At 67.6% G+C, this 113,577-nt stretch carries 104 protein-coding genes (2 of these 104 running past the window's edge); 54 read left to right on the top strand and 50 right to left on the bottom strand.

The window, feature by feature from the left end; translation table 11 throughout:
* Window positions 1-999, bottom strand: the 5' portion of a protein-coding gene (locus tag ACM6JT_RS19855; protein ID WP_414857109.1) for a VacJ family lipoprotein. It extends 3 nt beyond the left edge of the window; the window shows 999 of its 1,002 coding nt (coding positions 1-999); the start codon lies at window positions 997-999; the stop codon falls past the left edge of the window.
* Window positions 992-3,625 (bottom strand): MMPL family transporter, encoded by a 2,634-nt coding sequence (locus ACM6JT_RS19850; RefSeq protein WP_414857108.1) that lies wholly within the window; start codon window positions 3,623-3,625, stop codon window positions 992-994. The genes ACM6JT_RS19855 and ACM6JT_RS19850 overlap by 8 nt, the downstream gene beginning before the upstream one ends.
* A gap of 328 nt (window positions 3,626-3,953) precedes the next feature.
* Between ACM6JT_RS19850 and ACM6JT_RS19845 the strand changes: the two genes are divergently transcribed.
* Window positions 3,954-4,550, top strand: coding sequence for a phospholipid-binding protein MlaC (locus tag ACM6JT_RS19845; protein ID WP_034181524.1), 597 nt, complete (start codon window positions 3,954-3,956; stop codon window positions 4,548-4,550).
* Between the two features lie 84 nt (window positions 4,551-4,634).
* Here the strand turns inward: ACM6JT_RS19845 and ACM6JT_RS19840 are convergent, their stop codons facing one another.
* The 13 genes from ACM6JT_RS19840 to glcD all read right to left on the bottom strand — a co-directional run bounded on the left by ACM6JT_RS19840 (window position 4,635) and on the right by glcD (window position 17,970).
* Window positions 4,635-4,898 (bottom strand): hypothetical protein, encoded by a 264-nt coding sequence (locus tag ACM6JT_RS19840; protein WP_243712208.1) that lies wholly within the window; start codon window positions 4,896-4,898, stop codon window positions 4,635-4,637.
* Complete coding sequence (locus ACM6JT_RS19835; RefSeq protein WP_131946201.1) at window positions 4,895-5,143, bottom strand: hypothetical protein; 249 nt, start codon at window positions 5,141-5,143, stop codon at window positions 4,895-4,897. The genes ACM6JT_RS19840 and ACM6JT_RS19835 overlap by 4 nt, the downstream gene beginning before the upstream one ends.
* 40 nt (window positions 5,144-5,183) lie before the next feature.
* On the bottom strand, window positions 5,184-5,519 hold the full coding sequence (locus tag ACM6JT_RS19830) for a hypothetical protein (protein WP_131946200.1): 336 nt from the start codon (window positions 5,517-5,519) through the stop codon (window positions 5,184-5,186).
* Window positions 5,516-6,142, bottom strand: a complete 627-nt coding sequence (locus ACM6JT_RS19825; protein WP_131946199.1) for a type VI secretion system amidase effector protein Tae4 — start codon at window positions 6,140-6,142, stop codon at window positions 5,516-5,518. Before ACM6JT_RS19825 ends, ACM6JT_RS19830 begins: the two co-directional genes overlap by 4 nt.
* Window positions 6,142-6,705 (bottom strand): PAAR domain-containing protein, encoded by a 564-nt coding sequence (locus tag ACM6JT_RS19820; RefSeq protein ID WP_131946198.1) that lies wholly within the window; start codon window positions 6,703-6,705, stop codon window positions 6,142-6,144. The genes ACM6JT_RS19825 and ACM6JT_RS19820 overlap by 1 nt, the downstream gene beginning before the upstream one ends.
* Before the next feature lie 174 nt (window positions 6,706-6,879).
* Entirely contained in the window at window positions 6,880-7,524 is a 645-nt protein-coding gene (locus ACM6JT_RS19815) for a response regulator (RefSeq protein WP_034181525.1), read from the bottom strand.
* 32 nt (window positions 7,525-7,556) lie between these two features.
* Window positions 7,557-8,939: a cache domain-containing protein gene (locus ACM6JT_RS19810; RefSeq protein ID WP_414857107.1), complete on the bottom strand. Its 1,383-nt coding sequence runs from the start codon at window positions 8,937-8,939 to the stop codon at window positions 7,557-7,559.
* Between the two features lie 154 nt (window positions 8,940-9,093).
* Complete coding sequence (locus ACM6JT_RS19805) at window positions 9,094-10,659, bottom strand: sensor domain-containing diguanylate cyclase (protein WP_034181527.1); 1,566 nt, start codon at window positions 10,657-10,659, stop codon at window positions 9,094-9,096.
* A 567-nt stretch (window positions 10,660-11,226) separates the two neighbouring features.
* A complete protein-coding gene (locus tag ACM6JT_RS19800) occupies window positions 11,227-13,401 on the bottom strand; it encodes a malate synthase G (protein WP_414857106.1) in 2,175 nt (724 codons plus the stop codon).
* Between the two features lie 328 nt (window positions 13,402-13,729).
* Entirely contained in the window at window positions 13,730-14,134 is a 405-nt protein-coding gene (locus ACM6JT_RS19795; RefSeq protein WP_105390632.1) for a GlcG/HbpS family heme-binding protein, read from the bottom strand.
* 20 nt (window positions 14,135-14,154) lie between these two features.
* A complete protein-coding gene (glcF, locus tag ACM6JT_RS19790) occupies window positions 14,155-15,375 on the bottom strand; it encodes a glycolate oxidase subunit GlcF (protein ID WP_414857105.1) in 1,221 nt (406 codons plus the stop codon).
* 19 nt (window positions 15,376-15,394) lie between these two features.
* Window positions 15,395-16,471 (bottom strand): glycolate oxidase subunit GlcE, encoded by a 1,077-nt coding sequence (gene glcE, locus ACM6JT_RS19785; RefSeq protein ID WP_414857104.1) that lies wholly within the window; start codon window positions 16,469-16,471, stop codon window positions 15,395-15,397.
* On the bottom strand, window positions 16,471-17,970 hold the full coding sequence (glcD, locus tag ACM6JT_RS19780) for a glycolate oxidase subunit GlcD (protein WP_414857103.1): 1,500 nt from the start codon (window positions 17,968-17,970) through the stop codon (window positions 16,471-16,473). Before glcD ends, glcE begins: the two co-directional genes overlap by 1 nt.
* Window positions 17,971-18,194: 224 nt before the next feature.
* Here glcD and glcC point away from each other — a divergent pair, with 224 nt between their 5' ends.
* Entirely contained in the window at window positions 18,195-18,965 is a 771-nt protein-coding gene (gene glcC / locus ACM6JT_RS19775; RefSeq protein ID WP_034181533.1) for a transcriptional regulator GlcC, read from the top strand.
* A gap of 23 nt (window positions 18,966-18,988) precedes the next feature.
* Here glcC and ACM6JT_RS19770 read toward each other — a convergent pair whose 3' ends face one another.
* From ACM6JT_RS19770 to ACM6JT_RS19740, 7 genes are all read right to left on the bottom strand, one after another.
* Window positions 18,989-19,459 (bottom strand): hypothetical protein, encoded by a 471-nt coding sequence (locus tag ACM6JT_RS19770; protein WP_131946696.1) that lies wholly within the window; start codon window positions 19,457-19,459, stop codon window positions 18,989-18,991.
* A 22-nt stretch (window positions 19,460-19,481) separates the two neighbouring features.
* Window positions 19,482-19,721: a DUF4258 domain-containing protein gene (locus ACM6JT_RS19765; protein ID WP_414857102.1), complete on the bottom strand. Its 240-nt coding sequence runs from the start codon at window positions 19,719-19,721 to the stop codon at window positions 19,482-19,484.
* Window positions 19,722-19,963: 242 nt separating this feature from the next.
* Entirely contained in the window at window positions 19,964-20,815 is an 852-nt protein-coding gene (locus ACM6JT_RS19760) for a carbohydrate ABC transporter permease (RefSeq protein ID WP_034181814.1), read from the bottom strand.
* A 17-nt stretch (window positions 20,816-20,832) separates the two neighbouring features.
* Window positions 20,833-21,777 (bottom strand): carbohydrate ABC transporter permease, encoded by a 945-nt coding sequence (locus tag ACM6JT_RS19755; RefSeq protein ID WP_034181538.1) that lies wholly within the window; start codon window positions 21,775-21,777, stop codon window positions 20,833-20,835.
* 54 nt (window positions 21,778-21,831) lie between these two features.
* Complete coding sequence (locus tag ACM6JT_RS19750; protein ID WP_414857101.1) at window positions 21,832-23,091, bottom strand: ABC transporter substrate-binding protein; 1,260 nt, start codon at window positions 23,089-23,091, stop codon at window positions 21,832-21,834.
* Between the two features lie 63 nt (window positions 23,092-23,154).
* Window positions 23,155-25,140: a beta-galactosidase gene (locus ACM6JT_RS19745; protein ID WP_414857100.1), complete on the bottom strand. Its 1,986-nt coding sequence runs from the start codon at window positions 25,138-25,140 to the stop codon at window positions 23,155-23,157.
* Between the two features lie 9 nt (window positions 25,141-25,149).
* A complete protein-coding gene (locus ACM6JT_RS19740) occupies window positions 25,150-26,298 on the bottom strand; it encodes an ABC transporter ATP-binding protein (protein ID WP_414857099.1) in 1,149 nt (382 codons plus the stop codon).
* Between the two features lie 189 nt (window positions 26,299-26,487).
* Between ACM6JT_RS19740 and ACM6JT_RS19735 the strand changes: the two genes are divergently transcribed.
* Complete coding sequence (locus ACM6JT_RS19735; RefSeq protein WP_034181542.1) at window positions 26,488-27,522, top strand: LacI family DNA-binding transcriptional regulator; 1,035 nt, start codon at window positions 26,488-26,490, stop codon at window positions 27,520-27,522.
* A 105-nt stretch (window positions 27,523-27,627) separates the two neighbouring features.
* Here ACM6JT_RS19735 and ACM6JT_RS19730 read toward each other — a convergent pair whose 3' ends face one another.
* Window positions 27,628-28,269 (bottom strand): GntR family transcriptional regulator, encoded by a 642-nt coding sequence (locus ACM6JT_RS19730; RefSeq protein ID WP_034181543.1) that lies wholly within the window; start codon window positions 28,267-28,269, stop codon window positions 27,628-27,630.
* Between the two features lie 135 nt (window positions 28,270-28,404).
* Between ACM6JT_RS19730 and ACM6JT_RS19725 the strand changes: the two genes are divergently transcribed.
* Window positions 28,405-28,881 (top strand): OsmC family protein, encoded by a 477-nt coding sequence (locus tag ACM6JT_RS19725; protein WP_175749651.1) that lies wholly within the window; start codon window positions 28,405-28,407, stop codon window positions 28,879-28,881.
* Window positions 28,882-29,001: 120 nt separating this feature from the next.
* Here the strand turns inward: ACM6JT_RS19725 and ACM6JT_RS19720 are convergent, their stop codons facing one another.
* On the bottom strand, window positions 29,002-29,952 hold the full coding sequence (locus ACM6JT_RS19720; RefSeq protein ID WP_034181545.1) for a LysR substrate-binding domain-containing protein: 951 nt from the start codon (window positions 29,950-29,952) through the stop codon (window positions 29,002-29,004).
* 114 nt (window positions 29,953-30,066) lie between these two features.
* On the opposite strand from ACM6JT_RS19720, the gene ACM6JT_RS19715 reads away from it, so the two are divergent.
* From ACM6JT_RS19715 to ACM6JT_RS19680, 8 genes are all read left to right on the top strand, one after another.
* A complete protein-coding gene (locus tag ACM6JT_RS19715; protein ID WP_407971829.1) occupies window positions 30,067-31,818 on the top strand; it encodes an IlvD/Edd family dehydratase in 1,752 nt (583 codons plus the stop codon).
* 79 nt (window positions 31,819-31,897) lie between these two features.
* Window positions 31,898-33,259 carry an MFS transporter gene (locus ACM6JT_RS19710; protein ID WP_175749650.1) on the top strand — a complete coding sequence of 454 codons (1,362 nt, stop codon included), beginning with the start codon at window positions 31,898-31,900 and terminating at the stop codon, window positions 33,257-33,259.
* Between the two features lie 50 nt (window positions 33,260-33,309).
* Complete coding sequence (locus tag ACM6JT_RS19705; RefSeq protein ID WP_414857098.1) at window positions 33,310-34,239, top strand: dihydrodipicolinate synthase family protein; 930 nt, start codon at window positions 33,310-33,312, stop codon at window positions 34,237-34,239.
* A 25-nt stretch (window positions 34,240-34,264) separates the two neighbouring features.
* Entirely contained in the window at window positions 34,265-35,194 is a 930-nt protein-coding gene (locus ACM6JT_RS19700) for a Gfo/Idh/MocA family protein (RefSeq protein ID WP_105390617.1), read from the top strand.
* A 73-nt stretch (window positions 35,195-35,267) separates the two neighbouring features.
* Complete coding sequence (locus tag ACM6JT_RS19695; RefSeq protein ID WP_111019199.1) at window positions 35,268-36,281, top strand: arabinose ABC transporter substrate-binding protein; 1,014 nt, start codon at window positions 35,268-35,270, stop codon at window positions 36,279-36,281.
* 20 nt (window positions 36,282-36,301) lie between these two features.
* Complete coding sequence (araG, locus tag ACM6JT_RS19690) at window positions 36,302-37,849, top strand: L-arabinose ABC transporter ATP-binding protein AraG (protein ID WP_414857097.1); 1,548 nt, start codon at window positions 36,302-36,304, stop codon at window positions 37,847-37,849.
* A 31-nt stretch (window positions 37,850-37,880) separates the two neighbouring features.
* Complete coding sequence (gene araH, locus ACM6JT_RS19685; protein WP_414857096.1) at window positions 37,881-38,900, top strand: L-arabinose ABC transporter permease AraH; 1,020 nt, start codon at window positions 37,881-37,883, stop codon at window positions 38,898-38,900.
* 45 nt (window positions 38,901-38,945) lie between these two features.
* Complete coding sequence (locus ACM6JT_RS19680; protein ID WP_414857095.1) at window positions 38,946-39,848, top strand: SMP-30/gluconolactonase/LRE family protein; 903 nt, start codon at window positions 38,946-38,948, stop codon at window positions 39,846-39,848.
* 87 nt (window positions 39,849-39,935) lie between these two features.
* Here ACM6JT_RS19680 and ACM6JT_RS19675 read toward each other — a convergent pair whose 3' ends face one another.
* Window positions 39,936-40,829, bottom strand: a complete 894-nt coding sequence (locus ACM6JT_RS19675; RefSeq protein ID WP_414857094.1) for an amidohydrolase family protein — start codon at window positions 40,827-40,829, stop codon at window positions 39,936-39,938.
* A 170-nt stretch (window positions 40,830-40,999) separates the two neighbouring features.
* Here ACM6JT_RS19675 and ACM6JT_RS19670 point away from each other — a divergent pair, with 170 nt between their 5' ends.
* The 7 genes from ACM6JT_RS19670 to ACM6JT_RS19640 all read left to right on the top strand — a co-directional run bounded on the left by ACM6JT_RS19670 (window position 41,000) and on the right by ACM6JT_RS19640 (window position 50,483).
* A complete protein-coding gene (locus tag ACM6JT_RS19670; protein WP_034181554.1) occupies window positions 41,000-41,827 on the top strand; it encodes a p-hydroxycinnamoyl CoA hydratase/lyase in 828 nt (275 codons plus the stop codon).
* A 42-nt stretch (window positions 41,828-41,869) separates the two neighbouring features.
* Window positions 41,870-43,321: an aldehyde dehydrogenase gene (locus ACM6JT_RS19665; protein ID WP_414857093.1), complete on the top strand. Its 1,452-nt coding sequence runs from the start codon at window positions 41,870-41,872 to the stop codon at window positions 43,319-43,321.
* Window positions 43,322-43,412: 91 nt separating this feature from the next.
* On the top strand, window positions 43,413-45,311 hold the full coding sequence (locus tag ACM6JT_RS19660; RefSeq protein ID WP_217590321.1) for a feruloyl-CoA synthase: 1,899 nt from the start codon (window positions 43,413-43,415) through the stop codon (window positions 45,309-45,311).
* 228 nt (window positions 45,312-45,539) lie between these two features.
* Window positions 45,540-46,034 (top strand): MarR family winged helix-turn-helix transcriptional regulator, encoded by a 495-nt coding sequence (locus tag ACM6JT_RS19655; RefSeq protein WP_034181557.1) that lies wholly within the window; start codon window positions 45,540-45,542, stop codon window positions 46,032-46,034.
* A gap of 286 nt (window positions 46,035-46,320) precedes the next feature.
* Window positions 46,321-47,526: a 3-(3-hydroxy-phenyl)propionate transporter MhpT gene (gene mhpT / locus ACM6JT_RS19650; protein WP_131946675.1), complete on the top strand. Its 1,206-nt coding sequence runs from the start codon at window positions 46,321-46,323 to the stop codon at window positions 47,524-47,526.
* A gap of 67 nt (window positions 47,527-47,593) precedes the next feature.
* A complete protein-coding gene (locus tag ACM6JT_RS19645) occupies window positions 47,594-48,733 on the top strand; it encodes a porin (protein WP_175917183.1) in 1,140 nt (379 codons plus the stop codon).
* A 28-nt stretch (window positions 48,734-48,761) separates the two neighbouring features.
* The gene (locus ACM6JT_RS19640; RefSeq protein ID WP_414857092.1) at window positions 48,762-50,483 is read left to right on the top strand and encodes a tannase/feruloyl esterase family alpha/beta hydrolase; all 1,722 of its coding nucleotides are present in this window, start codon (window positions 48,762-48,764) and stop codon (window positions 50,481-50,483) included.
* 76 nt (window positions 50,484-50,559) lie between these two features.
* Here the strand turns inward: ACM6JT_RS19640 and ACM6JT_RS19635 are convergent, their stop codons facing one another.
* Window positions 50,560-51,036, bottom strand: coding sequence for an Lrp/AsnC family transcriptional regulator (locus ACM6JT_RS19635; protein ID WP_105390609.1), 477 nt, complete (start codon window positions 51,034-51,036; stop codon window positions 50,560-50,562).
* A gap of 180 nt (window positions 51,037-51,216) precedes the next feature.
* On the opposite strand from ACM6JT_RS19635, the gene ACM6JT_RS19630 reads away from it, so the two are divergent.
* Window positions 51,217-52,449: a diaminopropionate ammonia-lyase gene (locus ACM6JT_RS19630; protein WP_034181562.1), complete on the top strand. Its 1,233-nt coding sequence runs from the start codon at window positions 51,217-51,219 to the stop codon at window positions 52,447-52,449.
* Between the two features lie 29 nt (window positions 52,450-52,478).
* Window positions 52,479-53,660 carry a M20 aminoacylase family protein gene (locus ACM6JT_RS19625; RefSeq protein ID WP_414857091.1) on the top strand — a complete coding sequence of 394 codons (1,182 nt, stop codon included), beginning with the start codon at window positions 52,479-52,481 and terminating at the stop codon, window positions 53,658-53,660.
* A 20-nt stretch (window positions 53,661-53,680) separates the two neighbouring features.
* On the opposite strand, the gene ACM6JT_RS19620 is transcribed toward ACM6JT_RS19625, so the two are convergent.
* Complete coding sequence (locus tag ACM6JT_RS19620; RefSeq protein ID WP_051983730.1) at window positions 53,681-55,087, bottom strand: amino acid permease; 1,407 nt, start codon at window positions 55,085-55,087, stop codon at window positions 53,681-53,683.
* Between the two features lie 606 nt (window positions 55,088-55,693).
* On the bottom strand, window positions 55,694-57,052 hold the full coding sequence (locus ACM6JT_RS19615; protein ID WP_414857090.1) for an aspartate aminotransferase family protein: 1,359 nt from the start codon (window positions 57,050-57,052) through the stop codon (window positions 55,694-55,696).
* Between the two features lie 508 nt (window positions 57,053-57,560).
* Here ACM6JT_RS19615 and ACM6JT_RS19610 point away from each other — a divergent pair.
* On the top strand, window positions 57,561-58,139 hold the full coding sequence (locus ACM6JT_RS19610) for a CS1 type fimbrial major subunit (RefSeq protein ID WP_034181565.1): 579 nt from the start codon (window positions 57,561-57,563) through the stop codon (window positions 58,137-58,139).
* A gap of 262 nt (window positions 58,140-58,401) precedes the next feature.
* Complete coding sequence (locus ACM6JT_RS19605; protein ID WP_414857089.1) at window positions 58,402-60,402, top strand: glycoside hydrolase family 28 protein; 2,001 nt, start codon at window positions 58,402-58,404, stop codon at window positions 60,400-60,402.
* Window positions 60,403-60,466: 64 nt separating this feature from the next.
* Here ACM6JT_RS19605 and ACM6JT_RS19600 read toward each other — a convergent pair whose 3' ends face one another.
* Together ACM6JT_RS19600 and ACM6JT_RS19595 are read right to left on the bottom strand one after the other, a co-directional pair.
* The gene (locus ACM6JT_RS19600; protein WP_034181567.1) at window positions 60,467-60,976 is read right to left on the bottom strand and encodes a GNAT family N-acetyltransferase; all 510 of its coding nucleotides are present in this window, start codon (window positions 60,974-60,976) and stop codon (window positions 60,467-60,469) included.
* 424 nt (window positions 60,977-61,400) lie between these two features.
* The gene (locus ACM6JT_RS19595; protein ID WP_034181568.1) at window positions 61,401-62,033 is read right to left on the bottom strand and encodes a glycine zipper 2TM domain-containing protein; all 633 of its coding nucleotides are present in this window, start codon (window positions 62,031-62,033) and stop codon (window positions 61,401-61,403) included.
* A 539-nt stretch (window positions 62,034-62,572) separates the two neighbouring features.
* Here ACM6JT_RS19595 and ACM6JT_RS19590 point away from each other — a divergent pair.
* From ACM6JT_RS19590 to ACM6JT_RS19580, 3 genes are all read left to right on the top strand, one after another.
* A complete protein-coding gene (locus ACM6JT_RS19590; protein WP_243565818.1) occupies window positions 62,573-63,772 on the top strand; it encodes an amidohydrolase family protein in 1,200 nt (399 codons plus the stop codon).
* A 79-nt stretch (window positions 63,773-63,851) separates the two neighbouring features.
* Entirely contained in the window at window positions 63,852-65,036 is a 1,185-nt protein-coding gene (locus ACM6JT_RS19585; RefSeq protein WP_414857088.1) for an amidohydrolase family protein, read from the top strand.
* A 56-nt stretch (window positions 65,037-65,092) separates the two neighbouring features.
* The gene (locus tag ACM6JT_RS19580) at window positions 65,093-65,566 is read left to right on the top strand and encodes a nuclear transport factor 2 family protein (protein ID WP_414857087.1); all 474 of its coding nucleotides are present in this window, start codon (window positions 65,093-65,095) and stop codon (window positions 65,564-65,566) included.
* Between the two features lie 55 nt (window positions 65,567-65,621).
* On the opposite strand, the gene ACM6JT_RS19575 is transcribed toward ACM6JT_RS19580, so the two are convergent.
* On the bottom strand, window positions 65,622-66,482 hold the full coding sequence (locus tag ACM6JT_RS19575; RefSeq protein ID WP_034181572.1) for a LysR family transcriptional regulator: 861 nt from the start codon (window positions 66,480-66,482) through the stop codon (window positions 65,622-65,624).
* Window positions 66,483-67,078: 596 nt separating this feature from the next.
* Here ACM6JT_RS19575 and ACM6JT_RS19570 point away from each other — a divergent pair.
* Window positions 67,079-67,864 (top strand): ABC transporter substrate-binding protein, encoded by a 786-nt coding sequence (locus ACM6JT_RS19570; RefSeq protein WP_414857086.1) that lies wholly within the window; start codon window positions 67,079-67,081, stop codon window positions 67,862-67,864.
* 45 nt (window positions 67,865-67,909) lie between these two features.
* Window positions 67,910-68,758: a phytanoyl-CoA dioxygenase family protein gene (locus tag ACM6JT_RS19565; RefSeq protein ID WP_105390598.1), complete on the top strand. Its 849-nt coding sequence runs from the start codon at window positions 67,910-67,912 to the stop codon at window positions 68,756-68,758.
* A gap of 92 nt (window positions 68,759-68,850) precedes the next feature.
* On the opposite strand, the gene hutC is transcribed toward ACM6JT_RS19565, so the two are convergent.
* Window positions 68,851-69,588 (bottom strand): histidine utilization repressor, encoded by a 738-nt coding sequence (gene hutC / locus ACM6JT_RS19560; RefSeq protein WP_034181575.1) that lies wholly within the window; start codon window positions 69,586-69,588, stop codon window positions 68,851-68,853.
* Window positions 69,589-69,619: 31 nt separating this feature from the next.
* Window positions 69,620-70,162, bottom strand: coding sequence for a helix-turn-helix domain-containing protein (locus ACM6JT_RS19555; protein ID WP_021158662.1), 543 nt, complete (start codon window positions 70,160-70,162; stop codon window positions 69,620-69,622).
* 134 nt (window positions 70,163-70,296) lie between these two features.
* Here ACM6JT_RS19555 and ACM6JT_RS19550 point away from each other — a divergent pair, with 134 nt between their 5' ends.
* From ACM6JT_RS19550 to ACM6JT_RS19540, 3 genes are read left to right on the top strand one after another with little or no spacing between them, the layout of a single operon-like run.
* Window positions 70,297-71,076: an aldolase gene (locus ACM6JT_RS19550; protein WP_034181577.1), complete on the top strand. Its 780-nt coding sequence runs from the start codon at window positions 70,297-70,299 to the stop codon at window positions 71,074-71,076.
* A gap of 50 nt (window positions 71,077-71,126) precedes the next feature.
* Entirely contained in the window at window positions 71,127-72,023 is an 897-nt protein-coding gene (locus tag ACM6JT_RS19545) for a dihydrodipicolinate synthase family protein (protein ID WP_414857085.1), read from the top strand.
* Entirely contained in the window at window positions 72,020-72,724 is a 705-nt protein-coding gene (locus ACM6JT_RS19540) for an MOSC domain-containing protein (protein WP_414857084.1), read from the top strand. Before ACM6JT_RS19545 ends, ACM6JT_RS19540 begins: the two co-directional genes overlap by 4 nt.
* Window positions 72,725-72,749: 25 nt before the next feature.
* Here the strand turns inward: ACM6JT_RS19540 and ACM6JT_RS19535 are convergent, their stop codons facing one another.
* A complete protein-coding gene (locus tag ACM6JT_RS19535) occupies window positions 72,750-73,514 on the bottom strand; it encodes an SDR family oxidoreductase (protein WP_414857083.1) in 765 nt (254 codons plus the stop codon).
* Between the two features lie 433 nt (window positions 73,515-73,947).
* Here ACM6JT_RS19535 and ACM6JT_RS19530 point away from each other — a divergent pair, with 433 nt between their 5' ends.
* Window positions 73,948-74,655, top strand: coding sequence for a YceH family protein (locus tag ACM6JT_RS19530; RefSeq protein ID WP_414857082.1), 708 nt, complete (start codon window positions 73,948-73,950; stop codon window positions 74,653-74,655).
* Between the two features lie 90 nt (window positions 74,656-74,745).
* On the opposite strand, the gene ACM6JT_RS19525 is transcribed toward ACM6JT_RS19530, so the two are convergent.
* The 3 genes from ACM6JT_RS19525 to ACM6JT_RS19515 are packed head-to-tail and all read right to left on the bottom strand — an operon-like array spanning window position 74,746 to window position 77,019.
* The gene (locus tag ACM6JT_RS19525; protein WP_414857204.1) at window positions 74,746-76,011 is read right to left on the bottom strand and encodes a hypothetical protein; all 1,266 of its coding nucleotides are present in this window, start codon (window positions 76,009-76,011) and stop codon (window positions 74,746-74,748) included.
* On the bottom strand, window positions 76,011-76,463 hold the full coding sequence (locus tag ACM6JT_RS19520; protein ID WP_414857081.1) for a hypothetical protein: 453 nt from the start codon (window positions 76,461-76,463) through the stop codon (window positions 76,011-76,013). The genes ACM6JT_RS19525 and ACM6JT_RS19520 overlap by 1 nt, the downstream gene beginning before the upstream one ends.
* 1 nt (window position 76,464) lies before the next feature.
* Window positions 76,465-77,019: a hypothetical protein gene (locus ACM6JT_RS19515; RefSeq protein WP_105390637.1), complete on the bottom strand. Its 555-nt coding sequence runs from the start codon at window positions 77,017-77,019 to the stop codon at window positions 76,465-76,467.
* Between the two features lie 404 nt (window positions 77,020-77,423).
* Here ACM6JT_RS19515 and ACM6JT_RS19510 point away from each other — a divergent pair, with 404 nt between their 5' ends.
* The 3 genes from ACM6JT_RS19510 to ACM6JT_RS19500 all read left to right on the top strand — a co-directional run bounded on the left by ACM6JT_RS19510 (window position 77,424) and on the right by ACM6JT_RS19500 (window position 80,639).
* Window positions 77,424-78,740 (top strand): lipase family protein, encoded by a 1,317-nt coding sequence (locus ACM6JT_RS19510; protein WP_414857080.1) that lies wholly within the window; start codon window positions 77,424-77,426, stop codon window positions 78,738-78,740.
* Window positions 78,741-78,930: 190 nt separating this feature from the next.
* Entirely contained in the window at window positions 78,931-80,061 is a 1,131-nt protein-coding gene (locus tag ACM6JT_RS19505) for a 3-deoxy-7-phosphoheptulonate synthase (protein WP_105390591.1), read from the top strand.
* Window positions 80,062-80,210: 149 nt separating this feature from the next.
* Window positions 80,211-80,639, top strand: coding sequence for a PRC-barrel domain-containing protein (locus ACM6JT_RS19500; protein WP_034181586.1), 429 nt, complete (start codon window positions 80,211-80,213; stop codon window positions 80,637-80,639).
* A gap of 208 nt (window positions 80,640-80,847) precedes the next feature.
* Here ACM6JT_RS19500 and dapF read toward each other — a convergent pair whose 3' ends face one another.
* Window positions 80,848-81,678, bottom strand: a complete 831-nt coding sequence (gene dapF / locus ACM6JT_RS19495; RefSeq protein ID WP_243565810.1) for a diaminopimelate epimerase — start codon at window positions 81,676-81,678, stop codon at window positions 80,848-80,850.
* A 269-nt stretch (window positions 81,679-81,947) separates the two neighbouring features.
* Between dapF and ACM6JT_RS19490 the strand changes: the two genes are divergently transcribed.
* From ACM6JT_RS19490 to trhA, 3 genes are all read left to right on the top strand, one after another.
* Window positions 81,948-84,026, top strand: a complete 2,079-nt coding sequence (locus ACM6JT_RS19490; RefSeq protein WP_034181588.1) for a carbon starvation CstA family protein — start codon at window positions 81,948-81,950, stop codon at window positions 84,024-84,026.
* A gap of 12 nt (window positions 84,027-84,038) precedes the next feature.
* Window positions 84,039-84,245, top strand: a complete 207-nt coding sequence (locus ACM6JT_RS19485; protein ID WP_006480280.1) for a YbdD/YjiX family protein — start codon at window positions 84,039-84,041, stop codon at window positions 84,243-84,245.
* Window positions 84,246-84,441: 196 nt separating this feature from the next.
* Window positions 84,442-85,062 (top strand): PAQR family membrane homeostasis protein TrhA, encoded by a 621-nt coding sequence (gene trhA, locus ACM6JT_RS19480; RefSeq protein WP_034181589.1) that lies wholly within the window; start codon window positions 84,442-84,444, stop codon window positions 85,060-85,062.
* Window positions 85,063-85,168: 106 nt separating this feature from the next.
* Here trhA and ACM6JT_RS19475 read toward each other — a convergent pair whose 3' ends face one another.
* Together ACM6JT_RS19475 and ACM6JT_RS19470 are read right to left on the bottom strand one after the other, a co-directional pair.
* The gene (locus tag ACM6JT_RS19475; protein ID WP_131946596.1) at window positions 85,169-85,600 is read right to left on the bottom strand and encodes a nuclear transport factor 2 family protein; all 432 of its coding nucleotides are present in this window, start codon (window positions 85,598-85,600) and stop codon (window positions 85,169-85,171) included.
* 119 nt (window positions 85,601-85,719) lie between these two features.
* Window positions 85,720-86,073, bottom strand: a complete 354-nt coding sequence (locus tag ACM6JT_RS19470) for a DOPA 4,5-dioxygenase family protein (RefSeq protein WP_131946595.1) — start codon at window positions 86,071-86,073, stop codon at window positions 85,720-85,722.
* A 490-nt stretch (window positions 86,074-86,563) separates the two neighbouring features.
* Between ACM6JT_RS19470 and ACM6JT_RS19465 the strand changes: the two genes are divergently transcribed.
* The 3 genes from ACM6JT_RS19465 to ACM6JT_RS19455 are packed head-to-tail and all read left to right on the top strand — an operon-like array spanning window position 86,564 to window position 87,644.
* The gene (locus ACM6JT_RS19465; protein ID WP_243565809.1) at window positions 86,564-86,941 is read left to right on the top strand and encodes a hypothetical protein; all 378 of its coding nucleotides are present in this window, start codon (window positions 86,564-86,566) and stop codon (window positions 86,939-86,941) included.
* Window positions 86,942-86,955: 14 nt separating this feature from the next.
* Window positions 86,956-87,159 carry a hypothetical protein gene (locus ACM6JT_RS19460; protein WP_034181818.1) on the top strand — a complete coding sequence of 68 codons (204 nt, stop codon included), beginning with the start codon at window positions 86,956-86,958 and terminating at the stop codon, window positions 87,157-87,159.
* Window positions 87,156-87,644 carry a hypothetical protein gene (locus tag ACM6JT_RS19455; RefSeq protein ID WP_217590306.1) on the top strand — a complete coding sequence of 163 codons (489 nt, stop codon included), beginning with the start codon at window positions 87,156-87,158 and terminating at the stop codon, window positions 87,642-87,644. Before ACM6JT_RS19460 ends, ACM6JT_RS19455 begins: the two co-directional genes overlap by 4 nt.
* A 222-nt stretch (window positions 87,645-87,866) precedes the next feature.
* Here ACM6JT_RS19455 and hpnH read toward each other — a convergent pair whose 3' ends face one another.
* Together hpnH and ispH are read right to left on the bottom strand one after the other, a co-directional pair.
* A complete protein-coding gene (gene hpnH / locus ACM6JT_RS19450; RefSeq protein WP_034181593.1) occupies window positions 87,867-89,027 on the bottom strand; it encodes an adenosyl-hopene transferase HpnH in 1,161 nt (386 codons plus the stop codon).
* A gap of 12 nt (window positions 89,028-89,039) precedes the next feature.
* Entirely contained in the window at window positions 89,040-89,981 is a 942-nt protein-coding gene (ispH, locus tag ACM6JT_RS19445; RefSeq protein ID WP_034181594.1) for a 4-hydroxy-3-methylbut-2-enyl diphosphate reductase, read from the bottom strand.
* 397 nt (window positions 89,982-90,378) lie between these two features.
* On the opposite strand from ispH, the gene ACM6JT_RS19440 reads away from it, so the two are divergent.
* On the top strand, window positions 90,379-91,566 hold the full coding sequence (locus tag ACM6JT_RS19440; protein WP_034181595.1) for a glycosyltransferase: 1,188 nt from the start codon (window positions 90,379-90,381) through the stop codon (window positions 91,564-91,566).
* A gap of 120 nt (window positions 91,567-91,686) precedes the next feature.
* Here the strand turns inward: ACM6JT_RS19440 and ACM6JT_RS19435 are convergent, their stop codons facing one another.
* Together ACM6JT_RS19435 and hpnA are read right to left on the bottom strand one after the other, a co-directional pair.
* Window positions 91,687-93,087, bottom strand: a complete 1,401-nt coding sequence (locus tag ACM6JT_RS19435) for a phage tail protein (protein WP_414857079.1) — start codon at window positions 93,085-93,087, stop codon at window positions 91,687-91,689.
* A 108-nt stretch (window positions 93,088-93,195) separates the two neighbouring features.
* On the bottom strand, window positions 93,196-94,203 hold the full coding sequence (gene hpnA / locus ACM6JT_RS19430) for a hopanoid-associated sugar epimerase (RefSeq protein ID WP_034181597.1): 1,008 nt from the start codon (window positions 94,201-94,203) through the stop codon (window positions 93,196-93,198).
* A gap of 202 nt (window positions 94,204-94,405) precedes the next feature.
* Here hpnA and ACM6JT_RS19425 point away from each other — a divergent pair, with 202 nt between their 5' ends.
* The 3 genes from ACM6JT_RS19425 to ACM6JT_RS19415 all read left to right on the top strand — a co-directional run bounded on the left by ACM6JT_RS19425 (window position 94,406) and on the right by ACM6JT_RS19415 (window position 97,162).
* Window positions 94,406-94,702 carry an acylphosphatase gene (locus tag ACM6JT_RS19425; RefSeq protein ID WP_034181598.1) on the top strand — a complete coding sequence of 99 codons (297 nt, stop codon included), beginning with the start codon at window positions 94,406-94,408 and terminating at the stop codon, window positions 94,700-94,702.
* A gap of 16 nt (window positions 94,703-94,718) precedes the next feature.
* Entirely contained in the window at window positions 94,719-95,618 is a 900-nt protein-coding gene (gene rarD / locus ACM6JT_RS19420; RefSeq protein WP_414857078.1) for an EamA family transporter RarD, read from the top strand.
* Window positions 95,619-96,037: 419 nt separating this feature from the next.
* Window positions 96,038-97,162, top strand: a complete 1,125-nt coding sequence (locus tag ACM6JT_RS19415; protein ID WP_105390575.1) for an OpgC domain-containing protein — start codon at window positions 96,038-96,040, stop codon at window positions 97,160-97,162.
* 34 nt (window positions 97,163-97,196) lie between these two features.
* Here the strand turns inward: ACM6JT_RS19415 and ACM6JT_RS19410 are convergent, their stop codons facing one another.
* Window positions 97,197-97,403, bottom strand: a complete 207-nt coding sequence (locus ACM6JT_RS19410) for a hypothetical protein (protein WP_414857203.1) — start codon at window positions 97,401-97,403, stop codon at window positions 97,197-97,199.
* Between the two features lie 117 nt (window positions 97,404-97,520).
* Window positions 97,521-99,041, bottom strand: a complete 1,521-nt coding sequence (locus tag ACM6JT_RS19405) for a peptide MFS transporter (RefSeq protein ID WP_072440034.1) — start codon at window positions 99,039-99,041, stop codon at window positions 97,521-97,523.
* 789 nt (window positions 99,042-99,830) lie between these two features.
* Between ACM6JT_RS19405 and ACM6JT_RS19400 the strand changes: the two genes are divergently transcribed.
* From ACM6JT_RS19400 to ACM6JT_RS19370, 7 genes are all read left to right on the top strand, one after another.
* Complete coding sequence (locus ACM6JT_RS19400) at window positions 99,831-100,412, top strand: cupin domain-containing protein (RefSeq protein WP_034181602.1); 582 nt, start codon at window positions 99,831-99,833, stop codon at window positions 100,410-100,412.
* 179 nt (window positions 100,413-100,591) lie between these two features.
* Entirely contained in the window at window positions 100,592-102,205 is a 1,614-nt protein-coding gene (locus tag ACM6JT_RS19395; RefSeq protein ID WP_034181603.1) for a peptide ABC transporter substrate-binding protein, read from the top strand.
* 11 nt (window positions 102,206-102,216) lie between these two features.
* The gene (locus ACM6JT_RS19390; RefSeq protein WP_034181604.1) at window positions 102,217-103,155 is read left to right on the top strand and encodes an ABC transporter permease subunit; all 939 of its coding nucleotides are present in this window, start codon (window positions 102,217-102,219) and stop codon (window positions 103,153-103,155) included.
* 13 nt (window positions 103,156-103,168) lie between these two features.
* The gene (locus ACM6JT_RS19385; protein WP_217590303.1) at window positions 103,169-104,071 is read left to right on the top strand and encodes an ABC transporter permease; all 903 of its coding nucleotides are present in this window, start codon (window positions 103,169-103,171) and stop codon (window positions 104,069-104,071) included.
* Window position 104,072: 1 nt separating this feature from the next.
* The gene (locus ACM6JT_RS19380) at window positions 104,073-105,065 is read left to right on the top strand and encodes an ABC transporter ATP-binding protein (protein ID WP_105390573.1); all 993 of its coding nucleotides are present in this window, start codon (window positions 104,073-104,075) and stop codon (window positions 105,063-105,065) included.
* The gene (locus ACM6JT_RS19375) at window positions 105,062-106,081 is read left to right on the top strand and encodes an ABC transporter ATP-binding protein (RefSeq protein WP_217590302.1); all 1,020 of its coding nucleotides are present in this window, start codon (window positions 105,062-105,064) and stop codon (window positions 106,079-106,081) included. Before ACM6JT_RS19380 ends, ACM6JT_RS19375 begins: the two co-directional genes overlap by 4 nt.
* A gap of 164 nt (window positions 106,082-106,245) precedes the next feature.
* Window positions 106,246-107,727: an OprD family porin gene (locus ACM6JT_RS19370; protein ID WP_217590301.1), complete on the top strand. Its 1,482-nt coding sequence runs from the start codon at window positions 106,246-106,248 to the stop codon at window positions 107,725-107,727.
* 53 nt (window positions 107,728-107,780) lie between these two features.
* On the opposite strand, the gene ACM6JT_RS19365 is transcribed toward ACM6JT_RS19370, so the two are convergent.
* The 3 genes from ACM6JT_RS19365 to ACM6JT_RS19355 all read right to left on the bottom strand — a co-directional run bounded on the left by ACM6JT_RS19365 (window position 107,781) and on the right by ACM6JT_RS19355 (window position 111,836).
* Window positions 107,781-108,776 (bottom strand): DedA family protein/thiosulfate sulfurtransferase GlpE, encoded by a 996-nt coding sequence (locus tag ACM6JT_RS19365; RefSeq protein WP_034181609.1) that lies wholly within the window; start codon window positions 108,774-108,776, stop codon window positions 107,781-107,783.
* 154 nt (window positions 108,777-108,930) lie between these two features.
* The gene (locus tag ACM6JT_RS19360; RefSeq protein WP_034181610.1) at window positions 108,931-109,200 is read right to left on the bottom strand and encodes a hypothetical protein; all 270 of its coding nucleotides are present in this window, start codon (window positions 109,198-109,200) and stop codon (window positions 108,931-108,933) included.
* A 278-nt stretch (window positions 109,201-109,478) separates the two neighbouring features.
* The gene (locus ACM6JT_RS19355) at window positions 109,479-111,836 is read right to left on the bottom strand and encodes a phosphocholine-specific phospholipase C (RefSeq protein ID WP_414857077.1); all 2,358 of its coding nucleotides are present in this window, start codon (window positions 111,834-111,836) and stop codon (window positions 109,479-109,481) included.
* Window positions 111,837-112,423: 587 nt separating this feature from the next.
* Between ACM6JT_RS19355 and ACM6JT_RS19350 the strand changes: the two genes are divergently transcribed.
* Window positions 112,424-112,924, top strand: a complete 501-nt coding sequence (locus tag ACM6JT_RS19350; RefSeq protein WP_414857076.1) for a GNAT family N-acetyltransferase — start codon at window positions 112,424-112,426, stop codon at window positions 112,922-112,924.
* Here the strand turns inward: ACM6JT_RS19350 and ACM6JT_RS19345 are convergent.
* Window positions 112,908-113,138, bottom strand: coding sequence for a hypothetical protein (locus ACM6JT_RS19345; RefSeq protein ID WP_105390568.1), 231 nt, complete (start codon window positions 113,136-113,138; stop codon window positions 112,908-112,910). The two genes, ACM6JT_RS19350 and ACM6JT_RS19345, sit on opposite strands and share 17 nt — an antisense overlap.
* 82 nt (window positions 113,139-113,220) lie before the next feature.
* Between ACM6JT_RS19345 and ACM6JT_RS19340 the strand changes: the two genes are divergently transcribed.
* A protein-coding gene (locus ACM6JT_RS19340; protein ID WP_175749620.1) for a thioredoxin family protein crosses the window boundary here: on the top strand, window positions 113,221-113,577 show its beginning. 1,239 nt of this gene lie beyond the right edge of the window; 357 of the gene's 1,596 nt are visible here — the first part of the coding sequence; the start codon lies at window positions 113,221-113,223; its stop codon lies off the right edge, out of view.

The raw sequence follows: 113,577 nt of genomic DNA, 5'->3' as shown, positions 1-113,577 counted from the left end.
CTGCGCGGCCGGACTGCTTGCGGGCATTGCCGGCGCGGCCGGCGTGACGTCGGCGGCCGGCGCCGGCGTCGACGCGGAGTTCGACGATGCCGCTGCCGGCGCCGCAGCAGGTGCACTCGCGGGCATCGCATTGTCCGCACCCGGATCGTCGTACTGCGGCAACCCCGGCGCGGCCGGCGCGTTGTTCGGCGCGGCGCCCGATGCGCCATCCGATGCGCCCGGATCCTCGTAGTTCGGCAGCCCCGGCACGGCCGGCGTCGCGGCCGGCACGGCGCCCGATTCGCCCGGCTCGCTGTAGTTCGGCAGTGTGGCCGACGACGACTGGCTGCGATACGTCAGCGACTTGCGCTGCTGCAGGTATGCGTCGCGCACGAACGAATACGGATCGAGCGCGGCCTGCTTCAGCAGGTCGGTCGCGCCGAGCAGGTCCGAACGCGCGCTGATGAACTGCGCGATGTACATCGGGTTGCGCGCGGCCGGCTCGATGTAGTTGAGCAGGTTGAAGCGCACGTCCACCGCACGGCCGACGCCGTCGCGGATCGTGCTCGGCCCGAACACGGGCAGCACGAGGTACGGGCCGGACGGCACGCCCCAGCGCGCGAGCGTCAGGCCGAAATCCTGGTGATGCTTCGGCAGCCCGGCCGGCGTCGCGATGTCGATCAGGCCGGCGACGCCGAACAGCGAGTTCATCGTCACGCGCATCAGATCCTGCGTCGCATCGGTGATGCGCAACTGCAGCAGGTTGTTCGCCATGTTGCCGAGATCGCCGAGGTTCGAGAAGAAGTTGCTGATCGCGGTGCGCACGGGCGTCGGCGTGATCTTCTGGTAACCCTTCGCGATCGGCACGGCGATGTTGGAATCGACGGTGTCGTTGATCTTGTACATCGTCCGGTTCATCGGCTCGAACGGGTCGTTGGGATTGCGGTTCGGTCCCGTCGCGCAGCCGGTCAGCATCGCGCTGGCGGCGACGGTCGCCGCGATGATTCGCACCTTATTCATTGATTCCTTGCGATTGGTTCTTGGCGCGTTTGACGCGCGGTTTGCCCATCAGGACGGGCTGGAACACCACGGCGCCGATCAGCGTGCAGGTCAGTGCCAGCGCGAGCAGCTTGCCCATGCTCGACGTGCCCGGGTGGTGCGACAGCCACAGGCTGCCGAATGCGGTCGCCGTCGTCGCGGCGCTGAACAGCACCGCATGCGTGAGGCTCGAGTGCAGCAATCCCGTCTGCCCCGCGCGCCACGCCATCACGAAATACACCTTGAACGCGACGCCGACGCCGAGCATCAGCGGCAGCGCGATGATGTTCGCGAAGTTGAGCGACATGCCGAGCACGACGCACATCTCGAGCGTCACGACACCCGACACGAGCAGCGGCACCAGCGTGCGCAGCACGTCGCCGAAGCGGCGCAGCGTGACCCACAGCAGGATCGTGATCGAAATGATCGACCACAGCGCCGCATGCAGGAACGCGTTGATGATCGTGTCGGCCGAATGCAGGATCGAGATCGGCCCGCCGGTCGCGCCCGGTTCCGCGGCCTTCACGGTCTGCGCGAAACGGCGCAGCATCGTGTCGTCGTTCGGGTCGACGCCCTTCGGCACCTTTGGCGAGATCTGCACGAGCGCGTGGCCGTCCGGCGCGACCCAGTCGCGCACGAGCGGCGGCGGCAGCGATTCGCGCGTGATGTCCTGCGGCTGCAGCAGCGCGGCGAGCTGGTTCAGCGCGATGCGCAGCGTATCGGAGAATGCGCGCTCGGCGCGGTCGCGCGTCGCGCTGTCGGCGGCGGCAAGCTTCGCGAGCGACGCGGACAGGTGTTGCGCGGCGGCCGCGCCCGGGCCCGGGTGATCTTCCGCCGCATAGCCGAGCAGATCCGACACGCGCTTGAGCGCGGCGACGCGCTGCGCGTCGGTCGCGGGCGGCGCGGCCGGCTGCGTCAGCGCGGGCAGCAGGTCGCTCGCGGCCGCGGCGATCGCCGCGCGCTTGGCCGGCTGGTCGGCGGGAATGAAGGTCGACAGCGTTGTCGTGCGGCCGACTTCGGGCAGCGCGTCGAGACGCTTCGCGGCCGCATCGGCTTCGGCGAGCGACGGCGCGAGCAGCGTGACGTCGTTGACGGCTGCTTCGGGCGAATCCTTCAGCGCGAGCAGCGTCGCCATCGATTCGCTGTTCGGATCCTTCAGGTGCAGCGGGTTGAAGTCGAAGCGCAGGAACGCGAGCAGCGGCAGCGCGCCGATCACGACCGCGAGCGTGCCGATCAGGATCGGCTTGCGATGGCGATCGAGGAAATCGTCGACCGGCGCGAGCCACGGGAAGCCCGGCGTCTTCGATTCGCCCGGCGGCGCGAACAGGCGCAGCAGCGCGGGCAGCAGCGTGAGCGTGGTCAGCAGTGCGACGAACATCCCGACGCCCGCGATCAGGCCGAGCTCGGACACGCCGCGATAGGCGGTGGGGATGAACGAGAAGAAGCTCGCCGCGACGGCCGCGGTGGCCAGCGCGAGCGGCATGCCCATCGAGTGCGCGGCGCCGATCAGCGCGTGATCGATGCGCTGGTCGCGGAAGCGTTCCTCGCGGTACTTCACGCCGTACTGGATCGAGAAATCGACGCCGAGGCCGACGAACAGCACCATGAACGCGACCGAGATCATGTTCAGCGAGCCGACCATCGCGAGGCCGAGCGCGGCGGTTACGACGAGGCCGACGAACAGCGTGACGAGCACCGAGCCGATCATCCGCTTCGAGCGCAGCGCAAGCCACAGGATGACGAGCACGGCGAGCAGCGTGAGCACGCCGTTGAGCGCCGCGCCGTCCTCGACCGATGCGAATTCGTCGTCGGCGAGCGGCTGTTCGCCGGTCAGGCGCACGGCCGCGCCGTAGCGCTTTTCGAGGTCGAGCGAACGGGCAGCTTCGCGAATCACCTGGCTGGTTTCCGCGCCGGCCTTCAGCGCGCCGTAGTTGACCACGGGCTGCACGGTGACGAATGCACGCGCGGGCTGCCGCGCCGAATCGCTGTCGACCAGCGCGCGCCACGAGAACGCGGCCGGCTTGCCGGCCAGCACGTCGTCGACCGTCGCGGCGCTGCGCGCGAGCAGCTTCGCCATCGCGGGCAATTTCACCTGGCCGGTCAGCAGCGGCTGGCCGAGCGTGGTGGCCAGCGTCGTCGCGAGCCCGGTGAGGCTCGGGTTCTTCGCGAGTTCGTTGACGAGCGGGCGCGCGCTCGCGAGCTGCGACGTCGTATCGGAGACTTCCTGCGGCGACAGGAACAGCAGCCCGTTGTGCTCGAAGAACGGCCCGCCGCCGGGCTCGGCGACCTGGCCGATGCGGCCGGCTTCGGCCTGCTTCTGCAGCGCTTCGGTCAGCGCATGCGCGGCGGCATTCGCGAATTCGGGCGCGGGCGCTTCGACGACCGCGAGGATCGTGCCGTTGCGTTGCGGGAACGCTTTATCGACGGCCTGGCCGAGCGCAGCCCATTGCGGTTCCGCATCGACGAGCTTGCTGATGTCGGTGTTGATCTTGAAATGCTGCGCGACGTAGACACCGCTGAGGGCAGCGATGACGAGCGACAGGACGACGACCCAGACGGGACGGCGCACCGACCACGCAACGAGTCGGACGATGAGAGATGTCACCATGTGGCGGTGGGGAGCGGCTGGCTAGGGCAAAGTAGCCAAGTATACCGGCGCGGCGCGGCGAAGGACGTGACGTTGCGGGTTTCGGGGCGGGAAGGAGATTTGTTCGCGGCGGCGGAATCGATGCCGGTGGCCCGCTGCTTTGTAAGGGGATATTTACATAATCGGCGCTGAGCTGCATCGCCGTGCCGTCGCCGGCGCCTGTGACAAATGAAGCTGAAAGGTAACAGTCGGTCACGGCGCGGCAACCGGGCGTCGGGCCCGGTATACTTTGCCCCACCGGCCGATGCAAGGAGCCGGTCGTTTTTTCCCATTGAGCGCGAATATTCGTATGAAACGTCATCTGTTTGCTTTCGTCGCGGCCGCCGCCGTGTCGGTTTCCGCTTTCGCGCAGAGCGCGCCGGTCGATATCGTCCGCAATGCGGTCGAGGGCACCGTTACCGCGATGAAGGCCGATCCGGCCGCCCGCGGCGGCGACATGGCGAAGGTCACGCAGGTCGTCGAGCAGCGTTTCCTGCCCGCGACCAACTTCGAGCGCACGACCCGCATCGCCGTCGGCGACGCGTGGAAGCAGGCGACGCCGCAACAGCAGCAGGAGCTGTACAAGCAGTTCCGGCTGCTGATGACGCGCACCTACGCCGCGTCGCTCGCGCAGCTCGGCAGCCAGGACGCGAAGTTCTCGTTCAAGGCCGGCGGCGCGTCGGGCGCCGACGCGCTCGTGCAGTCGACGGTGACGACGCCGGGCGACAGCCAGTCGGTCGGCTATCGGCTCGGCAAGGTCGGCAACGACTGGAAGATCTACGACATCGACATGTCGGGCGCGTGGCTGATCCAGGTCTACCAGGGCCAGTTCAAGAGCCAGCTCGCGTCGGGCGGGATCGACGGGCTGATCGCGTATCTGCAGAAGCACAATTCGCGGACGAACTGACGGCCGCTGCGCGGTCCGCAGTCCGGATGCATGGATACATGAAGGGCGCCCTCGGGCGCTCTTTTTCGTTGCGTGCCGTGTACGTCACGCGCCGACGCCGAGCGTCCTCAGGCAATCGCCGACGACGGCGTCGATGAACGCGGCGCGATCCGTCTGCGGCGCCGCGATGATGTGATTGGTCGCGCCGTGCACGCCCGCGTAGATCGCGATCGCGATGGGGTGCTCTGGAATCCTGAGTATTGCGGTTGCGGTGATGCTGGTGATGCGGCGTGAAGACAGTCGACAGCTGGGTGTTGCCTCGGTGTCGTGTACGACGCATTCACGGTCGGAATGATCGTGGCCGATCAATCTCTCATACGCATCGCGATAATCGCGGCGATTGCCGAGAAGATGGCAGTCAGCCCACCCCATCCGACGAAGAATGCATGCGCGATTTCGGGACTTGTATCGAAGAGACTGCCCTTGCCATGCAGTACGAATGCTCCGTAAGCGTAGAGTGCCCCCCAACAGATCAACGTCGCCAAGACGCCGCCTGCAAATGAGCTTGCTATAACGACAACGATCGTCAATTGGAGACGCGGGTTGAGGATCATGAAGCGATGTCGCACGCCTTCCAGCGCTCATGCAATCGAGTTATCGAATCACATATGATGCGATATAGATCAGCATCGTAGGGATAGCCAAGGTGACCAAGGAAGACGCCACTTCTTGTGGCGTAGTGCGGTGGCGGCCGATTCTCCAGCCTGCAAAAGCGAATGCAAGCGATGGTCCGATCAGAAACCCGATGAGCAGAACGGTAATCGGCCACGGCGGTGAGCAGAGATCGATTTCATGGCAATCATCCTGACCGAACGGCAGCCGCAAACCGGTATGAATCTGCCAATCGATCCGGCTTCCAATCCAGAGTGCGAACCAAGTCGTGATCAGGCCTGCGATCCAGTACGCAAGCGAGAATCCAGTGCGCTTCACCTGATCTCCCAGAAAAGGATGGTTTTCGATTTTGCCAGATCGGAATAGCCGACGTCCGTGAGAGGAATCTGCAGACTGGATATTCCGATTCGTCGGCCTATCGAGGCGAAGAGACCTCTCGTACTGGATACCGGGAGACGCGAGCCATTCCAGAGGTCGATATGTCCGCCGCTTAAGTCGTTGGCAGCGTCTCCCTGTTGTTGCCAGTATCCGAAGAAGAAAATGATACCGGTTCGACCTCTGACCTTGTTTTCCCAATCGGCACTCGTCACGTTTTCCGGAGCAGGCAGTCCTGCTATCGGACGCAGCTTCAACCACTCGGCGAACTCGTATGCGCGTGTGGCCGTCGGCTTACCGCCGATCAGGAGGCGTCCCAGCGTCGGTTTGCCCGGCATCGGTCGAATCCGCTTCTGCGAAAACGACTTCATCTCGATGCCGACGTTGTGCAGTGTCACGCTCATCCGGATCGCGCATTGGTTCCGGTACTGCCCGTTTGGATCATCGTACGGGTTTCCGTGAGCATAGTTGTTCCAGAGTTCGGAAAAAGTCACGGACTTCAACTCGACCTCCTTGTGCGATTTCGGCACGGCGGTCGTCTTGACGGTTGTCTTTCCGTTCGGCATTACGCGTCCCCGCTCAATCTTGCGAGGGCTTCGTCGCCCCAGTAGACAACGTATTCATCCTCGTCTGCGGTGTGAATGCGAGGCAAATACCCGCGATCGTCGAGTTGGCCCGAGTGGATGCGTCCGTCCGACGTTTCGATAACGTACGGATAGCCCGCCGACGCGCCACTCCCAACCGCGTGAACGGATTCGTCATAAGTGCCTGCGATGACCGACACAACGCGCCCTTCCCGATTCTTCGCGGAGGCAACTGCGCCGGATGTTTCCGCCATGTCGTCACACCATGATTCGCCGGCGAGCGTCGCCTTGATGCGTGGCGGTGTCGGGCAGCCGCACAAGACGATGTCTCCGTCGGCGGCTGTTTCACCCATGAATCTGAGGCGCCGTGGCCCGCCGGTCTTGGCAATCGGCCCGGTGCTTTGACATACATCGCAGAACGCGAGCCCGCCGATCAGTGCAACCTGGTGGCCGGTACGGCCGAATTTGAATGCCGGTCCCGCATAGGCGAGAATGCTTCCTCCGGTCTCCAGCGCGTCGCCGACAACCGCGATACGGCGCATCATGATTTCTCTCCCCGGTTCCGGTCGCCAACCCACGTCGGCGATACCGCGTGCCGCGTGAACATGTCGCTCGCCGTGGCAAGCGAAAGGATTCCATCGACCCGGGGAGAGGTCGATTGGACGAGTATGAAATTTGGACGACGAATTGCGAGGCACCGACGCCGTCGGCGCGCTGCCCTACCGCCGCCGATGCTCGACCGCGAACTTGATCAGCTCGGCCTGCCCTTCGATCTCGAGCTTGCGCTTCAGATTGAGCCGGTGCGTTTCGACCGTGCGCACCGACAGCCCCGTCTGCTGCGCGATCTGCTTGCTCGACAACCCCTCGGCCAGCGCATCGAGAATGTCGCGTTCGCGCGGCGTCAGGCGATCGAGCGGCGACGCTGTCGCGCTCGCGTGGATCATCCGCGCGGCGAGCCCTTCGCTGAAGAACGTCTGGCCGGCCAGCACGGCGCCGATGGCGCGGACGATCTCGCTCGCGGGCGAATCCTTCAGCAGGTAGCCGCTCGCGCCGGCACGCACGGCCTGCGTCACGTATTCGAGGTTGTCGTGCATCGACAGCATCAGCACGCGGATGCCGGGAAAGCGCTCGTGGAACACGCCCGCGAGCGTGATGCCGTTCATCCCGTTCATGCCGACGTCCATCAGCGCGAGATCGGGTTCGAGCGACGCGGCGAGCGCGAGCGCCTCGTCGGCGTTGCCGGCTTCGCCGACCACCGACAGGTCGGCCGCTTCGAGCCGCATCCGCAAGCCGTCGCGCACGAGCGGGTGATCGTCGACGAGCAGCAGTCGGGCGGCGGGCCGGGCGGTGTCGGGGGCGCTCATGCGTCAAAGGTCTCCTGTTATGGGGCGCATCGTCACGCGGCGCTGCGCAGCGGCACGCGCGCGGCGACGATCGTGTGGCCGACCTGCGACGTGATCGTCAGCATGCCGCCGAGCGCGTCGAGGCGCTCGCGCATGTTGCGCAGGCCGATGCCGCGGCGCACGTCGGCTTGCGAACGTTCGGCGTCGAAGCCGCAGCCGTTGTCGGCGATGGTCAGCGTGACGGATAACGCGCCGACGTCGAGCGTGACGGCCGCGCGCGTCGCCTGCGCATGATGCACGATGTTGCTGAGCGCTTCCTGCGCGATCCGGAACAGCGCGGTGTTGACGGCCGCGGGCAGCGGCCGCGTGCCGCTGTGCGCGACCTGTGTGTAGCCGATGTCGATGCCGCTTTCGGCGCCGAGCTCGCGGACGAGCTGCTCGAGCGCGGCCGCGAGCCCGAGATCGTCGAGCATCGACGGACGCAGTGCATGCGAGATGCGCCGCACTTCGCGCAGCGTGTCGCCGAGCCGCCCGACGCCCGACACGAGCGCCTGCTCGGCCTCGGGCACGCGCGACGTGCCGCGTTCGAAGCGCGCGAGCGCGGATTCGAGCATCAGCTTCGCGGACACCATCATCTGGCTGATCCCGTCGTGCAGTTCGCGCGACAGCCGCGCGCGCTCCTGCTCCTGCGATTCGACGACGCGCTGCGCGAGCAGCTTGAGCTTCGCGTCGGCGCTGCGCGACTCGCTGACGTTCAGCACCAGCGCGCACACGGCGATCGCCGCCGCGCCGGTGAGCGCGATCGCGGTGAGCCAGCTCATCGTGCGCTCGATGTTCGCGGACGCGCGCGCGTCGATGCGCTGCAGCGCGGTGTCGACGTCGTCGAGATAGATGCCCGTGCCGACCATCCAGCCCCAGCGTTCGAGCGCGACGACGTAGCCGAGCTTCGGCGCGACGCGGCCCGTCGACGGCCGCTGCCATGCGTAGCGAACGTAGCCGCCGCCGTGCGACGCCGCGCCGATCAGTTCCTGGATCGTCAGCGCGCCCTGCGGATCGCGCATCGACCAGAAGTTGTGACCGACGCGCTCGGGTTCGCGCGGATGCATCAGCGAATTGCCGTGCAGGTCGTACACGAAGAAGTAGCCGTCGGGCCCGAAATCCATCTTCTGCAGCATCGCGAGCGCCTGCGTGCGCAGCAGCGCGTCGTCGCGCGCATTGCGGCCGCTCGCGTCGTAGAGCGGCATGATCGCGCTCGTCGCGAGCTCGACGTAGTGCTTCAGCTCGACTTCCTTGCTCGACAGGTACGCGGCCTGGATCGTCGCGTGCTGCGTGCGCGCGAGCGACGTCGCCTGCTGGCGCACGCCGAAGCCGATGCCGGCGATCGCGAGCAGGAACGGCACGATGGCCAGAAGGAAGATCTTTGCCTTGAGTCTCATGGTGGTGCGAGGCGGCCGCGACCCGGCGCAAACCGGCCGGGCGCGTCAGCCGCGCGGCGGCGCGGCGGCGTATCGAGCCGACATTGTCGACGATTTTGCACGCGGGCGGCTGCGACCGGGCGGCCGCCCCGCCGCGGCTCGGGGGTCCGGGCGCTCAGGCCCGCCGCGACTCGAGATTGTCGGGAGACGCGGCCGTCAGGACGACGATGCGGTTGCGCCCGCCTTCCTTCGCGCGATACAGCGCATCGTCGGCGAGCTTCAGCGCGGCCTGCATGTCGTCGTCGAGTTCGGGATAGCTCGTCGTCACGCCGATGCTCACCGTCAGGCGGCCGGCCGTGCCGGCGTCGTGCCGGATGCCGAGATCGAGGATGCCCGTGCGGATCGTCTCGGCGATCGTCACCGCGCCGTCGGTGTCGACGTCGGGCAGCACCACGACGAACTCCTCGCCGCCGTAGCGCGCCGCATAGTCGGCCGGGCGGCGCAGGCAGCCGCCGATGCAATGGCCGACCGCGGCGAGCGCGTCGTCGCCGGCCTGGTGGCCCTGCGTGTCGTTGTAGTGCTTGAAGTAATCGACGTCGATGAACAGCAGCGACAGCGCATGCTGCGAGCGCGCGGCGCGGCGCCATTCGCGCGCGAGCGTGACGTCGAGCATCCGGCGGTTGTCGAGGCCCGTGAGGCCGTCGGTGCGCGCGAGCGCCTGCAGCTCGGTTTCCGCGCGATGACGCTTGCGCAGCTGCACGTCGAGCAGCAGCGACAGGCCGACGAAGCCGATCGCGAGCGCGACCATCGCGGAGCCGATCGGAATCGCACGGTCGTACCACGCGGCGTAGGTGTCCGCTTCCGAGCGCGCGACCATGACGATGAGCGGCAGGTGATCGAGGTGCCGGAACACGTACAGGCGCCGCACGCCGTCGATCGTCGCGGTGTCGGCGAAGCTGCCTTCGCTGGCGGTCATGAAATGCCGGAACGTGCTGGCGCGGCTGATGTCGCGGCCGACGATCTTCGGGTCGTACGGTTCGCGCGCGAGCATCAGGCCGCGCGTGTTGATCAGCGCGACCGAGCCGCGGTCGCCGAGCGACAGGCGCGAGAACAGGTTCTGGAAATATTCGAGCCGGATCGACATCACCGCGACGCCGCCGAACGACCCGTCGGGCTTCGTGATTCGCCGGCTGAGCGCGATGCTCGGCGAGCCGCCGCGCAGCCGCGAATGGTACGGGTTGCTCACGTACAGGCCGACGTCGGGGTGGTCGCGGTGGATGGTGAAATACGGCTCGTCGCCGAAGTTGACCTTGCGCGGCACGTCGCTCTTGCCGTCGACCTCGATGTCGCCCTTTGCGTCGAGCACGTAGATGCCGCCGAGGTACTTGGCCGTCGTCGCGCGGTCGAACAGCACCTGGCGGCGCAGCGGCATCGGCAGCGCAGTGACCGCGGGGTCGTTCGCGCCGTCGACGACGGCCTGCAGCGACAGCGAATAGATCTCGATGTTGCGCTCGATGTCCCACGACGCCATCAGCGCGAGGTTCTGCTGCATCGTGCGCGAGCGGTCGCGCGCGTCGATGCGGCCTTCGTACAGCAGGATCCCGCACAGGAGCAGCAGGACCAGCGCGATCAGCAGCCCCGTATAGAAGATCAGGTGCGGCAGCAGGAACCGGCGCAGATGAGCGGCGACACGGCTTGTCCGGCCGGATTCGCTGGGCATTGCGTAGTCGGTTTCTGCCATGGTCCGTGGATCGATGGGCATCGTCGCCAGGCGGCGGGCCGATGCGATTGTTCGTATGACGTGTCGGCAGCGATACGGTGTGCGGCGCCTTCCGGCGCCTTCTTCCCGCCCCGGCGGAGAAAATGGACACCGATTATCGGTAATCGCGGCCAGATATATCGGCAAATCACGTATTCATTGGCGGCATCTGCCGCGATTCGACGATCCGACGAATCGGGCGGCGCGGATTCAACGGAGTATAACGCGCGCATTCGCGTGCGCGGAAAATGTTGCGACCCGTTGATCGGGGTCAAATTATCGTGAAATCCCGGGCTTGCAAATATTGGGCAGAGCGTTACTGCGCAAGGTTTTGGCGCGTGGCGGGTGCAAGCGTGCGGCGTACGGCCGCCGATTCGGGTGGATTAACGGCCGGCGCACGCGAAACTTGAAAGCGCGCGATATGTTCCGATTATCGGTTTCAACATACGGTTTCAACGGTCGCGCGAACGTAAAAATGAAAAAACGGGCGGCGATGAGGGCCGCCCGTTTCGCGGAGCCGGCATGCGGGACTGGCCCGCCTGCGCATGCTCAGGCGCCGTGCTGTTGCGCCTTGAACGCGAGCCGGAACCGGTGCAGCAGCGGCTCGGTATAGCCGCTCGGCTGCGACGTGCCCTGCAGCGCGAGCGCGCACGCGGCCTTGAACGCGGTCGACTGGTCGTAGCCGGGCGCCATCGGGCGATAGTTCGGGTCGCCGGCGTTCTGCTGGTCGACGACGCGCGCCATCCGCTTGAACACGTCGAGCACGAAGGCCTCGGTGATCACGCCGTGGCGCAGCCAGTTCGCGATGTGCTGGCTCGAAATGCGCAGCGTCGCGCGGTCTTCCATCAGGCCGACGTCATGGATGTCGGGCACCTTCGAGCAGCCGACGCCCTGTTCGACCCAGCGCACGACGTAGCCGAGGATGCCCTGCGCGTTGTTCTCGACCTCGCTCAGGATCTCGTCTTCGCTCCATTCGGCACGCTCGACGACCGGCACGGTCAGCAGGCCTTCGAGCAGCGCGTCGCGCTCGCTCGCGTACGGCGTCTTTTCGAGCGCTTGCTGGACGGCCTGCACGTCGACGAGGTGGTAGTGCAGCGCGTGCAGCGTCGCGGCGGTCGGCGACGGCACCCACGCGGTGTTCGCACCCGCGCGCGGATGCGCGATCTTCTGCTCGAGCATCGCGTGCATCAGGTCCGGCATCGCCCACATGCCCTTGCCGATCTGCGCGCGGCCGCGCAGGCCGGCCGACAGGCCCGCGAGCACGTTGTTGCGCTCGTACGACGTGATCCAGGCCGACGACTTCATGTCGCCCTTGCGGATCATCGGGCCCGCTTCCATTGCGGTGTGCATCTCGTCGCCGGTGCGGTCGAGGAAGCCGGTGTTGATGAATGCGACCCGCGCGGCGGCCGCCGCGATGCACGCGGCGAGGTTCACGCTGGTGCGGCGCTCCTCGTCCATGATGCCCATCTTCAGCGTGTTGCGCGGCAGGCCGTACAGATCCTCGATGCGCGCGAACAGCGTATCGGCGAACGCGACTTCGACCGGGCCGTGCATCTTCGGCTTCACGATGTAGATCGAACCCGTGCGCGAGTTGCGCTTCGCCTTCAGGTCGTGCAGCGCGCACAGCGTCGTGACGACGCCGTCGAGGATCCCTTCCGGAATTTCGTTGCCGTCGCGGTCGAGCACCGCGCCGTTGGTCATCAGGTGGCCGACGTTGCGCACGAACAGCAGCGAGCGGCCGTGCAGCGACAGCGTGCCGCCGTCGGGCGTCGTGTAGTCGCGGTCGGCGTTCAGGCGGCGCGTGAAGCTCTTGCCGCCCTTCGCGACTTCCTCGACCAGCGTGCCCTGCATCAGGCCGAGCCAGTTGCGGTAGAGCTGGACCTTGTCGTCGGCGTCGACCGCCGCGACCGAATCCTCGCAGTCGATGATCGTGCTGACCGCCGCTTCGAGCACCACGTCCTTCACGTTCGCGAGATCGGCGCGGCCGATCGGCGTCGACGCGTCGATCTGGATCTCGATGTGCAGGCCGTTGTGCTTCAGCAGGATCGCGGACGGTGCGCCGGCCGCGCCCTGGTAGCCGACGAACAGCGCCGGCTGTGCGAGATGCACGACACCCTTCGCGGTTTCGACGGCGAGCTGGCCGTCCTGCACGCGATAGCGCAGCGCGTCGCCGTGCGAGCCGCTCGCGAGCGGTGCCGCGTTGTCGAGCACGTTGCGCGCGTAGTCGATCACGCGCTGGCCGCGCGTCGGGTTGTAGGTCGCGGTGCGTTCGGCGCCGCCGTCCTCGGGCAGCGCGTCGGTGCCGTACAGCGCGTCGTACAGGCTGCCCCAGCGGGCGTTCGCGGCGTTCAGTGCGTAGCGCGCGTTCGACAGCGGCACGACGAGCTGCGGGCCGGCCTGCGTGGCGATCTCGCTGTCGACGTTCGCGGTGGCTGCCGCGACGTTCGACGGGACCGGCACGAGGTAGCCGATTTTTTCGAGGAACGCGCGATAAGCGGCGTGGTCGCGCACGGGGCCGGGGTGCGCGCGGTGCCAGGTGTCGAGTTCCTGCTGCAGGCGGTCGCGTTCCGCGAGCAGTTCGCGGTTGCGCGGCGCCAGATCGTGCACCAGGGCCGAGAAACCGCTCCAGAATGCGGCCTTGTCGATGCCGGTGCCCGGCAGTGCTTCGTTTTCAATGAACTGGCTCAGCGCTGGCGCGACTTGCAGTCCTGCTTGGTCGATCATCGTTATCCTCCCGGGGAAAAATGCGCGCGCGGCTAGAGGGCCTGCTCACGCTAATAACGGGCTTGCGAACGAGCCTTGCCGGTCGTAGTGCAAGGAGCAAGGAGCGCCGTTTGGCCGAGCCAAACAAGCGACGCGCGACGCCGCAATGCGGCCGGCAAGGCTCGTTCCCGTGATTTAAAAAAACCATTTGTGGGGCTGGCCACCAGAAGGGCCGATCGCTGCGTCATGCTCCTTGCGAATACGTCGAGTATTCGCTTCGTCGCAGTCCTTGCGCTCGGCCCTTCTGGTGGCCAGCGCAAGCCCGTTATTAGCGTGAGCAGGCCCTCCTTTATGTCGCGACGCTTTGTGTGCCGACGCGGGCGATCTGCGCGTCCTGCTCGGACTTTACGCCAGACACGCCGATCGCGCCCGCAATCCGGCCGCCGACCGTGACCGGCACGCCGCCTTCGAGCAACCCCGTCAGCGGCACGCTGAGAAACGCGGTGCGGCCACCGTTGATCATATCCTCATAAGCCTTCGTCTCGCGACGGCCGAGCGCCGCTGCGCGCGCCTTGTCCTGCGCGATGGTCGCGCTGGCCGGCGATGCGCCGTTCAGCCGCGCGAACGCGAGCAGGTGGCCGCCGTCGTCGACGACGGCGATCGACACGGCCCAGCCGTGGCGTTCCGCTTCCGCGCGGGCGGCGGCGAGCATGCGGTCGGCATCGGCGAGTTCGAGTTCGGGTTTCGTCTGCATGGATGTCCTCCGGAACCAGGTCAGTTGATCAGTCGGTTGTCGACGAGCTCGATCCAGTGGCGCACGGGCGTGCGGCCCGCGCTGTTCAAGTGAGTCTGGCAGCCGACGTTGGCCGTGACAATCAGGTCCGGCCGCACGGCTTCCAGCGCATCGAGCCTGTTGTCGCGCAGTTTCGTCGCGAGTGCGGGCTGCGTCAGCGAATACGTGCCGGCCGAGCCGCAGCACAGGTGGCCGTCGGCGACATTCGTCAGATCGAAGCCGAGCCGCGTCAGGATGCTTTCGACCGCGCCGCCGAGACGCTGCGCGTGCTGCAGCGTGCACGGGCAATGGACCGCGACGCGGCGTGGCGTCGTATCGGCCAGCGCGTCGAGCGGCTCGGCCGCGATCACCTCGGCGAGATCGCGCGCGAGCGCGCCGACGCGGCGCGCCTTCTCCGCATAGACGGGGTCGGAGCGCAGCAGGTCGCCGTATTCCTTGACGAACGCGCCGCAGCCGCTCGCCGTCAGCACGATCGCTTCCGCGCCGGCTTCGATCGCGGGCCACCACGCGTCGATGTTGCGGCGTGCGCGGGCGAGGCCGGCGTCCTGCGCGTTCAGGTGATATTCGGTCGCGCCGCAGCAGCCGGCCTCGCGCGCCGGGCTCACGCTGATGCCGAGCCGGTCGAGCACGCGCGCGGCGGCCGCATTGGTGTTCGGCGACAGCGCGGGCTGCACGCAGCCTTCGAGCATCAGCACGCGCCGCGCATGACGCACGGCCGGGCGCGGCGCGGCCGCGGGCACGGCGGCCGGGATCTTGTCCTGCAGTGCGCCGGGCAGCAGCGGGCGCAGCGCGCGGCCGGCCTTCAATAACGCGGCGAACGTCGCCGGGCGCGGTACCACGTGACGCAGCCCCGCGCGCAGCAGGCGCTCGCGCGCGGGCCGCTGCGCGCGCTTCTCGGCTTCCGCGCGGCCGATGTCGAGCAGCGTGTGATAGCGCACGCCGGACGGGCAGGTCGTCTCGCAGTTGCGGCAGGTCAGGCAGCGGTCGAGATGCCGCTGCGTGCGCTCGCCGCACGGCTCGCCTTCGAGCAGTTGCTTGATCAGGTAGATGCGGCCGCGCGGCCCGTCGAGCTCGTTGCCGAGCATCTGGTAGGTCGGGCAGGTCGCATTGCAGAAGCCGCAGTGCACGCACGCGCGCAGGATCGCTTCCGCTTCGTCGGCCCGGGCGAGGGTCTTGCTTGCTTCGCTGAGATTGGTTTGCATCGGCGGGTCGCTTCGAAGGTCAGAGGTCGGCGTACAGGCGCCCGGGATTGAAGATCGCGTGCGGGTCGAGTTGCGCCTTGAGTTGCCGGTGCACGCGCAGCAGCGCGCCCGGCAGCGGCTGGAACGGCTCGTGCGTCGTGCCCGGCGTGAAGCAGGTCGCGTGGCCGCCCCATTGCGCGGCGAGCCGCTGCACGTCGGCCGGCGCGGCGTCGCTCTTCAGCCAGCGCTGCGCGCCGCCCCAGTCGGCGAGCAATGCGCCGGGCAACGCGCCGAGCGGTGCGGCGGCCGGCACCGACACGCGCCACAGCGGGCGCGGATCGTCGAAGAACGGCAGCGCGAGATCGCGCAACCGTGCCCAGAACGCGTCGCCGGCGTCGTCCATCCGGTCGCCGCCGATCGTGTCGCGCGCGGCCTTCACCGAGCCCTCGCCGCCTTCGATCCGCACGCGCAGCATGCCGTCCGCGTGGCACGCGCCCGCGAGCGGCAGCCCCGCGCGCCGCCACGCGGCGACGCGCTGCACGGCTTCGCCGGCAGCGAGCGGCAACGCGAGATCGCCCGTCGCGCGCGGCTTCGGCAGCACCTTCAGCGACACCTCGGTCACGACGCCGAGACAGCCGAAGCTGCCGGCGAGCAGACGCGACACGTCGTAGCCCGCGACGTTCTTCATCACCTCGCCGCCGAAGCGCAGGTGCTTCGCGTGGCCGGTGATCACGCGGCAGCCGAGCACGAAGTCGCGCACCGCGCCGGCCCACGGGCGGCGCGGCCCCGACAGCGCCGCCGCGAACATCCCGCCGACCGTTGCCGCGCCGCCGAACGCGGGCGGCTCGCAGGGCAGCATCTGGCCGGCCGAGTCGAGCATCGCTTCGAGATCGGCGAGCGGCGTGCCCGCGCGCGCGGTGACGACGAGCTCGGTCGGGTCGTACGCGACGACGCCGCGATGCGTGCGCACGTCGAGCGTGCGGCCTTCGACGGGGCGGCCGAGAAAGGCCTTCGTGCCGGCGCCGCGGATGTGCAGCGGCTGGCGGTCGTGGATCGCGGCGTCGACCTGGGCGACGAGCGCTGCGCTGTCGTCGATCGATTCGATTTCGCGTCGCATCAGAAGCGCTCCAGTTCGGGAAACGGCAGCTTGCCGTGATGGACGTGCATCGCACCGAATTCGGCGCAGCGGTGCAGCGTCGGGATGTTCTTGCCGGGATTGAGCAGCCCCTGCGGATCGAATGCGGCCTTCACCGCGTGGAAGAACGTGATTTCGTCGGCGTTGAACTGCACGCACATCTGGTTGATCTTCTCGCGTCCGACGCCGTGCTCGCCGGTGATGCTGCCGCCCGCCGCGACGCACAGCTCGAGGATTCGGCCGCCGAGCGCTTCCGCGCGGTCGAGCTCGCCGGGCCGGTTCGCGTCGAACAGGATCAGCGGGTGCATGTTGCCGTCGCCCGCGTGGAACACGTTCGCGACCGGCAGCCCGTATTCGGCAGACAGCGCGGCGATCCCTTCGAGCACGCGCGGCAGCTCGCGGCGCGGGATCGTGCCGTCCATGCAGTAGTAGTCGGGCGACATGCGGCCGACCGCGGGGAACGCGTTCTTGCGGCCGGCCCAGAAGCGCTGCCGCTCGGCCTCGTCGCGCGCGACGCGGATTTCGGTTGCGCCCGCGTCGCGCAGCAGCGCGGCGACGCGTTCTGCATCCTCGTCGACGTCGCTCGCCGCGCCGTCGAGCTCGCACAGCAGGATCGCCTGCGCATCGACCGGGTAGCCCGCGTGGATGAAATCCTCGGCCGCGCGGATCGCGAGGTTGTCCATCATCTCGAGGCCGCCGGGAATCACGCCCGCGCCGATGATCCGCGCGACCGCCGCGCCCGCCTCGGCGACGTCGTCGAAGCTCGCCATCAGTACCTTCACGCACGGCGGTTTCGGCAGCAGCTTCACGGTCACTTCCGTGACGATGCCGAGCATGCCTTCGGAGCCGGTGAACAGCGCAAGCAGGTCGAAGCCCGGTGCGTCGAGCGCGTCGGCGCCGAGCGTGAGCGTGTCGCCGTCGATCGTCAGGATCTGGACCTTCAGGATGTTGTGCACCGTGAGCCCGTATTTCAGGCAGTGCACGCCGCCCGCGTTTTCGGCCACGTTGCCGCCGATCGAGCACGCGATCTGCGACGACGGATCGGGCGCGTAGTAGAGGCCGTGCGGCGCGGCCGCCTGCGAGATCGCGAGGTTGCGCACGCCGGGCTGCACGCGCGCGATGCCGGCGTCGGGGTCGATGTCGAGAATCCGGTTGAACTTCGCCATCACGAGCAGGATGCCTTTTTCGAGCGGCATCGCGCCGCCCGACAGCCCCGTGCCCGCGCCGCGCGCCACCACCGGCACGCCGTGTGCGGCCGCGACGCGCAGCACCGCGCGCACCTGCTCGACCGTGTCGGGCAGTACGACCGCGAGCGGCACCGTGCGGTACGCGGCGAGGCCGTCGCATTCGAACGGCTTGAGCGCCTCGCGTTCGTGCAGCACGTCGAGGCCGGGCGCCGCCGCGTGCAGCGCGGCGACGAGCGTGTCGCGGCCGACGGTCGCCAGCGGGCCGTCGATCCGTTCGTCGTAGATGAAACTCATCGGTCTGTCTCCGTCTCCACCATGCGGGCGGCCGCGCGATGCGCGACACGCCGGATGGACGGGATTCTTGGCGGGCCAGGCGCACCTGTCCAGACGTCTTCCATGTGGTCGTACCAGTTTTTATAAAGGCACCCGGAAGCTGTCACGCGGAGAACCGGAAAACCGAATCATGGAAAGGGTTCGTGCGAAAATAGGGGATATTCGTCCAAAGTGGTCGTACCAGTATGGAAATGCAGGATCGAGAGGGGCCGGCGCGGCGCGTGGCCGACGTCGTCGCCGAGCGGATCGAGAAGCTGATCGTCGACGGCGTGCTGAAGGCCGGGCAGGCGCTGCCGTCCGAACGGCGGCTGACCGAGAAGCTCGGCGTATCGCGCACGGCCGTGCGCGAAGGAATGAAGCTGCTGCACGCGCGCGGGATCATCGACACGATGCACGGCAAGGGTTCGTTCGTCGCGAGCCTGACCCCGCAGCGCGAAATCACGCCGATGATGCATCTGCTCGGCTCGCAGCCGCGCACGCTGTACGACCTGTTCGAGGTGCGCGGGATGCTCGAGGCCGAGGCCGCGCGGCTCGCCGCGTTGCGCGGCACGTCGGCCGATTTCATCCTGATCAAGCGCCGCTACGACGAAATGACGGCGGCCGACGCGCAGGATCTCGATCCCGCCGCGCGCGCGAAGCTCGACCACGCGTTCCATCTCGCGATCTGCGAGGCGTCGCACAACCCCGTGCTCGTCAACACGCTGCAGTCGCTGACCGACCTGCTGCTCAGTTCGGTGTTCGCGTCGGTGAACAACCTCTATCACCGCGAGCCGCTGAAGAAGCAGATCGACCGGCAGCATGCGCGACTCTACAACGCGGTCACGGGGCGGCTGCCCGAGCAGGCGCGCAAGGCCGCGAGCGAACATATCCGCCAGTGCGTCGAGTATCTGCGCGAGATCGAGCAGGAGGAGCAGCGGCTCGTGCGTTCGACGTTGCGGCTTGAAGGGTGGACTTAGGCGCGTTGGTTCTTGTCCGGCGATCAGGTTGCCGTGCAGTCGGCATCGTCCTGAGCTTCGAGCCTGGATGCCCAGCCTGACTTGGCTTCTTTCAGCACGATTCGCTGCTTTTCAGCGCGCTCGATCGCGTTGATGCGCTCGATTGCCGATGCGATAGGAACATTGCCGTCCGCGTGTGCGAGGTACAGCAGGCGAACCAGTTTGTCGGCCCAGCGCGGCACTTTGCCCGACTTCTCCCAGCGGGCGACCGCCTGCTCGTTGTTGCCGAGCAGCTTGGCCAGTCCGCTCTGCGATTGCATCAGGCCGGCACTGCGCACATACCGAAACTCGACGCCGGTGAGCGGAGCGGGTTTTTTCGCGAGCGCGAGACAGATCGCGGTGCAGAGTCCGTCCAGATCGTTGATGGACACGCCATCGCCATAGGGTGTCTTGTGCAGCGTATATCCGTTCGCCAGCCATACATTTTTCAGGCCACCGTCGGTGTAGTGATACATATCAGCCCCTTGGTGCGTCAATTCAGCGTTTGGTGACTTCCATCACGGTGATCACCGTGAGGTGAGGAGCGGGATGATCCACGAGTACGGCCACGCCGACATTGACGCCCGATACATATCGCTCCATCACACAGCGCAGGCCCGATGCCCGCATGTCCGGTTCAGGCTCGTTCACGATGACGCCCTTGCGCAGCGTTTCCAGCACCATCGGATCGTTGATCTTCCGCTGCCGCATCCGGTCGCGTGCATGGCCGACGAACACGATGTTCGCTGAAACGGCCGCACATACCCGGATGTGCTTCTCGAGCTGTCGTTTGGATGGTTGCCCCAATCGCACACCTATCATTTTGATAGGTTGGAGTTTACGCTGTCTGATGCGTGTTGGGGATAAATTTTGGCTATTGGGCTCAGTCCGCCTGGCGTCACGCAGTCGAAAAAAAGCCCGCCGAAGCGGGCAACCTCACGATGCGGAGGGGGAGATACGAAAACGCGAGCGGCGCGCGTTCAGCCTTTCGTCGCGCCGAACGTGAGCCCCGCGACGAAATGCTTCTGCATCGCGAAGAACATCGCGACAGAAGGCAGCGCGGCGAGGATCGAGCCGGCCGACACGAGGTTCCACGACGTCGTCCATTGCCCCTTCAGCGCCGCGACGCCCGCGGTGATCGGCGCGGCTTCGTCACCTTGCGTGAGGCACAGTGCCCAGAAGTAATCGTTCCACACGAACGTGAACACGAGAATCGCCAGCGCAGCCAACGCAGGCCGGATCAGCGGCAGCACGATCCGCCAGAACACCGTCCATTCGCCCGCGCCCTCGATGCGTGCGGCCTCGATCAGCTCGAACGGCAGCTGCTTGATGAAGTTGCGCAGGAACAGCGTGCAGAAGCCGGTCTGGAACGCGACGTGGAACAGGATCAGCGCTTCGACGGTATTGAACACGCCGAGCCGGAGCGACAGGTCGCGCACCGGAATCATCAGCACCTGCACCGGCACGAAGTTGCCGGCGACGAACGTGCCGAACAGCGCGGCATTGCCGCGAAACCGGTAGGTCGCGAGCGCGAAGCCGGCCATCGACGCGAGCGCGATCGAGCCGAGCACGGACGGCACGGTGATCTGCACGCTGTTCCAGAAGTAATGCAGCATAGGCGACGTCGTCAGCGCGTCGCGATAGTTCTCGACCATCGCGAAGTGTCGCGGCCAGCCCCAGTAGTGCCCTTCGACCAGTTCCTCGGTCGAGCGCACCGACGTGACGAACACCGCAATCATCGGCAGCAGCCAGATCAGCAGCGCGACGGGCAGCGACAGCTTGTACAGCCGGCGCGAGACGGGCTTCCATTGGGCAACGGGAGTCGGAAACATGATGGCCACCGGTCGGGTTATTGCTCGTTGCGCAGCATGCGGCGCAACTGGAACACGATGTAGACGAGCATGATCGCGAACAGCACGACCGCGATCGACGCGGAATAACCAAGCCGGTAGTACTTGATCGCCTGGTCGTACATGTAATACGCAAGCACGGTCGAGCTCTCGAACGGGCCGCCGCTCGTCATTACCGAGATCAGGTCGAAGCTGCGCAGCGCGCCGATCACCGTGACGACGATCGCCATGAAGGTGGTCGGCCGCAGTTGCGGCAGCACGACGTGCCACAGCAGCGCGAAGCCGCGCGCACCTTCCATCCGCGCCGCCTCGATCTGTTCCGGGTTGACCGACGTGAGGCCGGTCAGGTACAGGATCATGCAGTACGCCGTTTGCGGCCACAGCGCGGCGAATACGATGCCGAGCGTCGCGTAGCGCGCATCGCCGAGCACCGGGATGCCGTGCCCGGCGAGCAGCGCGAGCAACCCGAAGGTCGGATCGTAGAACCACGAGAAGATCAGGCCGACGACCACGCCGGACAGCACGAACGGCGCGAAGAACAGCGATTTCACGAGCCGGATGCCGCCGACCGCCTGGTTCAAATACAGCGCGAGCGCGAGGCCGAGCGGCGGCGCGAGCATGAACAGCGCGAGCCAGATCACGTTGTTGCGCAGCGCGGTGTAGAACGTCGGCGCGTGCAGCAGTTCGACGTAGTTCGCGAGCCCGACGAAGCTGCGCTCGGTCATCCCGTCCCAGTTGTACAGGCTCAGCGACAGCGTCGACAGGATCGGCCAGATCACATAGACGGCAACCATTGCGCAGGCCGGCGCGAGAAAGAGCCACGCGGCGCGCCGTTGCCGCCGCACGGCAGGCGACGGGCGGCGCGCGGGCAGCGCGGCGGCGGATGCCCCGCGCGGCGGCGGCGCGGCGCCGGCGGGCGGGGTGGACGTGATCGGACTGGACACGGCAAGCCTCCTGTACTGACGCGGCGGCACAGGGCCGCCGGCTGGGTCACGCGGTCACTTCTTGTAGATCCGCTTGCGGGTCTGTTCGAGCTGCGCAAGCACCGTATCGAGCTGCGCGGGATCGGCCAGGAACTGCTGCATGCCCTTCATCCCCTCGTCGGCCATTTCCTTCGTCATGTCGCGATCGTAGAACTGCGCGACGCCGCCCTTCGTGTCGGCGAGGATTCGGAAGCCGATGCGCGAGATCGGATCGGCCGGCTCGGGCGACTTGCTGTTGGCCGACAGCGAGCCGAGGCCCTCCGCGAGCTTCGCGCCCATCTCGGGCGTTTCCACGAAGGCGAGGAACGTGTGCGCGTCGGCCTTGTTCTTCGCTTTCGTCGGGATGTGCAGCGATTCGACCGGGCCGTCCTCGGCGGTCGGCACCTTCGGGTCGATGATCGGGAAGCGGTAGTAGCCCATTTCCTGTTTCACGTTCGGCGGGAAACCCGCCGCGATGAAGGTGCCCATCAGCATCATCGCGGCCTTGCCCTGGAACAGGAACGGCTGCGCGCCGTCGAGATCGTAGGACAGCGCGTTGTCGATGAAGTAGCCGGCATCGATCAGCGATTTCCACGTCGTGTAGACCTTCTTCACGCGCGGGTCGGTGTACGGCACGTCGCCGGCCATCAACTGCTGGTGGAACGCGTTGCCGTTCACGCGCAGGTCGAGATAGTCGAACCAGCCGGCGAGCGTCCACGCGTCGCGGCCGCCGAGCGCGACCGGCGTGATGCCGGCCGCCTTCAGCTTCTTGCACGCATCGAGAAACTGGTCCCAGGTCTTCGGCTCGTCGGCGATGCCGACCTTACGGAACAGGTCCTTGCGGTAGAACAGCCCCCACGAGTAATAGACGGTCGGCGCCGCGTACTGCTTGCCGTTATACGACGATGCGTCGCGCGTCGACGCGTACATCGCACCCCAGCCGTTCTTCGTCCAGTCGCCGCTCAGGTCCTCGAACAGCCCGCGCTTCGCGTAGTACGCCATCCGCTCGCCCGCGTGCCAGTTCACGACGTCCGGCGCGACGGTCGTGAGCCACGCGGGGAGCTGCACCTTGTACGCTTCCTCGTCGACGAAGGTCGCCTTCACGTCGATGTCGGGATGCGCCTTGTGGAACGCGTCGAGCGTCGATTGCCAGACCGCGCGCTGGCTGGCGCCCTTGAACGCGATGTTGATGGTCAGCGTGCCGGCGCTCGCCGGCGCGGCGGCACCGAACGAAGCGAACGCGATGGCGGCGGCCGCGGCGAGCCGGGCGGCGGCGCGAAGGGGGCGATGTGTCATGGTTGTCTCCAGTCCTGGGTGTCGTTGTGCGTGACCGGCGCGTCGCGGCGCCGGTGGCGGGTGCTACGAACGGCTTCGATACACGGCGACGCCTTGCGGCTCGACCTGCGCGGCGCCGAGCACGAACGCGGACGGCGGCACCGCGTCGATCGTGTGCGGCGTGCTTCCATAGTTGAATACGTAGGTCAGGCCGCCGCGCCGGCTCACGCGCACGCCGTCGCCGAGCGGCGTCGGCGCGAGGCCCGCTTCGGCCGCGACATCGGCGAACAGTCGCGCGGTGGTCGCGTCGTCGAACAGTGCGGCCCAGTAGTGCAGCGCGCCATGCGACACGCAGGCCGGATGACCGTCGGCGAAGCGTGCACACACGACGCTGCGCGTGTCGTCGTGCAGCTCGACGAAGTCGCGCCAGTGGCGCGCATCGCCCGCGAGCGGCGAGCCGTCGCGCAGCGTGCCGTCGATCCGTTCGGTCACGTTCGGCCGCAGCGATTCGACGCGCCACACGCGGATCGGCAGGATCGACGCGAGCGGGCCGGGCGGCAGCGCCGGCGGAATCTGCAGATCGACGGTCTTCGAGCCGGTGCGCGGCCCGAACACGGCATGTGCGCCCGATGCGGCGAGCCGCGCCGCGAAATCGTCCGGCACGATCGGCAGCGGCGGCACGACCACGAGCCGATAGCCGTCGAGCGGCGCATGCACGGAGACCACGTCGACGTCGAAGCCGAGCGAGCGCAGCGCCGAGTAGTACTCGAACGCGAAGCGCGGGTAGTGGAAATCGGCGCCTTGCGGCTGCACCTCGAACAGCCACTTCGCCTCGTAGTCGTAGATCAGCGCGACGGGCGCGCGCACCGGAGCGTCCGCATCCGCGCCTGCGTCGTGCACCGCCGCGATCTCGCGCGCGACGCGTTGCGCTTCGCGGCCGCCTTCGTCGAGCTGGTCGTCCGGCGTGTGCAGGCCCGCATGCATCTGCTCCTGCGCGAACGGCGCCTGCCGCCAGCGGAAGTACGACACGCAGCCGGCGCCGTGCGCGAACGCCTCCCAGCTCCACAGGCGCACCATGCCCGGCAGCGGCGCGGGGTTCCAATGCGCCCAGTTCACGGGCCCCGGCTGCTGCTCCATCACCCAGAACGGCAGCTTCGACATGCCGCGATACACGTCGTGATTGAACGACGCGAAATCGGGATGGCCGGTGCGCAGCCAGCGCGCCTTCACGTCGGGCGCGAACCATTGCTCCTCGAGTGCGCCGAGCGGATAGCTGTCCCACGTCGCGATGTCGAGGTCGCGCGCCACCTCGTAGTGGTCGAACTCGGTGAACAGCTGCATGAAGTTGTGCGCGACGGGCCGGCCCGGCGAGTGCGCGCGGATCACGTCGACCTGCATCCGGTGATAGCGCGCGACTTCGTCGGACGCGAAGCGCCGGTAGTCGAGGCGATGCGACGGATGGGCCTCGGTCACGGTGCCGACGGGCGCATCGACTTCGTCGAAGTTGCGATACTCCATGCTCCAGAACACGGTGCCCCACGCGCGGTTCAGCGCGCCGATCGTGCCGTAGCGCGCCTTCAGCCATTCGCGAAAGCGCACGAGCGCGGCCGGCGAGTAGCTGACGACCGTCTGGTGGCAACCCAGCTCGTTGTCGGTCTGCCAGTAGCGCACGGCCGGGTGGCGGCCGTAGCGTTCGGCGACCGCCGTGCAGATCTGGCGCGACGCTTCGAGATAGGTCGGCGACGAGAAGTCGTAGTGGCGGCGCGAACCGAACGCGCGCGGCCGGCCGTCCGCGCCGATCGCGAGGATGTCGGGATGACGGTCGACCAGCCATTTCGGCGGCGTCGCGGTCGGCGTGCACATCACGATCTCGAGGCCGGCCGCGCCGAGCACGTCGACCGCGCGGTCGAGCCAGCCCCAGTCGTATTCGCCCGGCGACGGCTCGATGCGGCTCCATGCGAATTCGGCGATCCGCACCTGCTCGATGCCGAGCGCTTTCATCCGGCGGGCATCGTTCGCCCACATCGATTCCGGCCAGTGTTCCGGGTAATAGCAGACTCCGAGGCGCATACGCGATCCTTAAGCGTAGTGATGGACGTTGACGTCGGCACACGCGGGCAACGCGCGGCCGTCTTCGGTGAAGAGATGGCAGGCCGCGGCCGGCGCATGCACGGGCACGCGTTCGCCGCTGTGCACCTGCGCGTCGCCGGGCAACTTCGCGATCAGCGGCGTGCCGCCGGGCTGGTCGAGATGCACGTAGGTTTGTTCGCCCAGGCGTTCGACGAGCGCGACGTCGCGCACGAGCGTCGTCGCGTCGCGTGCGGCGCCGAGCGTCAGGTGCTCGGGGCGAATGCCGAGCGTCACGGTTGCGCCGGCGTGGAGCGCGGAGCCGTCGCGCGGCAGCGTGAAGGTTTCGCCGGAAAGCGCGACGGTGACGGTCGTGCGGCGGGCATCGGATGCGGTGACGACGGCCGGCAGGAAGTTCATGCGCGGCGAGCCGATGAAGCCGGCGACGAATCGGCTGGCCGGATGGTGATAGAGGTCGAGCGGTGCGCCGACCTGCGCGATGCTGCCGTGCTGCGCGGTATCCGCGCCGGCGTGCAGCAGCACGATCTTGTCGGCGAGCGTCATCGCTTCGGTCTGGTCGTGCGTCACGTAGACGACGCTCGCGCGTTCGAACTGCCGGTGCAGCCGCGCGATCTCGATGCGGGTCTGGCCGCGCAGCGCCGCGTCGAGATTCGACAGCGGCTCGTCGAACAGGAACACGCCGGGCTCGCGCACGATCGCGCGGCCGATCGCGACGCGCTGCCGCTGGCCGCCCGACAGCGCCTTCGGCTTGCGCTCGAGCAGCGTATCGAGCTGCAGGATGCGTGCGGCATCGCGCACCTTCCGGTCGATCTCGGCTTTAGGCACGCGCGCGAGCTTCAGCCCGAACGCCATGTTCTCGTAGACCGTCATGTGCGGAAACAGCGCGTAGCTCTGGAACACCATCGCGACGCCGCGCTCGGCGGCCGGCACGTCGTCGACGCGGCGGCCGTCGATCGACAGCTCGCCCGCGCTCAGGTCCTCGAGCCCGGCAATCATGCGCAGCAGCGTCGACTTGCCGCATCCGGACGGCCCGAGGAACACGCAGAACTCGTGCGCGCCGATCTCCAGATCGACGTCGCGAATGACCGGCGCGTGATCGCCATAGGCTTTCTGCACGCGCCGCATCGAGATGCTCGCCATTGTCTCCGCTCCATGTTTTAATGCGCCGTCACACATGGTTAAGCGCTTAATCATCGCGATCAAAAAAAGAGGCGATCCGATCGCGGCCGAGTCGCGCCCGATGGTCGGGCGGCAAGGTGTGCGCCGATAGTGCGCCGCTTCGGTGAGCGAAGCAAATACTGGATCGACGTCTCATATAGTGAGCAAACGATGGCGACACTGGATGAAGTTGCACGCCGCGCCGGCGTGACGGCCGCGACGGTATCGAACGTGCTGCGCGACCGCGGACGGGTGGGCGAGGCCACGCGTGCGCGGGTGCTGGAAGCCGTGCGGGCGCTCGGGTATCGGCCGCATCTCGCCGCGCGGGCGCTGGCGGAAGGGCGCGCGCCGACGGTCGCGCTGATGGTGTCGAGCATCGCGAACCCGTTCTATCCGGAGTTCGCGCTGGCGGTCGAGCGCGCGGTGCGCCGCAACGGGCAGTTCCTGATCGTCTGCAATACGAACGAAGATCCATTGCAGGGGCGCGCGTACCTCGACCAGATCGCCGGCACGATCTCCGAAGGCATTCTCGTGACCAACGCGAACCTGCATCTGCCGGATCTGCTTGACGTCGCGCGCCGCGGTGTGCCGGTCGTGCTGTGCCTGTGGGAGCGGCCCGACGCGCCGCCCGACGGATTGCCGTGCGTGGCCATCGATTTCCGCGAGGCGGGGCGGATTGCGACGCGGCATCTGCTCGAACTCGGGCACGAGCGCATCGGCGTGATCGTCGGCGGGGCGGCGAGCGGCGTGCAGGCGGCGCGTTACGACGGCTTCGTCGACGTGATGCGCGAAGCGGGGCTCGACGCGTCGATCGTCGCGGCCGAGCACGATTCGATCGAAGGCGGCGTGCGCGCGGCGGGCCGGCTGCTCGACGCGCATCCGCGGCTGACCGCGCTGGCCGCCACCAACGACCTGCCGGCGATCGGCGCAATGCATGCGGCGGCCGATCGCGGCAGGCGCGTGCCCGACGACCTGTCGATCGTCGGCATTACCGACATCCATCTGGCAAGCGACACGCGGCCCACGCTGACGACCGTCGCGATTCCGACCGCCGAAGCCGCCGGCCTCGCGGTCGAACTGCTCAACGCGCTGCGCGAGGCGGGCGGCCGCAGCGACGATGCGTCGCGCGTGCGGACCGCGTCGCTGCCGCGGCTGGTGGTGCGCGGTACGACAGGCCGCGTGCCGAGTGGGCGCACGACGCGGTAAATATCGCGCGTGGTTGCACTGAGTGCTTCGAGTTTGCCGACGCAATCGGCGCGGCCCGGCGCGGAGCCGTGTGCGGTGTGAAAAACGGCAAACGCAGTGCCGGCCTCAACCGCCTTCGACGAGCCGCATCACGATGCTCCTGGCCGATTCGAGATGCGCGACCGTCATCGAACGGGCGGCGCGCGCATTGCGCTCGCGGCACGCCTGCAGGATGTCGTCGTGCTCGACCTGGAACGACGGCGTATCCGCGAGCAGCGTGGCCTGCAGGCGCTCGTAGCGTTCGACCTGGCTGCGCAGTTCGCCGATCGTCTTCAACTGCCGCGCGTTGCCGCAGCACGAATACAGCAACGCGTGGAATTCGCGGTTCAGTTCTCCCTGCCGGCGCGGCACGGTCGCATCGCCGAGCAGGCGATGGACGAGTTCGGCGCGCGCGAGCGTTTCGTCGTCGAGCCGCTTCACGCTCCGGTAGATCGCGTCGCCTTCGAGCAGCGCGCGCAGATCGTAGATTTCCTGCACGTCCGACGCGCTCAGCATGCGCACGACGGCGCCTCGATTCCTGAAGATATCCAGCAATCCTTCGCGTTCCAGGCGCTGGATGGCTTCGCGCATCGGAATCCGGCTGATCCCGAACCGGTCGGCCAGGTCGCGCTCGACGAGCCGCTCGCCGGCTTCCAGCTCGCCGTTGACGATCATGTCCCGCAGCGATGCGGCGACTGCGTCCGCCGTGGAGTCGAGTTTGGTTTCCATGCCTGAGTGTTCCTCACTTCATTTTGGAATAATGGTATACCAAACGGAATTCCGGTGCCAAAATGGCGGCCATTGGCGGGCTTCATAAAATGAAATCTGGCCCGGTGGAAGCAACCGACATCAATGGAGAGCGAGATGGCATCTGGCGAACACAAGTATCGCGTCGCAGTGCAGTGGACGGGCAACCGCGGCACCGGCACGTCGGGGTATCGCGAGTACGGCCGCGATCATGTGATCCGTGCCGGTTCGAAGCCGGACATTCCCGGTTCGTCGGATGCAGCCTTCCGCGGCGACGCGTCGCGCTGGAACCCCGAAGACCTGCTGCTGGCGTCGGCATCGGCGTGCCACAAGCTCTGGTATCTGCATCTGTGCGCCGAGGCCGGTATCCGCGTGCTCGCGTATGTCGACAACGCGGAAGGGACGATGCTCGACAGTCCCGAGCAGGGGCGCTTCACCGAAATCGTGCTGCGCCCGCACGTGACCATCCAGGCCGGCGACGATCGCGAGCGGGCGGAACGCCTGCATCACGATGCGCACGCGAAGTGCTATATCGCGAATTCGGTCAACTTTCCGATCCGCTGCGAACCGGTGATCGAGTTCGCGGTGGCGTGACGCGTCGCCGATGAAAACGGCGATGAAGCTTTTCTACTACCCCGGCAATGCAGGCATGGCGCCCCGCGTCGTGCACGAAGAAGAAACCGACGCGAGCGGGCAACACCCTCCGCCACCGCGTCACAGCGAGACGCCGTAAACCTCCCGCGCAGCCGCCCGGATCGCATCGGCCATCACCGTGACGGCCGGCGAATGCAGCCGGTCGGTGCGCGTGATGATCCCGAAATCGTCCATCCGGCAATCCATCTCCAGCGGCAGCACCGTGACGATCCCGTGTCGCGCGTAGTAGCGCGCGACGTCCTCGGCCAGCACCGCGATCATGTCGCTCTGTTCGAGCAGCTGCGTGATGAACAGCAGCGCAGACGTCTCGACCAGGTTCGCCGGCGGCGCGAGGCTCGCACGCTGGAACACGAGTTCGAAGCGATGGCGCAGCACGCTGCCGGCCGGCGGCACGACCCACGCGGCGCGCTGCACGTCCGCGAGCGACAGCGGCGCCTGTGCGAGCAGCGGATGGCCGGGCCGCACGACCGCCGCCACCGTTTCGCCGATCAGCGGCTCGTAGCGCAGCCGCAGCTTGTCGTGTTCGGCGGAGAGCCGGCCGAGCACGATGTCGATCTTGTCCTGCGCGAGATGTTCGAGCAGCACGTTGCTGGTGTCGATCTCGACCGACACGTGCAGGCCCGCATGCGTGCCCTTCACGGCGGCGACGGCCGGCGGCACCAGCCGCAGGCCGGGCGACGTGATCGCGCCCACCGCCACATGCCCGAGATGGCCGGCCTTCAGCGCGGCCAGTTCCTCGCGCGCCTGGTCGAGGCTGCCGAGCGCCGCGCGCGCGTGGCGGATCAGCGCGTCGCCGTACAGCGTCGGCCGCATCCCGCGCGGCAGGCGCTCGAACAGCACCGCGCCGATCGATTCCTCGAGTTCGCGCAGCAGCTTCGACGCGGCCGGCTGCGTCATGTTCAGCGCGGCCGCCGCGCGATGAATGCTGCCTTCGTCGGCGAGCGCGACGACCAGCAGGAGCTGGCGGGTCTTCAGGCGGCTGCGGTTGCCCCACGGGCTGGCGTCAGTCATCGTACGGGTTTATATCGATATCGGAATCGATATCGTAATCGCTCAAAACGTCATTAGCGAGTTATCAAAATTCTGCCTAGACTGCGCCGGTATCCCGTCACCACAGGACTGACGATGTCGGCAACAAAACCCAGGCTGCGCTCCACCCAATGGTTCGGCACGAATGACAAGAACGGCTTCATGTACCGGAGCTGGATGAAGAACCAGGGCATCCCCGATCACGAGTTCGACGGCCGGCCGGTCATCGGCATCTGCAACACGTGGTCCGAACTGACGCCGTGCAACGCGCACTTCCGCAAGCTCGCCGAGCACGTGAAGCGCGGGATCTCCGAGGCGGGCGGCTTCCCGGTCGAGTTCCCGGTGTTTTCGAACGGCGAATCGAACCTGCGGCCGTCGGCGATGCTCACGCGCAACCTCGCGTCGATGGACGTCGAGGAGGCGATCCGCGGCAACCCGATCGACGCGGTCGTGCTGCTCGCCGGCTGCGACAAGACGACGCCCGCGCTGCTGATGGGCGCGGCGAGCTGCGACGTGCCGGCGATCGTCGTGTCGGGAGGGCCGATGCTGAACGGCAAGCTCGAAGGCAAGAACATCGGTTCGGGCACGGCCGTGTGGCAGCTGCACGAGGCGCTGAAGGCCGGCGAGATCGACCTGCATCACTTCCTGTCGGCCGAAGCCGGCATGTCGCGCTCGGCCGGCACCTGCAACACGATGGGCACCGCGTCGACGATGGCGTGCATGGCCGAGGCGCTCGGCGTCACGCTGCCGCACAACGCGGCGATTCCGGCCGTCGATTCGCGCCGCTACGTGCTCGCGCACATGTCGGGCATCCGCATCGTCGAGATGGCGCTCGAAGGGCTCGTGCTGTCGAAGGTGCTGACGCGCGCCGCGTTCGAGAACGCGATCCGCGCGAACGCGGCGATCGGCGGCTCGACCAATGCGGTGATTCACCTGAAGGCGATCGCGGGCCGCATCGGCGTGCCGCTCGAACTCGAGGACTGGATGCGCATCGGCCGCGACACGCCGACGATCGTCGACCTGATGCCGTCGGGCCGCTTCCTGATGGAGGAGTTCTATTACGCGGGCGGGCTGCCGGCGGTGCTGCGCCGGCTCGGCGAAGGCGGGCTGCTGCCGAACCCCGACGCATTGACGGTGAACGGCAAGTCGCTGTGGGACAACGTGCGCGAAGCGCCGAACTACGACGACGAAGTGATCCGCCCGCTCGACCGGCCGCTGATCGCGGACGGCAGCATCCGCATCCTGCGCGGCAATCTCGCGCCGCGCGGCGCGGTGCTGAAGCCGTCGGCGGCGAGCCCCGAGCTGCTCAAGCATCGCGGCCGTGCGGTCGTGTTCGAGAACCTCGAACACTACAAGGCCACGATCAACGACGAAGCGCTCGACGTCGACGCAAGCTCCGTGCTCGTGCTGAAGAACTGCGGGCCGCGCGGTTATCCGGGCATGGCCGAGGTCGGCAACATGGGGCTGCCGCCGAAGCTGCTGCGCCAGGGCGTGAAGGACATGGTGCGGATTTCCGACGCGCGGATGAGCGGCACCGCGTACGGCACGGTCGTGCTGCACGTCGCGCCGGAGGCTGCCGCCGGCGGGCCGCTCGCGGCGGTGCGCAACGGCGACTGGATCGAGCTCGACTGCGAGGCCGGCACGCTGCATCTCGACATCGCGGATGACGAACTGCAGCGCCGCCTGTCGGACGTCGATCCGACCGCGGCGCCGGGCGTGGCCGGCCAGCTCGGCAAGGGCGGCTACGCGCGGCTGTATATCGATCACGTGCTGCAGGCCGACGAGGGGTGCGACCTCGACTTCCTGGTCGGCACGCGCGGCGCGGACGTGCCGAGCCATTCGCATTGAGCGGCGCGCGAGAAGCGAAGCACAGGTGAAGCAGGGCAGACCGGCGACGACGCCGGCGCAGCCCACCCATGGAGACACGATGACGACGACGCAGCACCCGTCCGCGACACCGGCCGCGGCTCAATCCGGCCCGTCGGCCGCCGTCGACGAACGGCAGTTGATGCGCACGCTCACGCGCAGGCTGGTGCCGTTTCTCGCGTTGATCTACGTGGTGGCCTATGTAGACCGCACGGTCGTCGGCTTCGCGAAGCTGCACATGAACGCGGCCGTCGGCCTGAGCGACGCGGCGTACGGGCTCGGCGCGGGCCTGTTCTTCATCGGCTATTTTCTGTGCGAGGTGCCGAGCAATCTCGCGCTCGGCCGCTTCGGCGCACGCGTGTGGTTCGCGCGCATTCTCGCGACGTGGGGCGTGATCACGATGGCGATGGCGCTCGTGCAGGGGCCGGCCAGCTTCTATGCGTTGCGTTTCCTGCTCGGCGCGGCCGAAGCCGGCCTGTATCCGGGCATCCTGTATTTCCTCACGCAGTGGTTTCCGATGCGCGGCCGCGCACGCGTGATCGGGCTGCTCGTGCTCGCGCAGCCGATTGCCGGCATCGTGACGGGGCCGCTCGCGGGTTGGCTGCTGTCGACGCACGGGCTGTTCGGGCTGTCGAACTGGCAGACGCTGTTCGTCGTCAGCGGCCTGCCGGCCGTGCTGCTCGTGTGGCCGACGCTGCGGCTGCTGCCCGAATCGCCGGACCGCGCGCGCTGGCTGAACGATGACGAGCGGCGCTGGATCGCGCGCCAGCTCGCCGCCGATCGCGACACGTACCGCCCCGACGCGCACCGCAATCCGCTCGCCACGCTGGCCGACCGGCGCGTGCTGCTGCTCGCGGCGCTGTTCCTGCCGTTCCCGCTGTGCATCTACGGGCTGTCGCTGTGGCTGCCGACGATCATTCACGCGTTCGGCGCGGGCGACGCGGCCACCGGCCTGCTGTCCGCCGTGCCGTACCTGTTCGCGGTGGTCGGGCTGCTGGTCGTGCCGCGTCATTCGGATCGCACGCGTGAACGCTACTGGCACATCGTCGTCGTGTCGGCCGCCGCGGCGCTGACGATGGCAGCGAGCGCATGGGTGCGGCAGCCTGCACTGCAGTTCCTGTTCATCTGCCTCACGGCTTTCTCGCTTTACTCGATCCAGGCCGTCGTATGGGCGCTGCCCGGCGAATTCCTGAGCGGGACGAGCGCGGCGGTGGGTATCGCCGCGATCAATTCGCTCGCGAATCTCGGCGGTTACGTCGGGCCGTACGGCATCGGCCTGATCAAGCAGGCGACCGGCAGCCTCGCGGCCGGCCTGTATTTCCTCGCGGCGACGCTGCTGTTCGCGGTGCTGATCACGTTCGTGGTCCGCGCGACGCTGCGCGCGCCGCAGCCGGCCGCGGGCGCGCTCGCCCGCGAATCCTGAACGCATTGTTTTCCGGCTGAACGCCGCTTCGACCGATGCAGGACCGAACCATGACATCGAGCAGCACGCCGCGCTATCGCGGCATCTTCCCCGTCGTCCCGACGACGTTTTCCGACACCGGCGAGCTCGACCTCGCGAGCCAGAAGCGCGCGGTCGATTTCATGATCGACGCGGGCTCGGACGGGCTGTGCATCCTCGCGAACTTCTCCGAGCAGTTCGCGATCACCGACGACGAGCGCGACGTGCTCACGCGCACGATCCTCGAACACGTGGCGGGCCGCGTGCCCGTGATCGTCACGACGTCGCACTACAGCACGCAGGTGTGCGCGGCGCGCAGCCTGCGCGCGCAGCAGCTCGGCGCGGCGATGGTGATGGCGATGCCGCCGTATCACGGCGCGACGTTCCGCGTGCCCGAAGCGCAGATCTTCGATTTCTATGCGCGCGTGTCCGACGCGATCGAGATCCCGATCATGATCCAGGACGCGCCCGCGAGCGGCACCGCGCTGTCGGCGCCGTTCCTCGCGCGGATGGCGCGGGAGATCGAGCAGGTCGCGTACTTCAAGATCGAGACGCCCGGTGCGGCGAACAAGCTGCGCGAGCTGATCCGGCTCGGCGGCGATGCGATCGAGGGGCCGTGGGACGGCGAGGAGGCGATCACGCTGCTCGCCGATCTCCATGCGGGCGCGACCGGCGCGATGACGGGCGGCGCGTATCCGGACGGCATCCGGCCGATCCTCGAGGCATGGCGCGAAGGGCGCCACGACGACGCGTACGCGCGCTACCAGGCGTGGCTGCCGCTGATCAATCACGAGAACCGCCAGTCCGGGATCCTCACCGCGAAGGCGCTGATGCGCGAAGGCGGCGTGATCGCGTGCGAGCGGCCGCGGCATCCGATGCCGGAACTGCATCCGGACACGCGCGCGGAACTGCTCGCGATCGCGCGCCGGCTCGATCCGCTCGTGCTGCGCTGGGCGCACTGAGCGATTCGCGAAGGAGGAACGCACGATGAGCAAGCAGGTTTCGCTGGGCGTCGTCGGGATCGGCAAGATCGCGCGCGACCAGCATCTTCCGGCGATCGCCGCCGAACCGGGTTTCGCGCTGACTGCGTGCGCGAGCCGCCACGCGGAAGTCGCCGGTGTACGCAATTATCAGGATCTCCGCGCGCTGCTGGCCGCCGAGCGCGAGCTCGATGCGGTGTCGCTGTGCGCGCCGCCGCAGGTGCGCTACGCGCAGGCGCGCGCGGCGCTCGAAGCCGGCAAGCACGTGATGCTCGAGAAGCCGCCGGGTGCGACGCTCGGCGAAGTGGCCGTGCTGGAGGCGCTCGCGCGCGAGCGCGGCCTCACGCTGTTCGCGACCTGGCATTCGCGCTGCGCGAGCGCGGTGGAGCCCGCACGCGCGTGGCTCGCAACGCGCACGATCCGCGCGGTGCAGGTGCGCTGGAAGGAGGACGTGCGGCGCTGGCATCCGGGGCAGCAGTGGATCTGGGAGCCCGGCGGCCTCGGCGTGTTCGATCCGGGCATCAACGCGCTGTCGATCGTCACGCGGATCCTGCCGCGCGAGCTCGTGCTGCGCGAGGCGACGCTGTTCGTGCCGAGCGACGTGCAGACGCCGATCGCGGCCGAACTCGATTGCGCGGATACCGACGGCGTGCCCGTGCGCGCGGAATTCGACTGGCGGCACGGCCCGGTCGAGCAATGGGAGATCGCGGTCGATACGGCCGACGGCGTGCTCGCGATCAGTCGCGGCGGCGCGCAATTGTCGATTAACGGCGAGCCGGTCGAGATCGGCCCCGAGCGCGAGTATCCTGCGCTCTACGCGCAGTTCCGCGCGCTGATCGCGCGTGGCGAAAGCGACGTCGACGTGCGGCCGCTGCGGCTCGTCGCCGACGCGTTTCTGTTCGGCCGGCGCGTCCAGACCGACGCGTTCGGCCGTTGAACGTGCCGGCGCGCTTCGCCGCGACCGCGCACGACAAATGATGAAGACCCAAATCGATACCAGGAGACACCACATGACCCGCACGACTCACACGATTCGCCGACACACCCTGCGCGCGCTGCTGGCCGCGCTTTGCATCGCGCCGCTCGGCATGCAGGGCGCCGCGCGCGCCGACGCGCCGCTGAAGATCGGCTTCCTGGTGAAGATGCCCGAGCAAGCATGGTTCATCAACGAGCAGAACGCGGCATCCGCGCTCGGCCAGAAGGAGAATTTCTCGGTCGTGAAGATCGGCACGCCCGACGGCGAGAAGGTGCTGGCCGCGATCGACAACCTCGGCTCGCAGGGCGCGCAGGGCTTCGTGATCTGCGCACCCGACGTGCGCCTCGGCCCGGCGATTGCGTCGCGCGCGAAGCGCTACAACATGAAGTTCGTGACGGTCGACGACCAGCTGGTCGATTCGAGCGGCAAGCCGCTCGCGAACGTGCCGCACCTCGGAATGTCGGCGACCAAGATCGGCAACCAGGTCGGCCAGGCGATCGCCGACGAGATGAAGCGGCGCGGCTGGAAGCCCGAGGAAGTCGGCGCGCTGCGGGTCACGAACTACGAGCTGCCGACCGCGAAGCTGCGCACCGACGGCGCGACGCAGGCGCTGCTCGCGAACGGCTTCCGCAAGGAGAACATCTTCGACGCGCCGCAGAAGACGACCGACGACGAAGGCGGCTTCAGCGCGGCCGCGCCGGTGCTCGCGCGGCATCCGAACGTGAAGAAATGGGTGGTCTACGCGCTGAACGAGGAAACCGTGCTCGGCGCGGTGCGCGCGACCGAACAGCTGCACATCCCGGCGGCCGACGTGATCGGCGTCGGCATCAACGGCGCGGGCGAAGCGTTCGCCGAGTTCCAGAAGAAGGAGCCGACCGGCTTCTACGGGACGATCGCGGTCAGCTCGACGAACCATGGCAAGGACAGCACGCAGAACCTCGTCGACTGGATCCGCAACGGCAAGACGCCGGCGGCCGATACGCAGACGAGCGGCAAGCTGATGACGCGCGCGAACTGGCAGGCCGTGCGCGCCGAGCTCGGTATCTGAGCACGCGGGGCGAAAACGCAATGACGACGCAGACGATGACGGCCGTGTCCCGCAGCGACGACGCTGAAGCCGGCGCGGCCGCCGGCCCGCTGCTCGCGCTCGACGGCATCACGGTGACGTTTCCGGGCGTGCGCGCGCTCGACGCCGTGTCGCTGTCGGTGCGCGCGGGCGAAGTGCACGGGCTGATGGGCGAGAACGGCGCGGGGAAATCGACGCTGCTGAAAGTGCTGTCCGGCGTGAACCAGCCGCAGGCCGGCACGCTGACGCTGAACGGCACGGTGCAGCGTTTCGCGTCGACGCGCGCCGCGCTCGAGGCCGGCATCGCGATCATCTACCAGGAGCTGCATCTGGTGCCCGAGCTGACGGTCGCCGAGAACCTGATGCTCGGGCAGTTGCCGAGCCGGCTCGGCGTGGTCGACGAGCGCGCGCTCGCCGCGCGTGCGCTCGATGCGCTGGAGCGGCTCGGCGAGCATATCGATCCGGGCATCCCGGTGAAGTATCTGTCGATCGGCCAGCGCCAGATGATCGAGATCGGCAAGGCGCTGATGCGCGACGCACGCGTGATCGCGTTCGACGAACCGACGAGCTCGCTGTCCGCGCGCGAGACCACGCAGCTGTTCCGGATCATCCGCGCGCTGCGCGCGGAAGGCCGCGCGATCATCTACGTCACGCACCGGATGGAGGAAGTCTACGAACTGTGCGACCGCGTGACCGTGTTTCGCGACGGCCGCCGGATCGACACGTTCGATTCGGTCGCCGATCTGGACCGCGACCGGCTGATCGGCTGCATGGTCGGCCGTTCGATCGAGGACGTGTACGGCTACCGGCCGCGCGCGGCCGGCGACGTGCTGATCGAGGCGAAGGGGCTGGCGGGGCCCGGGCTGTCGGAGCCCGTGTCGTTCACCGCGCGGCGCGGCGAGATCGTCGGCTTCTTCGGGCTCGTCGGTGCGGGCCGTTCGGAGCTGATGAAGCTGCTGTACGGTGCGGTGCGCCCGAGTGCCGGGCACGTCGAGCTGGGCGGGCGGCGCGTCGCGTTTGCCAGCCCGCGCGACGCGGTGCGCGCCGGCATCGCGCTGTGCCCGGAAGACCGCAAGCAGGAAGGCATCGTCGCGATCGCGTCGGTGGCCGACAACCTGAACATCAGCGCGCGCCGGCATTTCAGCCCGGCGCGCATGCTGCTCGACGCGCGGCGCGAGCGCGAGCTCGCGCAACGCTACATCGAGCGGCTCGCGATCAAGACCCGCGACGGCGACACGCCGATCGGCGCGCTGTCCGGCGGCAACCAGCAGAAGGTCGTGCTGGCGCGCTGGCTGGCCGAGCGCATCGACGTATTCCTGATGGACGAGCCGACGCGCGGCATCGACGTCGGCGCGCGCGCGGAAATCTACAACCTGTTCTACGAACTCGCGGAAGCGGGCCGCACGGTGATCCTCGTGTCGAGCGATCTGGCCGAAGTGATCGGCGTGTCGGACCGGATCATCGTGATGAAGGAAGGACGGATCGCGGGCGAAGTGGAGAAGCCGCAGGCGACGCCCGATGCGCTGATCAAGCTCGCGCTGCCGCGCTAGCGGCTTGCTGTTCAACCGGAATGAAAGAGACATGAGCCAGGCAATGCAACCCCAACGTACTTCCCCGTCCCCCGATGCCGCAGCCGCGCCCATGAGGGCGCGCGGCGGCGTGTGGCAACTGATCAACCGCTCCGGCATCGTGATGGTGTTTCTCGTGCTGTTCGCGACGCTGTCGCTGACGGTGCCGGACTTCCTCACGCCGCGCAACATCCAGGGCCTGCTGCTGTCGGTCACGCTGATCGGCTCGATCGCGGTGACGATGATGTTCGTGCTCGCGCTCGGCGAGGTCGACCTGTCGGTCGCGTCGATCGTCGCGTTCTCGGGCGTCGTTGCGTCGACGCTGATCACCGCGACGCACAGCGTGCTGTTCGGCATCGTGGCCGGCGTGCTCGCCGGCGGCGCGGTCGGGCTCGTGAACGGCGTGCTGATCGCGCGCTACCGGATCAACTCGCTGATCGTCACGCTCGCGATGATGGAAGTCGTGCGCGGGCTCGCGTTCATCACGTCGAGCGGCGACGCGGTGATGATCTCCGAGGAACGTTTCTTCGAACTCGGGTCCGGCTCGTTCCTCGGCATCTCGTATCCGATCTGGAGCAACATCATCGGCTTCGTCGTGTTCGGCTTCCTGCTGCGCAAGACAGTGTTCGGCAAGAACGTGCTGGCCGTCGGCGGCAACGGCGAGGCCGCGCTGCTCGCGGGGCTGCCGGTGATGCGCATCAAGATCACCGTGTTCGTGCTGCAGGGGCTCGTGACGGGCTTTGCCGGCGTGATGCTCGCGTCGCGGATGAGCCTCGGCGATCCGAAGACGTCGGTCGGCCTCGAACTCGGCGTGATTTCCGCGTGCGTGCTCGGCGGCGTGTCGCTGACGGGCGGCGTCGCGACGATTTCCGGCGTGCTGGTGGGCGTGCTGATCATGGGCTCCGTGCAGGATGCGATGAGCCTGCTGAACGTGCCGACGTTTTACCAATATCTGATACGCGGCGGAATTCTGTTGCTCGCGGTGCTGTTCGACCAGTATCGTCGCAACCAGCGGCGCGCGATGAAGATCTGACGAAAGCGCGGCCGCCAGCGAATTCGACAGATATCGGGAGACGGCATGCAACAGACTCATCCGGCCGCGTCGGCGACGCTGCTGGCCGACAGCCGCAACACGCTCGGCGAAGGCGCGACGTGGTGCGATGCGACACACGCGCTGTACTGGACGGACATCGAAGGCGCGCGGTTGTGGCGATGCCGCGCGGACGGTTCCGACCTCGCGCACTGGCCGATGCCCGAGCGGCTCGCGTGTTTCGCGCTGACCGACGATCCGGACGTGCTGCTCGTCGGGCTCGCGACGCATCTCGCGTTCTTCGACCTGCGCAGCGGTGCGTTCACGCGGATCGTCGACGTCGAATCCGACCTGCCGACCCGGCTGAACGACGGGCGCTGCGATCCGTTCGGCGCGTTCGTGTTCGGGATGAAGGACGAAGGCGGCGAGTCGCCGCGCGCGGTTGGTGGCTTCTACCGGCTCAATCCGGACCTCACGCTCGAACGGCTCGCGCTGCCGCCGGCGGCGATCGCGAACAGCATCGCGTTCTCGCCGGACGGTTCGAAGATGTATTTCTGCGATTCGCTGGTGCGCGAGATTTTCGTCTGCGATTACCGCGCGGGCGGCGACGTCGCGAACGTGCGGCCGTTCGCGCGCCTGACCGATGCGGACGGCGACCCGGACGGCTCGACGATCGATCGCGACGGCGGCCTGTGGAACGCGCAGTGGGGCGGCAGGCGGGTGGTGCGCTACGGGCCGGACGGCGTCGAGACGGAGCGCGTCGACGTGCCGACCGCGCAGCCGAGCTGCGCGGCGCTCGACGGCGAAGGCCGCCTGTACGTGACGAGCGCGCGCGTCGGGTTGAGCGACGACGCGCTGGCAAGCGACGCGCATGCGGGCGGCGTGTTCGTCGCGCAGACGCGGCATGCGGGGCTGCCGACCGCGCGGTTCATGCCGAAGCGCGCAACCTGAACGCTACGGCGCGGCAGGCGGACGCGGCATCGGCGCATGACCGCGCCGGCCGCCGCGCCTCGATCGGCGCATTCACCATTCGGTGCGTCACTCGCGCGGCGCGTCGAGCTCCAGCCCCAGCAACGCCACCGCGTTGTCCTTCAGGATCAGCGGGTGCACGTCGGGCCGAAACCCGGCGCCGTGGAAATCCTCCAGCCATCTATCCGGCCGTATCAGCGGAAAATCCGACGCGAACAGCACCTTGTGCCTGAGCAGCGTGTTCGCGTACTTGATCAGCTCCGGCGAGAAATATTTCGGCGACCATCCCGACAGATCGATGTAGACGTTCGGCTTGTGCAGCGCGATCGACAGCGCCTGCTCCTGCCACGGCCACGACGGGTGCGCGATCACGATCTTCATGTCCGGAAAGTCGGCCGCGACGTCGTCGAGATGGATCGGTTCGGAGTACTTCAGACGCAGCCCGCCGCCGCCGCGCATGCCCGATCCCATCCCCGAATGACCGCTGTGGAACACGGCCGGCAGCCCGTGTTCGGCGATCACCTCGTAGATCGGATACGCGAGCCGGTCGTTCGGAAAGCATCCCTGCATCGTCGAGTGGAACTTGAAGCCCTTCACGCCGTGTTCTTCGATCAGGCGGCGCGCCTCGCGCGCGCCGAAGCGGCCCTTGTGCGGATCGATGCTCGCGAACGCGATCATGACGTCGGCGTTGTCCTGCGCGAATTGCGCGATCTCCTCGTTCGGAATGCGGCGCCGGCCGATGTTCGTCTCGCAGTCGACGGTGAACATCACGAAGCCGATGCGGCGCTCGCGGTAATACGCGATCGTCTCCGGAATCGTCGGCCGGCGGCCCTGCTTCAGCACCGTGCCGAAGTACTTGTCGGCCGCGTCGTCGAATGCCTTCGCGAACAGGTCGGGCGGCTGGCAGCACGACACTTCGGCATGCACGTGCGTGTCGATGGCGATCAGGTTGCGGATGTCCAAGCGTGTCTCCTCATGTCGTGAAGCGCAGGCGCCGCGCGGCGCGAAACCGCGCGTTAGTGCCCGTTTAGGGGTTTGTCCCGAGCCGCTTCCATTCTACTTTACATATCAGGCTACCTGATAGTAAATTGGCGTGGAGTCGCGTAGGGCGGCACGGTCATTGGAGAACGAAGATGAGTTACGAAGGTCGCTGGAAAACGGTGAAGGTCGCGGTCGAGGGCGGGATCGCGTGGGTCACGCTGAACCGTCCGGACAAGCGCAACGCGATGAGCCCGACGCTGAACACGGAGATGATCGACGTGCTGGAAGCGGTCGAACTCGACGCCGAGGCGCAGGTGCTCGTGCTGACCGGCGAGGGCGATGCATGGACGGCGGGGATGGACCTGAAGGAGTATTTCCGCGAAGTGGACGCGGGCCCGGAGATCCTGCAGGAAAAGATCCGCCGCGACGCGAGCCGCTGGCAGTGGCAACTGCTGCGCATGTATTCGAAGCCGACGATCGCGATGGTCAACGGCTGGTGCTTCGGCGGCGGCTTCTCGCCGCTCGTCGCGTGCGATCTCGCGATCGCGGCCGACGAAGCCGTGTTCGGCCTGTCGGAGATCAACTGGGGCATCCCGCCGGGCAACCTCGTCAGCAAGGCGATGGCGGACACGGTCGGGCATCGCGAGGCGCTGTACTACATCATGACCGGCGATACCTTCACCGGGCCGCAGGCCGCGAAGATGGGGCTCGTCAACAAGAGCGTGCCGCGTGCGCAACTGCGCGACGAAGTGCTTGCACTCGCCGCGAAGCTGCTGGACAAGAATCCGGTCGTGATCCGCAATGCGAAGCACGGCTTCAAGCGCTGCCGCGAACTGACGTGGGAGCAGAACGAGGACTACCTGTACGCGAAGCTCGACCAGGCGAACTATCGCGATCCGGAAGGCGGCCGCGAGCAGGGCCTCAAGCAGTTCCTCGACGACAAGAGCATCAAGCCGGGCCTGCAGGCGTACAAGCGCTGACGCGCGACGCGGCACGCAACCGGACTGAGCGGAGACAGCGAAATGCACGAAGTGAGTTTGTTGATCGACGGCGTGTCGCGCGGCGCGTCGGACGGCGGCACGTTCGACCGGATCGATCCGGCGACGGGACAGGTGGCGTCGCGCGCCGCCGCGGCGACGCTCGACGATGCGGATGCCGCGGTCGCGGCGGCCGCGCGCGCGTTCCCCGCGTGGGCGGCGCTCGCGCCGACCGAGCGCCGCCGGCGGCTGCTCGCGGCGGCCGACCGGATGGACGCGCGCGCCGGCGAATTCATCGAGATCGGCCGTGCGGAAACCGGCGCGATGGCGAACTGGTACGGCTTCAACGTGATGCTCGCGGCGAACATGCTGCGCGAGGCCGCCGCGATGACGACGCAGATCGACGGCGCGGTGATCCCGTCCGACGTGCCGGGCAACCTCGCGATGGCCGTGCGCCAGCCGTGCGGCGTCGTGCTCGGCATCGCGCCGTGGAACGCGCCGGTGATCCTCGCGACCCGCGCGCTCGCGATGCCGCTCGCGTGCGGCAACACGGTCGTGCTGAAGGCATCCGAAGGCTGCCCGGGCGTGCACCGGCTGATCGGCAGCGTGCTGCATGACGCGGGGCTCGGCGACGGCGTCGTCAACGTGATCACGCATGCGCCGCAGGACGCACCGGCGATCGTCGAACGGCTGATCGCGAACCCGGCGGTGCGGCGCGTCAACTTCACCGGGTCGACGCGCGTCGGCCGGATCGTCGCGACGCTCGCCGCGCAGCACCTGAAGCCGGCGCTGCTCGAACTCGGCGGCAAGGCGCCGGTGCTCGTGCTCGACGACGCGGATCTCGATGCGGCGGTCGATGCGGTCGCGTTCGGCGCGTTCTTCAACCAGGGCCAGATCTGCATGTCGACCGAGCGCGTGATCGTCGACCGGAAAGTCGCCGATGCGTTCGTCGAGCGGCTCGTCGCGAAGGCGCGTACGCTGAAGGCGGGCAATCCGGCCGCACCGGGCGTCGTGCTCGGCACGCTGGAAAGCGCGGCGGCCGCGCAGCGCATCGCGGCGCTGGTCGCCGACGCGCGCGCGCACGGCGCGGCGTTGCCACTCGGCTGCGAAGTCGACGGCGCGGTGATGCAGCCGACGATCGTCGACGGCGTCACGCGCGACATGAAGCTCTATGCGGACGAATCGTTCGGGCCGGTCGTGACCGTGCAGCGCGTCGACGGCGACGAAGCGGCGCTGGCGGCCGCGAACGACAGCGAATACGGGCTGTCGGCCGCGGTGTTCAGCCGCGACATCGCACGCGCGATGCAGGTCGCGAAACGGATCGAGTCGGGCATCTGCCACATCAACGGCCCGACCGTGCACGACGAGGCGCAGATGCCGTTCGGCGGCGTGAAGGCGAGCGGCTACGGCCGGTTCGGCAGCAAGGCGTCGATCGCCGAATTCACCGACCTGCGCTGGATCACCGTGCAGACCGCGCCGCGCCACTACCCGATCTGAGCCGGCCGCCGCGTCGCGGCAACGACAACGACACAATGAAGTTCCCGCCGCGCGCTGCGAGCGCGCCGGCGGAACCGACTGGAGACAGACCTTGGATGCGGATCCGACCCAACTGCACGGCATCGCCGCCGCGCAGCCCGCCCCCGCCGGCTACCGCCCCGTCGCGATCGGCGCGGCACCGCCCGACATCGCGCAACGCGACGGCTGCTGGACCCTGCGTGCATCGACCGCGCTCGGCGCGTATCCGCGCCGGCTGACCGACCGGCTCGTCAGCGGCGCGCAGGCGCACCCGGACCGCTGGCTCGTCGCGCGGCGCGGCCCCGACGGCGCGTGGATCGGCATCAGCTATGCGCAGATGCTCGAACGCGCACGCGCGATCGGCCAGGCGCTGCTCGATCGCGGGCTGTCGGCCGAGCGGCCGGTCGCGATCCTGTCCGGCAACGATCTCGAACACCTGCAGGTCGCGTTCGGCGCGCTGTGGGCCGGCGTTCCGTATGCGCCGCTGTCGCCCGCGTATTCGCTCGTGTCGAGCGACTACGGCAAGCTCCGCCATGCGCTGGCGCTGCTGACGCCGGGGCTGGTGTTTGCCGCGGACGGCGATGCATTCCGCGCCGCGCTCGATGCGACGGTGCCGCCCGACGTCGAGCGCGTGGTCGTGTCGGCGGCGGACGGGATGCGAGGCGTCACGCGCCTCGCGTCGCTGCTCGACACCGTGCCGGGCAGCGTCGACGCCGCGCACGATGCGATCACCGGCGATACGATCGCCAAGTTTCTCTTCACGTCCGGTTCGACGCGGCTGCCGAAGGCGGTGCCGACCACGCACCGGATGCTGTGCAGCAACCAGCAGATGCTGCTCGAAACGTTTCCGCAATTCGGCATCGAGCCGCCGGTGCTGGTCGACTGGCTGCCGTGGAACCACACGTTCGGCGGCAGCCACAACGTGGGGATTGCGCTGTACAACGGCGGCACGCTGTATATCGACGACGGCAAGCCGGTCGCCGGCAAGTTCGACGAGACGCTGCGCAACCTGCGCGAGATCGCGCCGACGGTGTACTTCAACGTGCCGAAGGGCTGGGAGGAACTGACTGTCGCGCTCGAAACGGACGCGGCGCTGCGCGCGACCTTCTTCTCGCGCGTGAAGATGTATTTCTTCGCGGGCGCGGGGCTGTCGCAGGCCGCGTGGGACCGGCTCGAGCGCGTGACGCTCGCGCACTGCGGCGAGCGGATCCGGATCATGGCCGGCCTCGGGATGACCGAGGCCGCGCCGTCGTGCATGTTCACCACCGGGCCGATGTCGGGCGCCGGCTACATCGGCCTGCCCGCGCCCGGCTGCGACGCGAAGCTGGTGCCGGTCGACGGCAAGCTCGAGGCGCGCTTTCGCGGGCCGAACGTGATGGCCGGCTACTGGCGCGCAGGCAGCGACGACGCGCGCGAGGTGTTCGACGACGAAGGTTATTACCGCAGCGGCGATGCGGTGCGCTTCGTCGACCCGCAGCGTCCGGAGATCGGGCTGATGTTCGACGGCCGCATTGCCGAGGATTTCAAGCTGTCGACGGGGACCTTCGTGAGCGTCGGGCCGATGCGCGCGCGGATCGTGTCGAACGGCGCGCCGTATGTGCAGGACGCGGTCGTGACCGGAATGAACCGCGACGACGTCGGCGCGATGATCTTTCCGCGCATCGACGATTGCCGCCGCCTCGCCGGCGCGGGGCCGGACGCCGACGTGCGCGCCGTGCTGCAGGCGCCGGCCGTGCGCGCGTTTTTTGCGGACCTGCTGCAGCGCTTGAACCGCGACGCGACCGGCAGCGCGACGTTCATCACGCGGCTGTGCCTGCTCGACACGCCGCCGTCGCTCGATCTCGGCGAAATCACCGACAAGGGTTCGATCAACCAGCGTGCGGTGCTGACGCAGCGCGCGGCGCTGATCGAAGCGATGTATGCGCACGACGCGGCCGATGCGGGCGTGATCGTTGCAGGCGCGGCGCGCTGAGGTCGAGCGTCGTGCCGCACCGCCATGTGGCGGCGGTGCGGCACGCGGTCGGCACGGCAGCGCGGCGGCGCTGTCCTGGTCGATCAGCGGGTAAACCACGATCGAAACCGCCGAATCGGGTCTGTGTTGGTACAGTGCGCCGATCGCCGCGATGCGGGCGATGCGAGCGTGCCCGCCATGCGGGCCGCGTGAGGTAAGATGGCCCGCGATCTTCCTCCCGACACCTCCATGAGTTCGACACCCGTCAAACCGGCCGGCGCGAAACGCGCTGCCCGTGCCACCGAGGCCAAACCGCCCATGCGTGCCCAGCAGCGGCTGACCTACCTGATCGGCAATCTCGATCGGTTGCTGCGCCGCCAGATGAGCGATGCGCTCGCACCGCTCGGCGTGACGCTCGCGCAATACACGGCGCTGTCGGTGCTCGAGGCGCGCGGCGCGCTGTCCAATGCGCAGCTCGCGGTGCGCTCGTTCATCACGCCGCAATCCGCGAACGAGGTGATGGTCGCGATGGCGGCCCGCGGCTTCGTCACGCGCGAGGCCGATCCGAATCATGGCCGCGTGATCCTGCTGCGCCTGACCGACGAAGGCTCGGCGATCCTGCGCGAATGCGAACGGGTGCTGCGGCCGCTCGAGCGCCGGATGCTCGGCGACGACCTGACCGCCGCCGACGCCGCGCAGGTCCAGCGCACGCTCGAGCTGTTCGTGCGCAACCTGCGCGACTGAGCCGCGCTTTCGTTTCTTTCGTCGTTCCGCACGGCCTTGCCTGGCCGGCTTCCGCGCGCGTTGCGGGTTAACACCGGCGCATCACACACTTGAAATATCAGGTTACCTGTTATTAAATCATTCCGTCCTTCGATGGGATGACGGTCCGCACGACCGGCTGGTCGCGCGGATTTTATTTCGGACAATGAATCAGGCTACCTGATAATGTCTGATGCATGGTCCGATCACGACAAAGACACCGCGCATGCGTTTCGGCATGACGCGCAGTACAAGGTTTGGAGACGACATGGACACTTCCGTTGCCGAGAGGCCGGCCGTCGCGACGACGCTCGGTCTGTGTTTCGCGATCGCGCTGCTCGAGGGGCTCGACCTGCAGTCGGTCGGCGTCGCCGCGCCGCGCATGGCTCACGAGTTCGGGCTCACGGTTTCGCAGATGGGGCTCGCGTTCAGCGCAGGCACGTTCGGCCTGCTGCCGGGCGCGATGCTCGGCGGGTGGCTCGCCGACCGGATCGGCCGCAAGCACGTGCTGATCGCGTCGGTCTGCCTGTTCGGGCTGCTGTCGATCGCGACCGCGCACGTGTCGAGCTTCGCGATGCTGGTCGTCGTGCGCGCGCTGACCGGCCTCGGCCTCGGCGGCGCGATGCCGAACCTGATCGCGCTGTCGTCCGAAGCGGCCGACGCGCGCTCGCGCAGCAGCGCGGTCGCCGTGATGTACTGTGGCATTCCGTTCGGCGGCGTGATCGCGTCGTTGATCGGCGTGCTGCTGGCCGGCGACACCGAATGGCGGCACATCTTCTACGTCGGCGGCGTCGGGCCGCTGCTGCTCGCCCCGCTGCTGCTCGCGCTGTTGCCGGAATCGCGTGCGTTCCTCGACGTCAGCGCATCGGGCGCCGCGCGCCCGAGCGTCGCGCACACGCTGTTCGGCGGCGCACGCACGGGCACCACGCTCGCGCTCTGGCTCAGCTATTTCTGCACGCTGATCGTGCTGTATTTCCTGTTGAACTGGCTGCCGTCGCTGATGGCGGCCAAGGGGCTCGCGCGCAGCCAGGCCGGGATCGTGCAGATCTTCTTCAACATCGGCAGCGGCCTCGGCGTGCTCGGCATCGGCATGTCGATGGACCGGATGCGGCCGTCGCGGGTCGTCGGCGGCATGTATGCGGGGATCGTGCTGTCGCTTGCCGCGCTCGCGATCGCGCCCGGGATCGTATGGCTGTCCGCCGCGGCGTTCGCGGCCGGGATGTTCGTCGTCGGCGGCCAGTCGGTGCTGTATGCGCTGGCCGCGATGTACTACCCGACCGCGATGCGCGGCACCGGCGTCGGCTCCGCGGTCGCGGTGGGCCGGCTCGGCTCCGTGGTCGGCCCGCTCGCGGCTGCCCAGCTGCTCGCGATGGGCCGCAGCGCGTCGGTCGTGATCGGCGCGAGCATCCCCGTCACGCTGGTCGCCGCCGTCGCGGCGCTGGTGCTGATCCGCAGGCCGCAGGCACACGACTGAGTTTATTTACTTTCACCCACGAGCGCCGGCAGAGCGCGATATCGACGCAGGTCTGGAGACACCAACCATGAAGCACACCAAAGCCTTGCTGGCAGCCGGCGCATGCGCGCTGGCCGCGACCGGCGCGCACGCGCAATCGAGCGTGACGCTGTACGGGATCATCGACACCGGCGTCGAATACGTGTCGCACGCGAATGCGGCCGGCGACCACGTGGTACGGATGCCGGGCGTGACCGGCGAGATGCCGTCGCGCTGGGGCCTGCGCGGCAGCGAGGATCTCGGCGGCGGCTACCAGGCCGTGTTCGTGCTCGAAAGCGGCTTCAACGTGCGCGGCGGCGATCTCGGCCAGGGCGGTCGGCTGTTCGGCCGGCAGGCATTCGTCGGGCTGAAGGGCGGCTTCGGCACGCTCGCGTTCGGCCGCCAGTACACGATGACCTACCTCGCGTTGCAGGGCGCGGACATCATCGGCCCCGACATCTACGGGCTTGGTTCGTTCGACGCGTACGTGCCGAACGGCCGCGCCGACAACGCGGTGACCTACCTCGGCACGTATCGCGGCGTGACGCTCGGCGCCGCCTATTCGTTCGGGCGCGACAGCGCCGGCACCGGCAACTCGCCGGGGCAGGGCACGTGCGCGGGGCAGGTGCCGGGCCACGCGGTCGAATGCCGCAACTGGTCGGCGATGCTCAAGTACGACAGCGCGTATTTCGGCGCGGCGGCGTCGTACGAGGAGCAGCGCGGCGGCACCGGAGCGGCCGCGAACTTCTTCGACGGCGTCGCGCCGGTCGCCTTCACGAGCAGCGCGGGCAAGGACGCGCGCGTGCACGTGAGCGCGTATGCGCAGGCGGCGGGCGCACGAATCGGCGCGGGCTGGATCGGGCGGCGCGTGTCGACCGGTTCGCCGGCTGCGCCCGGCGCGCATTCGGATCTGTTCTTCGTCGGGGCGTCGTATGCGGTCAAGCCGGACTTCATCGTCGACGGCGAAGGCTATCGGATCGTCAACAGCGCGCACGACACGCGCGCGACGATGGCAACGCTGCGCGCGACCTACCTGCTGACGAAGCGCACGTCGGTCTACGCGCAAAGCTCGTATCTGTGGAACAGCGCGCATGCGCGCTACGCGGTCAGCGGCGGCGGCCCCGGCACGACGCCCGGCGCGGGGATGGGGCAGCTCGGCGCGATGGTCGGCGTCAAGCACATGTTCTGATCCGGCAACCTGACGAACGGGAGGTATCTTGAACAGAAAATCTGCATTCCTCTGCATTGCACCGATCTCCGCGGCGATGCTCGCCGGTTGCGGCGGCGACGATTCGGTAAGCTCAACCCCCACGCACCTGAGCGCCGCGACGCCGGCCGCGATGGCGCAGACCTGCGACGCGCTCGCCGCGAAGCTCGCGTATGCGAACACGTCGTTCACGTCGGTTGCGACCGCGGCCGCCGGCGCGCTGACGGTGGCCGGCAAGCCGATCGCCGAGCACTGCGTGATCGAAGGCAAGATGAACCAGCGCGTGAGCACGGTCGACGGCAACACCTATGCGATCGGCTTCGAGATGCGCTTGCCGAAGGCGTGGAACGGCCGCTTCTTCTACCAGGCGAACGGCGGCCTCGACGGCAACGTCGTGACCGCGACCGGCGAGATCGGCGGCGGCGGGCCGCTGACCGATGCGCTGAACCAGGGCTTCGCGGTGATCAGCTCGGATTCCGGGCACAGCGGCGCGCAGAATCCGCTGTTCGGCCTCGATCCGCAGGCGCGGATCGACTACGGCTATGGCGCCGTCAATGCGCTGACGCCGATGGCGAAGCAGGTGATCCGTCTCGCCTACGGGAAGGCGCCCGACCGCAGCTATTTCGGCGGCTGCTCGAACGGCGGCCGTCACGCGATGGTCACGGCGGTGCGCAACCCGGCCGACTACGACGGCATCATCGCGGGCGACCCGGGCTTCCATTTGCCGAAGGCTGCGATCGGCGAGATGTACGGTGCGCAGCAGTTCGCGAAGATCGCGTCGGCGACTGGATCGAACGGGCTGCCGGATATCCGCAGCGGCTTCACCGACACGGAGCGCCGGTTCGTCGGCGCGAAGATCCTCGACAAATGCGATGCGCTCGACGGCGTGGCCGACGGGATGGTGCAGGACGTCGCCGCTTGCCAGGCGCACTTCAGCGTCGAAGCCGATATCCCGACCTGCGCGAACGGCACGCGCACCGGCGCATGCCTGACGACCGCGCAGAAAACCGCGCTCGGGAACGTGTTCGCGGGTGCGCGCAACAGCGCGGGCACGGCGCTCTATGCGAGCTTTCCGTACGATCCGGGCGTAGCCGGCGTTGGCTGGGCCGCGTGGAAGCAGTCGAACTCCATCACGCTCGATCCGGCCGCGATGGCGTTCACGTTCATGTCGCCGCCGAAAAGCACCGCGACGCTCGCGAACCTGCCCGGTTTCGCGCTCGGCTTCGACATGGACAACGACGCGCCGGCGATCTTCGCGACCAGCGGCGTGTACACGCAATCCGCGTGGTCGTTCATGACGCCGCCCGACGAGACGAACCTGTCCGCGCTGAAGGCGCGCGGCGCGAAGCTGCTCGTCTATCACGGCACGGGCGACCCGGTGTTCTCGTCCAACGACACGAGCGACTGGTACCAGCGGGTCGCGCAGGCGAACGGCGGCGATGCGTCGAGCTTCGCGCGCTACTATCCGGTGCCCGGGATGAACCACTGTGCGGGCGGGCCGGCGGCCGACCAGTTCGACATGCTGACGCCGCTCGTCGCGTGGGTCGAGCAGGGGCAGGCGCCCGCCGCGATCGTGGCTGCCGCGCGCGATGCGACGAACGCGTTGCCGAGTGCGGATGTGCCCGCATCGTGGGGGGCGGGGCGTACGCGCCCGCTGTGCCCGTATCCGCAGGTGGCGCGCTACAACGGCTCGGGCGACGTGAATTCGGCGGCGAGCTTCAGTTGCCGCTGACGTAGCCGTGGATGGGATGCGGCCGGCGCGTGCAGTCGCGCGCCGGGCGTTTCGCCGCCGCACGCGACAGCCGCATTCACTCGCCGGGTTCGATCGGCACCTCGAGCCCGACCTTCACGCGGCTCATGCTCACGAGCGTCTTGAACCGCTTCACGTTGTTGTTCGCGAAGAACAGCTCGCGCGTGAGCGCGTTGTACTGATCCATGTTGCGCACGGCGAGGATCAGCACGAAATCCCATTCCCCCGTCACGTAGTAGCACTGCTGGATCTGCGGGCAAAGCTCGAAGGTCCGCTTCATCGCGTCGAGCAGGTCGATCTGCTCGCTCTCGACCTCGACGTTCACGACGATCGTCAGCGGATGATCGACCTTTTCAGGCGCGACGATGGCCGTATAGCGCTCGATCACGCCGTCTTCCGCGAGACGCTTCAAGCGCCGGTTCACCGCCGCCGTCGACAGATTCACGCGTGCGCCGAGTTCGCTTTGCGGCGTCTGCGCGTCGCGCTGCACTTCCATCAACAGCTTGCGATCGAACGCATCGAGTGGGGTCGTCATGATGGTGCGTGAAACCTCGAAAGAATGAGAAATTTTTGCGTCCGGGCAGCCGATTTGGCGATTTTATTGACCGGCATACGCAATATTATTTTTCGGACCGACGGCGAACGCAACCCGCGCTTGCCCGATCCGACCCACCCGACGGACCGCCGGCGCGGTCCTGCTCCGGAGCCTTTCGCCATGCTGATCGACAACCCCCGCGCGTCGCGCGCCGCCTATCCCGACGCGCTGCGCCGCGTGATGAACATCGCGTCGGCCGACGAAAGCGGCGCGTGGCTGTCGCACTGGCCGCTCGTCGGCAGCGCGCGCACGCCGCTGCGCGCGCTGCCCGACCTCGCCGCGCGGCTCGGCGTCGCGAGCGTCAGCGTGAAGGACGAGTCGTGCCGCTCGCCGCTCGGCAGCTTCAAGGCGCTCGGCGCGCCGATCGCGCTGGTGCGGCTCGTGAAGCGCCTGCGGCGCACCCACGATCTCGATCCGCACGGGCTGGTCACCGGCCGCTACGCAGCGCAGCTCGCCGACCTGACGGTGATCAGCGCGACCGACGGCAATCACGGTCGTGCGCTGGCCGCGGCCGCGCGCGCGATCGGCTGCGGCTGCGTGATCGTGCTGCACGCGAATGTCGACGCCGAGCGCGAACGCGCGATCTCGGCGTACGGCGCGCGGATCGTGCGCATCGCGGGGAACTACGACGAGTCGGTCGTCTGCGCGGCGCAGCTTGCGCAGGCGAACGGCTGGTACGTCGTGTCGGATACGTCGTACGACGGCTACGAAGCGATTCCGCGCGACGTGATGCAGGGTTACGGCGTGATCGCCGCCGAGGCTGCCGAGCAGGCCGCGCAGGACGACGGGCGGCCGTTCACGCACGTGTTGCTGCAGGGCGGCGTGGGCGGCCTCGCCGCGGGCGTGGCGAGTTACCTGTGGGAGCGCGATGGCGCGCAGCGGCCGCATTTCATCGTCGTCGAGCCGCGTCAGGCCGATTGCCTGTACCAGAGCGCGCTCGCGGGGCGCGCGGCGAAGGCGACCGGCAGCGTAGATTCGGTGATGGCCGGGCTCGCGTGCGGCGAGGCGTCGCCGCTCGCATGGGATTTCCTCGAGCTGTGCATCGATCATTTCATGCTGATCGACGATGAAGATGCCGTGCAGGCGATGCGCGGCCTCGCGGCCGGCAGCGAACGGGACGTGCCGCTCGTCGCCGGCGAATCGGGCGCGGCCGGTATTGCGGGGCTGGAAGTGCTGATGCGCAACCCTGCGCTCGCGCGGCAGGCGCGGCTCGACGCAAGCTCGCGCGTGCTGGCGATCAATACCGAAGGCGCGACGGCGCCGTCCGTGTACCGGCGCTGCGTCGGCGACACGGCCGACGCTGTGCTCGCGCGGCAGCGCGACTGGCTGAACCGCGCGGCGGTAGCGGCCTGAACGACCAAACGACCGACGAGGCAAGCGCAATGGATGCAATCGACGCAATCGAAGAAAGCACGCTGCAGGAGCGACTGAAGACGTGGCGCCGCCATCTGCACCAGCATCCGGAGACGGGTTTCGAAGAGGTGAACACGTCCGACTACGTCGCGCGCATTCTGACGACGCTCGGGCTCGACGTGCATCGCGGCATCGGCGGAACGGGGCTCGTCGCGAACCTGACGGCTGGCACCGGCACCCGCGCGATCGGCATCCGCGCGGACATGGACGCGCTGAACATCGCCGAGCACGCGCCGGGCCGCGAACACGCGTCGCGCACGCCCGGCAAGATGCATGCGTGCGGGCACGACGGCCACATGTCGATGGTGCTGGGCGCGGCGCAACTGCTGGCCGAACGGAAGGACTTCGACGGCACGGTGCGCTTCATCTTCCAGCCGGCCGAGGAGCATGGCCGCGGCGCGAAGGCGATGATGGCCGACGGGCTGTTCGAGCGCTTTCCGGTCGACGCGATCTTCGGCGCGCACAACATGCCGGGCATGCGCGCGGGCACGTTCTCGACGCGTGCGGGCGGCATCATGGCGAGCGAGGATAATTTCGTGATCCGAATCGACGGTCGCGGCACGCATGCTGCGCGCCCGCACATGGGCATCGATCCGATCGTGATCGGCGCGCAGGTCGTGCTCGCGCTGCAGACGATCGTGTCGCGCAATCTCGATCCGGGCCAGCAGGCCGTGATCTCGTGCACGGAGTTCATCACCGACGGGTTGCGCAACGTGCTGCCGTCGACCGTGACGATCAAGGGCGACACGCGCAGCTATTCGCGCGACGTGCAGGCGCTGCTCGAAACGCGGATGCGCGAGATCAGCGAAGGGATCTGCCGCACGCACGGCGCGGCCTGCACGTTCGACTACACGCACGAGTTCGCGCCGACGGTGAATTCCCCGGAGTGGGTCGACACGGCCGTGCAGGCCGCCGCGCATATCGCAGGCGCCGGCGCGGTGAACGCCGACGTGCAGCCGATGATGATCTCCGAGGATTTCGGCGCGTTCCTGCAGGCCGTGCCGGGCAATTTCGTGTTCATCGGCAACGGCGACGCGGCCGATCGAGGCGGCGTGCCGTTGCATAACGCGACGTACGATTTCAACGACGAGATCCTGCCGGTCGGCGCGCGCTACTTCGCGGAAGTGGCGCGGCTGGCGTTGCGGTCCTGACGATACGCGTCGTGCAGAGGTCAGGCGCGCTGGCGCTCACTCCGCCGGGTTGAGCCCGCATTCGACGGCGCCGCGGATTCGAGCTTCAGCCCATAGTAGAAGGCGACCAGCAGCGCGAGCCACGCCGGGCCGACGAGCAGTGCGACGCGCGTGTCGGGGAAGTACGCCATCAAGCCGATCACGAATGCGAGGAACCCCAACGCGAACCACGAACCGTAAGGCCAGAACGGCATGCGAAAGCCGAGCGTGCGCTGTTCGCTCGGTGCGAGGGACTGGCGGAATTTCATCTGCGTAACGAGGATCACGCCCCAGGTCCAGATCGCGCCGAACGTGGAGATGGACGTGACCCAGACGAAGACCTTCTCGGGAACGAGGTAGTTCAGCAGCACGCCGGCCAGCAAGGCGGCCGCCGAGACGAGAATCGCCCGGCGCGGCACGCCGCCGGCGGTCGTCACGCCGAACGCGCGCGGGGCATGCCCCTGCTGCGCCAGGCTGTACAGCATGCGGCCGGTACTGAAGATGCCGCCATTGCACGACGAAAGCGCGGCAGTCAGCACGACGAAGTTGATGATCCCGGCGGCGGTCTTGATGCCGAGCCGCTCGAACGTCATTACGAACGGGCTGCCTTGCGTGCCGATCTCGTTCCACGGGTAGATCGACAGGATGACGAACAGCGCGCCGCCGTAGAAGATCACGATGCGCCAGAACACGGAGTTGATCGCGTTCGGAATGGACTTTTGCGGATTGGCCGCTTCGCCCGCCGTCAAGCCGATCATTTCGACGCCGAGGTACGCAAACATGACCATTTGCATCGACATCATGACGCCCTGCATGCCGTTCGGGAGAAAGCCGCCGTGCGCCCACAGGTTCGAGATGCCGGTCGGCACGCCATGATTGCCGTAGCCGAACACGATCATGCCGAGACCGACGGCGATCATCACGACGATCGTCACGACCTTGATCAGCGCGAACCAGAATTCGAGTTCGCCGTATGCCTTGACCGTCAACAAATTGACGGAGCCCATCATGCCCAGTGCAGCGAGCGCCCAGATCCAGCGCGGCACGTCGGGAAACCAGATACCCATGTAGATGCCGACCGCGGTGATTTCCGCGATGCACGTGACCAGCCAGAGAAACCAGTAGTTCCATCCGGTGAGGTAGCCGGCGAGCGGGCCGAGATAATTGCGCGCGTAGCGGCTGAACGATCCGGCAACGGGCTCGTGCACGGCCATTTCACCCAGCGCGCGCATGATGACGAAGATGACCGCGCCGCCGATGATGTAGGAAAGAATGATGGCGGGCCCCGCCATTTTGATTGCGTTGGCCGAGCCGAGAAACAAGCCGACGCCGATAGCGGCGCCGAGTGCCATCAGGCGCATCTGCCGTTGTCCGAGACCTCGATGTAGATCTGATTCGTTTCGTTGCATCAGGACACTCTCTTTGAATTTGAGGGAAGGGAAAGGTGGCGCGACGGGTTCGCAAGCGCGGAACGACTCTGCCGGATTCGCGCGCGATCGAGACGGCCGCGGTCAGCCGTGCCGGCCGCTTTCGGTGCGGGGCCGGGCAGGCGCGATGGTCGGGGCGGTTGTCGGTTAACGATGAAACGGATGAAACGCGCAAGCGAGTCGGTACGCGGCGCGAATGGGAAATAGGGAGTGCGAATGAATGGAAAGGATCGGGTATTGCATCGAGCTGCGTCTCCATCAAATAGGGAAATCGGCTCTCTGATGGAGCCTTGTGTCGACGGTTATGCTAGCGGCGGAGGATGAGTTGTTGTTATCGAAAAATTGACGATTTCAGGAAAAAGTACTGGCGGCCGGCATTTGTGAACAAACTCTGACTGTCGATAAATCGATATTCCAGTTTATTGCACGGCGGGCACGTAGCCGCGCCGTCATGTTTCGGCCGACCGCTGCTCCGGCGCGTGCCCGACAGCATGCCCGGCATGCAGGTCGATCCGACGGATCTGCCGAAGTAATCACCGGGAGCAGGCGTCCGGCTCGCGCGTGCCGGCGAGCCGGACGCGCGTCACGTCACACCAGTTCGCCCAGGCACGCGTCGAATTGCGCGACGAGTGTGTCGACGTCGTCGTTCGTCGTCTGCGGGCACACGAGCATCATGTTGTGGAACGGCGTGATCAGCACGCCGCGATTCAGCAGATACAGGTGCACGATGTGTTCGAGCTCGCTGTCGAGTTGCGCGCCGGCAAGCGTGCCGTTGCGCGGCGGCATGGGCGCGAACTGGAATTCGGTGCGTGCGCCGATGCGCGTCACGCACCACGGCAGCCCGTGTTTCGCGATCGCCTGTTCGAGCCCGGCGGCCAGCCGCGCGGCGAGTTCGAACATGTGCGCATACGCGGCGTCGGTCGCGACTTCGGCCAGCGTCGCGCGCATCGCATGCATCGCGAGCATGTTCGCGGTGAGCGTCGTGCCGATGCCCGAATGGCCGGGCGGCGCGTTCAGCTTCGCCTGCTTCGCGCGTTCCGCGAATTCGGCGCTGAACCCGTACACCGCGCACGGCACTCCGCCCGCGATCGGTTTACCGACCACCAGCATGTCCGGTTCGAGATCGTGCGCGACCGCGTAACCGCCCGGGCCGCTGCTGATCGTGTGCGTCTCGTCGATCACGAGCAGCGTGCCGTGTCGGCGCGTCAGTTCGCGCGCCGCATCCCAGAAGCCCGGATCGGGCAGCACCATGCCGATGTTCGTCATCGCGGGCTCGGCGAGCACGCATGCGACATCGCCATGCTTCAGCGCCGCCTCGAGCGCGTCCAGATCGTTGAATTCGACGACGCGCGTGTTCGCGAGCAGGTCGTACGACTGCCCGAGCAGGCTGTCGCGCTGCACGGGGCGGCCGTCGACGAGATCGACGAACACGTCGTCGACCGTGCCGTGATAGCAGCCGTTGAACACGACGATCGTGTTGCGGCCGGTGGCCGCGCGCGCCCAGCGCAGCACGAAGCGGTTCGCGTCGCTCGCGCTCAGCGCGAACTGCCAGACCGGCAGCCGGAAGCGGCGCGCGAGCTCGCGCGACACCCACGCGGCGTCCTCGCTCGGCAGCATCGTCGTGTAGCCGCGCGTGGCCTGCTCGACGAGTGCGCGTGCGACGGGTTCCGGCGCATGGCCGAACATCGCGCCCGTATCGCCGAGGCAGAAATCCACATAGCGATGGCCGTCGACGTCGGTGAAGGTCGCGCCGCGCGCTTCCTTCACATACAGCGAGAACGGCGTCGACCAGTCCTGCATCCAGTGCAACGGCACGCCGAACAGCAGGTGCTCGGACGCTTCCGCGGACAGGGCGCGGGACGCCGGCATGGCTTCGGTGAACGCACGGCGCTCGCGTTCGAACAGTGCGCGGGCGCGGATGAGGTCGACTCCGTGGCGGGAAGGCAAGTGGGGCTCCGGGGCAGTGAAGATGAGGAAACGATAGCGCAGGCGGCGGGGGGCTGAACAGGGGCGGAATTACCGAGGGGATCGGAAGCGCGAATATCCGTTGCGACCGACGATGACATTGCCGCGCCTGAAAGCAGGCGTTTTCCGCGCGAGTGTTATTTGATTTGGAGATGGCACTGGTAAATGGAAGCCGAAAAGAACCGTGAAGGTTTCCATGGATATTTATCCGGACTTTCGTGGCCTATCGTTATTGCACGCCGTGGCGCGAGGTGTTCGTCAGAGTCGGTCGTTGCTGTCTGACGGGGGAATCTGATACGCGGTTGCGAATGCATCCGGTCGACTCGATCGGTCGCGTATACGGCTGGGTATTTCGAATTCCGCAGGGATTTGCTTGTTAATTTCGAGATAAGCGAATACCGGATTTTGCTGAAATGGCGGGATCGTGAGCTCGAAGCGGGCCGGCTTTTCGGCGATCGGATTTCAATCATCCAGAATGCGGGGCAACACAATGAAGATCGGAAAACATCTTGCCGCACTCGCCGTGTGCGGCGCATTGACCGGCATCGCTCACGCAGGTCCGACGTCGCCGCAAGCGGTCGTCAAGAAGATCACGCTGACGGCGCATATCGGCGACAGCCTGTTCGTGTCGAAACCGGACAATTCCGCGTGGTACGACGTGGTCGAACTGAACGCGACGGACCGTGCGCGGCAGAGCTTCGCCACGACGCTGCCGATCCGCGTGCGCACGACGAACCCCGATATCAACGTCACGCTGTTGCAGCCGCTGCGGCTGTCGAACGGTCGCGACGAGATGGCCAACGCGAAGGTCGTGTTGACGGGCAAGGCGGGCGACGCGGAAATCGCATCCGGCGCCGCTCGCACGCTCACGCTGGTGAAACCCGCGCGCGACGGTTTTGACGGCTACGACGAAACCCGCAACCTGAAAGTCAGCGCCCATCTGCCGGCCGTCAGTGGGGCGGCCTCGACCAACGGGAGTTACCACGGCGATCTGGTGCTGATGTTCGAACCGGCAGCTTCGGCCGGGCGCGAGCCGGCACCGGGTGCGGTAGCGGCGGCAGGCGAGTAGGTCGGTGCCCCGGCGGACGTCGTCGGCCGGGGCGTTTCAGCTGAGGTTTTTGCGCATAAACATACGACAACATATCTCTAACGATGCGTTCTCTGATGTGAGTGGGCGCACACATCAGCGGCATTAACTCAGTAAAAACAGGGTAAACGACAAATACGTGTGCGGCTTCGATCGCATTTAGACTGCGCGTTGTAGTACGACGACGTATAAATAGCGATCCGCCGTCCGGCGCGTCGATACCCCATACACTGAAGGAGTGCCCATGGCCGCAAACAGCCGCCGTTCGTCTTCGTCTGCCCGATCGCCGTCGTCGAAGCCGGTGTCGCGCCGCGCATTCATCGGCTGGAGCGGCGCGCTCGCCGGCGGCGCCGTGCTCGGCGGACCGCTCGCGGCGACCCGGGCCTTTGCGGGAGGCCACATGCCCAATGCGTCGGCGGTCGATCTCGTCTGGGGCGAGCATGGCGCGGCGGCGCGCATCGCCGCATCGCTCGCGCATGTGTCGCGGCTCGCGCTGCGCGGGCGCGACTTCGACGTGACGCATTACGGCGCGCGCCCGTGCGCGACGGTCGCGCAAACGTCGCCGTACACGAACGTCGCGAAATCGCCGGTGAGCCCGGGTTCCGAACTGACGACCGCGCCCGGCGCGTTCGATTCGCGCCCGGCGTTTCTCGCGGCGATCGACGCGTGCCGCCGCGAAGGCGGCGGGCGCGTGGTCGTGCCGCCCGGCAACTGGTACTGCGCGGGGCCGATCGTGCTGCAGAGCAACGTTACGTTCCACCTGAGCGCGAACTGCACGATCTACTTCAGCCCGAACCCGGCCGACTACGCGAAGGACGGCCCGGTCGATTGCGGCGCGAACGGCCGGCTGTACTACAGCCGCTGGCAGGCGAACGATTGCCTGAACTACGGTGCGCCCGTCTACGCGCGCAACGCGACGAACATCGCGCTGACGGGCGAAGGCCCGACGTCGGTGCTCAACGGGCAGGCGATGACGCCGTTCTCCGGCAGCGGGGCCGGCAGCATCTGCTGGTGGACCTACAAGGGCTCGTCGGGCGCGTACGGCGCAGGCGCGTCGGTACCGAGCCAGGCCTATGCGAATCCGAACAACGTCGACCTGCGCATCGTCGCGCCCGCGATTCCGGACGCGCTCTACGCGCTGCTCACGTCGCCGGTCACGCCGTGGCAGCTGGACCAGAACTACCTGCCGGCGCTGTCCGAGGCCGGTGTGCCGGTCGAGAAACGCATCTTCGGCCTCGGCCACTACCTGCGGCCGTGCATGGTCGAATTCATCGGCTGCACCAACGTGCTGATGACGAACTACCAGACGCAGAACACGCCGTTCTGGCAGCACCATCCGACCGCGAGCCGCAATGTCGTGATTCGCGGCGTGACGACCAACAGCATCGGCCCGAACAACGACGGTTTCGATCCGGACGCGTGCACCGACGTGCTGTGCGAGGACTGCACGTTCAACACCGGCGACGACTGCATCGCGATCAAGTCCGGCAAAGACCGCGACACCGAATACGGGCCCGCGAAGCGGCACCTGATCCGCAACTGCACGATGAACAGCGGGCACGGCGGCATCACGCTCGGCAGCGAAATGGGCGGCGGCGTCGAGCAGATCTATGCGACCAACCTGTCGATGCTGAACGCGAATTGGCAGACCAACCCGCTGAACATCGCGATTCGCGTGAAGACCAACATGAATCGCGGCGGCTACGTGAAGGACTTCCACGTGAAGGGCGTGACGCTGCCGAACGGCGTGACGCTGAAGGGCGGTGGCTACGGCAGCGCACTGCTCGCGGGCAGCCCGGTCAACGCGAGCGTGCCGCTCGGCGTCGTCACGCCGTCGGCCGGCAACCCGTCGGCCGCGCAGGGCGGCATCGTCACGTTCGACTGCGATTACCAGCCCGCGAACGACGCGGTGCGCACGCGCGCGCCGGTCGTGCAGAACGTGACGATCTCGGATGTGAAGGCGAGCAACGTGACGCTGAACGGCGTGACCGCGTCGTGTTTCCAGGCGATCGTCGCGCAGGGGCCGGTCGCGTTCGACTACAACGGCACGCCGCCCGCGCCGGCCGTGCAGCCGATCTCCGGCGTGACGATCAGCAATTGCGACTTCGGCACGCCGGTCGCGTCGGGCACGCCGACGGTCACGTCGCCGGGGCCGATCTATGCGTTCAACGTGAGCGCGCTGACGCTGACGAACGTGACGATCGCCGGGCAGATCGTCAACACGACGATTACCGACAAGCGGTGACTTGAGGTGAAGGGCGTTCGCGGGCGGCGGTCGATGCCCGCGAACGCAAGCATGATTGAACGCGTCAAGCCAGCGTCTTGACCATGTGATGTTCGTCGTAGAACCGCCCGTCGACGAACAGCGAGCGCGGTTCCGTGCCGAACCGGACGAACCCCTGCGACGCATACAGCCGCTCCGCGGTGCTGTTGGCCTCGTTCACGCACAGCATCAGCTGCTTGCACTGCCACGCGTGCGCCGCATGCTCGGTCGCGCTCTCGAGCAGCGCTTGCGCGATGCCGCGCCCGCGATACGCGGGATCTACGAACACGCCCCAGATCGTCGCCTTGTGCGCGATCTTTGCGCGCGCATCGCGGCGCACGCCCGTGATGCCGACGAGCGTGTCGCCGTCGAACGCGCCGAACACGGCCTGCGCGTGCGTCGGCGTGATGCGCGCGGCGAATTCGCCGACCGGCACCTGCGATTCTTCGTCGAGCGTGGGCAGGAAAGACGTGGGCGCGGTGTCGACTGCGCGCAGGCGAAGGGTCTGGAAACGGGCGGCGTCGGTCGCGTCGAGCAGGCGTGTCGTGATCGTCATCGAGGGGATTCCTGTGGAGGGCTGTGCATGCCGGCGCGGGTTGCCGCGGCCGCGCGATGCATCGTGCCTATGCTAATCGGAATCCGGATGACGTGTGGCGGCGTTCGATGCGTCGTGCATCCCGGCCGCGCCTTGGCCCTCGGATCGCATCGCGCGGTTAACGCGCATCGCGTTCGGTGCCGAGCGCATGTGATTGCGACGCGGTTGATCCGTGCAGGCGAGCGGTGGAACGGCCGTGCGACGCGTCGCGCTGGAGGCTGCCGCGAAGGTGGAGGGACTGCGAGAGTAGCGGCGGCGCGTCATGCGCGTCGCGCCGGCACGAGGGATGAGGATCACGTGAAGCAGGCGTGCCGTCGCGCCGAACAGGCACACGACATCGAACGCGCCGGATGCGCCCGCTCAGGTCGGGCGCACCGAATCGGCATCAATACCGCGACAACTGATTGCCGTTGATCTGCACGCGATCGCCCGGCCGCAGGTTGCCCGGCGACTGCACGTCGAACGAACGCGTCGAGCCGTCGCTGACCTGCACGTCGATCCGGTAGCTGCTCGGCGGTTGCGCCGCGCCCATCTGCTGGCCGATCTGGTTGCCCGCGACCGCACCGCCGAGGGCGCCGATCACGGTGGCGGCCTCGCGGCCGTGACCGCGGCCGACCTGGTTGCCGAGCACGCCGCCGATCAGCGCGCCGACGACGGTGCCGGCGACGCCCGACGGGCCGACCGAGCCGCTGACCGGCCGGATGTTCGCGACCGTGCCGTACTGCGTGCCGTAGCCGTTGCCGTACTGGTTGCCGTATTGCTGTTGCTGATTGCCGTACTGGTCATACGGCTGCGACCCGTATTGCGGCTGGTTGCCGTATTGATCGTACGGTTGCTGCTGCACGTAGCCCGGTTGCGAATACGCGGGCTGCGCATAACCGGGCGTCGCGTATTGCTGCTGCGGATAGCCCGGCTGCGCGCCGTAATATCCGGGCGCGACGCAGGCGGTCAGCGGAAGCGCCGCCACGGCGACGAGCGTGGCGAACAGAACGGTCTTCGTGGAAGGAATGCGCATCATGATGTTTCCTGCATCGGCAACGTGTTCGCCGGCGGAACCCGGACGGGTGGCGAACTCGGCGTGAGTATAAGTAATGGCCGGATGCGCGTCCGGTGCGGCCGGGTAACAACGTGTAAAGTCTGTTGCCGCGTAAATCGCGGCTTGCGCGGGGCAGTTGCACAACGCCCCGGCAATGGCGGCGGCGCCCGTTCGGCAGCTTCGACGACGCGCACCGACAGCGGTCCGGCGGCGTATCTTTCGAGGCGGTCGGCCCTTCGATTCCGGCACCCCAAACCTCGGCTTCCGCGACGCCTCCCGACGGGCCATCGGCATGCAGGCCGTCTCCGACGAGATCGGACCCCGCCGCCGCACCTTGCTGGCGTGGCGTCTGTGCCGCCCATCGCGAAATCGAATGCGCGGCATCGCGACATTTAATTGGCCTCGGGCGGTGGCGTCCGATATCGTGGCCGGATTCCCTGCCAACGGCCGCGCCGCGCCGGCTGCGGTTCCTCCCCCTGTCCGCGCCGGTGTCGCGCAGCGACCGCCCCACATTCCGAGCCATGACCGATCGTATCTTCATCAACGCCGTCGACGCCGGCGGACAGCCCATCAACCTCGTCGTCCGCGACGGCCGCTTCACCGCGATCGGCGCCGATTGCACGGCCGCGCCCGGCGCTCAGGCGATCGACCTCGACGGCCGCGTCGTGCTGCCCGGCTTCGTCGACGGCCACATCCACCTCGACAAGAGCTTCGTCGGCGATCGCTGGGTGCCGCACGAACCGGTCGGCTCGCTGCGCGAGCGTCTCGCGGTCGAGAAGCGCCAGCTCGCGGCTGCGCCGCCGATCGTCGAGCGCGCGAACGCACTGATCGCGCAGGCCGCCGCATTCGGCACGGTCGCGATGCGCAGCCACGTCGACGTCGACGCGACGACGGGCCTGTCGAACCTGCAGGCCGTGATGGCCGCGCGCGAACAATGGCGCGGGATCGTCGACATCGAACTCGTTGCGTTTCCGCAGGCCGGCGTCGTGACGTGCCCGGGCACCGCCGACATTCTCGACGCGGCCGTGCGCGAAGGCGCGGACGTGGTCGGCGGGATCGACCCGACGACGCTCGACGGCGATGCGGACGGCCAGCTCGACATCGTGTTCGGCATCGCCGAGAAGCGCGGCGCGAAGATCGACATCCACCTGCACGAACCGGGCGAGACGGGCATCGCGCAACTGCTGCGGATCGCGGCGCGCACGCGCGCGGCGGGGCTCGGCGGGCGCGTGAACGTGAGCCATGCGTATGCGCTCGGCGAAGTCGGTTACGACGACGTCCAGCGCACGGCGGCGGCGCTTGCCGAAGCAGGCGTGTCGATCCTGACGAACGCGCCTGGAGACTGCGCGTTTCCGCCGGTGCGGCAGTTGCGCGACGCGGGCGTGCACGTGTTCGCGGGTAACGACAACATCCGCGACGCGTGGTGGCCGTACGGCAATGGCGACATGCTGCAGCGCGCGATGATGGTCGGCTATCGGTCGGGCTTCTACACCGACGAAGCGCTCGGCGTCGCGCTCGACATGGCGACGCACGCCGGCGCGCGCGTGATCGGCAAGGAGAACTATGGAATCGCGGTCGGCTGCGACGCGACGTTCGTCGCGGTGCGCGCGCCGAATGCGGCGGCGGCCGTCGCGGGCGTGCCGGCCGAGCGCTGGGTGTTCCGCCGCGGCGAAAGCGATACGGGTGCGCCGTTCGCCCCCGCGCTGCGCTTCACGCGCTGACCGACCCGACCGCGGGCAGCGCGTGAAGCGCCGTGCCCACTTCGCACTGACCGCACTGACCGACCACCCCGGAACCGACATGACGAACCTGCTGATCCGCAATGTCCGCACGAGCGCCGACGCTGCGCTCGACATCCTGATCGAAGGCGATCGCATCGCGCGCGTCGGCCCGTCGCTCGACGCGCCCGCCGGCTGCACGATCGAGGACGGCGCGGGCGCGCTCGCGCTGCCTGGCCTCGTCGAAGGCCACACGCACCTCGACAAGACGCACTGGGGGATGCCGTGGTATCGCAACCAGGTCGGGCCGCGCCTCGTCGACCGCATCGAGAACGAACGGCACTATCGCGCGACGAGCGGCCATGACGCGGGCGCCGCGTCGCTCGTGCTGGCGCGCGCATTTCTCGCGGCCGGCACGACGCGCATCCGCACGCACGTCGACGTCGATACCGAAGCCGGGCTGCGGCACCTGCACGGCGTGCTCGCGACGCGCGAGACGCTGCGCGGGCAGGTCGACATCCAGATCGTCGCATTTCCGCAATCGGGCGTGCTCAAGCGGCCGGGCACCGACGCGCTGCTGTCCGACGCGCTCGGCGCGGGCGCCGACCTGCTCGGCGGGCTCGATCCGTGCGCGATCGAAGGCGATCCGGTCGAGGCGGTGGACGTGCTGTTCGCGATCGCCGAGCGCCACGGCCGCGGGCTCGACATCCACCTGCACGAGCGCGCGTCGATGGGCGCGTACTCGCTCGACCTGATCCTGCAGCGTACGGCCGCGCACGGCATGCACGGGAAGGTCACGATCAGCCACGGGTTCTGTCTCGGCGATCTTGCCGAACGCGAGCGCGATGCGCTGCTCGCACGGATGGCCGAACTCGGCGTCGCGATCGTCACGACCGCGCCGGCGGATGTGCCGGTGCCGCCGGTGGCCGCGTGCCGCGCGGCGGGCGTGACCGTCATCGGCGGCAACGACGGCGTGCGCGACACGTGGACGCCGTACGGTTCGCCCGACATGCTCGAACGCGCGATGCTGATCGGCATGCGCAACGATTTCCGTCGCGACGACGCGCTCGAAGTCGCGCTCGACTGCGTGACGCACAGTGCCGCGCGCGGTTGCGGTTTCGTCGACTACGGGCTGCAGCCGGGCAGCCGTGCGGACGTCGTGCTCGTCGGTGCGCTGACGTTCGCCGAGGCGGTCGTCGCGCGGCCGGTGCGGCGTCTCGTCGTGTCGTCGGGGAAGATCGTCGCGCGCAACGGCGCGCTGGTCTGAGCGCCGTGTCGCGCCGGTATGATCCGGTTTTCAGCCGGATTTCCCGGGAGACGACGATGCGACGCACGACAGCGGCACGGGCCGCACGATGGATGGCGGCGGCCCTGTTTGCCGTGAACGCCGCGCATGCGGTGGCGGCCGGCCCGAACGACGCGCAGCAGGAGGCCAATCGGCGGACCGTGCTCGCGTTCTACGAAAAAGGCCTGAACGACAAGGACGCGGACGCCGCGCTCGCGTATGTCGGCGAGCGCTACGTGCAGCACAACCCGAACGCGGCCGACGGCCGCGACGGCTTTCGCAGGTTCGTCGCGTTCCTGCGCGACAAATATCCGCAGTCGCACAGCGAGATCAAGCGCTCGTTCGTCGACGGCGACTACGTGATCCTGCACGTGCACGCGGTGCGCGAACCCGGCACGCGCGGCAGCGCGATCATGGACATCTTCCGGCTGGAGAACGGCAAGATCGTCGAGCACTGGGACGTCAACCAGCCGGTGCCCGAACAGGTCGCGAACGGGAACACGATGTTCTGAGTTACCCGTGGTGTGAAGCCCCCTTTCTCCTTCCTGAACGAAGCCCGCCGCTCGACTATTCCTCGTGCTCCAGCATCGCCGCGAGCGTCTTCGTCAGCTCGCTGACCATCGGGTCGGCCGTCGGCCGATGCAGGATGGCGATGTCCATGTGCTCGATCGGCGCGAAACCCTGCTTCGCGGTCAGCACGGTGTGCTCGTCCGTCACTACGCGCGCCGGCAGCACGCTGATGCCGAGCCCGTCGGCGACGGCGGCCTGGATGCCGCTCAGGCTCGACGTCGTGAAGCTGATCCGCCAGCGGCGACCGCGCTCCTCGATCGCCTTGATCATGTCGTCGCGATAGAGCCCGCGCGGCGGAAACACGACGATCGGCACCGGGTCGAGATCGATCGACGGATGCTTCGCGCTGTCGATCCAGCGCAGCTTCTCGGGCCAGCGCACGACGGCCTCGCGGCTGTCGCGGCGCTGCTTGATCAGTACGAGGTCGAGCTCGCCTCGGTCGTACGCGGCGCTGACGTCGCGGCTCAGTCCGCACGTCACTTCGAGCTTGACCTGCGGATGTTCGCGATTGAACGCGGCGAGCGCATGGGTCGTGCGGCCCGCCGCGAAATCGTCGGGCACGCCGAGCCGGATCGTCAGTGCGACCGTCGCCCCCGACAGCGCTTCCTGCATCTCGTCGTTCAGCGCGAGCATGCGCCGCGCATAGCTGAGCACCGTCACGCCCGCATCGGTCGGCCGCACGTCGCGCGTGCCGCGGTCGAGCAGGCGGTGCCCGGCGATTTCCTCGAGCCGGCGCACCTTCTGGCTGACCGTCGACTGCGTCGAGTGCAGGCGCGCGGAGGCGGTCGTGAAGCTGCCGCAGTCGGCGACCATCACGAGCGCGCGCAGCAGGTCGAGGTCGAACAGGGGTCTATTCATTTATGCACTTTTGCGGATTCGACTATTTCATTCTCAAATGCGTGCGACGACTTTTAACATGGTCGGATGTCGCAGGCAATCGCGGTTTCGCCGGACTTGGTGCGGCGTCGCGGGTGAAGTGGGCACGCTGCTCGAGCGCGGCGCGCAGGTCGATGCGCGCGACGGGCAGGGTCGCACGGTTGGGCAAATTTTCGTCTCGGGGGATTTTCGTCGCGGTATAGGTCGCATCATCAATACAGCCGAATCCGTATCGGACAGGACTTCACGCTACCCGCCAGTATAGACATCGCCATCCCGCCGATATCGGTAAAAACACGCTCTTTGGCAGGCATGCGTCGCACAGGGTAAACACCCGAAACTCCCGGCAATGCAGCCAAAATTCAAGCCCCATCCCTTCCTTCCCGCCCCCGCCCGTCCTCAATCTCCCTCACCCGCGTTCCCAGCGCTTGCGCTCAAAAATCACGCAGTCTAGACTGCACCGCAGTTTCATCGAAGTCCCCGTCTTTCGCGCACCGCTCCGCGCCGACATCCCGGCGCGGCGCCATCCACCGGACGCCGGCGGTCGCCCGCCGCGTCGAGACCTTCAAGGACACGTCATGATCCGCACTGCAAAGCTCCTCGTTACCGCGCTGGCGTTCGCGCCGCTCGTGTCGTTCGCGCAGGATACGTCGACGATCCGCTGGGGCATCGATCCCACGTATCCGCCATTCGAGGCGAAGCAGCCCGACGGCTCGCTCGCCGGTTTCGACATCGACCTGCGCAATGCGATCTGCGAGGAATTGCGCGCGAAGTGCGTGTGGGTCGAGCAGGGCTTCGACGGGATGATTCCGGCGCTGCGCGCACGCAAGTTCGACGTGATCATGTCCGCGATGACGGCCACCGACGAGCGGCTCAAGCAGATCGACTTCTCGAACAAGCTGTATGCGTCGCCGGCCGCGCTCGTCGCGCCGGTCGGCTCGAAGCTGCTGCCGACCGCGGCGTCGCTCGCGGGCAAGCGCATCGGGATCGACCAGGGCACGACGCAGGAGGCGTACGCGAAGGCCGAATGGGCGACCAAGGGCGTGACGATCGTCTCGTACCAGAACCAGGACCAGGTGTACCAGGATCTCGTCAACGGCCGCCTCGACGCGACCTTCCAGGACAAGACGCAGGCCGGCTACTCGTTCCTGAAGACACCGCGCGGCAAGGGCTACGCGTTCGCGGGCCCCGACGTGACCGACGCGCGCATCACCGGCTACGGCGTCGCGATGGGGCTGCGCAAGGGCGACGCCGACATGAAGAAGCGGTTGAACGACGCGATCGTCGCGATCCGCGCGAACGGCACGTACCAGAAGATCGCCGCGAAGTACTTCGATTTCGACATCTACGGCGCGAAGCCGTGAGCGCCGCACCGTGACCCCGTGATTCACTCAATCGACAGGCAAACCATGACGAGTATCCAGGACCGCGTCGCGCAAGCCGTGACGCCCGAACTGATCGCCGCGTTCCGCGAGGAAGGCGCGGTCTGCATCAAGGGCATCTTTTCGCCCGACGAAGTGGCCGCGCTCCGGGCCGGCATCGACGCGAATCTCGCGCAGCCGAGCGAGCGCGCGAAAGTCGCGAGCAGGCCCGACGATCCGGGCTGGTTCTTCGAGGATTTCTGCAACTGGCAGCACAACGACGCATACCGCGACTTCATCGTGCGCTCGCCGGCACCGTCGGTGGCGGCCGCGCTGATGGGCACGGAGCACGTGCGGCTGCATCACGACCACCTGCTCGTGAAGGAACCCGGCACGCGGCAGCGCACGCCGTGGCACCAGGATCAGCCGTACTACAACATCGAAGGCGACGACAACGTCAGCATGTGGATTCCGGTCGATCCGGTGCCGCTCGAATCGACGCTGGAATTCGTCGCGGGCTCGCATCGCGGGCCGTGGCTGATGCCGCGCACGTTCATGGACAAGGAGGCGAAGTGGTTTCCGGAAGGCAGCCTTGCGGACCTGCCCGACATCGAAGCCGATCGCGCGGCGTTCCCGATCCGCCACTGGGCGCTCGAGCCCGGCGACATGGTGTGCTTCCGGATGCTCACGCTGCATGCGTCGGGCGGCACGCAGAACCGCCGGCGCGCGTTCTCGATCCGCTTTGTCGGCGACGATATCCGTCACGCGCCGCGCCGCTGGAAAACGTCGCCCGATTTCCCCGGGCTCGCGGAGCAACTGCCCGACGGCGCGCCGCTCGAACACCCGCTGTTTCCGGTCGTGTGGTCGCGTGGTGCGGGGCAGGCCGGCGCGATCTGACCGGCGCATTTAACGAGCGCGGCGGGCGTTTCCGGACGAAACGGCCGCCGCGCGTTTTTTTGTGTATCAGCGTGTCTGCGTGTGACGAAGGATCAGGTCGGGTGGCGCCCGGCGCCCGGCTTGAAGCGTGAGCCGAGCCGGTAGCGGTTGCCCGGATGCAGGAAATGCACGAACGTGACGGGCAGCCCGTCCGTCCAGGTGCGGCGCGTGAGCGTGAGGCACGGCTCGTCGGCGCGCATGTCGAGCAGCCGCGCCTGTTCGCCGGTCGGCAGCGACGCGTCGACGACGTGCTCGATTTCCAGTTCGTAGTGCGACACGTTGTTGTACAGGTACTCGGATGGCGGCTCGACCTGGAAATCCTGGTCGATGAAACCGGGTGCGGCGGCCGGGTTCACGTAGCGATCCTCGAGCTGGATCGGGCGGCCATTTTCCTCGTGCACGCACACCACATGAAAGACCGGCGTGTTGACCGGCAGGCCGAACGCGGCCGCGACGTCGAACGATGCGGGCTCGCTCGACCGGCTCAGCACGCGGCAGCGGTATTCGTGCCCGCGCGCGCGGATTTCGTCGCGGATATGCGCAATCATCAGCAGGTTCGACTGCGGCTTCGCCTCGGCGACGAAGGTGCCGACGCCCGCGATGCGCTTCAGCACGCCCTCCTCGGTCAGTTCGCGCAGCGCGCGGTTGACCGTCATGCGCGCGACGCCGAACTGTGCGGCGAGATCGAGTTCGGACGGAATGCGGTCGCCGGGGCGCCAGTCGCCCGACTCGACGTTCTGGCGAACGAGCGTCTTGATCTGCTGGAACGGTGCGGTGGCCTTTGTGACCATCGGAAGATCCTTGCGCGGAAAAGTGACGAGTCTAGTCGTCGTGGCTGACGATGACCAGGATCTCCGCCTGCGCGGCGCCGAGGCTGCGCGTGCGGTGCGGGATGAGTGCGTTGAAATAGACTGAATCGCCGGTCTTGAGTTGCACCGTCTCGTTCGGAAACTCGATTTCGACACGCCCCTTGTGCACGAACAGGAATTCCTCGCCTTCGTGCTCGCGGAACGTCGACGCGACGAACTCGTGCGGCGGATGCACGACGAACGGCAGCATCTTCTTCGGCGCGACACCGGCCGCGATGCTTTCGAAGCGGTGCGCGTGGCTGTCGGCCGCGGCACCCATCGCCGTGCGCTCGCCGGCGCGCGTGACGGTGATCAGCTCGCGATTGCGGCTTTCCGAGAACAACTGCTCGACGTCGACATTCAGCGCCTTCGACAGCTTCAGCGCGACCGCGATCGACGGCACGCTCAGGCCGCGCTCGACTTTCGACAGGTAGCTCTTGGTGAGGCCGGTCTCGTCGGCCAGCACATCGAGCGTCCAGCCCTTCTGTTTTCTGAGCAGCTTCAGGCGAATCGTCATGGGGCGCCAGGTGTCCTTCGAAAAACCGATTGTAACGCATGACACGTTGTGTCATATAATGGATCGAGTGTCACAAACCCCGGTGGAAACGACTTCGGGCGACGCGACACATCCGACCCATTCAGGAGGCGAACATGGCGGAAACGCTGAATTTGACGAAAGAGGCGCTGGTCGCGCTGGCGGAGCGGCGTCTTGAGAACGAGGTGGGCGACAGCGGCTGGTCCGCGCGGCAGAAGCTCGCGCTCACGTGCCGGATCCTGTTCGACGCGGGCCACGATTCCGGCCTGGCCGGGCAGATCACCTGTCGCGCGGGCGACGCCACGTACTACACGCAGCGGCTCGGGCTCGGCTTCGACGAAATCTCGGCTGCGAACCTGCTGCGCGTCAACGAGGATCTCGACGTCGTCGACGGAGAAGGCATTCCGAACCCGGCCAACCGGTTCCACACGTGGATCTATCGCGAGCGCCCGGACGTGAACTGCATCATCCACACGCATCCGGCGCATGTCGCGGCGCTGTCGATGCTCGAGCAGCCGCTCGTCGTGTCGCACATGGATACCTGCCCGCTATACGACGATTGCGCGTTCCTGAAGGACTGGCCCGGCGTGCCGGTCGGCAACGAGGAAGGCGAAATCATCTCGAAGGCGCTCGGCAGCAAGCGCGCGATCCTGCTGTCGCATCACGGCCAGCTCGTGGTCGGCAAGACGATCGAGGAAGCGTGCATCCTCGCGCTGCTGATCGAGCGGGCCGCGAAGCTGCAACTGCTCGCGATGTCGGCCGGCGAGATCAAGCCGGTACCGCCGGCGCTGGCGCGGGAAGCGCACGACTGGATTTCGAAACCGAAGCGCGATGCGGTGACGTTCGACTATTACGCGCGCCGCGCATTGCGCACGCATCGCGACTGCATCGCTTGAACGAGCGCGTCGCTTCCGTCGCATTCACTCATCATTGAGGAATACACAACATGTCTATCCTGCTGCAAGGCATCATTGCCTACCCGGTCACGCCGTTTTCCGTCGACGGCGGCGTCGACCTGAAAACGCTCGATGCGCTGATCGAGCGCCTGATCGCCGACGGCGTTCATGCGATTGCCCCGCTGGGCAGTACCGGCGAGAGCGCGTACCTGTCCGACGCAGAATGGGAGGCGGTTGCCACCGCGTCGATCCGCGCGGTGCGCCGGCGCGTGCCGACCGTCGTCGGCATCTCCGATCTCACCACGGCGGGCGCGGTGCGCCGCGCGCGCATCGCCGAACAGGCCGGCGCCGATGCGGTGATGGTGCTGCCGGTGTCGTACTGGAAGCTCGGCAACGACGAGATCGTCGCGCACTACCGCGCGATCGGCGACGCGATCGGCATTCCGATCATGCTGTACAACAACCCGGCGACGAGCGGCGTCGACATGTCGCCCGACCTGATCGCGACGATCTGCCGGACCGTCGACGACGTCACGATGGTCAAGGAGAGCACCGGCGACATCGGCCGGATGCACCGGCTCGCGCAGTTGAGCGACGGCACGATCCCGTTCTACAACGGCAGCAATCCGATGGCGCTCGCCGCGCTGGCCGCGGGCGCGGCCGGATGGTGCACGGCCGCGCCGAACCTGAACGCCGCGTTGCCGCTCGCGCTGGTCGACGCGATGCGCGCGGGCGATCTGGCGCGCGCCAGGTCGGCCTTTCATGCGCAGTTGCCGTTGCTGCAGTTCATCGTCAACGGCGGGCTGCCGGTGACCGTGAAGGCAGGATTGCGCCTGCGCGGCTTCGACGCCGGCGAACCGAGGAAGCCGCTGCTGCCGCTTGGCGAAACGCGCACGCGCGAACTCGAACGCCTGCTTGCGGCACTGGCGGATGGTGTGCCGGCATGAACGATGAAGCACGGCCGGCGATCGCGGTTGCCATCGGCGCGGTGCGGGTCGGCACGAGCCGGCCGCTGGCCGGCACGCCGCACGCGAGCGCGATCGACAAGCGGCCGGTCGATTCGCGTCTGTGGCTGGGCGCGCTCGGCTTTGCCGGCGACGAGCAGGCCGATGCGCGGCATCACGGCGGGCCGGACAAGGCGGTTCACCACTATGCGCACGATCACTATGCGTGGTGGTCCGCGCAGATCGGCGCGCGCGACGTGCTCGCTCGACCGGGCGCGTTCGGCGAGAACCTGTCGACGCATGGCGTGACCGAGCACGACGTGTGCATTGGCGACGTGTTCGCGCTGGGCGGCGCCGTGCTTCAGGTGACGCAGTCGCGGCAGCCGTGCTGGAAGCTCAACGCGCGCTTCGATCATCCGCGGATGGCCGCGCTCGTGCAGCAAAGCGGCCGGACCGGCTGGTACTACCGCGTGCTGCACGAAGGCTGGGTGGCGCCGGGTGACGTGCTGGCGCTGCATGAGCGCAGCTTTCCGCAATGGCCGCTGTCGACGGTGCTCGATGTGCTGTACCGGCGCACGCTCGACATGGCCGCGCTCGATGCGCTGTGTGACGTCCCGGTGCTGCCGCCCGGCTGGCGCAAGATGCTCGAAAAGCGCCGGACCGAGCGGCAGGTCGAAGACTGGACGAAACGGCTCGAGGGATGACGGGCAGTGGCCCGTGGCTCACGGCTTACCTGGCCGGCAATTCCCGCACGTCGGCCGTCGGCGTGGAGCCGAACGCATCGCTCAGCGCATAGCCGATCAGTTGACGTGCGGCCGCCTCGGGCGTCGCGAGCGCGCCGCTCGACTTCAGCTGGTCGAACTTCTCGCGCATCGGGAAGCTGTCTTCGCTGGTCGAGCGGATCGTCGCCTGCATGCCCGTATCGACGACACCCGGCGCGACGCTGCAGATTCGCTGCGCGTGGTTCGCGTCGAGCGCGACCGCGCGCGCATGGTGATCGAGTGCGGCCTTGGTCGCGCAGTAGATGCTCCAGCCCGCGTACGCATTGCGCGCCGCGCCGCTCGACAGGTGCAGGATCCGGCATTCGGTCGTGGCGGATGCCGCCTGCGCGAGCGCGGCCGACAGCATCAGCGGCGCCGCGACGTTCAGGCCGACCGCGCGCGCTACGATCGCCGGGTCCTGCGCGGCGAGCGGGCCGATCGGATCGACGATACCCGCGTTGTTGAACAGCAGCACGATCGATGCGCCGTCGACGAAGCTGCGCAGCGTGTCGCCGGCCAGCCAGGTCGCGACGGCCGACGCGTCCGACAGGTCGAGTTCGACTTCGGCGAAGCGGTCACCGGTTTGCGATGCGAGCGACGGATGACGGCTGCGCGACACGCCGAGCACGGCGATGCCTTCCTGCAGCAGTTGTTCGGCGAGCGATGCGCCGAGACCGCGCGTGTGTCCGGTGACGATGGCGCGCACGTGCGGCGCGGAAGAGGATGCAGTCATGGTGGCGAACGGGTGATTGGGTGAAAAGGCGGGCGGTGTCGACGAGCGGCGCGCAGGCGCGGCAGCAGTGCGTGTTGGGCGGGTGATGCGTGGTATTGATGTGCAGAGGCGGTTGCGCGCGGCGCCGCGGATGTCCGCGTGAACGCATATCGTAGCGCCGGCATGCGTGCCGCGCAAACGCGGGCATGATTCCGTGACTGCGCCGCGGGCTGCGGCGTGTGTGGAGCGCGAATTCGCGAGTGCCGTACGCATGCATCGCCGCTTGGCACCGGGAGGCTAATACGTTGGACGAAAGCGACTGCGGCAAGTGCGCGCGCCGGCACGGCGAGCAGCGCCGGGCCATGCGTCGCGAGCTATCATATGGCTCGCCCGTTCGCGATGCCGGACGGGCCGCGACCGTTTCCCCTCACCTGCTGCACGCTGCGAAGCCACCATGAACACCACGCCGGATACGCCCACGCCACGCGCCCTTCGCGAACTCACGCCTCTCGAGGCCCGCATTCTCGGTGTGCTCGTCGAGAAACAGCACACGGTGCCGGACACCTACCCGCTGTCGCTGAATGCGCTGACCGCGGGCTGCAACCAGAAAACCGCACGCTCGCCGGTGATGAACGTCAGCGAGGACGAGGTCACGACCGCGCTCGACGGGCTGAAGCACCTGAGCCTCGTGATGGAAGGCAGCAGCAGCCGCGTGCCGCGTTTCGAGCACAACATGAACCGCGTGCTCGGCATCCCGAGCCAGGCGATAGCGCTGCTGACCATTTTGCTGCTGCGCGGCCCGCAGACGGCCGCCGAACTGCGCCTGAACAGCGCGCGCCTGCACGGCTTCGCGGATATCTCGTCGGTCGAGGCGTTTCTCGACGAACTCGCGGCGCGCGCGCAGGCGCTCGTCGTCCGGCTGCCGCGTGCGCCGGGCGCGCGTGAGAACCGCTGGATGCACCTGATGTGCGGCGAGGTGAACGTGGCCGACTTCGCGGGTGCGGATGCCGGCGGCGCGGATTCCGTGCCACCTTCCGAATTCGAGGCGCTGAAGGCCGAACAGAAACGCCTCGCGGATGAAGTGGCACGACTGAATGCGCTGGTTCAGCGGATGGCCAGCGAACTGGGGATCGACGTCGACGCGCAGGGCGACGCGTCTTGACACAATGACTGCGGTGCTTGCGCATCGACCGGCCTCGTCGCTGCGTGGCCGGGCCGATGCGCGATGCGGATACCGCTACGTACCGCAGCGTTACTTCAGCTTGACGCCTGGTACGAGATAACGCGCACCGTCCGGCTTCAGGATCGGCGCGAGCGCCGCAAATGGCGCGTCGAGCTGTGGCCCGAGACAGGCACCCGCCGCGTGGCCGATACCGGATACGGCGAACGACAGCTTGTCGGGCGCATCGAGTTCGAACGCAAGATACTGGGGGAACACGTCGGCGCACGACAGCGAATTGCCGTAGCCGTCCGTCGGCCGTTCGCCCGGCTCGGCCTTGTCACGTCGCTGCGCGATGAAGCGCATCAATGTGGCGCTCGTTTCCGTGTCGCCGTCCTTGCTTGGCGTAGCCGCGTCGATCACGCGATTCCAGTCGAGATACGCGCCGTGCAGCAGGTCGAACGTGACCGGATCGTAGTAATTGTCCGGGTACGCGCCGCCGCAGAACGTGCTGCCCGATTCCACTATGCCCAATGCCGCGCGCGACAGCCATGTGACTGTCACGTGCTCGTCGTCATAGCCGCCGAGCGTTCCGGCTGCCGGCCCGTCGTCTGTATAGCGTGTCGACGCGCATCCGAGCGCAGCGAGATTCATCTGCCAGTGCCGCTGCTCCAGCAGATGGTTGACCCGCGCCATCACGGCCGGATCGGGATGGCGGCTCAGCCGCGGATAGGCGAGCACCGTGCGCGGGTCGCTCCACATCCGGTACGCAACCGTGTCGTCGCCGATCTCGGAGCCAACTGGCCGTGCGTGCCCTGCGAGCTTCAGCGTTGCATAAGGTGCGTGCTTCATCTCGATGTCCGCGCTGCGCGCGATGCCGCTTCCGACGCCGCCTGCGGAGAGATCGGTGATGGCTTCGACGGAGCCGGGCGCTACCGCGTCGGGATCGTATTCTGCGACGCGGCGCAACGTGAAGGTGCGCGACCTGCCCGAGCGCGCTTCGGTCCAGCGGCCGCGGTAGCCGTCCTTGTCTCGCGTGCCGCGCCAGGTTGCCGTGGCATGATCGAAATCGGCACGCTCGCGGAATCCCGATGTGTTGCGTGCGTCGTCCGGCAACTGCGTGCGCACGAGCGGTTCGACCAGTTGCGCGGGCGTGCCGTGCAGCGGAATATCGACGCCGAACTGCACATAGAAATAGCGACCGGAGAGATTTCCGTCCGCGGCCGGGAGGTTGTCGAGTTCCATCACGACGGCTCCCGCGCCTTGCAGCGTTCCCTCGTAGACCGTGCGTGGCGCGGCATCCGACACGCCCGCGCGCAATGCGATCAGCATCCATGCGATCCGGATAAACGGGCGCATCACCAGCGGCACCCGGTTTGTTCGGAAGCATCGACATCCAGCGCCCTGCCGAACGCGGCTTTCTTGCCGGTGCGCGCATTGGTGTAGATCATCGAATAGATGTTGGCGCCCTGCGACATCATTTCGTATCTCCCGTTGATCTTGCCGTCGACCATTTCGACCCAGGTTGTCGTGAACTGGTGCGGACGGTCTTCGGCGAGCACTTCGTCCTCTTCGTGTTCGATCACCAGCGGGAGGGCCGTTTTCGATTTCGCGTACCGGACCATGCCGCCCGTCCAATTGACCGCATCGTCGTAATAGGTGCGCATCTCGAAGCGCACGGGTTTGTCGCCGTCCGATGTGAAACAGAACACTTCGGTGGAAACCTTGGCGAGCGCCGGCAACGAAATACAGAGCAGTACCGCGACAAGAGCTTTTTTCATGATGGTGGTGTGCAAGAGATAAAGCGACATTTCAACCGACACTGATCCGCGTAGCCCCCGCATCGACGAGCCGGAACAGCAGATCCTCGACAGCCGTCTCGGGCGCGGAACCGAGATCCGCATTGACGCGCCACCCCTGTTCCGTGCGAACCGGTTCCGACAGGTAGTGAACGATGCCATGCAGCCCGTCTTCGGCCGGCGTGTTCTCGTCGTCCACATCGAACCACGCGAAGAACCATGTCTTGAGCGCGTCGATCGCCGCGCTTTCGTCGAGGCCGTCGGCCTCGATCGCGGCCCAGTCCCACACGAACGGGCGGATCGACACGGCCGCCGTTTCGAGGTCGAACGCGAACGGCTCGAAATCCAGTTGCGAGGTCGAATCGACCATCGACGGCTGGCCGGCCGCGTCGCCTTCGGCCGGGATCGTGTCGGCCCGGCACGGCAGCGCGAGCGGCCCTTCGGTGGCCAGCGCGCCGTCGGCCTGCCGGTAGGCCGGTTCGACGATCACCGCCGGTTGCGCTGCCGCTTTCGCGAGCAGGTCGATATAGGGTTGGCGGATGGCACGGAGCAGTTCGGATACGGTCATCGTGGCGTGTCGGTTGGGCAGGAGACGATCGGTCACACGCAGGCGGTGCGCCGCGCGGCCCGCATCGCACGACGGGCCGCTTCGGTAACGGACAGCCGTGATCGTACGGCACTTCATCCGGGTGCGGGCAGTCGGCCGAACGGCCGGGGCGCCCGCATCGCGTTGCGGCGGATTTAGGCGTTTACCTTCAAACAACGGAAAACGCACGTCGATCGCGCTCCCGTTGTGCTTCAATTCATCCGGTTTGTACTCCTACTAAAATCGCAGATTCCGAACAAGCCGGATCATTCATTCACAGGAGACAGTCGATGGCTCGGAAACGGTTTTGAAGCGGCAATCGCGATGGTCTGCAACACCGCCGAACTTCCTTCGATGAAAGCAGGTTATCCCAGGGGCCCCCACCCATGTCCTCCAGACGTTTGATAATTGCCGCGGCCGCCGTGTCCGCTGCACTGGCCTTCGCCGCACCGCTGGCCAGCGCCGGTACGCCGACCGTGTCCGATCCGTTCTATACGTACACCGGCGCCACGCCATTGGCATCGATTCCACCGGGCACGGTGCTGAAGACGCGCAACGTCACCTATCACGTGGCCGGCATTCCGACCGCGCTGACCGCGCAGCAGCTGCTGTATCGCACCAACAACGCGCGGAACCAGCCGGTCGTCAACGTGACGTCCGTGATCCGGAGCGCGGTCAGCAACGGCCAGGCCATCTCGTACCAGTCGGCCTACGATTCGCTGAACCCGTACGACGAACCGTCGCAGGTGATCGCCGGCGACCGCGACGTCACGAAGGTCATCAACGTGGGCACGTTGTTCTACAGCGCGGAATCGATTCCGCTGTCGACACTGCTGCTGCTGGGCTACAACATCATCGTGCCCGATACGGAAGGCCAGACGGCGGACTTTGCCGCCGGCCCCGAATACGGGATGACGACGCTCGATTCGATCCGCGCGGCGCTCAATACGCCGTCGACCGGCCTGAATCCGTCGAGCAAGGTCGCGATGATCGGCTATTCCGGCGGGGCGATCGCGACGAACTGGGCCGCGCAACTCGCGCCGAGCTATGCGCCCGACATCAACAGGCAGCTCGTCGGCGCGGCGGAAGGCGGCGTGCTGGTCGACCCCGCGCACAATCTGCGCTATGTGGATGGCAGCATCGTCTGGGGCGGCGTCGCCGCGGCCGCGCTCGCCGGGCTGTCGCGCGGATACGGCTTCGACCTGACGCCCTATCTCAGCGACACCGGCGTTGCCGTGTTCAAGGACATCCAGAGCCAGTCGCTCGGGTACATCCTGCCGAAGTACACGGGCCTGCATTGGGCGACGCTGTTCAAGCCGCAATACGCGAACGACATCAACAGCATTCCGGTGTATGTGACGTATGCGAACAAGGTGAATGCGGGGCTGGCCGCGTCGCCGACGATCCCGATGTTTATCGGCCAGGGCACGGCGGGCGCGCTCGACGGCACGTTCGGCAGCCAGGTGGGCGACGGCGTGATGCTTGCGTACGACGTGCGCGCGCTTGCGCAGAAGTTCTGCGCGAGCGGCACGCCGGTCACATACACCGAGTATCCGCTCGAACATGTGGGCGCGATCGCGCCCTGGGTGGCCGGCATGCTGCCGTGGCTCTACGACCGCTTCAACGGGAAAGCCGCACCGAGCAACTGCTGGCTGACGGCGCTGCTGCCGAGCAATTCGCTGGCGCCCGAGACGCCGCACTAGACGCGCGGGGCGACGCGGTGAAGGGCAGGGCGATCCGCTGCGGATCGCCCTTTTTGCATCCCGCGCCTGCCGTCTGTCGCACGACCCTGACCGCCGTCACATGCATTCCCCCGCCACACCCGGCTGCCGCCTCTCCCGGGTGCCATAATCGAGCCTGCACATCATTCCAGACGTCCCCCGGAGAATCACCATGCAGAACCTCGACAATCCTTCCCACGATCGCGAGGTAGGCAGCGCCGACGCGACGCAGGACACCACGCGCATCGACGACGTCCGCATCGGCGCCGTGCGTCCGCTGATTTCGCCGGCGCTGCTGCTCGACGAGTTGCCGGTGCCGGCCGCCACGCAGACGCTCGTCGAGGATACGCGCCGCGCGATCGGCGACATCCTGCACGGCCGCGACGACCGGCTGCTGCTCGTCGTCGGCCCGTGCTCGATCCACGATCACGACCAGGCGCTCGACTATGCGCGCCGTCTGAAAGTTGCGGCCGATGCGCTGAAGGACGACCTGCTGATCACGATGCGCGTCTACTTCGAGAAACCGCGCACGACGGTCGGCTGGAAGGGCTACATCAACGATCCGCGCCTCGACGGCAGCTTCCGCATCAACGAAGGGCTGCGCGCCGCGCGGCAACTGCTGCTCGACGTCAACGCGCTCGGCCTGCCGGCCGCGACCGAATTTCTCGACCTGCTGAGCCCGCAGTACATCGCCGACCTGATCGCGTGGGGCGCGATCGGCGCGCGCACGACCGAGAGCCAGAGCCATCGCCAGCTCGCATCGGGGCTGAGCTGCCCGATCGGCTTCAAGAACGGCACCGACGGCGGCGTGCAGGTCGCGTCGGACGCGATCGTCGCCGCGGCCGCGAGCCATGCGTTCATGGGGATGACGAAGATGGGAATGGCCGCGATCTTCGAGACGCGCGGCAACGACGACGCGCACGTGATCCTGCGTGGCGGCAAGAGCGGCCCGAACTACGATGCCGCGCATGTCGAGGAATGCTGCGCGGTGCTGCGCAAGGCCGGGCTGCGCGAGCAGGTGATGGTCGACTGCTCGCACGCGAACTCGAACAAGTCGCACGAGCGGCAGATCGACGTCGCGCAGGATCTCGCGCGGCAACTGTCGCAGGGCGAGCACCGGATCGTCGGCGTGATGGTCGAGAGCCATCTCGAGGCCGGACGGCAGGATCTGAAGCCGGGCGTGCCGTTGCAGTACGGCGTGTCGATCACCGATGCGTGCTTGAGCTGGACGCAGACGGAGCCGGTGCTCGACGTGCTGGCGGAGGCGGTGCGGCATCGCAGGGTGTATTCGCGGAATGCGTGATGGGGCGGCGCCGACATGAGTGCTGCGTCATCGCGTTCGATGCAGCATCTCGCGAGTGGCGCTAACATGGGCCGGTGCGATGTGTCGCGCACGCAGGCGGCTAGGCCGGCCGCGGATATCGACAACAATTCACCGGAGTGCATAAAAGCATGGCGTTCTACAAAACCCTCATCGCAGCAACCATCCTCGCATCGAGCGTCAGCGCACACGCGCAGATCGCCGGCACACAGCCGCTCAGCGTCACCGTCGAGCAATCGCAGGCGCTGCTCGAAGGCTGGAGCGTGAAGAAGAGCGTGCTCGGCAAGGCCGTCTACAACGACGCGAACCAGAAGGTCGGCACCGTGCGCGACCTGATCGTCGCGCCGGACGGCTCGGTGTCGGCGGCGATCGTGTCGGCCGGCGGTTTCCTCGGCGTGGCCGCGCATGACGTCGCGGTGCCGATCGCGTCGCTCGACGTGCGCAACGGCAACATCTACCTGCCGGGCGCGACGAAGGATGCGCTGAAGGCGACGCCGGCGTTCCAGTACACGAAGGTGCCGTCGCCGCCGAAGCCGAAGAAGATCGACGACAAGCACTGATCGATGCAGCCCGGCGCGCGCTGCGCCGGGGCAGTCCGACCGCGGGCGATGGCTGCTCCCGCGCGTCGGCGCGATCGTCGGAGGCCGGACGCTATATCATGGCGGCGAACGGATTGCGTCGACGATCGATGACGACGCGGCTGCGTTGCCGCAGTGCATCCGGCGCGAATCGGTATCGCGATTCACGCCGCAGCACGAACGCCGGCGATCAGCTTGCCGGCATCTTCCCGTCCACCCACACCCCGTCGAAACCGAACGCGACCGGCCCGCTCAGGAACACGCTGCCGGTGCCGTCCCATTGAACGGCGACGTCGCCGCCGTCGCATTCCACCCGCACCGTAGGGTCGAGCAGCCCGCGCCGGATGCCGTTGACCACCGCGCCGCACGAACACGAGCCCGAACCGAGCGGCACGCCGCCGCCGCGCTCCCAGATGCGCAGGCGGATATGCGTGCGGCTGACGACCTGAACGAAATGCACGTTGGTTTTCAGCGGAAACAGCGGATGCGTTTCGATTGCCGGGCCGAGCGTTTCGATATCGATCGCATCGAGATCGTCGACGAAGAACGTGCAGTGCGGATTGCCCATGTTGCACGCGGCCGGTGCGCCGGGCAGCGGAAGGGCGAGCGTGTCGACGGCTTCGGCGACGGGCACGTCCCGCCAGCCGACGCGCGGCGTGCCCATCTCGACCGTGATCAGCCCGTGCGCATCGTGCGAACAGAGCAGGCGCCCGCGGTTGGTGCGCAGCACGACCGACGCCGCGCCGGTTTCCCGCATCAGCTTCCACGCGACGCCGCGCGTCGCGCTGCCGCAGGTATCGAGCGCCGAGCCGTCGGGGTTCCAGAACGCGACGCGGGCGGCCGCGTCGTCGCAGTCGGATAGCACCGCGAGCTGGTTGAAGCCGATGCCGCGATGCCGGTCACCCATGCGCCGTACGAGGTCGCGGTCGATCGCCTGTGTGTATTCCCGATCATCGCCGCGCAGGTCGACGATGACGAAGTCGTCGCCATTCGCGTTCATCTTCTGAAATCGGATCGGCATGGCGGTTCCGGAATCGAGGCAGGCGAACACTGTACGTGGCTTGCCGGGCGCGATCAATCGCGACCGGATAAGGTATATGCGGCACGCTCTACGTAATTCTACGTAGCCCCGCATACGTAGTTATCCGCTTGTAAGCCGCCCCCGTCGCACGGAATACTACGGCCCATTGCCGCGGCCTTTGCAAGACCGCGGCACGACGCATCGACGTCACGCGTGTGCGGCCACTTCGCCGCATGCCATCAAAACCACATTGGAGACCAGGAGACGCCATGAATCGGGCTTCCAGTACCCTGCTCTGGATCGCGGTCGCGCTGCTCGGCGCGTTCTCGTTCGGAACGATCGCACTCGCGCACGGCGAGCGCGTCAGTGCCCTCTGGATCGTGATCGCCGCTGTCTGCGTGTATCTGATCGCGTATCGCTTCTACAGCCGTTTCATCGCCAGCAAGGTCATGCAGCTCGACGGGCTGCGGATGACGCCGGCAGTCAAGTACAACGACGGCCTCGACTACGTGCCGACCAACAAGTACGTGCTGTTCGGCCATCACTTCGCCGCGATCGCCGGCGCGGGGCCGCTCGTCGGGCCCGTGCTCGCCGCGCAGATGGGCTACACGCCCGGCATGCTGTGGATCCTGGCCGGCGTCGTGTTCGCCGGCGCGGTGCAGGACTTCATCGTGCTGTTCATCTCGACGCGCCGCGACGGCCGCTCGCTCGGCGATCTCGTCAAGATGGAGCTCGGCACGGTGCCCGGCGTGATCGCGCTGTTCGGCGCGTTCCTGATCATGGTGATCATCCTCGCGGTGCTCGCGCTGATCGTCGTGAAGGCGCTGACCAATTCGCCGTGGGGCACGTTCACCGTCGCCGCGACGATTCCGATCGCGCTGTTCATGGGCGTCTATACGCGCTACATCCGTCCGGGCCGCATCGGCGAAGTGTCGATCATCGGCTTCGTGCTGCTGATGGCGTCGATCGCGTTCGGCCAGACCGTGCACGATTCGCCCGCGCTCGCCGCATGGTTCACGTTCAGCGGCACGCAGCTCACGTGGATCCTGATCGGCTATGGCTTCGTCGCATCGGTGCTGCCGGTGTGGCTGCTGCTCGCGCCGCGCGACTACCTGTCGACGTTCCTGAAGATCGGCACGATCCTCGGCCTCGCGATCGGCATCCTGGTCGTTGCGCCGGAACTGAAGATGCCCGCGCTGACGAAGTTCGTCGACGGCACGGGCCCGGTGTGGTCGGGCAACCTGTTCCCGTTCCTGTTCATCACGATCGCATGCGGCGCGGTGTCGGGCTTCCACGCGCTGATCTCGTCGGGCACGACGCCGAAGCTGATCGACAACGAAACCAACGCGCGCTTCATCGGTTACGGCGCGATGCTGATGGAATCGTTTGTCGCGATCATGGCGCTGGTCGCCGCATGCGTGATCGAGCCGGGCATCTACTTCGCGATGAACGCGCCGGCCGCCGTGCTCGGCTCGACGCCGGAAGCCGTCGCGAACACCGTCACGCAGTGGGGCTTCGTGCTGACGCCCGACATGCTCACGCAGACCGCGAAGGCCGTCGGCGAAACGACGATCATCGCGCGCGCGGGCGGCGCGCCGACGCTGGCCGTCGGCATGGCGCACATCCTGCACCAGGTGATCGGCGGCGAAGCGATGATGGCGTTCTGGTATCACTTCGCGATCCTGTTCGAGGCGCTGTTCATCCTGACGGCCGTCGACGCCGGCACGCGCGCGGGCCGCTTCATGCTGCAGGATCTGCTCGGCACGTTCCACCCGGCGCTCAAGCGCACCGAGTCGCTGCCCGCGAACCTGGTCGCCACCGGGCTGTGCGTGGCTGCGTGGGGCTACTTCCTGTACCAGGGCGTGGTCGATCCGCTCGGCGGCATCAACACGCTGTGGCCGCTGTTCGGCATCTCGAACCAGATGCTCGCCGCGATCGCGCTGGTGCTCGGCACCGTCGTGCTGTTCAAGATGAAGCGCGAGCGCTATGCATGGGTGACGATCGTGCCGACGGCATGGCTGCTGATCTGCACGCTGACGGCCGGCTGGCAGAAGATTTTCGATGCGAACCCGAAGGTCAGCTTCCTCGCGCACGCGGCGAAGCTGCAGGCCGCGGTGGACGAAGGCAAGGTGCTCGCGCCGGCCAAGTCGATCGCGCAGATGAAGCGGATCATCTTCAACGACTACATCGATGCGGCGCTGGCCGGGCTGTTCATCTTCGTCGTCATCAGCATCGCGGTGTACGGCGCGATCGCCGTGCTGCGCGCGCGCCGCGAGTCGAAGCCGACCGTGCGCGAGACGCCGTACGAAGCGATGCCGGCCGCGCAGGCGCTCGGCAGCGGACGTTAAGGGGAGGCCGCGATGTTCAGCGATCTTGGCAGCGACCTGCGCAGTGCGGGGCGTTACCTCGGGCAGGCGTTGCGGCTGATGGTCGGCCTGCCCGACTACGACACCTACGTCGCGCACATGCGTGAAACCCATCCGGACCGCGAGCCGATGACGTACGAGGAATTTTTCCGCGAGCGTCAGAATGCGCGGTACGGGTCGGGAGCAGGGAAGTGCTGCTGAACCGGGCCGGTGAAACGGTTCGGTGATTTACAAGGAAGCGCCGCGATGGATTTCGCGGCGCTTTTTCTTTGGCGGGGTGGGCGGTGCGCCTATCGCGGGTATCGCCGCGTCGTTTGCCGGCGCGCAGCACGGCAAGGTCCGGTGGCCGGTATCATAGAACTCATTTTTCCCCGGTGGACCCGCAGGAGAACACGTCGTGCATGTCGGTGAGCGTTTCAACAGCATTTCCCATCTCGTCGGCGCGGTGCTGTCGGTGGCCGGCCTCGTGGCGCTCGTGACGATGGGCGCGCTCGAAGGCGACCCGTACAAGGTGGTGAGCTTCAGCGTGTACGGCGCGATGCTGATCCTGCTCTACGCGATCTCGACGGCGTACCACAGCGTGCGCAACCCGCGCCTGAAAGCGATCCTGCAGAAATGCGACCATTCGGCGATCTACCTGCTGATCGCCGGCAGCTACACGCCGTTCACGCTGGTCACGTTGCGCGGCCCGTGGGGCTGGTCGCTGTTCGGCGTGAGCTGGGGGCTCGCCGTGCTGGGCATCGTGCAGGAACTGACGCTCGGGCGGCGCACGCGCATGCTGTCGATGATCCTGTACGTGCTGATGGGCTGGCTCGCGCTCGTCGCGGTGCGCCCGCTGATCCATGCGCTGCCGCCGGTGGGCACCGCATGGCTCGTGGCCGGCGGCGTGATCTACAGCGCGGGCATCTACTTCTTCATCAACGACGAGCGTATTCGCCACGGGCACGGTATCTGGCACCTGTTCGTGCTGGCCGGCAGCCTGTGCCAGTTCGTCAGTGTCGCGATGTATGTCGCGTGAGCGCAATGCGGTGTTGACCCTGTGACGACGCGCCACGGGCGCGTCCGGGGAATGCGCTATCGGCGCGCGGCGGTTTGCATGGGCGCGGCCCGCTCGCCGGCGGCCGTCATGCGCGGTCGGGCGCCGGCGTCGCGGCTTGCAGCGCGAGAAAGCCGACCCATCCCCAGTACACGCGATGATGCGCGATCAGCCCGTCGTGCAGATCCATCACCTCGACGAGATCGACCTGGTCGCCTTCCGGCGTTTCGCGCGGATATTCCCATGTGAGCTGGCGGCCGTTCGAGAAGAACAACCCGGTCCGGTACCAGCGTCCGAGCCGGTTGCCCGGATTGCGCAGGCCGGCCGCGAAGAACTCGCCGATCGCGGCCTTGCCGTGCAGCACGCCCGAGCCGTGGTCGGGCAGCGCAACGACGACGAGCGGCGTTTCGAGCACCGCGTCGTCCGCGTACAGCGAAATCAATGCATCGAGGTCGCGAGCGACAACGGCGGCATGCCAGCATTCATGGATGCGCCGGGCATCGGCGTCGGTGTATGTCATGGCGGGTTCCCTGAAGTGTCGATAACGGAACCCACTGTATTGGCGCGACGCCGCGAGACGTTTCACGTCGGCCCGAAACGTGGATGCGGCCCTGGTTGAAGGCGGCCGCGCGCCAGACCTTATCCGGCCAGCGCGTCGAGATTCAGCACATACGATTTGCCGATCCACACCGCGCAATCGCGATGGTCGCGCAGGTCGTCGCCGGTATTCGGATGCAGGAAGATATCGAGCGCGCCGTGGTTCAGCACGAGCCACGGCACGATGTCGTCGAATCGCGCGGCGTCGAACGCGATCTGGTACGACCAGGCCGGATGCGGGCCGACGAGGCGTTCGTGAAAGCGGCCGAGTTCGATGACCGCGCCGAGCCGTTCGTCGACGACCTGGCGAAACGCCCAGGCCGCGTCGCGGCTGGCCGCATCGAAATAGACGTGCGCGTGCCAACTGTCGATGGCGGTGGTGTCGAGGGCAGCCATGGAAGGACTCGATAAAAAAGGGAATGCATGAGGCGCCGTGCGAAACGGCCGATGCATGATTATCGCGCGTCCTTGCCGTATGCGTCGTGTCGCGATCCGGCAATCCGAAGCCGATGATTTGTCCTGTATCAGAAGAATCGTTTGATCCGATGAAACCGGGCTTGTGGTATCCGCATGCGCGATATCACGCGGGAAGCCGCGCCGGCACGTGCGCTGGCCGGGGTGGCACAGGCAACACATCATTTCGGAAATTGAAAAGGCGGTGCGCGCGTCGTTTCGGATTGCCCGCAAAAATACAATCAGGTAATTGAATGAAATAAGGAAATTCCGGTTCGGCGGGATTCGCGAATGACGCAGATCGCATGCCGAATGCGAAGCCGAAAATATCAATTGCGAAATCGGCTATTCAAGCGGAATGCGGCGCGACATACGATGGTTTCAACGCATCGACGATCGCGATCGATGCGGGGACAACCATCTGGAGGCCACCATGCGATCCCTCGTTCCCGTTGCTGTTCTTTCCTGCGCACTCGTTGCGCTGCCCGCCGTCAGCTTTGCGCAGTCGGCCGGCTCCGACTGGCAGTCGAATGCCGCGCGGCTGAGCTGGTCGGCGGCGCGCGCCGAAACCGACGCGCAACTGATGCAGATGACGCGTGCCGGCTATCGCGCGACGACGGCCGGCAACCAGAACTATCCGCTCGCGATGCAGCGTGCGCTCGAACGTGTCCACAATCCGGCGCCCGACCGGTCGCGCGAGGAGCGGGCTGCGATGGAAGCGCGCGCCGCGCGCGACGCGCAGGGCGGCCATCCGGTCAAGGCGTTCTTCGTGAAGACCGCGTACTACCTGAAGGGCGAGAACACGTTCTGATGCAGGAGACGCGCATGGCTTGCCCGACCCGATTCGCCGACGTCGTGCGCGCGTCGGCGCCGAGCTGGTTGCCGGATGGGCGGGCAACGCCGCAACGCAGCGCCGCGCGACGGCGTGCGAAGCTCAACCACGATGCAGGCCGCGGCACGATCGCCTGCCGTGCCGCGTGGCCGGATTTCGCGGCGAGCGATGCTGCCGCCGGCGAGCGCGAATCATGAAGGCCGGCCGGAAGAACCGTCGCCACGTGCCGCTGACGCGTGAATGGCTGCTGCCGCTGCCGCCCGCGCATGCACGCGACATCTCGCTGAAATGCCACATGGCGCTCGTCGCGCTGCGCGGCGAGCATGGCAATGAGGCGCTGCTGATGCGGTTGCGCACGAGCGTCTATCTGGTGTTCCTGGCGATCGACGACGCGGTGTGCGCGGACGCGGACATCGACCTGTGCGTCGACGCTGAGCGTGCGCTCGATGCGGGCGTGGCGCGTGCGGCGCAAAGCGGTGCATGGGCGCTGCGCGACGACGAGTGCGCGGTGCTCGAGCGCGTGCTGGTGGCGCACGATACCTGCGTCGCGACGCTCACGCGGCATCGGCTCGCCGAGCTGTGGCGTCACGTCTGCATGTTCGCGACGAGCGGCCAGCCGGCGCTCGTCGCGAACGCGGCGGAGAAGATGCGCGCGCACGCGGCCGAATCGCTGGTCGCGTAGTGCCGCGACAGGTTTCACGGGGAGGATGGAGGAGACAGGGCCGGCCGCACCGGCGCGGCCGATGCAATCGCGCGACGTCGACGATTGCGCGGCCGCCGCGGCAACGTGGTGCGGGCACAATCCAGCGGCCCAAAACAAAAGCGCCACGGAGCGAACTCCGTGGCGCTTCATTCATGCCCGCGTGCCGGTGAGGAGGCGCAGCCCCCGCGACGCGAAACGCGCTTAAGCGGCCGTTGCCGGCTTCGCCGGCTTCTGCAGCTTGCCCTTGCCGGCGCGCTGGATTTCCTCGAGCTTGATCTCGACGTGGCGCGAGAACACGTACTCGGCCGGACGCTGCTTCGCGATCGAGATGTCCGGTGCGAACGGGCCGTCGGTCTTGATGCCCTTCGTGCTCACGCGCAGCGCCTTCAGCGGGTGCGCGATCGTGTCCATCACGGCCGTTGCCTCGAAGCCGCAGTGGACCATGCAGTCAGCGCACTTCTCGTAGTTGCCGACGCCGTAGTTGTCCCACTCGGTCGTTTCCATCAGTTCCTTGAAGGTCTTCACGTAACCTTCGCCGACCAGGTAGCACGGCTTCTGCCAGCCGAACACCGTACGCGCCGGGTTGCCCCACGGCGTGCACTTGTACGTCTGATTGCCGGCCAGGAAGTCGAGGAACAGCGACGACTGGCTGAACGACCAGCGCTTGCCGCCTTCGCCGCGCTTCAGGATTTCGCGGAACAGGTTCTTCGTCTTGTCGCGGTTCAGGAAGTGCTGCTGATCCGGCGCGCGCTCGTACGCGTAGCCCGGCGACACCGTGATGCCGTCGACGCCGATCGGCCCCAGCGTGTCGAAGAACTTCGCCACGCGCTCGGGCACCGCATCGTTGAACAGCGTGCAGTTGATGTTCACGCGGAAGCCGCGGCGCTTCGCTTCCTTGATCGCCGCGACGGCCTTGTCGTACACGCCTTCCTGCGACACCGAGTGATCGTGCGCCTGCTGGTCGCCGTCGAGGTGGACCGACCAGACGAAATACGGGCTCGGCGCGTAATCGTCCATCTTCTTTTCCATCAGCAGCGCGTTCGTGCACAGGTACACGAATTTCTTGCGCTTCATGATGCCCTTGACGATTTCCGGCATCTCCTTGTGGAGCAGCGGTTCGCCGCCGGCGATCGACACGACGGGCGCGCCGCACTCGTCGACGGCCTGCAGGCATTCCTCGACGGACAGGCGCTGGTTCAGGATCGGATCCGGATAATCGATCTTGCCGCAGCCGTTGCACGCGAGGTTGCAGCGGAACAGCGGCTCGAGCATCAGCGCGAGCGGATAGCGTTTGTTGCCGGACAGGTGCTGGCGCACGATGTATGCGCCGACACGGACTTGCTGGAGCAGCGGAATAGACAAGGGATGTCCTCCTTAAACTTCGCGGGCGACAGCTTGCGTGAGCTTCGCCGGCAGCTTGAATTCGACTTTTTCCTCACGGCCCGCCATCGTCGCGACATCGACGGGCCCCAGCGCGCGCAGCGCGCCGATTACATCCTCGACCATCTCTTCGGGCGCCGACGCGCCGGCGGTCAGGCCGACCGTCTGCACGCCCGCAAACCATTCGGCTTTCACTTCCGAGCCGTCGGCGACGAGATAGCTCGGCACACCGCTTTCGGTGCCGATCTCGCGCAGGCGGTTCGAGTTCGAGCTGTTCGTCGCGCCGACGACGAGCAGCACGTCAACCTGTTCGCTCAGCTCGCGCACGGCGGCCTGGCGATTCTGTGTGGCATAGCAGATGTCGCGCGTGTCCGGGCCGACCAGGTCGGTGAACCGGCGCTGCAGCGCTTCGATGATGCCGCGCGTATCGTCGACCGACAGCGTGGTCTGCGTGATGTACGCGACCGGCGTATCGACGGGCAGCGTCAGCGTCGCGACTTCGGCTTCGCTCTGCACGAGGATCACCTCGGCCGGAATCTGGCCGATCGTACCCTCGACTTCCGGGTGGCCCGCGTGGCCGATCAGGATCAGCCGGCGGCCCGCCGCGACATACTGGCGGCCCTGCACGTGCACCTTCGTGACGAGCGGGCAGGTCGCGTCGAGCACGTCGAGCCCGCGCGTTTCCGCGTCGCGCTCGACCGTCTGGGCGACACCGTGCGCGCTGAAGATCGCGACAGCGCCGTGCGGCACCTCGTCGAGTTCCTCAACGAATCGTGCCCCTTTATTACGCAGGTTTTCGACGACATGCCGGTTATGAACGATCTCATGACGCACATAGACCGGCGCGCCGTGCTGTTGCAGCGCGCGATCGACGATCTCGATCGCACGGACAACCCCCGCACAAAAGCCGCGGGGCTGGGCAAGGATGACTCGCATAAGTGAGCGAACTCCGACGACAGACGCCGGGGTTCGAGGAGCTGGCACCAACTCGATCGCCCCGGCTTGATGTTATGAAGGCAGGAACGAACCGGCCAGACCAGGCCCCGGAACCCCGAATTAATCGCGCATTTTAACCCTATCGGGAAGTCCTTGCTCTGGTGCCGTGTCGTCCGTGTTGCAATTGCGGGAGAGCCGCGTCGGCGCTGGCGCGCGCGGAACCCAGTAAACTACGCGGTTTCGCGGGCGGCCGCTCCGGCTGCCCGGCGTCGCGCTCATTTCAAGGCCATTCGATGACCGTCGATTCTTATGCGTATTGCCCGGCCGCCCGCGCGGTTTCGGGCGTTTTGTTCCTGACCCCCATTCAACATGCCGGTGTCCGGCCGGAGGCGCGCCGATGATGCTGGCGATCGCTTTCCTGGTGTCCGGCCTGTCGCTGATGATCTGGATCGTGCTGCTCGTCGCGCGCGGCGGCTTCTGGCGCGCGGTGCCGGCGCGGCCGCTGCCGCCCGACGCGCGCGGCGCCGCGGCCGACGCCGGCTGGCCGGCCGTCGTCGCGGTCGTGCCGGCGCGCAACGAGGCCGACGTGATCGCCCGCGCGGCGACTTCGCTGCTCGAGCAGGATTATCGGGGCGACTTTCATCTGATCATCGTCGACGACCACAGCGACGACGGCACCGCCGACGCGGCCCGCGCGGCGGCGCTCGCGATCAACCGCGCCGACCGGCTGACGGTGCTGGCCGCGAAGCCGCTGCCGGCCGGCTGGTCGGGCAAGGTATGGGCGCAGTCGCAGGGGATCGCCGCGGTGCAGACGCTCGGCCTGCCGGCCGACTACCTGCTGCTGACGGATGCCGACATCGGCCACCCGCCCGATGCCGTCGCGCAGCTCGTCACGCGCGCGCAGGCCGAGCACCGCGATCTCGTGTCGCTGATGGTGCGGCTGCGCTGCGATTCGTTCTGGGAAAAGGCGCTGATCCCGGCGTTCGTGTTCTTCTTCGCGAAGCTCTACCCGTTCTCGTGGATCAACAATCCGCGCAACCGGACGGCCGGCGCCGCGGGCGGCTGCATGCTCGTGAAGCGCACGGCGCTCGAGGAAGCGGGCGGCATCGAGTCGATCCGCGGTGCGCTGATCGACGACTGCAGCCTCGCCGCGCAGATCAAGCATCGCGGCAGCGGCCGCCATCCGATCCGGCTCGACCTGGCCGACCGCAGCGTGTCGCTGCGCCCGTACGACAGCTGGCGCGACATCTGGAACATGATCGCGCGCACCGCGTTCACGCAGCTGCACTATTCGCCGCTGCTGCTGGCCGGCACGCTGCTCGGGATGGCGATCATCTATCTGGTGCCGCCCGTCGCGGCGCTCGCATACGGTGCGCGCGCGTGGCCGGCGTGGCTCGCGTGGGCGTCGATGTGCGCCGCGTATGCACCGATGCTGCGCTACTACCGGCGCTCGCCGCTGTGGGCGCCCGCGCTGCCGCTCGTCGCGCTGTTCTACGTCGGCGCGACGTTCGCGTCCGCGTGGCGCTACTGGCGCGGCAAGGGCGGCCAGTGGAAGGCGCGCGTGCAGGCGCCGGTGGATCGCTGAGCGTTTCGCGCGCCGCCGGCGCGCGGACCGGGACGCTGCCGTTCCGGCAGCCGGAAAGCAAACAGCCCGATCGGAAACCGGTCGGGCTGTTTCGTTTACGGCGGTGCTGCTTGCCGGTGCTTACCGCTGGGTCAGCATCATGTACATCTGGACCACGACGTCCGGCGAGAACGTGAACGGAACCCAGCCGTAGCCGGTGTGGCGGGCGACCAGCAGGCGGTCGCCGTTCGACTGCTTCTGCACGGCCATCATCGGGTTCTTCGTCGTCACGAAACGCCAGCCGGCCGGGATGCCGGGCGGCGGCTCCGGCTGCATCGACGCGCGCGCATGCGCGAGTTCCTCGATCAACTGACCGAGTTGCTCCGGATGCAGCGTGATCGATTCGCCGTTGATGGTCAGCGTGAGTTCGTGCTGCGACGGACGCGCCACGTGCAGCGTCGCCTTGTCGGCCGGGTTGGCGGCCGCTTCGGCGTCGGTTTCAGTCGCGGCTTCGGCTTGCGCCGGCGCAACGATCGCGGTTCCGGCGTCGGCTGCTGCATCGGCTGCATCGGCCGCAGCCGGCGCGGATGCGTTCACAGCCGGGTCCGCCGTCGGCGTGCCTGCCGGTGTCGGTTCGACGGCTTCGGCGGCAACGGCCGGGGCGGCAACTGCGTTTGTCGCGGCTTCGTTGACGACGGCCTCGACCAGCGCCTCGGCGTCGGCGACGGCCTTCGCGTGGTGCTGTGCGGCGGCTTCGGCCTGCGCGATCGCTTCGGCATGGCGCTGCGTGAGGGCTTCGGCCTGCGCGGTGGCGTCGGCGTGGCGCTGCGCGGCGGCTTCGGCCTGCGCGATCGCTTCGGCGTGACGCTGCGCGACGGCTTGCGCCTCGGCGGTCGCGTCGGCATGACGCTGCGCGGCGGCTTGCGCTTCGGCGATCGCTTCCGTATGACGCTGCGCGAGCGCTTCGGCCTCGGCGATCGCGGCCGTGTGGCGCTGCGTGGCCGCTTCGGCTTCGGCGGCCGCTTGCGCGTGACGCTTCGCGGCGGCCTCGGCTTCGGCGGTCGCTGCCGCATGGCGCTGCGCGGCCGCATCGGCTTCGGTCGCGGCGGCGTCATGGCGTTGCGCGGCGGCCTCCGCTTCGGCGATCGCCGCTGCGTGTCGTTGCGATGCGGCTTCGGCATCCGCGTGACGTTGCGCGAGTGCTTCGGTCCGTGCGGTGGCTTCCGTATGGCGCTGCACGGCGGCTTCGGCTTGCGCGGCGGCATCCGTATGACGGTGGGCGGCGGCTTCGGCGGCGGCGGCGGCTTCCGCGTGGCGCTGCTGCGCGGCTTCGGCGTCGGCGGCTGCCGCCGTATGGCGCTGCGCAGCGGCCTGCGCTTCGGCTTCCGCGGCAGCGTGACGTTGCGCCGCGGCCTGGGCTTCCGCTGCTGCGGCGCGCGCGAAGGCTTCCGCGCTGCGGGCCGCCTGCTGCGCGGCGTGGTGATCGTGGAGGAGCTGATCGACGCCCGCGTTGAGCGAATCGATCTGATCGTTCAGGTTCATGCGTGTCTTCTCTGCGTAAGACCCGCGATTTTACCCGCTGCGCCGGTGCCGGTCCGCGCGCGACGTGTAACAAAGTGCGCAAGGCGGCGCGCCGCGCGCCGCTTTGTGTTATTTCAGGTACCCCGCCGAGCGGAACCAGTCGAGCGCATCGCGCAGCCCTTCGCGGTACGGGCGCGCACGGTAGCCGAGCTCGCGCTCGGCCTTCGCGGACGTGAAATACATCTTGTTCTTCGACATCCGCAGCCCGTCCACGGTGACGAACGGCTCCTTCTTCGTGAACTTCGCGACCGCTTCGGCGCCGACCGCGAGCGGGTACAGCGGCCAGCGCGGCAGCGCGATCGTCGGCGCCTTGCGGCCCGTCATCTGCGCGATGTCGGCCAGCATCTGCTGCAGCGGCAGGTTCTCGCCGCCGAGGATGTAGCGCTCGCCGATCCGGCCGCGTTCGAGCGCGAGGAAGTGGCCGTGCGCGACGTCGTCGACGTGCACGAGGTTCAGCCCCGTGTCGACGAACGCGGGAATCTTGCCGAGCGCGGCTTCGACGATGATGCGGCCGGTCGGCGTCGGCTTCACGTCGCGCGGGCCGATCGGCGTCGACGGGTTGACGATCACGGCCGGCAGCCCTTCGTCGGCGATCATCCGCTCGACCGCGCGTTCCGCGAGCACCTTGCTGCGCTTGTAGACGCCGATCGCCTGCTCGGGCGTGAGCGGCCGGTTTTCGTCGGACGGGTCGCCCGCGCTCGTGACCTTCAGCGTCGCGACGCTGCTCGTGTAGACGATCCGCTCGACGCCTTCGGCGCGTGCCGCGCGCATCGTCGCGACCGCGCCTTCGAGGTTCGCGCGCTCGATCTCGTCGGGATCGGGCGCCCACAGCCGGTAGTCGGCCGCCACGTGCAGCAGGTAGCGCACGCCGCGCAGCGCGGCGCGCATCGACGCCTCGTCGCGCATGTCGCCGGTGACGATCTCGGCGTCGAGATCCGCGACGTTCGTGCGCGGGCTGGTCGGGCGCACGAGCACGCGCACCGCATAGCCTTTCTGCTGCGCGATGCGCGCGACGGCCGAGCCGACGAAACCGGATGCGCCGGTGACGAGAACGAGATCGCGGGAGGTATCAGTCATGCGTTTCCTTCAGGGCGCGCGCGAGCGGCGCGGCGGTTGAGCGTCGGCGAGATTGTACGTGGTCGGCGCGTGCGGCGACGCAACGCCGGCGCCCCGGCGGGCCGTGCTTCCGTGGCGGCGCGCGGCCGGGCCGCCGCACGCGTGTGCGAAGCGGCCGACGCGACTACAATGCCGGGCTTGAATGCAACGGGAGGGCGACGCGATGAGCCGCAATGAACTGGACGAACGGATCGAGACCTACTACGTGCGGGTGCGCGGCGTCGTGCAGGGCGTCGGCTTCCGTCATGCAACGGTGCGCGAGGCGCATTCATTGAAGCTGCGCGGCTGGGTCGCGAATCTCGAGGACGGCAGCGTCGAGGCGATGATCCAGGGCCCCGGCGCGCAGATCGACCGGATGCTCGCGTGGCTGCGCCACGGGCCGCCGGCCGCGCGCGTAACCGAGGTGACGTTCGAGGAACGCCGGACCGAAAGGCGCTTCGATCGTTTCCAGCAGCAGTAACAGGCACACAACAACCATGACGGGGTATCCGGACGCCGGGCGCGGCCTCATGCTGTCGGTGATGGCATCGACGCTGTTCGCGCTGATGTCGGTTTACGCGAAGCTGCTCGCGCCGCTCACCGGGCTCGACATCTTCGCGTGGCGCGTGTTGTGGACCGCGCCGGGCGCGCTCGCGCTGATCGCGTTGCGCGGCCGCTGGCCCGCGCTCGCCGACCTCGCGCGGCGCGGCGTGCGCGATTGGCGTCTGCTGATCGCGCTGCCCGCGAGCGCGGCGCTGCTCGGCCTGCAGTTGTGGCTGTTCCTGTGGGCGCCGCTGCACGGCCGCATGCTCGAGGTGTCGCTCGGCTATTTCCTGCTGCCGCTGACGATGGTGCTCGTCGGCCGCTTCTACTATCACGAACGCCTCGACCCGCTGCAATGGGCGGCGGTCGCGTGCGCCGCGCTCGGCGTCGTGCACGAAGTGTGGGCGACGCGCGCGTTCGCGTGGCCGACGCTCGTCGTCGCGCTCGGCTATCCGCCGTATTTCGTGCTGCGCCGCCGGATCAACGCGGATTCGCTGGCCGCGTTCGCGATCGAGATCGTGCTGTTGTGCCCGGTCGCGTTCGCGATGGTCGCGGCGAGCACGACGCGCGTCGCGAGCAATCCGGTGCTGTGGGCCGCACTGCTGCCTGGGCTCGGCGTGCTCAGCACGCTCGCGCTCGCGAGCTACCTGAAGGCGAGCCGGATGCTGCCGATGGCGCTATTCGGGATTCTCGGCTACGTCGAGCCCGTGCTGCTCGTCGCGGTGTCGCTGCTGCTGCTCGGCGAGACGCTGAGCGTCGCGAAGCTCGCGACGTATGGGCCAATCTGGGTCGCCGTCGCGCTGACCGCGTGGCACAGCGCAATGCTGATGCGACGCTTGCCCGCGCGCAGATAAGTTTCGATCTCGATCCTGATCGTGGTGCGGCGGCCGCACGGAACGTGCCGCGCATCGTGTATCGCTCGACGATCGAACCGCGGTCGAACCGCGGTCGAACGCATCGATGCTGACCGCAAACTGGCGTCGCGCTGGCGTCAATCTGGCGGCGCTGCCCGCTTCATATCGCCGGTCTCGCGCTTGTAATCGAACAGAAGATTCGGTTGCACTTTGTTACTTAGGGTCTCCCCGGATCGGCCATTAGACTGGCCTGACCGACTTCCCTTCGTATGCAGCTTTCCAATGAACGGTCATCCCCGTGCCTGGCCGGCCGGGTTGGCGCGATGCGGGCATACGCGCATCGCCGCTGATCGCGCTCGCCTTCTCCTTCCCGATGCATTCCCAGGCGCCGATTGCGCCGCCGTTGCGCAGGTGCGCTCATGTCGTTGAGCATGCCGTCGTCCGCCGCGGCCCAGCCGTCGCGCAGCGGCCGCCTGATCGAAGTCGATTTCTTCCGTGGGCTCGTGCTGTTGATGATCGTCGTCGATCACATCGGCGCAAGCGTGCTGTCGCGCGTGACGCTGCACGCGTTCGCGCTGTGCGACGCGGCCGAGGTGTTCGTCTTTCTCGGCGGCTTCGCGACCGCGAGCGCGTACGGCGCGATCGCCGAACGGCAGGGCGCGCGCGCCGCGCAGCGCCGGTTCGTGCGCCGCGCGATGCAGATCTACCGCGCGTTTCTCGCGACGTCGACGCTGATGCTCGTCGTGTCGGCCGTGCTCGATCACTACGGGATCGATGCGCCGAACCTCGCGCTCGACGACGTCAGCGTGATGCTCGCATCGCCGCTCACGGGCCTCGCCGAATTGCTGACGTTCCAGCGCCAGCCGTATCTCGCGTCGGTGCTGCCGATGTACGTGCTGTTCGCGCTCGCGTCGCCGGTGCTCGTGCCGTTCGCGCGCCGCCATCCGTGGCTGCTGGTCGCGCTCGGCGTCGCGTCGTGGCTGGCGGCGGGCTGGCTCGGCCCCGAGCTGCTGGACACCGACGGCTTCCGCTGGAGCTTCAACCCGTTCGCATGGCAACTGATGTTCGTCGCCGGCGTGCTCGCGCGCTGCCAGCCGTTCTACCGGCGCATCGCGCTCGGGCGGTGGGGCGCCGCGGCGACCGGCGTCGCGTGCGCGGTCGTGCTCGGCTGTGCGAGCTACAAGCTGTTTTCCGGGCTGCCGCTGCCCGAAGGCGTGCTCAAGCGCGATCTCGCGCTGCCGCGCGTCGTGAGCTTCGCGGCCGTCGCGTGGCTGATGGCCGATTGCGTGCGCTACGGCTGGATCGCGCGGATCGCGCAGGGCGTGCGGCCCGTCGTCGCGATCGGCCAGCGCGGGCTGATCTGCTTCGTCGCGGGCGCGGCGATTTCGCTCGTCATCGATTCGCTGCTGCACCCGGTCGCGCACGGCGCCGATCTGCGGCACGTCGGCGTGGGCCTCGTGGCCGACGCATGCGCGCTCGGGCTGATGATGGCCGTGGCCGGTTCGGGAACGTGGATCGCGCGGTGGCGCAGTGCGGCCGCGTGAGCGGCGCGTGCGGCACGCAACGTGCCGCGCGGCGTCAGTGAGGTGAGCCGATACGGGAGCGGGGAACGGCGGTTGCTTCGTCGGATTCGGCGTCGTCGCGGTTGTCCGGCGCCGGGTCGTCGTGCTCCGCGAGTACCGCGTCGGCTTCGGCCGCGGCGCGGGCGGCGCGAATCGCGGTGCAGCGCTGAGCGTGCCGGATGTCCGACAGTATCCTCAGCAGCCGCGTGGTCTTGCTTTTCATGATCTTCTCCCGCCAGTGCGCATCGCGACGGATCGGATGCGTTTCCACCAGTGTAGGACGCGATCGCGCAACCGGCAGGGGAATGTGGCGTGCATGCCGCACGCCAAGGGATAGTACTTATTGGGCCGCGGTGACGGCCTGCGCCTGCAGCGCTTCCTCGCGACGCTCTTCCGCGCAGCGCTGATGCTGGCGCGACAGGCGGTTCATCAGCGGCAGCAGCAGCAGCGCGAGCAGCATGCCGATCGCGGCGAGCCAGCCGAGCTTCTCGAACAGCGACAGGTACAGCGGCAGCGATTCGGTGGCCGGCAGCTCGTGCGACGGCATCTGCGCGAAGTTCGCGACGACGCTGCCGAGATACTGCGACACGCCCGTCGCGACGAAATATGCACCCATCATGAAGCCGCTCATGCGCGCCGGCACGTAGCGGGCGATCATCGCGAGGCCGAGGCCGCTCACCAGCAGTTCGCCGAGCGAGTAGAGGCCGTAGCCCCACACCATGAACCACGACGACACGCGGCCGTCGACCGCGTAGCGGCCGCTGATCGTGAACACCAGGTAGCCCGCGGCGACCGCGCCGAAGCCGAGCGCGTACTTCGCGGCGACCGGCAGGTCGCGGCCGCCCTTCGCGACGGCGTTGTAGACCCACACCAGCACCGGGCTCAGCAGCATGATCCAGATCGGGTTCAGCGCCTGGAACTGCGCGGCGCTCCACGTGAACAGCGTCGTGCCGAACAGGATGAAGCGCGGATCGACGTTGCGCAGCGCGAACAGCGTCAGCGACGTCGACATCTGCACGTAGAAGATGAAGAACAGGATCACCTGCCCGATCAGCACGAGCGCCGCGATCAGGCCCGCGCGTTCCGAGCGCTCCGACTTCGCGATCATGTACGCGAAGATCGCGAGGATCGCGAACGCTGCCGTCCACACGCTGGCGACCGCGAGCTGCTTGTGCTGCAGCACGTACAGCGTGATCAGCGCGAGCGCGACGCCGCCTGCCGCGACCGCGCCGAGGCGCTTCCAGCGGATCGGCTGTTCGTCCGGCTGCGAGCCGACATGCGCGAGCGTGCGGTGCATCAGCATGAAGTTGAGGATCGCGAGCAGCATGCCGCCGCAGCAGACCGCGAACGCGGCGTGCCAGCCCCAGTGATCCTTGATCCACGGCGTCGCGAGCATCGACACCGTCGAGCCGATGTTGACCGCCATGTAGTAGATCGTGAACGCGCTGTCGATGCGCGCATCGTCGCCTTCGTAGATGCGGCGCACGAGGTTCGCCGCGTTGGCCTTGAACAGGCCGTTGCCGACGACGATCACGCCGAGCGACGCGTACATGTACGTCAGGTGGTCGTTCGGTACCGCGAGCATCAGGTAACCGGCGCACAGCACGGCCGCGCCGATGATCATCGTGCGGCGGGCGCCGAGCACCTTGTCGCCGATCCAGCCGCCGATCGACGGTGCCGCATAGACGAGCGCGGTGAACGCACCCCAGGTCAGGTTCGCATGGCTGTCGGTGAAACCGAGCCGGTCGACCATGAAGAGGACCAGGAGCGCGGCCATGCCGTAGTAGCCGAAGCGCTCCCACATTTCGATGAGGAAGACCGTCGTGAACGATCGGGTTTGTGAAACAGGTGAATGCATCATCAATCTCGGTTGAAACGGACGGCACGGATCACGCGTCGTCTTGGGTCTAACTGGCGCCTGTGCACAATGGGCCGGGTAGGCTTGGCATCGGCGATGGAACAGTCGGGCTCAGGGCCCGTTCCGGCTAATAACGGGCTTGCGAACGCTCCTTTCCGGCTGCAGTGCAAGGAGGGCGGAGCGCCGTTTGGCCACGCCAAACAAGCGACGTCCGACGCCGCAATGCGGCCGGAAAGGTGCGTTCCCCAAATCTAAAAAATAAATTCATTCCACGGGCTGGTCACCAGAAGGGCCGATCGCTGCGTCATGCTCCTCACGAATACGTCGAGTATTCGCTTCGTCGCATTCCTTGCGCTCGGCCCTTCTGGTGACCAGCGCAAGCCCGTTATTAGCCGGAACGGGCCCTAGCCCGGGCCGGAGGCGAACACCGCCCGATGAGGCGGGGAACGACCCCGACCGGCGCGCGAGTGGTAACGTTCGCCGGTCCGGTGCGTCCGGTATGCGCCACTTAGGGAAACTCCCGATATGGCAGCAACTTTCAGGAAGATTCGTCTCATCATCTATTTGTAAACTTCTCGGCGGGCCCTCCGAAGATTCCCGGAGAGCCGCTTGCAGCTTGCCTGTGAAGCCGGCGAGTCTGGCAAGATAGCGCGTCGTTTCGCTCGCTCCGTGCCCTGTTTAGTGCACCGGGCTCAACACCGAAGGCATGTGCGAACCTGAAGACTAAGCTATATCGATCTAACTTAGTTATTTTCCATCAAACATTTTTTGACGATCACTTTTCGGCCTGCTATGGTTCCCCCCACTGAAAACTCGCGGTCAGCAGACGCTGCCGCCGTACTGGGCAGCAAGATTCGCGCGTTGCGCCAACGACTCAAGCGCACGCTCGACGACACCGCTACCGCCGCGGGGATTTCGAAGCCGTTTCTGTCTCAAGTCGAGCGCGGGCTCGCGTCGCCGTCACTGACGTCGCTGGCCGGTATCGCGCACGCGCTCGGTGTGACGGTGCAGTACTTCGTGGATACGCCGAGCGAGGAACGCTCGGTCTGCCGAGGCGAGCAGTTGCGCTTCTTCGGGTTTGCCGATTCGGCGAACCTGTTCGCGCGGCTGACGAACGTATCCGAAGGGCGACAGCTCGAGGCGATCCTCGTGAGGTTGCCGCCGGGGCAGAAGCGGTCCGAGGTGACGACACATGCAGGAGAAGAGTTCCTGTATGTGATTGAAGGGGAAGTCTCTCTGACGCTGGAAGGCAAGACGTTCGTCCTGCAGGCCGGCGACAGTTCGCACTATCAGTCGACGGTCCCGCACAGCTGGGTCAACACCGCGAAGATCGAGTCGGTGGTGGTCTGGGTCGGTACGCCGAGGCTGTTCTAACGCACAGGTATTCCTTCGTTTCCAAGACGGGATGCCTGTCGAAAGAAACGTAAGGAATACTAAGATGAAATACGGGAATCACGGGCCTCCTCAATCGCTGCACCCGTCAGCGTCTCACGCGTAAGCCGCGGCATTCGCCGCGCGACGCTCACCGAACCCACTTTCTCAAGACTGCCACGATGAAATCCTTGCATGCCATGTCGGCCGTGCTGGCCGCGCTCGCCCTGACGACGCCCGTCGCCCACGCCGTTACCGTTCCGTCGAACGTCGCGCTCGCTCCTCAACAGGACCTGACGCGACAGGTGCCCGCCGAAGTCGAGTCGCTCGACCCCGCGCACATCGAGTCGTGGACCGGCAACACGATCGGCCTCGACCTGTTCGAAGGGCTCGCCCGCATCGATGCGGCCGGCCAGGTCGTGCCGGGCGTCGCGCTGTCGTGGGAGCGCAAGACGCCGCAGACGTGGATCTTCAAGCTTCGCCACGACGCGAAGTGGAGCAACGGCCAGCCGGTGACGGCCGCCGATTTCGTCTACGCGTGGCAGCGCCTCGTCGATCCGAAGACGGGCTCGAAATACACGATCCTCGTCGAGTTCGTGAAGAACTCGAAGGACATCATCGCCGGCAAGGCCGCGCCGTCGACGCTCGGCGTGCGCGCCGTCGACCCGTACACGCTCGAGGTGACGACCGACGTGCCCGTCGCGTTCTTCCCGGAGCTGACCGCGATGGTGCCGCTCGCGCCGGTGAACAAGGACACGGTGACGAAACTCGGCGACGCGTGGACGCGCCCGGGCAACATCGTCAGCAACGGCCCGTTCCAGCTGGTCGACTGGCAGCCGAACAACCGCATCGTGATCACGAAGGACGCGAAATACTGGAACGCGCCGAAGGTCGTGATCAACAAGGTCACGTACCTGCCGATCGAAAGCGACGAGACTGCGATGCGCATGTACCAGGCCGGCCAGATCGACTACAGCTATTCGATTCCGTCGGGCATTTTCCAGCAGGTCAGCAAGCAGTTCGGCGGCGAACTGCGCCCGGGCCTGCAGCTCGCGACGTACTACTACTACCTGAACAACAGCGATGCCGCGCTGAAGGACAAGCGCGTGCGCCAGGCGCTGTCGATGGTGATCGATCGCGACGTGCTCACGTCGAAGCTCACGCAGGCCGGCGAGAAGCCGATGTACGGGCTGATGCCGAACGGCACGAAGGGCGTGCAGCCGTTCACGCCGGAATGGGCGTCGTGGCCGATGGCCAAGCGCGTCGAGACCGCGAAGAACCTGCTGAAGCAGGCCGGCTACTCGGACGCGAAGCCGCTGTCGTTCACGCTGACGTACAACACCAACGACCTGCACAAGAAGGTCGCGCTGTTCACCGCGTCGGAATGGCGCACGAAGCTCGGCGTCAACACCAAGCTCGAGAACGTCGAGTTCAAGGTGCTGATGAAGGAGCGGCATGACGGCAAGGTGCAGATCGCGCGCGACGGCTGGTTCGCCGACTACAACGACGCGATGACCTTCTTCGACCTGATCCGCTGCGGCAGCTCGCAGAACACCGTCGGCTACTGCAACAAGCAGGCCGACACGCTCGTCGACGAAGGCAACCAGAAGCTCGACGACAAGGCGCGCGCGGCACTGCTCACGCAGGCGCACGACGCGGCGATGAACGACACGCCGATGGTGCCGCTGTTCCAGTACTCGGCTGATCGTCTCGTCAAGCCGTACGTAGGCGGCTATTCGCTGAAGAACGTGATCGACATGCGTGCTTCGCAGGACATGTACCTGATCAAGCACTGAGCGGAGCGATCATGCTGGCCTACGCTTTGAGGCGCACGTTGTGGGCGGTGCCGACGATCCTCGCGGTCATCACCGTCTGCTACCTGCTGCTGCATTTCACGCCCGGCGGCCCGTTCGATACGGAGAAGCAGCTGTCCGCCGCGACGCTCGCGAACCTGAACGCGAAGTACCACCTCGACGAGCCGCTGTGGAAGCAGTACCTGCTGTATCTCGGCTCGCTGCTGCACGGTGATCTCGGCCCGTCGTTCCGCTACGTCGACTGGTCGGTGAACGATCTCGTGAAGAAGGCGCTGCCCGTGAGCCTCGGCGTGGGCGGCGTGTCGATCCCGCTCTCGATCGTGTTCGGCGTGCTGCTCGGCACCGTCGCGGCCGTGCGCCGCGACAGCTTCATCGACCGCTTCGTGATGCTGATCGGCAACTTCGGCAACGTCGTGCCGCCGTTCGTGCTCGGCCCCGTGCTCGTGTGGATCTTCGCGATCCTGCTGAAGACGTCGGCCGGCAACGGCTGGCTGCCGGCGGGCGGCTGGGGCGACGGCGGCTGGCAGTACCGGCTGCTGCCGATCGTGCTGCTGACCTTCATCAACGTGTCGCTGCTCGCGCGCGTGATGCGCGGCTCGATGATCGAGACGCTGTCGAGCAACTTCATCCGCACCGCGCGCGCGAAGGGCCTGCCGGGCTCGACGATCGTGCTGCGCCACGCGCTGAAGCCCGCGCTGATGCCGGTCGTGTCGCTGTTCGGCACGGTCTGCATCACGTCGATCACGGCGGCCGTCGTCACCGAATCGGTGTTCGCGCTGCCGGGGCTCGGGCAGCTCGTCGTGAACGGTGCGATCAACCGCGACTACACGCTGGTGCTTGGCCTCGTCGTGCTGACGACAGTCTGCGCGGTGCTGTTCAACCTGCTGGTCGACCTCGCGTACGCGTGGCTCGATCCGCGCATCCGTTATTGAGCGAGGCACTGCGATGACTCCGACTACTCCCGTCGTCGGGCTGCCCGTGCAGACCGACTCGCCGCCGCGTTCGCGCTCTCCGCTCGCGCTCGCGATGGCGCGCTTCCTTCACAACCGCGCGGCCGTGTTCAGCCTCGTGCTGCTCGCGCTGGTCACGCTCGCGTGCTTCGTCGGCCCGTGGCTGCTCGCGGCCGATCCCGCCGCGAGCGACTGGGGCTCGATCAGCCTGCCGCCGACCTGGGCGAACCAGCACTGGTTCGGCACCGACGAGCTCGGCCGCGACCTGCTGGTGCGCACGCTGATCGGCGGCCGCGTGTCGATCGAGGTCGGCCTGCTCGGCACGCTCGTGTCGGGCCTGTTCGGTGTCGCGTGGGGCGCGACCGCGGGCTTCGCGGGCGGCCGCGTCGACTCCGTGATGATGCGCATCGTCGACATGATGTACGCGATCCCGTACCTGCTGATCGCGATCCTGATGATGACCCTGTTCGGCCGCTCGTTCATGCTGGTCGTGCTGACCATCAGCGCGTTCTCGTGGATCGACATGGCGCGCGTCGTGCGCGGCCAGACGCTGTCGCTGCGCAACCGCGAGTTCGTCGATGCGGCGCGCGCGATCGGCGTGTCGCCGGCGTCGATCGTGCGGCGCCACGTCGTGCCGAACCTGCTCGGCGTCGTCGTTGTGTACGCAACTGTATCGGTGCCGAACATCGTGCTGACCGAATCGGTGCTGTCGTTCCTCGGCCTCGGCGTGCAGGAACCGATGACGAGCTGGGGCGTGCTGATCCAGGACGGCGCGCAGAAACTGGAATCGATGCCGTGGCTGCTGCTGGCCCCGGCCGTCATGCTGTGCGTGACGCTCTACTGCGTGAACTTCGTTGGCGACGGCCTGCGTGACGCGCTCGACCCGAAGGATCGCTGAAATGGTTGCATTACTCGAAGTCGACAACCTCGGCGTGCGCTTCACGCGCAAGGACGCGCCGCCGATCGACGCCGTGAGCGGCGTGTCGTTCTCGCTCGAAGCCGGCAAGACGCTCGGCATCGTCGGCGAATCGGGCTCCGGCAAGAGCCAGACCGTGATGGCGCTGCTCGGCCTGCTGGCCGGCAACGGCACGACGACCGGCACCGCGCGCTACCGCGGCGACAACCTGCTCGAGATGGATACGCGCGCGCTGAACGCGGTGCGCGGCGACCGGATCGCGATGATCTTCCAGGATCCGATGACGTCGCTCAATCCGTTCCTGACGATCGAGCGGCAGATGACCGAGACGCTGCAGCTGCATCGCAAGCTGTCGCGCAAGGAAGCGACCAAGCGCGCGATCGAGGCGCTCGAATCGGTGCGCATTCCCGACGCGGCGCGGCGCATCCGCATGTATCCGCACGAGTTCTCGGGCGGCATGCGCCAGCGCGTGATGATCGCGATGGCGCTCTTGTCCGAGCCGGAAATCCTGATCGCCGACGAGCCGACCACCGCGCTCGACGTGACCGTGCAGGCGCAGATCATCGACCTGCTGCGCGAGCTGAACCGCGAGCGCGGCACCGCGATCGTGCTGATCACGCACGATATGGGCGTGGTCGCCGGCCTCGCGGACGACGTGATGGTCATGTATGCGGGCCGCACCGTCGAATACGCGCCGGCCGATTCGATCTTCGCGGCGCCGTCGCATCCTTACACGATCGGCCTGCTCAACGCGCTGCCGCGCCTGACCGATGCGGACGATGCGCCGCTCGTCGCGATTCCCGGCAACCCGCCGATGCCCGGCACCGCGCCGGCCGGCTGCGCGTTCGCGAAGCGCTGCACGTATGCGGACGAACGCTGCGGCGCCGCGCGCCCCGCGCTCGAAACTTATGGCGCCGCGGGCGCGGTGCGCGCATGCCACCGCCCGGTGGCCGATCTGGCGGGAGGTCTGCGATGAGCGTCAATGAAAGCCGCAATGCCGGCGCGACGGACGACACGCTGCTGTCCGTCGACGATCTGAAGGTGCATTTCCGCGTGCCGCTCGGCGGCTATCCGTGGTCGCCGAAGGGCACGCTGCGCGCGGTCGACGGCGTGTCGTTCGACGTGAAGCGCGGCGAGACGGTCGGGCTCGTCGGCGAATCGGGCTGCGGGAAGTCGACGCTCGCGCGCGCGCTGATCGGCCTCGTGCCGATGACGGCCGGCACCGTGAAATGGCGCGGCGAAGCCGTCGTGCCCGATCACCTGCGCGGCACCGCGATGCGGCGCGAAGTGCAGATGATCTTCCAGGATCCGCTCGCGTCGCTCGATCCGCGCATGACGATCGAGCAGGTCGTCGCCGAGCCGCTCGTCACGCACCACGCCGGCCTCGGCCGCACCGAGGTGCGCCGCCGCGTGGTCACGATGCTCGAACGCGTCGGCCTGAACGCGCATCACCTGCTGCGTTATCCGCACGAATTCTCCGGCGGGCAGTGCCAGCGCGTCGGCATCGCACGCGCGCTGATCGGCGAGCCGAAGCTCGTGATCTGCGACGAACCTGTCTCGGCGCTCGACGTGTCGATCCAGGCGCAGATCGTGAACCTGCTGCGCGACCTGCAGCGCGAACTGTCGTTGTCCTATCTGTTCGTTGCACACGATCTCGCCGTGGTGAAGGCGATCAGCCGGCGTGTGCTCGTGATGTATCTCGGCCGCGTGATGGAGTTCGGCACGCGGCATGACGTGTACGGCGTGCCGCAGCACCCGTACACGAAGGCGCTGCTCGATGCGGCGCCGACGCCGGAGCCGGCGCGCGAGCGTGCTCGCCGTCCGATGCTGCTGGCGGGCGAGATGCCCTCGCCGCTCAACCCGCCGTCGGGCTGCGCGTTCCGCACGCGCTGCCCGGTCGCGATCGACGCGTGCGCGCAGGACGTGCCGCTGCCGGAAGTGCGGCAGGGGTCGGCGGCGCGTGTCGCGTGCATTCGCGCGGGCGCGGCGTGATTTGAAGTAACGCAGCAAATAAAACCAGGCAGGTCAACAGGGGTAGGTACGGCGCGAACGATCTTCGCGCCGCGGGTACAGGCGCGTCCTTAGCCGGGCACGCCGGGGGGCCGGGAGCGGATCGCAACCGGCGTGGACGATATCAACACAAGACGAGAATCACGATGAAAAAGCAGAAGACGATCGGGACGGCATCGAAGATGCTGCTTGCATGGGGACTGCCGGCGCTCGCCGGCGTCTCGCTGACGGGCGTCGCGCACGCCGACGACGCAGCCCCCGCGCCGCTGACGGTCGCGCAGGCCGCGCCGGCCGCGCCGGCCGCCGGCACGGGCACGGCCGTTGCGCAGGCAACGACCCCGAACGCCGTTATCAACGCCGAGGCGACCCAGGCCGTCACGCCGCCCGACGAGCCGTCGGCCCAGTCGAAGTCGAAGGGCTTCATCGCCGACAGCCACCTCGACTTCCTGTTCCGCAACTATTCGGACGTGCTCGACAACAAGGGCGGGCCGCATCGCCACGCGTGGGTCCAGGGCGCGATGGCGAACTTCGAGTCGGGCTACACGACGGGCCTGATCGGCATCGGCTTCGATGCGTCGCTGTATGCGGCACTGAAGCTCGACGGCGGCGCGGGCGCAGGCAACATGGTGCACGTGGCGAAGGGCGGCGGCGGGTCGAACCAGCTCGCATGGGCCTACCCGGGCATCTACGACATCAAGGCGCGCATCTCGAACACGGTGGTCAAGTACGGTCTGCAGGCCGTCGACAACCCGTTCATGGAGCAGCACGACAACCGTGCACTGCCGCCGACGTTCCTCGGCGCGACGATCGTCAGCAATGAATTCAAGAACGTGATGCTCGAGGCCGGCAGCTTCACGAAGACCGATGCGCGCGGTCATACGACGCTCACCAACCTGACGACGCAATACGGCGGCACGCGCGTCAATCGCCTGTCGTATGTCGGCGGCACGTGGGATTACTCGCCGAACGGCGAAGTCGCGCTGTACGCGAACCAGGCCGACGACGTGTGGCACCAGTACTACGCGTCGGTGAAGCACAGCATCGGCAGCCCGCAGACGATCAAGTGGACGGGCTTCGGCAACGTCTATTCGACGCACGACACGGGCGATGCGCTGCAGGGCAAGATCGACAACAATGCATACAGCCTGTCGGTGGCTGCGCAGCACGGCCCGCACGAACTGCTGCTCGGCTTCCAGCAGGTGCTCGGCGACCAGTTCTTCGACTACCTGAACGAAACGAACGGTATCTTCCTGACCAACTCGATGGACGTCGACTACAACGCGCCGCACGAAAAGTCGCTGCAATTGCGTTACACGTTCTACGGCAAGGAAGCGGGCCTGCCGGGCTTCAAGGCAATGGTCTGGGGCGTGACGGGCTGGGGTGCGGACGGCAGCGCGGGCGCGGCGAACGACCCGACCAAGTCGAGCATCTACTGGAGCAACGGCGCGCCGGTGCAGGGCCGTCACCACGAGTTCGGCTTCATCCCGTCGTACACGTTCCAGAGCGGCAAGCTGAAGGACACGAAGGTCACGTTCATCGCGATGTGGCACACCGGTTCGATGCACTCCTCGGACGCGACGAACAAGGAGTACCGTCTGGTCGTGAACCTGCCGCTGCACGCGTTCTGATCGAAGGGGGCGCACGTCCCCCGCATCGCGCGGCCGGCCTGCGAGCAGTGCGATCAGGCCGGCTTGTGCAACCCCGCGACCGGATCGTTCGCGACGGGCATCTCTTCCGCGAGCGACGTGAGCTGGCGGCCCGTATCGCGCCATGCGTCGAGGCCGCCGCGCAGCGCGAGCGCATCGGTGAAGCCTGCGTCGAGCAGGCGCTTCGCCATCAGCGCGGCCGTCACTTCGTTCGGACACGAGCAGAACACGACGAACTTCTGCGTGAGCGGATAGCGCGCGGCGATGTCGCCGATCTGCCGCTCGTCGGCGAACTGCGCACCGGGAATCGTGAACGGGTCGAGCTTGCGGTGCTCGGGCGAGCGCACATCGAGCACCACCGGTGCGGTGGCGTCGCGCAGCAGCAGGTCGAGTTCGTCGACGCCGATCCGTGCGTTCGCGAGCTGGCGGATCAGCGCGCGGCGGCGCATCCAGCGCACGGCCGCATAGATCGCCAGCAGCGCGACGATGACCAGCAGCACCGCGCGGCCGAGGTGGCTCGCGCCGGCGAACAGCCAGTCGATCTGCCGGTAGAACACGATTCCGGCCACCAGTCCGACGATCGTCCAGACCGCGGCGCCGAGCGCGTCGTAGCCGGCGAACGTGCGATAGCGCGTGCCGAGCGCGCCGGCCATCGGCACCGATACGAGCGACAGCCCGGGAATGAAGCGCGCGACGGCGAGCACGCGCACGCCGTAGCGGCCGAAGAAGCGCTCGGTCTTTCTTACACAGGTATCGCGCGACAGCGACAGCCGGCAGATCGTCTTCAGCGTCGTGCCGCCGTAACGCCGCCCGGCGACGTACCAGACGGTGTCGCCGATCAGTGCGCCGAGCACCGACAGCGCGACCACCGTGACGAGCTGCGAGCCGATCATCGCCGGATGCATCGCGGACATCGCGCCGAACAGCACGAGCGTCGGCATCGCGGGCACCGGCAGGCCGATGGCCGCCGCGAGCACGTTGGCGAACACGAGAAGCGGCCCGTACTGGGCGACGAGGTCACGGAGGAGCATGACGGCTGGCCGAAAAGGAAATGCGTGGGCAGGAAACGCAGATGGGCCGATTATCGGCCATTTTCAAGACAGCGGCGGGAATGACGCAAAGCGCCTGACGGCGGCAGGGGAATGCCGGTGAGCCGGCGCGTTGCGCGCGGCTCACCGTGCGAAATCAGGAGGGGGTACGGGCGAGCGACGCGGCGCCATGGTTTTCGCCGGGCAGCTCGGCGCCGTGCGAGCGGATCGCCGCGATCAGTTCGGCCGGCGTGATCTCGTAGCGGACCTCGCGGTGGATGCCGGGCTTGCGTTCGTCGATCTCGATCAGCAGCACGCTCTTGCCGTCGCCGGTTGCTTCGAGCCGGAGCGAACGCAGTTGGCGGCCGTCGGTCGCGTCGTGTTCGGTGAGCAGGGTCATTGCCCCGGATGAGCCGGTTGTGCGCATCGAACCTATCCTCGTGTCGTGGGTGCCGTAACGGCGAAGATGCGTTTGTTGAATACAGCTTGTCGCAGTTTAACGCGAACGGGCCGCGACACGGAGCATTTTCGTTGGGGCGAAATGAGGGTTGTACCGCACATCCTTCTGATGTTTGACCCGCGCCGGGCGGGCGTTTCAGCCCGATCGCGCGCGGCCGCGGCCGGTGCCTGACCGGCATTCTCGGCCGGGCCGGCGCGGGCGGCGACACGCGGTGCAACACGCGTCGCCGCATCGCCGAGGCGGCGTCAGAAGCGGTCGGCCAGCCCCATCGCCGGGTCGCTGACCGAGTGGCGGCCCGTTTCGACGCGGCCGGCCACGCGGCGCGAGAAGCTCGCGTCGCTGTCGGCGGTGACGATGAAGTCGTACCAGTGGCCGGTCGAATCGAGCTTCCAGTGCAGCTCGGACTGGTCGCCGGCGTGCACCGTGACGGTCCACGTGGTGTCCGTGCCGTTGCCATTGCCGTAATAGTGGCCCTGGTTGTTGCCGTCCTCGTTGCCGTGGCCATGAACGCGATCGTCGTTCGCGCCGCGGCCGGGCAGCGGCCCGTAGACCTGGTTCGACTTCACCGTGAAGCGCACCGTGCCGCCGCCGTCGTTGCGCAGCCGCAGGTGGAGGTTGCCGCTCGCGCCCGCATAGCCGACGCGAACTTCCGGACGAGGCGCGCGGGCGCCGGCCAGGCGGCTCAGGTCGCCGGTGAAGCGGCGGTGATAGCCGTTCGGGCCGAGCACCCACAGGTCGTATTTGCCGCCGTTGTCGGCGCGCGCGGCCCAGTCGCCGTGCAGTGTCTTGCCCGGCTCGACGACGTAGCGCCGCGGCAGGCGGTCGAGGTGCAGCTTGTCATAGACGTGAAACACGGCGGCGGCGCGGCCCGTGTTCGCGAACTTCAGCGTGACCGTGCCGGTGCCGGCATCGGTGCGCGCGCTCGCATGCAGCTCGTACGGCAGCGCGCGCGACGGGCGCACGCCGGTGGCCTGCGCGGGCAGCGCCGGCGCGGCCGGCGGCACGATCTTCGGCGCGGCCTGCTGCGCGGCGCTCAGCGCGTCGACCTGGCTTTTCGTCGTATGGCCCGCGAGCGTCGGCAGCGGCTCGTTGTTCGGCGAGCGGAAGTTGAACGCGCTCGTCAGGTCGCCGCACACCGCGCGGCGATACGCGCTGATCTGCGGTTCGGCAACACCGAAGCGCTTCTCGAGGAAGAGCAGCGTCGACGTATGGTCGAACACCTGCGAATTGACCCAGCCGCCGCGGCTCCACGGCGACACGACCCACATCGGCACGCGCGGGCCCGGGCCGTACGGGCGGCCGTCCGCCGCCGGCTGGCTCGACGTGGCCGGCGTGAAGTCGTGGTATTCGACGGCGACGTCGGCGTCCCGCAGCGTATGGCCGCCCGCGAGCGTGCCGTCGGCGTTGCGCGACGGCACGGCCGGCGACGGCATGTGGTCGAAGAAGCCGTCGTTCTCGTCGAAGTTGACCAGCAGCACCGTCTTGCTCCACACCTCCGGGTTCGCCGTCAGCGCATCGAGCACGGCCTGCACGTACCAGCCGCCCTGCGCGGGGCTCGACGGTCCCGGGTGTTCGCTGTACGCGGACGGCGGGATGATCCACGACACTTCCGGCAGCTTGCCGTTGCGGATGTCGTCGCGGAATGATTCGAGAAAGCCGTACGGCATCGTGTTGCCGAAGCCCTTCGCGAGCGGGCTCAGCGGATCGTCGATCGCCGGATCGTAGAACGCGCCGGCCGCCGTCACGGGCTGCGTGATGTCCGTCGACGCGACGTACGCGGGCCGGCGCGCGGCCGGCATCTGCTCGATCGCCGCGCGCCAGTGGCGGAAGCTCATCATCTCGTTGCAGCCGAAATTGTCGATCAGGCTCTGGTAGACCTTCCAGTTCACGCCGGCTTGCTGCAGCCGGTCGGCATAGGTCGTCCAGGTCCAGCCCTGGCTCGACGGGCCGATGTCGTTGCCGCCGTTGAACTGGTTGTTCAGCGCGGCGATCTTTACGCGGCTGCCGTCGGCCGGGCTGATGCCGTTCGGGCCGTTGGTGCCGCTCCAGTAGAACAGGCGGTTCGCGATCGTGCCGGTGTGCATCCCGCAGTGGTAGTGGTCGCACAGCGTGAACGCATCGGCGAGCGCGCGCTGGAACGGCACTTCCGCCGCGTCGTAATAGCCCATCGACAGCGGCGTTTTCGCATCGGGCCAGCGGTTCATCCGGCCGTGATCCCATGCGGCCTGCGCATCGGCCCACGCGTGCGGCGTGCCGCCCGCGCGCTGCGCGTTGCCCTGGCTCGCGTCGAGGTGATATGGCGTGCAGGTCGTGGCGGGCGTCGCCTTCGTGTACGTCTGGTAGAACACGTCGCGGCCGTTCGGCGACGGCACCGCGAAGCGGTCGCCGTAGCCGCGCACGCCCTTGAACGTGCCGAAGTAGCTGTCGAATGCGCGATTCTCCATCATCAGCAGCACGACGTGCTTGACGTCCTTGATGGTCCCCGTTTCGTGAAATGCGGGAATGGCGAGCGCGCGGCGGATGCTCGGCGGAAACGCGGACAGCGCGGCGGCGGCGAGGCCGGAAGTGGCGGTCTGCTGAAGGAATTTGCGGCGTGACGTCATGGCGTTCGGATCCTGTGATGGTGGGAGCGTTCGTGACTTCGTCTGGATGCGCCCGTGCGTCGTCCCCCCTGGGACGATCCGCGACGCGTGTGCGTGCGAGTACGTCGGCCGCGCGTGGCGGAGCTGCGCGCATCGCGCGACGTGTGGCGTCGAGCGGTGTCGCGGATGCATCGGCCGTCGTCGCGGTCCTGCGCGCCGCGCGCTCGTGATGCGCGGGCAGGACGTCGGCACACACCGGCCCGGCGCATGCCGGGCTGGGCGGCGCCCAGTCTAGGGAGCCGACATGACGTCGACGTGATGAAGAGATGACATCGCATGTCGTGCGCGTGACGTTGTGTGCGCAACGATTATTCCGGGTGCGATGCGTGGCGGAAGCGGGTAAGGAATTACCGATCGCCGCGTGCGGAACCGGTCATATTTTTCCGAATCGCCGCCTGCGGCGTGATCGTGTGTCGTTGCAGATACAACGGCATCGCGCGACGACGTGTCGCCCATGTTTCAAATGCATGAAATCGGCTAAGCTCGAAACGTCGCTGCACGTGTGCGCAGTCCGCGCCGCCGGCGCGACTTTTCGGACCGGCCCACCCATGACCGACATCAAGATCCGGCACAGCGAGACGCACGACGTCGACGCGATCCGGCAGATCGCCGCCCATCCCGCGGTGTACATGAATACGTTGCAGCATCCGTTTCCGTCGCTCGAGAAATGGCAGCAGCGGCTCGAAAACGCGCGCGAGCGCGGCGTGAGCCTCGTCGCCGAAATCGACGGTGCGGTGGTCGGCCACCTCGGCCTGCATCCCGAGCCGAATCCGCGCCGGCGCCATGCGGCGGGGCTCGGCATGATGGTCGACGCGGCCCGTCACGGGCGCGGCGTCGGCAGCCGGCTGCTCGCGGCCGCGATCGATCTCGCGGAAAACTGGCTGAACATCACGCGTCTCCAGTTGACCGTGTTCACCGACAACCGCGCGGCAATCGCACTCTACGAGAAGCACGGTTTCCGGATCGAAGGCGAATCGCCGGGCTATGCATTGCGCGACGGCGCGCATGCGGCCGTGTATCACATGGCGCGGATCAAGGGCCGGCAGTGAACGGCCGGCCGGCGCGGGCGTGACGAAACGCGCGGCCACGGTGCCGCGCGTCATATTCATTCGAGAATTCGTTCGTTTTCCGCAGGCTGCGCCGGTCGTATCGTTGATCGATTTGCCGGTCGCTTCGGCCGGCGTGCGCTTTTTTCGCGTCGATGCGCGTGCCATGCGCCGCCGCATTCCGGCGTGCGTCTCGCCGCACGTCGGTGCGCTTCATCGTTTCATGAACATCGCTTCATGGTCATCGTTTCGCACGACACATCTTCCCGCAACCGTCTCTTTCAACGGAACCTGCCTCGATGAAAACCGCTCTCCGGAATCTGACTGCCGCCTGCCTGTTCGCCGCCGCGGGAGCGGCGTTTGCCGCTGCCGCGCCTTCGGGCGCCGCGGTGGCGAGCGCGTCGCCCGAAGGCGCGCATCTGCCGCCCGGCATCGCGTGGCAGCACGGCGATGTCGATGCCGCATTCGCGCTGGCGAAGCGCACCGGCAAGCCGCTGCTGCTGTACTGGGGCGCGGTGTGGTGCCCGTCGTGCAACCAGGTGAAGTCGACCATCTTCAGCCAGCAGGCATTCAAGACCCGCTCGTCGTTTTTCGTGCCCGTGTATCTCGACGGCGATACCGAAAGCGCGCAGAAGCTCGGCGAGCGTTTCAAGGTG

The organism is Burkholderia sp. IT-111MI5, assembly GCF_949752865.1.
Lineage (GTDB): Bacteria > Pseudomonadota > Gammaproteobacteria > Burkholderiales > Burkholderiaceae > Burkholderia > Burkholderia pyrrocinia_C.
Note: the sequence above shows the minus strand (reverse complement) of the source record. Positions and strands in the feature narration are given on the sequence as shown.

Coding starts and splice junctions, on each gene's coding strand:
- ACM6JT_RS19850 (WP_414857108.1), bottom strand. CDS start 3,625: ATGGTGACATCTCTCATCGTCCGACTCGTTGCGTGGTCGGTGCGCCGT.
- ACM6JT_RS19845 (WP_034181524.1), top strand. CDS start 3,954: ATGAAACGTCATCTGTTTGCTTTCGTCGCGGCCGCCGCCGTGTCGGTT.
- ACM6JT_RS19835 (WP_131946201.1), bottom strand. CDS start 5,143: ATGATCCTCAACCCGCGTCTCCAATTGACGATCGTTGTCGTTATAGCA.
- ACM6JT_RS19825 (WP_131946199.1), bottom strand. CDS start 6,142: ATGCCGAACGGAAAGACAACCGTCAAGACGACCGCCGTGCCGAAATCG.
- ACM6JT_RS19820 (WP_131946198.1), bottom strand. CDS start 6,705: ATGATGCGCCGTATCGCGGTTGTCGGCGACGCGCTGGAGACCGGAGGA.
- ACM6JT_RS19815 (WP_034181525.1), bottom strand. CDS start 7,524: ATGAGCGCCCCCGACACCGCCCGGCCCGCCGCCCGACTGCTGCTCGTC.
- ACM6JT_RS19810 (WP_414857107.1), bottom strand. CDS start 8,939: ATGAGACTCAAGGCAAAGATCTTCCTTCTGGCCATCGTGCCGTTCCTG.
- ACM6JT_RS19805 (WP_034181527.1), bottom strand. CDS start 10,659: ATGGCAGAAACCGACTACGCAATGCCCAGCGAATCCGGCCGGACAAGC.
- ACM6JT_RS19800 (WP_414857106.1), bottom strand. CDS start 13,401: ATGATCGACCAAGCAGGACTGCAAGTCGCGCCAGCGCTGAGCCAGTTC.
- ACM6JT_RS19795 (WP_105390632.1), bottom strand. CDS start 14,134: ATGCAGACGAAACCCGAACTCGAACTCGCCGATGCCGACCGCATGCTC.
- glcF (WP_414857105.1), bottom strand. CDS start 15,375: ATGCAAACCAATCTCAGCGAAGCAAGCAAGACCCTCGCCCGGGCCGAC.
- glcE (WP_414857104.1), bottom strand. CDS start 16,471: ATGCGACGCGAAATCGAATCGATCGACGACAGCGCAGCGCTCGTCGCC.
- glcD (WP_414857103.1), bottom strand. CDS start 17,970: ATGAGTTTCATCTACGACGAACGGATCGACGGCCCGCTGGCGACCGTC.
- glcC (WP_034181533.1), top strand. CDS start 18,195: ATGGAAATGCAGGATCGAGAGGGGCCGGCGCGGCGCGTGGCCGACGTC.
- ACM6JT_RS19770 (WP_131946696.1), bottom strand. CDS start 19,459: ATGTATCACTACACCGACGGTGGCCTGAAAAATGTATGGCTGGCGAAC.
- ACM6JT_RS19760 (WP_034181814.1), bottom strand. CDS start 20,815: ATGTTTCCGACTCCCGTTGCCCAATGGAAGCCCGTCTCGCGCCGGCTG.
- ACM6JT_RS19750 (WP_414857101.1), bottom strand. CDS start 23,091: ATGACACATCGCCCCCTTCGCGCCGCCGCCCGGCTCGCCGCGGCCGCC.
- ACM6JT_RS19745 (WP_414857100.1), bottom strand. CDS start 25,140: ATGCGCCTCGGAGTCTGCTATTACCCGGAACACTGGCCGGAATCGATG.
- ACM6JT_RS19740 (WP_414857099.1), bottom strand. CDS start 26,298: ATGGCGAGCATCTCGATGCGGCGCGTGCAGAAAGCCTATGGCGATCAC.
- ACM6JT_RS19735 (WP_034181542.1), top strand. CDS start 26,488: ATGGCGACACTGGATGAAGTTGCACGCCGCGCCGGCGTGACGGCCGCG.
- ACM6JT_RS19730 (WP_034181543.1), bottom strand. CDS start 28,269: ATGGAAACCAAACTCGACTCCACGGCGGACGCAGTCGCCGCATCGCTG.
- ACM6JT_RS19725 (WP_175749651.1), top strand. CDS start 28,405: ATGGCATCTGGCGAACACAAGTATCGCGTCGCAGTGCAGTGGACGGGC.
- ACM6JT_RS19720 (WP_034181545.1), bottom strand. CDS start 29,952: ATGACTGACGCCAGCCCGTGGGGCAACCGCAGCCGCCTGAAGACCCGC.
- ACM6JT_RS19715 (WP_407971829.1), top strand. CDS start 30,067: ATGTCGGCAACAAAACCCAGGCTGCGCTCCACCCAATGGTTCGGCACG.
- ACM6JT_RS19710 (WP_175749650.1), top strand. CDS start 31,898: ATGACGACGACGCAGCACCCGTCCGCGACACCGGCCGCGGCTCAATCC.
- ACM6JT_RS19705 (WP_414857098.1), top strand. CDS start 33,310: ATGACATCGAGCAGCACGCCGCGCTATCGCGGCATCTTCCCCGTCGTC.
- ACM6JT_RS19700 (WP_105390617.1), top strand. CDS start 34,265: ATGAGCAAGCAGGTTTCGCTGGGCGTCGTCGGGATCGGCAAGATCGCG.
- ACM6JT_RS19695 (WP_111019199.1), top strand. CDS start 35,268: ATGACCCGCACGACTCACACGATTCGCCGACACACCCTGCGCGCGCTG.
- araG (WP_414857097.1), top strand. CDS start 36,302: ATGACGACGCAGACGATGACGGCCGTGTCCCGCAGCGACGACGCTGAA.
- araH (WP_414857096.1), top strand. CDS start 37,881: ATGAGCCAGGCAATGCAACCCCAACGTACTTCCCCGTCCCCCGATGCC.
- ACM6JT_RS19680 (WP_414857095.1), top strand. CDS start 38,946: ATGCAACAGACTCATCCGGCCGCGTCGGCGACGCTGCTGGCCGACAGC.
- ACM6JT_RS19670 (WP_034181554.1), top strand. CDS start 41,000: ATGAGTTACGAAGGTCGCTGGAAAACGGTGAAGGTCGCGGTCGAGGGC.
- ACM6JT_RS19665 (WP_414857093.1), top strand. CDS start 41,870: ATGCACGAAGTGAGTTTGTTGATCGACGGCGTGTCGCGCGGCGCGTCG.
- ACM6JT_RS19655 (WP_034181557.1), top strand. CDS start 45,540: ATGAGTTCGACACCCGTCAAACCGGCCGGCGCGAAACGCGCTGCCCGT.
- mhpT (WP_131946675.1), top strand. CDS start 46,321: ATGGACACTTCCGTTGCCGAGAGGCCGGCCGTCGCGACGACGCTCGGT.
- ACM6JT_RS19645 (WP_175917183.1), top strand. CDS start 47,594: ATGAAGCACACCAAAGCCTTGCTGGCAGCCGGCGCATGCGCGCTGGCC.
- ACM6JT_RS19635 (WP_105390609.1), bottom strand. CDS start 51,036: ATGACGACCCCACTCGATGCGTTCGATCGCAAGCTGTTGATGGAAGTG.
- ACM6JT_RS19630 (WP_034181562.1), top strand. CDS start 51,217: ATGCTGATCGACAACCCCCGCGCGTCGCGCGCCGCCTATCCCGACGCG.
- ACM6JT_RS19625 (WP_414857091.1), top strand. CDS start 52,479: ATGGATGCAATCGACGCAATCGAAGAAAGCACGCTGCAGGAGCGACTG.
- ACM6JT_RS19620 (WP_051983730.1), bottom strand. CDS start 55,087: ATGCAACGAAACGAATCAGATCTACATCGAGGTCTCGGACAACGGCAG.
- ACM6JT_RS19610 (WP_034181565.1), top strand. CDS start 57,561: ATGAAGATCGGAAAACATCTTGCCGCACTCGCCGTGTGCGGCGCATTG.
- ACM6JT_RS19605 (WP_414857089.1), top strand. CDS start 58,402: ATGGCCGCAAACAGCCGCCGTTCGTCTTCGTCTGCCCGATCGCCGTCG.
- ACM6JT_RS19600 (WP_034181567.1), bottom strand. CDS start 60,976: ATGACGATCACGACACGCCTGCTCGACGCGACCGACGCCGCCCGTTTC.
- ACM6JT_RS19595 (WP_034181568.1), bottom strand. CDS start 62,033: ATGATGCGCATTCCTTCCACGAAGACCGTTCTGTTCGCCACGCTCGTC.
- ACM6JT_RS19590 (WP_243565818.1), top strand. CDS start 62,573: ATGACCGATCGTATCTTCATCAACGCCGTCGACGCCGGCGGACAGCCC.
- ACM6JT_RS19585 (WP_414857088.1), top strand. CDS start 63,852: ATGACGAACCTGCTGATCCGCAATGTCCGCACGAGCGCCGACGCTGCG.
- ACM6JT_RS19580 (WP_414857087.1), top strand. CDS start 65,093: ATGCGACGCACGACAGCGGCACGGGCCGCACGATGGATGGCGGCGGCC.
- ACM6JT_RS19575 (WP_034181572.1), bottom strand. CDS start 66,482: ATGAATAGACCCCTGTTCGACCTCGACCTGCTGCGCGCGCTCGTGATG.
- ACM6JT_RS19570 (WP_414857086.1), top strand. CDS start 67,079: ATGATCCGCACTGCAAAGCTCCTCGTTACCGCGCTGGCGTTCGCGCCG.
- ACM6JT_RS19565 (WP_105390598.1), top strand. CDS start 67,910: ATGACGAGTATCCAGGACCGCGTCGCGCAAGCCGTGACGCCCGAACTG.
- hutC (WP_034181575.1), bottom strand. CDS start 69,588: ATGGTCACAAAGGCCACCGCACCGTTCCAGCAGATCAAGACGCTCGTT.
- ACM6JT_RS19555 (WP_021158662.1), bottom strand. CDS start 70,162: ATGACGATTCGCCTGAAGCTGCTCAGAAAACAGAAGGGCTGGACGCTC.
- ACM6JT_RS19550 (WP_034181577.1), top strand. CDS start 70,297: ATGGCGGAAACGCTGAATTTGACGAAAGAGGCGCTGGTCGCGCTGGCG.
- ACM6JT_RS19545 (WP_414857085.1), top strand. CDS start 71,127: ATGTCTATCCTGCTGCAAGGCATCATTGCCTACCCGGTCACGCCGTTT.
- ACM6JT_RS19540 (WP_414857084.1), top strand. CDS start 72,020: ATGAACGATGAAGCACGGCCGGCGATCGCGGTTGCCATCGGCGCGGTG.
- ACM6JT_RS19535 (WP_414857083.1), bottom strand. CDS start 73,514: ATGACTGCATCCTCTTCCGCGCCGCACGTGCGCGCCATCGTCACCGGA.
- ACM6JT_RS19530 (WP_414857082.1), top strand. CDS start 73,948: ATGAACACCACGCCGGATACGCCCACGCCACGCGCCCTTCGCGAACTC.
- ACM6JT_RS19525 (WP_414857204.1), bottom strand. CDS start 76,011: ATGCGCCCGTTTATCCGGATCGCATGGATGCTGATCGCATTGCGCGCG.
- ACM6JT_RS19520 (WP_414857081.1), bottom strand. CDS start 76,463: ATGTCGCTTTATCTCTTGCACACCACCATCATGAAAAAAGCTCTTGTC.
- ACM6JT_RS19515 (WP_105390637.1), bottom strand. CDS start 77,019: ATGACCGTATCCGAACTGCTCCGTGCCATCCGCCAACCCTATATCGAC.
- ACM6JT_RS19510 (WP_414857080.1), top strand. CDS start 77,424: ATGTCCTCCAGACGTTTGATAATTGCCGCGGCCGCCGTGTCCGCTGCA.
- ACM6JT_RS19505 (WP_105390591.1), top strand. CDS start 78,931: ATGCAGAACCTCGACAATCCTTCCCACGATCGCGAGGTAGGCAGCGCC.
- ACM6JT_RS19500 (WP_034181586.1), top strand. CDS start 80,211: ATGGCGTTCTACAAAACCCTCATCGCAGCAACCATCCTCGCATCGAGC.
- dapF (WP_243565810.1), bottom strand. CDS start 81,678: ATGCCGATCCGATTTCAGAAGATGAACGCGAATGGCGACGACTTCGTC.
- ACM6JT_RS19490 (WP_034181588.1), top strand. CDS start 81,948: ATGAATCGGGCTTCCAGTACCCTGCTCTGGATCGCGGTCGCGCTGCTC.
- ACM6JT_RS19485 (WP_006480280.1), top strand. CDS start 84,039: ATGTTCAGCGATCTTGGCAGCGACCTGCGCAGTGCGGGGCGTTACCTC.
- ACM6JT_RS19475 (WP_131946596.1), bottom strand. CDS start 85,600: ATGACATACACCGACGCCGATGCCCGGCGCATCCATGAATGCTGGCAT.
- ACM6JT_RS19470 (WP_131946595.1), bottom strand. CDS start 86,073: ATGGCTGCCCTCGACACCACCGCCATCGACAGTTGGCACGCGCACGTC.
- ACM6JT_RS19465 (WP_243565809.1), top strand. CDS start 86,564: ATGCGATCCCTCGTTCCCGTTGCTGTTCTTTCCTGCGCACTCGTTGCG.
- ACM6JT_RS19460 (WP_034181818.1), top strand. CDS start 86,956: ATGGCTTGCCCGACCCGATTCGCCGACGTCGTGCGCGCGTCGGCGCCG.
- ACM6JT_RS19455 (WP_217590306.1), top strand. CDS start 87,156: ATGAAGGCCGGCCGGAAGAACCGTCGCCACGTGCCGCTGACGCGTGAA.
- ispH (WP_034181594.1), bottom strand. CDS start 89,981: ATGCGAGTCATCCTTGCCCAGCCCCGCGGCTTTTGTGCGGGGGTTGTC.
- ACM6JT_RS19440 (WP_034181595.1), top strand. CDS start 90,379: ATGATGCTGGCGATCGCTTTCCTGGTGTCCGGCCTGTCGCTGATGATC.
- ACM6JT_RS19435 (WP_414857079.1), bottom strand. CDS start 93,087: ATGAACCTGAACGATCAGATCGATTCGCTCAACGCGGGCGTCGATCAG.
- hpnA (WP_034181597.1), bottom strand. CDS start 94,203: ATGACTGATACCTCCCGCGATCTCGTTCTCGTCACCGGCGCATCCGGT.
- ACM6JT_RS19425 (WP_034181598.1), top strand. CDS start 94,406: ATGAGCCGCAATGAACTGGACGAACGGATCGAGACCTACTACGTGCGG.
- rarD (WP_414857078.1), top strand. CDS start 94,719: ATGACGGGGTATCCGGACGCCGGGCGCGGCCTCATGCTGTCGGTGATG.
- ACM6JT_RS19415 (WP_105390575.1), top strand. CDS start 96,038: ATGTCGTTGAGCATGCCGTCGTCCGCCGCGGCCCAGCCGTCGCGCAGC.
- ACM6JT_RS19410 (WP_414857203.1), bottom strand. CDS start 97,403: ATGAAAAGCAAGACCACGCGGCTGCTGAGGATACTGTCGGACATCCGG.
- ACM6JT_RS19405 (WP_072440034.1), bottom strand. CDS start 99,041: ATGATGCATTCACCTGTTTCACAAACCCGATCGTTCACGACGGTCTTC.
- ACM6JT_RS19400 (WP_034181602.1), top strand. CDS start 99,831: ATGGTTCCCCCCACTGAAAACTCGCGGTCAGCAGACGCTGCCGCCGTA.
- ACM6JT_RS19395 (WP_034181603.1), top strand. CDS start 100,592: ATGAAATCCTTGCATGCCATGTCGGCCGTGCTGGCCGCGCTCGCCCTG.
- ACM6JT_RS19390 (WP_034181604.1), top strand. CDS start 102,217: ATGCTGGCCTACGCTTTGAGGCGCACGTTGTGGGCGGTGCCGACGATC.
- ACM6JT_RS19385 (WP_217590303.1), top strand. CDS start 103,169: ATGACTCCGACTACTCCCGTCGTCGGGCTGCCCGTGCAGACCGACTCG.
- ACM6JT_RS19380 (WP_105390573.1), top strand. CDS start 104,073: ATGGTTGCATTACTCGAAGTCGACAACCTCGGCGTGCGCTTCACGCGC.
- ACM6JT_RS19375 (WP_217590302.1), top strand. CDS start 105,062: ATGAGCGTCAATGAAAGCCGCAATGCCGGCGCGACGGACGACACGCTG.
- ACM6JT_RS19370 (WP_217590301.1), top strand. CDS start 106,246: ATGAAAAAGCAGAAGACGATCGGGACGGCATCGAAGATGCTGCTTGCA.
- ACM6JT_RS19365 (WP_034181609.1), bottom strand. CDS start 108,776: ATGCTCCTCCGTGACCTCGTCGCCCAGTACGGGCCGCTTCTCGTGTTC.
- ACM6JT_RS19360 (WP_034181610.1), bottom strand. CDS start 109,200: ATGCGCACAACCGGCTCATCCGGGGCAATGACCCTGCTCACCGAACAC.
- ACM6JT_RS19355 (WP_414857077.1), bottom strand. CDS start 111,836: ATGACGTCACGCCGCAAATTCCTTCAGCAGACCGCCACTTCCGGCCTC.
- ACM6JT_RS19350 (WP_414857076.1), top strand. CDS start 112,424: ATGACCGACATCAAGATCCGGCACAGCGAGACGCACGACGTCGACGCG.
- ACM6JT_RS19345 (WP_105390568.1), bottom strand. CDS start 113,138: ATGAAGCGCACCGACGTGCGGCGAGACGCACGCCGGAATGCGGCGGCG.